Raw genomic sequence first — 110,958 nt, 5'->3', positions numbered from 1 at the left:
CCCAGGATCGGGAGCCCGCGGCCATCGAGGCTGTGGCACGCTCGTCGTCATGACGGACCCCGCCACTTCCCCGCTCACGCCCGCCTCGGTCGTACGACCCGACGGGCCCTGGACGCACCGCGAGGTCGCCGCCAACGGCGCGCGCTTCCACATCGCGGAGCTCGGCGACGGCCCGCTCGTGATGCTGCTGCACGGCTTCCCCCAGTTCTGGTGGACCTGGCGGCACCAGCTGACCGCGCTCGCCGACGCCGGGTTCCGGGCGGTCGCCATGGACCTGCGCGGCGTCGGCGGCAGCGACCGCACCCCGCGCGGCTACGACCCCGCCAACCTCGCCCTCGACGTCACCGGCGTCATCCGCTCCCTCGGCGAGCCCGACGCCGCGCTCGTCGGCCACGACCTCGGCGGCTATCTGGCCTGGACGGCGGCCGTGATGCGGCCCAAGCTCATCCGCCGGCTGGCGGTGGCCTCCATGCCGCATCCGCGGCGCTGGCGCTCGGCCATGCTCGCCGACGTCAAGCAGACCACCGCGAGCTCCTACATCTGGGGCTTCCAGCGGCCCTGGATTCCCGAACGGCAGCTCGTCGCCGACGACGGGGCGCTGGTCGGGCGGCTGATCCGGGACTGGTCCGGCCCGCGGCTGCCGGAGGACGAGGCGGTGGAGACGTACCGGAGGGCGATGTGCATCCCCTCGACGGCGCACTGCTCCATCGAGCCGTACCGCTGGATGGTGCGCTCGATGGCCCGGCCGGACGGCATCCAGTTCAACCGGCGCATGAAGCGGCCCGTGCGGGTTCCGACGCTGCATCTGCACGGCTCGCTGGACCCGGTGTTGCGCACGCGCAGCGCGGCGGGCTCCGGCGAGTACGTCGAGGCGCCGTACCGCTGGCGGCTGTTCGACGGGCTCGGGCACTTCCCGCACGAGGAGGACCCGGTGGCGTTCTCCACCGAGCTCATCAACTGGCTGAAGGACCCCGAGCCGGACCGCTGAAAGGGCCGGGTTCCGACAGCCCTCGGGAGGCCTCAAGTCACCCGGACGGGCTGTGCCCGACGGAACGTTTCATGACGCCTGGGTGACCACGCCGCTGCGCCCGGTATCCGGAAGCGGAACACCTGTCCCTCGAACGGCCACTTGCCGCCCGCATAGGCCAATTGGGGGGCACGGGCGCGGTTATCGACCTTCGGGCGGGGGCAGACGTCGGGGTATGGGCTGGACGCACGACTACAGTGACGCAGCACGCAACCGCCGCTCGGGCAACTCCCTGAGCTCCCACCGAGGAGGTGCCCCGCAACTGCCGGGCTCCGACCTCCGGGTGGGCATTCCGCGCATCCTGCGCCGCCGGGCCCGCTGGGTCTCGGTCCGCCTGCGCCACCCCCGCGGCTGACCCGCGGGGTCTCACAGCGCGCAGCTGTCGCTGTCCACCTGCTGGGTCGCCGTACGGCCCTTGGTGATGTCCTCCGCGATCTCGTCCACCGTCAGGGCGTAGCCGGTGTCGGCGTCGTCCAGGGACTTCGCGAAGACCACGCCGTAGACCTCACCCTCGGGGGTGAGCAGCGGGCCGCCGGAGTTGCCCTGGCGGACGGTCGCGTACAGCGAGTAGACATCACGGCGGACGGTGCCGCGGTGGTAGATGTCCGGCCCGTTGGCCGGGATCCGCCCGCGCACCCGCGCGGCGCGCACGTCGTACGAGCCGTTCTCCGGGAAGCCGGCGACGATCGCGTCGTCACCGCTGTCGGCGTCGGTCGACGTGAACTTCAGGGCGGGCGCGCTGAGATCGGGCACGTCCAGGACGGCGATGTCGCGCTTCCAGTCGTACAGGACGACGGTGGCGTCGTAGCGGCGGCCCTCGCCGCCGATCTGGACGGTCGGTTCGTCGACGCCGCCGACGACATGCGCGTTGGTCATCACCCGGCGGTCGTCGAAGACGAACCCGGTGCCCTCCAGGACCTTGCCGCAGCTCTGCGCGGTGCCCATCACCTTCACGATGGAGCGCTGGGCGCGCACGGCCACGGCACTGCGGGCGAGCGCCGGGTCCGGCGGCCGTACGTCGGTGATCGGCTCGTTGGCGAACGGGCTGAAGACCTGCGGGAAGCCGTTCTGCGCGAGGACCGAGGAGAAGTCCGCGAACCAGGTGTCGGCCTGCGCCGGCAGCGCCCGGGACACCCCGAGCAGCACCTTGGAGCTCCGGACCTCCTTGCCGAGGGTCGGCAGGGTCGTGCCCGCGAGGGCGGAGCCGATCAGCCAGGCGACCAGCAGCATCGCCACGACGTTGACGAGGGCGCCTCCGGTGGCGTCCAGGGCGCGGGCCGGGGACCAGGTGATGTACCGGCGCAGCTTGTTGCCGAGGTGGGTGGTCAGGGCCTGGCCGATGGAGGCGCAGACGATGACGACGACGACCGCGACGACGGCGGCGGTCGTGCTGACCTCGGCGTTGTCGGTGAGGGCGTCCCAGATGACGGGCAGGGTGTAGACGGCGACCAGGCCGCCGCCGAGGAAGCCGATCACCGACAGGATGCCGACGACGAAGCCCTGGCGGTAGCCCACGATCGCGAACCACACGGCCGCGACCAGCAACAGGATGTCCAGCACGTTCACCGCTTCAGGCCTCGCCTCGTCATCTTCCGCTCACTCCGGTCGTCCGGCCGGCCGGGGGCAGGGCCCGCCGCACGGCGGCATGCGGGCGCGGCTCCCGGAGAACACAGCACGTGGGCCACCCTGTCATGCGCGCCAGTCGAGCGGGACCTGCTTGTCCCGGTCCCAGGGGCGCTCCCAGCCGGAGAAGTGCAGCAGGCGGTCGATGACACCGGCCGTGAACCCCCAGACGAGGGCCGATTCGACCAGGAATGCCGGGCCTCTGTGGCCGCTGGGGTGGACGGCGGTGGCGCGGTTGGCCGGATCCGTGAGATCCGCCACGGGCACGGTGAAGACCCGCGCGGTCTCGTTCGGATCGACGACGCCGACCGGGCTCGGCTCGCGCCACCAGCCGAGGACCGGAGTGACGACGAAGCTGCTGACCGGGATGTACAGCCGGGGCAGGACGCCGAACAGCTGGACGCCGGACGGATCGAGGCCGGTCTCCTCCTCGGCCTCGCGCAGGGCCGCCCGCAGCGGGCCGTCGGTCGCCGGGTCGCCGTCCTCCGGGTCCAGGGCGCCGCCGGGGAAGGACGGCTGGCCGGCGTGCGAGCGCAGCGAGCCCGCCCGCTCCATCAGCAGCAGTTCGGGCCCTTGCGCGCCCTCGCCGAACAGGATGAGCACGGCCGACTGCCGCCCCGAGCCGTTCTCCGGCGGCAGGAAGCGGCTCAGCTGCAGCGGCTTCACCGTCTCCGCGGCGTGCACCACCGGCTCCAGCCAGGCGGGCAGGCCCTCCTTGCTGAGCGTGACCGCACCGCCCTGCGTGTGACTTGCCCGTGTCATCGCCACCCCCGTTCCACCCGTTCCAACGCCCGGACCCGCCGTGATCGTTCCCACACCGGGCGCGTTCGTCGGGTGCCCGTCGTACGGCTCCTCATCCGGCCCCCAGCGGCGGCGCGGGGATGCCGCCCGCGTCGAGGTAGGACTGCGGGGGGTTCAGGCGCTGGCCGGGCAGGCCACCCTTCTCGTACTTCAGGAGCTTCTTCGCCTTGTCCGGGTCGGTCTCGCCCTCGCCGTACGCCGGGCAGAGCGGGGCGACGGGGCAGGCGCCGCAGGCCGGCTTGCGGGCGTGGCAGATACGGCGGCCGTGCCAGATCACGTGGTGCGAGAGGTCGGTCCAGTCGCTCTTGGGGAACAGCGCGCCGACGGCGGCCTCGATCTTGTCGGGGTCGGTCTCCTCGGTCCACTGCCAGCGCCGCACCAGCCGCTGGAAGTGCGTGTCCACGGTGATGCCGGGCCGGCCGAAGGCGTTGCCCAGCACCACGAACGCCGTCTTGCGGCCGACGCCGGGCAGCTTGACCAGGTCCTCCAGCCGTCCGGGCACCTCCCCGCCGAACTGCTCCACCAGGCCCTTGGACAGCCCTATGACCGACTTGGTCTTGGCCCGGAAGAACCCGGTCGGGCGCAGGATCTCCTCGACCTCCTCCGGGTTCGCGACGGCCAGGTCCTCGGGGGTGGGGTACTTCGCGAAGAGCGCCGGGGTCGTCTGGTTGACCCTGAGGTCGGTGGTCTGCGCCGACAGCACGGTGGCCACCAGCAGCTGGAAGGGGTTCTCGAAGTCCAGCTCGGGGTGGGCGTACGGGTAGACCTCGGCCAGTTCCCGGTCGATCCGGCGGGCCCTGCGGACCAGCGCCGTGCGCGACTCGCCCTTGGGCGCAGTCGCGGCGATCGTCTTCGCGGGCGGGGCCTTCACGGCGGCGGTGGCCTTCTTGGCGACGACGGGGGGTGTCTTCTTGGCGGAGCCGGTGGTCTTCTTCAGCGCGGGGGTGGCCTTGGCGGGGCGGGCCGTCTTCTTGGCGGCGGCCTTCTTTCCTGCGGCGGCCTTGTTCCCTGCGGCGGGCTTCTTTCCGGCGGCGGCCTTGGCCGGAACAGCCTTCTCGGGGGGAGCCGCCTTCTTCGCCGCCGTGGCCCTCTTCGCGGACGTCGTCTTCTCTCCAGCCGCCGCCTGTTCCGCCGCCCGCTCCACCGTCGTCCTCTTCGTCGCTTTTGCCGCTTTCCTACCGCCGTCAGTGACCTGTTCGCCCACAGCGGAATCCCGCCGTACAACCATCCGCCCAGCCCCCTCGGCCTGCGCTCTCACCGGCGATTTGGACACCCGGCCAGCCTACGGCCCGGCACCGACATCCGCCCCGGACCCTGAAGATCGGCCCCCAATTGGACCCCTGCCGCTTAACAGCGGACACCAGTGCGGCATCCTTGTGACAGATCACACTGTTTGGACCGTCCGGCAAAATGGGCACCACGGACCCCTGGTACACCGGGGGAACAAGATCCCCTGAGCAGGTCGACAAGGAGAGAACTCGTGGACGACGTTCTGCGGCGCAACCCGCTCTTCGCTGCTCTCGACGACGAGCAGGCCGCGGAGCTTCGCGCCTCCATGAGTGAGGTGACTCTGGCGCGGGGCGACTCCCTGTTCCACGAGGGCGACCCGGGCGACCGGCTCTACGTGGTGACCGAGGGCAAGGTCAAGCTGCACCGCACCTCGCCCGACGGCCGCGAGAACATGCTCGCCGTCGTAGGACCCGGCGAGCTGATCGGCGAGCTGTCGCTGTTCGACCCGGGCCCGCGCACCGCGACCGCCACCGCGCTGACCGAGGTCAAGCTGCTGGGCCTCGGCCACGGCGACCTCCAGCCCTGGCTGAACGCGCGCCCCGAGGTGGCCGCCGCGCTGCTGCGGGCCGTCGCCCGCCGGCTGCGCAAGACCAACGACGCCATGTCGGACCTGGTTTTCTCCGACGTCCCGGGCCGTGTCGCGCGCGCCCTGCTGGACCTCTCGCGCCGCTTCGGCGTGCAGTCCGAGGAGGGCATCCACGTCGTCCACGACCTGACGCAGGAGGAGCTGGCCCAGCTGGTCGGCGCCTCGCGCGAGACGGTCAACAAGGCGCTCGCCGACTTCGCGCAGCGCGGCTGGCTGCGCCTGGAGGCGCGGGCCGTGATCCTGTTGGACGTCGAGCGGCTGGCCAAGCGCTCCCGCTGAGCCGTCGGCCCGGCCGGGCCGCGGGTGTCATCGGCCTGAACGACGGGTGACATTCGCCTGCCCGCGCTGAAAATGCGCTGCCACTGTGTCCTGACCGGGGCACAGTGGCCCCATGACCGAAACGGTTCACCGCGTCGGCCCCGGGGTGCGGCGCCCCGGCCTCGACCCCCAGGGGTACATCGAGCGCGAGGGCTCCCTGGGGCGGGTCCCGCACGCGTTCCGGCCCGTCGTGGCCGCCGCGCGCGACCGGCTCCTGGACGTCCTCGGGGACCGGCTGCACAGCGCCTACCTCTACGGGTCCGTCCCGCGCGGCACCGCGCGCGTGGGCCGCAGCGACCTGGACCTGCTGGTCGCGCTGCGCGAGGAACCGGCGGACGCCGACCGGGACGCCGTACAGGCGCTCGGGGAGGCTCTGGACCGCGAGTTCGCGCAGATCGACGGCGTCGGCACACTGCTGTACAGCCGGGCGCGGCTGCTGAGCGACCTGGAGACGTTCGACCTGGGCTGGTTCGTGGCGTGTCTGTGCACCCCGCTGCTCGGCGAGGACCTCGCCGAGTACCTCCCGCGCTACCGGCCCGACTCGCGGCTGGCCCGCGAGACCAACGGCGATCTCGTGCGGCTCCTGCCGCGCTGGCGGGAGCGTGTCTCCGCGGCCACGACGGAGGCGGAGCGCCGGCGCCTGGTGCGGTTCCTGTCCCGGCACCTGGTGCGCACCGGCTTCACCCTCGTCATGCCCGCCTGGAACGGCTGGACCAGCGACCTGCGGGAGATGGCCGAGGCGTTCGCCCGGTACTACCCCGCGCGGGCCGAGCAGCTGCGCTCCGCGGCCGTCCTCGGGTACGAGCCCACCGCCGACCCCGACGTCCTGCGGACGTACGTCGACGACCTGGGGCCCTGGCTTGCGCGGGAGTACACGCGCGTGCACGGCACGAAGACGCCCAGGCCGGGTGACTAGATGAGGCCGTGCTCCTCGAGGTAGTCGAGCTGGGCACGTACCGACAGCTCGGCCGCGGGCCACAGGGAGCGGTCCACGTCGGCGTACACATGGGCGACGATCTGCGCGGGCGTGCGGTAGCCGTCCTCGACGGCCGTCTCGACCTGGGCGAGCCGGTGGGCGCGGTGGGCGAGGTAGTACTCCACGACGCCCTGCGCGTCCTCCAGGACCGGCCCGTGGCCCGGCAGCACGGTGTGCACGCCGTCGTCGACCGTGAGGGACCTCAGGCGGCGCAGGGAGTCCAGATAGTCCCCGAGCCGCCCGTCGGGGTGTGCCACGACCGTCGTACCGCGTCCGAGGACCGTGTCGCCGGTCAGCACCGCGCGGTCGGCCGGCAGATGGAAGGACAGCGAGTCGGCGGTGTGCCCGGGCGTCGGTACGATCCTCAGCTCCAGGCCGCCGACCTCGACGACGTCCCCCGCGGACAGCCCCTCGTCGCCGAGGCGCAGCGCAGGGTCGAGGGCACGCACGCGTGTGCCGGTCAGTTCGGCGAACCGGGCGGCGCCCTCGGCGTGGTCGGGGTGGCCGTGGGTGAGCAGGGTCAGGGCGACGCGCCTGCCGGCCTGTTCGGCCGTGTCGACGACCGCGCGGAGGTGCCTCTCGTCCAGCGGGCCCGGGTCCACCACCACGGCCAGGTCGGAGTCCGGCTCGGCGAGGATCCAGGTGTTGGTGCCGTCCAGGGTCATCGCGGAGGCGTTGGGCGCCAGCACGTTCACCGCGCGCGCGGTGGCGGGGCCGGAGAGGACCCCGCCGCGTGGCTGGCCGGGAAGGGCTGCTGCGTCGGTCATGCGGGGGCTCCACCGGTCGGGGTGTGCGGTGTCTGCGGCTGCGTCTGCGTCGTGGGGACGTGCTTGGTGAACTCGTCGTGGCCCGGCCAGGAGAGCACGATCTCGTCGCCGTCCAGGCGGGCCTGGGCCAGCACCGGCGTCATGTCCCGGCCGGGGGCGGCGGCGAGCGCCTCGGCGGCCGTGGCGTACGGCAGGAGCTGGCGCAGGGTGGCGATCGTCGGCGGCATCATCAGCAGCTCGCCCTTGTCGTAGCCGGCGGCCGCGTCGAGCGGGCGGATCCACACCGTGCGGTCCGCCTCCGTCGAGACGTCGCGGGTGCGCTGACCGACGGGCAGGGCGGCGACGAAGAACCAGGTGTCGTAGCGGCGTTCCTCGAACTCCGGGGTGATCCAGCGCGTCCAGGCGCCCAGCAGGTCCGAGCGCAGCACCAGGCCGCGGCGGTCGAGGAACTCTGCGAAGGAGAACTCGCGGGCCACGAGCGCCGCGCGGTCGGCCTCCCAGTCCTCGCCCGTGGTGTCGCCGACGACCGTGTCCGGGCCGGCCCCGGCGAGCAGGACACCGGCCTCCTCGAACATCTCCCGTACGGCCGCGCAGACGATCGCCTGGGCGCCGCGCTCGTCCGTCCCGAGCCGGTCGGCCCACCACGCGCGCGTGGGGCCGGCCCAGCCGATGAGGTGGTCGTCGTCGCGCGGGTCGACGCCGCCGCCCGGGTAGGCGTACGCGCCTCCGGCGAAGGCCATGGAGGCGCGTCTGCGCAGCATGTGCACGGACGGACCGTCCGGCCCGTCCTTCAAGAGCATGACGGTGGCCGCGCGCTTGGGAGGCACGGGTGTGAGGGTGCCGTCCGCGAGCGCGCGGATCCGGTCCGGCCACTGAGGGGGGTACCACTGACCGTTCGCCATGGCCGGAGGCTATCCCGTGGCGGGCGGATGTTCGAGAGGGAACGATCACCGACCCGCGACCGGCGCGATCACGCCTCGGTGAGCTCCACCTGGATCTCGACCTCCACGGGCGCGTCCAGCGGCAGCACCGCGACACCGACCGCGCTGCGGGCGTGCACGCCCTTGTCACCGAGCACCTCGCCGAGCAGCTCGCTGGCGCCGTTGAGGACGGCGGGCTGGCCCGTGAAGTCGGACGCCGAGGCGACGAAGCCGACGACCTTCACCACGCGCGCGATGCGGTCCAGATCACCGGCGACGGACTTCACGGCCGCCAGGGCGTTCAGGGCGCAGATGCGGGCCAGGTTCTTGGCCTCCTCGGCGGTGACCTCGGCGCCCACCTTGCCGGTGACGGGGAGCTTGCCCTCGACCATCGGCAGCTGGCCGGCGGTGTACACGTACACGCCGCTCTGCACGGCCGGCTGGTAGGCGGCCAGCGGCGGCACGACCTCCGGCAGGGTCAGCCCCAGCTCGGCGAGCTTCGCCTCGACCGCGCTCACGCCGCCTGCTCCGGCTTCTTGCCGGGCTTCTGGCGCTTGAGGTAGGCCACCAGCTGCTCGGGGTTGTTCGGCCCGGGCACGACCTGGACGAGCTCCCAGCCGTCCTCGCCCCAGGTGTCCAGAATCTGCTTCGTGGCATGGACGAGCAGCGGCACGGTTGCGTATTCCCACTTGGTCATGGGGCCGACTGTAGCCGCTGTGCCGGGTGGCGCCGCGCCGGGTGGGCCCGAGGCCCGGAGGCCGCCTTCCCGCACCCCTGGAGGACCGTTTCTCCACAGCCTCGGGGGCCCGGTTGTCCACAGGCTCTGATTGCTGCGCGGCCGGACTGGTTACGCTCGAAGACGTGAGCAGGCTCCAGGTCGTCAGCGGCAAGGGCGGGACCGGTAAGACGACGGTCGCCGCGGCCCTAGCGCTGGCCCTGGCCACGGCGGGGAAGCGGACGCTTCTCGTCGAGGTCGAGGGTCGGCAGGGCATCGCACAGCTCTTCGAGACGGAGGCGCTGCCCTATGAGGAGCGCAAGATCGCCGTCGCACCCGGGGGCGGGGAGGTGTACGCGCTCGCCATCGACCCCGAACTGGCTCTGTTGGACTACCTCCAGATGTTCTACAAGCTGGGCAGCGCCGGCCGAGCCCTGAAGAAGCTCGGCGCGATCGACTTCGCCACCACGGTCGCGCCCGGTCTCAGGGACGTCCTGCTGACCGGCAAGGCCTGCGAGGCGGTCCGCCGCAAGGACAAGAGCGGACGGTTCGTCTACGACTACGTCGTCATGGACGCACCCCCGACGGGCCGCGTCACCCGCTTCCTGAACGTCAACGACGAGGTGGCGGGCCTCGCCAAGATCGGCCCGATACACAATCAGGCGCAGGCCGTGATGCGGGTGCTGAAGTCGCCGGAGACGGCCGTGCACCTGGTGACGCTGCTCGAGGAGATGCCGGTCCAGGAGACCGCCGACGGCATCGCCGAACTGCGCTCCGCCCGCCTCCCGGTGGGCCGGGTCATCGTGAACATGGTCCGGCCCGAGGTGTTGGACTCGGCCGGCCTGGAACTCGTACGGACGCTGCCGCGTACGGCCATCGCGCGGTCCCTGTCGGCCGCGGGCCTCGGCGGGGCGCGGCGCGGCGGAAACGCCGAGCGGCTGGTGGACCCGCTGCTCGACCAGGCCGAGCAGTACGCCGAGCGGTACGCGCTGGAGCACGAGCAGCGGGCCGTCCTCGGCGAGCTGGGCCTGCCGCTGCACGAACTGCCGCTGCTCGCCGAGGGCATGGACCTGGCGGGTCTGTACGAACTGGCCACGGAACTGCGGAAGCAGGGGATCGCATGAGCGCGGAGACCGTCCAGGAGCGTCACCACCTCTCCCCCGCGCGCGTGCTGGACGTCGACCCGCTGCTCGACGACCCGAAGACGCGCATCATCGTGTGCTGCGGCTCCGGCGGCGTCGGCAAGACCACCACGGCGGCCGCGCTCGGCCTGCGTGCCGCGGAGCGGGGCCGCAAGGTCGTGGTGCTCACCATCGACCCGGCCCGCCGCCTCGCGCAGTCCATGGGCATCGACTCGCTCGACAACACCCCGCGCCGCGTCAAGGGCGTCGAGGGGGAGGGCGAGCTGCACGCGATGATGCTCGACATGAAGCGCACCTTCGACGAGATCGTCGAGGCGCACGCGGACGCCGAGCGGGCGGCCGCGATCCTGAACAACCCCTTCTACCAGTCGCTCTCGGCGGGCTTCGCGGGCACGCAGGAGTACATGGCGATGGAGAAGCTGGGCCAGCTGCGCTCGCGCGACGAGTGGGACCTGATCGTCGTCGACACGCCGCCGTCGCGTTCGGCGCTGGACTTCCTGGACGCGCCCAAGCGGCTGGGCTCGTTCCTCGACGGCAAGCTGATCCGCGTGCTGCTGGCGCCCGCGAAGGTGGGCGGGCGCGCGGGGATGAAGTTCCTGAACGTCGGCATGTCGATGATGACGGGCGCCCTCGGCAAGCTGCTCGGCGGTCAGCTGCTGAAGGACGTCCAGACGTTCGTGGCCGCGATGGACTCGATGTTCGGCGGCTTCCGCACCCGCGCGGACGCGACGTACAAGCTGCTCCAGGCGCCCGGGACGGCGTTCCTGGTGGTCGCGGCGCCGGAGCGGGACGCATTGCGGGAGGCCGCGTACTTCGTGGAGCGGCTGGCCGCGGAGGACATGCCGCTCGCGGGTCTGGTGCTCAACCGGGTCCACGGCAGTGGCGCCGCCCGGCTGTCGGCCGAGCGGGCGCTCGCCGCCGCGGAAAATCTTGAGGAGCCTCGCATTGTGGATCAGCCGGACGGGAAAGCTGGAGTTCGTAACTCCCCCGACCCAGACGGCAGTTCGGCCTTCCCGGCGTCATCCCCCGCGACCGGGGCCGACGATCCCGACCTCACGTCCGACGAGCTGACTGTGCACTCCGACGAGCTGACGGCGCAGAGCGAGTCGGCCGCGGAAGGCGAGCCGACCGCGGACGAGCTGACCGCCGGTCTGCTCAGGCTGCATGCGGACCGCATGCACCTGCTCTCCCGCGAGCAGCGCACGCGTGACCGCTTCACCGCGCTTCACCCCGAGGTGGCGGTGACCGAAGTGGCCGCGCTGCCCGGCGACGTGCACGACCTCGCGGGGCTGCGGGACATCGGGGACCGGCTCGCGGCCAACAGGCCGGAGCTGCCCGAGGCCGACTGAACCGACGGCGCCTTGGCCGAAGGTGTGCTGGACCGTGGGATGCCGGTGCGGCGGACTCAGCTCACCGCCGCGTAGTTCTCGTACACCTGGTCGTCGTCGAGGGGCACCAGGCCGGCCCCACGCTCGTACTCCGTACGAGCCGTCTCCAGCAGCCGGCGCCAGGAGGTCACCGTGGGCCGCCTGCGCAGCAGTGCGCGGCGCTCCCGCTCCGTCATGCCTCCCCACACGCCGAACTCGACGCGGTTGTCGAGCGCGTCGGCCAGGCACTCGGTCCGCACCGGGCATCCGGTGCACACCGCCTTGGCTCTGTTCTGCGCTGCTCCCTGAACGAACAGTTCATCCGGATCGGTAGTGCGGCAGGCCGCCTGCGCACTCCAGTCGGTTACCCAGCCCATACCGGCGCCGTCCTCTCCCGAATCGAGGCTCCCCCACGGCGGCAGCGGCATATTCACCGCCGCCAGTTGAGGACGTTACGGAAGGTGGGCACAGCGCAACACCCCCTTCGGGCCCAATCTTGAATGGCCCGAACGGACTATGCGTAAGCGGCAGATCACCCGCGGGAGTGAGCTGGCGACATATGCGACTCTCCCGGCGAACCAGGACGTTTCAGTTGAGCCACAAGGGACACCAACAGACACACAAGGCGGATTCGGGCACGCCTCTGGAAAAATGCCGAGGCACGTCCGGAACGATTCGGGGTCGCCGGACGTATTGATACATGGCCGCACTGCTGTGACAGTTGAGAGCAGCTTAGGCCAAGGCATATACGCGTGTCCGGCGAATGAGAACGTAGGCTGCCCCTATGCCAAAGAAGCCTTCAGGCGGTGGTCTGTCGCCCGCGCAGCAGGCCGCCAAGTTCCTCGGTGTCAGTGTGCTCGCCGGTGCCGTCATGGCCGGCATCGCGCTGCCCGCCGTCGGTGCGCTGGGGCTCGCGGCCAAGGGGTCGGTGGAGAGCTTCGACGAGCTCCCGGCCAATATGAAGACGCCGCCGCTCAGCCAGCGCACCACGATCCTCGACGCCCAGGGCGGCACCATCGCCACGGTGTACTCGCGCGACCGCACGGTGGTCGAGCTGAAGGACATCTCGCCGTACATGCAGAAGGCGATCGTCGCGATCGAGGACGCCCGCTTCTATCAGCACGGCGCGGTCGACCTGAAGGGCGTCCTGCGCGCCCTGAACAAGAACGCGCAGAGCGGTGGCGTCGCCGAGGGCGCCTCCACGCTCACCCAGCAGTATGTGAAGAACGTCTTCGTGGAGGAGGCCGGCGACGACCCCACCAAGGTCGCGCAGGCCACCCAGCAGACCATCGGCCGCAAGATCAAGGAGCTGAAGTACGCGATCCAGGTGGAGGAGGAGCTCGGCAAGAAGAGGATCCTCGAGAACTACCTGAACATCACGTTCTTCGGCCAGCAGGCCTACGGTGTCGAGGCCGCCGCCCAGCGCTACTTCTCCAAGCACGCCAAGAACCTCAACGTGCAGGAGTCCGCGCTCCTGGCCGGCATCGTCCAGTCGCCCAGCCGGTTCGACCCGGTCAACGACGAGACGGAGGCCACCAAGCGGCGCAACATCGTGCTGCAGCGCATGGCCGAGGTCGGCGACATCTCCCAGACGGAGGCCGACAAGGCCAAGGAGACACCCCTCGGCCTGAAGGTCAGCAAGCCCAAGAACGGCTGCATCACCGCCGTGAAGGGCGCCGGCTTCTTCTGCGACTACGTCCGCGCGGTGTTCCTGAGCGACCCGGTCTTCGGCAAGACCAAGGAGGACCGGGCCAAGGTCTGGAACCAGGGCGGCCTGACCATCCGTACGACCATGGACCCGCAGGCCCAGGACTCGGTGCAGCAGTCCGTCAAGGACCATGTGAACCAGAGCGACGAGGTGGCCACCGCCGCCACCATCGTCGAGCCCGGCACCGGCAAGATCCTCGCCATGGGCCAGTCCCGCCCGTACGGCTTCGGCAAGAACGAGACGCAGATCAACCTCTCCGTCGACCAGGCCATGGGCGGCGGGCTCGGCTTCCAGCCGGGATCGACCTTCAAGCCGATCGTGGCCGCGGCCGCCATCGAGGGGGGCATGCCGGCGACGAAGTCGTACCGGTCGCCGTACGAGATGGAGTACCCGCACCCGATCGCGCAGTGCGACGGCCAGAGCTGGAACGAGTCGGGCGCCACGCTCACCAACGAGAACGAGTCCGAGGACGGCCCGTACTCGATGAAGGAGGCGACGGCGAAGTCCGTCAACACCTACTTCGTCGAGATGATCGCCGAGATCGGCATCTGCCCGGTGACCGAGATGGCGAAGAAGATGGGTGTCGCGCGCGCCGACGGCGGGAAGATGGAGCAGGCCCCCTCCATCGCCCTGGGCACGCAGGAGATGTCCCCGCTGACCATGGCGAACGGCTACGCCACCTTCGCCTCGCGCGGTATGTACTGCACCCCGATCGCCATCGAGTCGATCAGCCAGCGCATCGGCGGCGAGACCAAGTCCCTGGAGGTCCCGAAGTCGACCTGCTCGCGGGCGATGTCCGAGACCACCGCCGACACCGTCAACACGCTGCTGCGGGGCGTGGTCGAGGACGGTACCGGTAAGCAGGCGGGCCTCGGCAGCCGCCCGAGCGCCGGCAAGACCGGTACGACCGACGAGCGCTACGCCGCCTGGTTCGTGGGCTACACCCCGAACATGGCCGGTGCCGTCTGGGTCGGCGACCCGGCGCACGAGCGCAAGATGGAGGGCATCAGCATCGGCGGCGTCTGGCACGACAAGGTCTTCGGCGGCCAGGTGCCGGGCCCGATCTGGGGCGACATGATGACCGGCGCGCTGGAGGGCAAGGAAGTCCTGGACTTCAACCTGATCGACATCCCGGACGCCCCGAAGGACAAGGACAGGGACCGGGACAAGGGCCGGGGGGACGACGACGGTGACAACGGCGACGACAACGGCGCCGGCGGCGTGACCGGCGGCGGCACCTTCCCCGAGCCGTCCTTCTCCATCCCGGAGGGCTTCATCCAGGGCAACGACGGCGGTCCGGGCAACGGGAACGGCAACGGCAACGGCGGGGGCAACTTCCCGTAAGGGTCCCGTAGGCATACGACAGCGGGGGCGCCCCTTCTCTTGGGAGGGGCGCCCCCGCTGTCGTGGAGGCCGGGAGTGGCCGCTTGTGCGGCAAGCGCCCGCGAGTGGCCGCTTGTGCGGCAAGCGCCGGGAGTGGCCTCTGGTGCGGCAAGCGCCGCGAGTGGCCTCCTGTACGGCAGGCCGGGAGGGCGTCAGCCCGCGAGCAGCTTCTTGACCGCGGCGGCGACGCGGCCGCCCTCGGCCTGGCCGGCCACCTTCGGGTTGACGATCTTCATGATCGCGCCCATGGCCCTCGGCCCCTCGGCCCCGGCCGCCTTCGCCTCCTCGACGGCCTGGGCGACGATCCGCTCCAGCTCCTCGTCGGACAGCTGCTTGGGCAGGTACGCGGCGAGGACCTCGCCCTCCGCCTTCTCCCGCTCGGCCTGCTCGGCGCGGCCACCCTGCGCGAAGGCCTCCGCGGCCTCACGGCGCTTCTTCGCCTCTCGGGTGATCACCTTCTGGACTTCGTCGTCGGAGAGGTCGCGCTTCTCCTTGCCCGCGACCTCCTCCTTGGTGATCGCGGTGAGCGTCAGCCGGAGCGTCGAGGAGCGGAGCTCGTCGCGCTCCTTGATCGCGGCGTTGAGGTCTTCCTGCAGCTTCGACTTGAGCGTGGTCATGGCTCGATTGTCGCAGGTACGACAGGAGCACCGCCCGTCCATTTCCCAACGGCCACGCGGAGGCGGCGGTTGACAGGGAGGTCGTACGGGAGCAGTCAGCCGGTCTGACACGATGGACGTATGCGCGCGCGATACGGAGTACCCCTCGGCATGACGGCGGTCGGGGCCGCCGGTCTTCTCTACTCGGCGGGTTTCGAGGCCCGTTCCTTTCGCCTCCGGCGGGTGACCGTCCCCGTGCTCCCGGCGGGCATGCGCCCGCTGCGCGTGCTGCACGTCTCCGACATCCACATGGTCGGCGGGCAGCGCAAGAAGCAGCGCTGGCTGCGGTCGCTGGCGGGCCTGCGCCCCGACTTCGTGATCAACACCGGTGACAATCTGTCCGACCCGGAGGGCGTGCCGGAGGTACTGGACGCGCTGGGGCCGCTGATGGACTTCCCGGGGGCGTACGTCTTCGGCTCGAACGACTACTACGGACCGAGGCTGCGCAACCCCGCCCTCTATCTGATCGAGAAGCTTCAGGGACGGCACGGCCTCAACGGCAACCCGCCGGCGGTCGGAGTGATCCACAACCCGTGGGAGGACCTGCGGGACGGCTTCGACGCGGCCGGCTGGCTGAACCTCACCAACACGCGGGGCGTCCTCAAGACCGACGGCGTGTCGATCGAGCTCACGGGCGTGGACGACCCGCACATCAAGCGGGACCGCTACGCGCAGGTGGCCGGCGGCCCCTCCGGCTCGGCGGACTTCTCCATCGGCGTCGTCCACGCGCCGTACCTGCGCAGCCTCGACTCCTTCACCGCCGACGGCTACCCCCTGATCCTGGCCGGCCACACCCACGGCGGCCAGCTCTGCCTCCCCTTCTACGGCGCCTTCGTCACCAACTGCGACCTGGACACGGACCGGGTCAAGGGCCTGTCGACCCACACGGCGGGCGGCCGTACGGCCTACATGCACGTGTCGGCGGGCTGCGGCACGAACCGCTACACGCCGGTGCGGTTCGCGTGCCCGCCTGAGGCGACGTTGCTCACGTTGGTGGGGCGGGGGTAGGGGGCAGGCCGCTGGGCGGCGGGGTCGGCGGCGGGAAGGCGTATCGGCGAGGCCTGGCTGGGCCTGGTGGTGCGGGGGTCGGGCGGCGGGAAGCCGTACTGGCGAGGCCTGGCTGGGCCTGGCGGGGCGGGGTGGTCGACGGGCGGGAAGGCGTACCGGCCGGGCAGGGCGTCGGGCGGGGAGGCAAGGCATACCAGCCGGGCAGGGCGTCGGGCCCTGTCCCCCACACGGACCACCCACATAGCCCGCCATGTCTGCTTTGCCTAGCTTGGGGGCATGACCGCACCGATACCCAGGGACATCCCGGACCTACCCGCGCTCCCGGGCATCCCCGCGCTGCTGCCCTCACCCGTCCCGGCATCGGCCGTTCTGACGCCGGTACGTCGCCCCCTGATAGGCACCTTCCGTCTCCTCACCGCGCTGGTGGCGGCCGCGGGCGTGACCATCGAGCTGCTGCTGGGCAGCCCGCTGCGCGCCCTGAGCTTCTTCACCATCCAGGCGAACATCCTGCTGGCGCTGGTCCTCGTCGTCTCGGCGCGCCGCGTATGGACGGCCCGCCGCCCGCTTCCGGGGGCCCTGACAGGCGCCGTCCTGCTCTACGTCGTGATCACCGCGCTGGTGTACCACCTGATCCTCACCAACGCGGCGACGCCCTTCTCCATGACGGAGACGGCCGCCCCGCCGACGGGCTGGCACGCGGTGGCCAACCAGCTCCTGCACACGGTGGCCCCCGCCGCGGCCGTCCTGGACTGGCTGCTGCTGACGCCCCCCGGCCGCCTCCACCTGCGCCAGGCCCCGACCTGGCTCCTCTACCCCCTGGCCTACCTGACCTTCTCCCTCATCCGCGGCGAACTCCTGCTCCCCGGCACCCCGGGCGGCCGCTACCTCTACCCGTTCCTGGACGTCGACGCCCACGGTTACAAGAGCATCCTGGGCAACGCCCTCCTCCTCGGCCTCTCCTTCTACGCCCTCGCCCTCCTCCTCGTCGCCCTCGACCACGTCCGCCCGAACCCGATCCGCCACCGCGGCAAAACCGGATTTCGTCTACAGCCACCGGTGGGCTAAAGTAAACGACGTCGCCGCGAGAGCAGCGACGATCGGGGTGTAGCGCAGCTTGGCAGCGCGCTTCGTTCGGGACGAAGAGGTCGTGGGTTCAAATCCCGCCACCCCGACGCTGGTCAGAGACCACATACCAATTTTGGTATGTGGTCTCTGACATGCTCAGGGGGCCAAACAGGGGGCCAAACGCTTTTGATCAGGTCACCGCGTTGCCCGCTTCGTCGCCCTCCGCAGCCTCCACTTCATGATCATCAGCGATGATGTCATCCATCGCCTCGGCGCCCTGGGTGATCACCGGCCGTAGCTGCTTCCGGTAGACCGCCTCCGTTGTGGCCTGACTGCTGTGACCGACCAAGAGCGCGATCCTCTCCAGCGGGATGCCGTGGTCGGACAGCAGGGACACGAAGCTGTGCCGCAGCTCCCGCGGCGTCCACTCAGGCGCCAGTCCTGCCTTCTTTGAAGTCACGCCGGACGTTCGCCGCGTCCAGCGGCTCGCCGCTCCGGGTTGTGAAGACTCGGCCGGTAGGGCTCCACTCCATCCCTCTCGATGCCCGCTCCAGCTTCTGCCATCGCATGTGCTCTTCGAGGACGTCGACCACCTGCTTCGGTAGAGCGATGGTCGCCCTCGCGGCGCGACGGTGACAGGGAGATCCTGGCAGCGTCCGGCATGGAGACGCTGGAGATCGTGAGCCGTCTCAACCGGTCCGACGTCGACAACGCCACACTCGATGCTTTGCGGATCACAGCGGACCGGCTCGCCTTGGAGTACCCGTTCATGCCGAGCGAGCAGCTCCTCATCGAGGGCCGGCAGTGGCTTCGACGCGTCGTCGAACTGCACACGAAGAGCCTCACCCTCGCGCAGCACCGCGAAGTGCTCGCGCTGTCTGGTTGGCTCGCGCTACTGGTCGGCTGTGTCGAGTACGACACGGGCGCACGCCACGCGGCTGAGTCGACGCGACGGGCGGCGCTCTCGCTCGCGACCGAGGCGGACCATGCGGAGGTCGCCGGGTGGGCGCACGAGATGCGGGCGTGGTTCGCTCTCACGACCGGTGACTACCGCGGCGTCATCGCGGCGGCGCGGGCTGGCGCCGAGACGGCGGCACATCACGGTGTGGCCGTGCAGCTCGCAGCCCAGGAAGCCAAGGCTTGGGCGCGAATCGGCGACCGCCGGCAAGTCGAGGTCGCCTTGGATAAGGGACGGCAGTTGCTCGAAGGAATGCCGTACCCCGAGAACCTGGACAACCACTTCGTGGTTGATCCGGCCAAGTTCGACTTCTACGCCATGGACTGCTACCGCCTCGTCGGCGAAGACAAGCTTGCGCGCACGCTTGCAGAAGAGGTGCTGAGGGCGGGAACAGACTTCGACGGTACCGAGCGATCACCGATGCGCAATGCGGAAGCGCGGGCCACGCTCGGAGTCACCGCAGCGCGTGAGGGCGACTTGGAGCAGGCGCTCATCATGGGTGAGCGGGCTCTCGAAGGCGACCGCCAATCGGTGCCGTCGCTCATCATTACCAGCCGCGAACTCGCTGCCGAGATGAGGCGCAGGTACAGCTCTGAACCGGGGGCACAGGACTACCTCGCACGGCTCCATTCGCTCGCCGAGCAGAAGCCTGGTTTCATGCCGCGATGAATGTCCACAGGCGCAGGAGCTCAGCTGGATTCGTCCCCCATGACGTCACGAAGCGACAAACCCTGAGATTCCATATGGTCCTGGACTACCTTGATAATCTGGCTTTTGCGTAGACGGTGCGCCTCTCGAATCCCCAGCGCTGATGCAATCCCCTGAAGCTCGGCAAGCGCCATCCCCTCAAAAGGGCTCCTATACCGTGCCGCTTCAACCTTAATCACTCGGTCTTCGGCAGGGATTTGGATGTATCTGTCAGGGTCGGGCGCTTGGAACAAGATCCGCACGTCATCGCTCAGGCGGGTAATCCTCCTTTCCTGCTGGCGAATCAACACAAGCAGTTCTTCCAGCATGTCTGTACTCGATCGAACATGCTCACCACTCCCCTCCTCAGCTCGAATGCCCTTCAACTGCTCCTCAAGGTCCGGCCAGTAGCGATCAAATGCCCTGCTGAGACGGTCACTCGTGATGCCGGAATCACCCAGCGCAGCATTGATATCCTTCATGAGCTGGTAGACATCTTCTTTCGACGCGCTTTCCGTGGCTTGAAATTGAGCCAGAGGGCCGGTCAGTTCGGCAATCTTAATGTCAAGCAGAAGAGGGACCACAAGGGATTCCCCCATCTGCTTAGACAAAGCGCCAGCCTCAAAGTTAACCCACTGGGACTTCTGGTTTTCCGCAGTTACGCAGATGATCCCAAAATTTACTTCGGCAAGCTCATCTGCAATATCCTTGAGCCCCCTACTCCCCTTACTGATATCTTGCGAGGAGATCCAGGGATGAACAGCCTGTAGGACATCAGGAAGCCATGTCTTCAAGGCTTCCGCCATCTTCTGTGACCGCTTGCCGGACCAGCTAAGAAAAACCTTCATCCGACTCCCCCTTCGCGGGACTCTCCTATCGATCAGGACCGATGCTACGGCGGGTCGAAGGCCCCCGCGGGCGAACACGAAAGGTGTTGCCCGCCTTGAAGCACCCACGCAACCCTGCCGACGACATGACGCAAGGGGCCTGGCGCGTCCTACGTACGGGGCACCGGCCGCAAGGTAGCCGTATCAGAGTCCCTGACCAGCGTGCGCTGGTCAGAGGCCCATTCGCTTGATCGCGAATGGGCCTCTGTCGTGCTCAGGGGGCCAACCGTTTTCGATCAGGCCACCACGTCGCCCTCCCCGGGATCATCCGCCTCGCACTGCTCGTACTCTTGCCCAAAGATCACGTCCATCGCTTCAGCGCCCATGGTGATCAGCGGCCGGAGCTCTGGTACACGTCCTATGACTCCAACATGCACCTTGATCGTCTTGCCGCTTACATCCAGGGTGGCCGCCCGTCTGGAGCGGCGAGGGAGTATCCGGGGTGCCGCAACCCCGCGATGCCGGCCCGATCCATCCCTGTGGAACTGACCGGCGCCATGTATTTCGCCACCGAGTCACCGGTCTGGGGTGGGGGCAGGGCCTTCTACGACCCCCAGGCCGCCGGGCGAGTGCTGGCACGAGCCCACTTGGTGACGGTTGACCAGTTCGCGGACATCGCTGCTCAAGAGATGTACCGGGCCCCGGATGTAGATCTCGACCTAGAGGAAGTCCTCACGGCAGGACGTGCGGTGCTGGGCGACGGCCGTTATGAAACGCTCGTCTGCGCTGGTCAAGTCGACGGTATGCCCGTCCTGACCTTCACAGCGCCGTGGCAGATGAACGAAGTGCAGTGGGTTGCTCCCTCTGCTGCCTACGTACGGTTCCTTGCTGCGGGGCTGCTCTATGCTGGCGCATGGGACCTCGAAGCAATCGCGATCTACGTAGCGGCCTGCCCGGGGGCGGAAGGCTGCTGGTCCGGGAGGGACGTTCTCGACCTGCTGGCACAGGAGGCGTGACACAACTGGGCTGGCGAGTGAGCGCTTAAGCGCAAGCGCGCGGCAGGTCATGCCAGGCGGCTACCAGGAGGAAACCGCACGAAAAAGAGTATCCGCCAGCGACGGACACACTGTAAACCGTGCCAGAAGAGACGAGGACGTGCTGAGCAAAGAGATTTTGGGGTCTCGCGTCGGCACAGATCCCCGTGCATACACCGCTACAGGTTGGGGATTCGGCCAAGACGATGGAGCCGCGTCCTGCGGTATTGATGGTGATCCCGGGTCGGTAGTTACAGCACTGAAGCGGGAGCATTCCTGAGTTCACAGTAAGCCCGAACATCAGCACGCATTCCCTTTTGTCATGTATACAACACCCTCCGTGCCGCGGAACCCTCGGTATAGATGATATTCGCCTCACAGAGGCTCGGAAATCGTCACCTTAGAAGGAAAGGTTTGCTTTATGCGCAGAATCGCTTATCGCATACTCGTTGCTGCTTCGGTCTTCATTGGAGGGTTGGTCGTTGCCCCCCAGGCCCACGCGGGCGGATACGGGTGTAGTGGATCTGAACTTGCTTCTTACCCCGCCTTCACGCCGGGGAACCGAACGGTATACGCCTACTTCCACCTATACTATGACTCGTCCACGGGGAGGAACTGTGGCGCTTTTGTATCTACACAGGCGGGCGGCTATGGCGTTTCAAAGTCCATGGCGGCCGAAATCAGGACCTGCGGTGAACGTATAGCGGGAGTGCACTGCACAGTGATAGATACCGATTACGACTCGGGGCGATACTCCTATTATGCAGGTCCCGTCTCACTGTATGCGGCCGGAAAGTGCGTTTCGGTCGAAGGGTACGTAATATACAATGGGGTTGAGGCGCTGGTGGAGAGTTCTACCGCTTTTTGCGGGTAGAGTCATGCATTTCGAGGCGTCCGATGCTTCGCCCTGACTCGCACTTGCCAACCACCTACCTGCAACACTGCTTCAACGGACGTTGGTTGGCGCAGGACGGATGGCTCCTACCGACTGCCGGGCGATGGCCCATGTAATCGCCGGCAGATCTTGAAGGAATGTCCGTGCACTTCGGTGACTTTGGACGTTCGTCGATGGGCTCATCAAGCTCAGTCAGTGGCCTGGCGAGCAGCTCGGGAACGAGCCGTACGCACTTGCAAGGCGGGGATCACCAGACCGCTTCGTCGGAATGTTGCTGCGCGGGGATGCGGTTCCGGCTCGCCCGGCGGGCCTCAATGACCGCTCGCAGTTCCTTCGGGGTTGGCCAGGGCGCGCGGCGGTGGATCATCCGATGGCAATTGGCGCAGATGAGTGCAAGATCGCTCAGCTTGGTCTGGCCCTCGCCGGCTTCGTGCAGTGGGACGACGTGGTGGCACTCGATATAGCCGTCGCCGCGCTCGCCGTAGACCTCTTCGAAGTCGAACCCGCATGCCTCGCAGCTGAGCCGTCTGCCCTGGCGAAGGACCGCGGCAATCTTCTTCTTGCGCAAGCCCTTGTTCCGCTCCCGGCTCCTGTGCCGACGCATCAGCAGTCGCCCTTCGGGCGCGCCGTAGTCGTCCAGTTCGTCCTCGTCATCTGGCGGGAGGCTCTGGAGATCGCCCGCGGTGACACCCTCTCGGATGAGCTGGGCCACCTCGTTCATCTCGTCTGGCCTGGCAAGGAAGTCGTTCAGCACCTCAACGTCGAGGGCTCCGCCATTGGTCGGCTTGCCTTGGTAGTCCGGATGCCTCGTGGCGAGATCGAACGTCTTCCGGGCAACTCCGTTCGGGTTCCGGAACTTCTCGTTGCGATCGGCCTGGGCGTGGATCGGCATCAGTTGCAGGAGGGCGGACAACTCGATGACCCGCTGGTCGTTTGCGTCGAGCCCCCTCCAGCCGTTGGCCATCACGAGATGGCAGGCGAGGATGATCTCATCGCGCACCCAATCGGGATTCCTGACAGCCTTGACCTTGAACCCAACTCGCCTGAGCCAGGCCGCCGCATGGTCCTTGCCACCGCTGAACTCCGCAGGCAACAGCGCCCGGCCATGGTCCCACTTGTGTGCCACGCCGACGATGGCCTTGGAGTCGTACCACCCTCCCTCGTGCACGAGGACGTAGGAAAGAGACTCCTTAAAGCCGTACTTCGCGAGGAACTCCGTCCGGCCCAACTCGTCGTACTCAGCTATGGCCCTCAGTACTGCGTCCCGTGTGATCGCACCTATGCGCATAGCTGAAGGTTACGGGCCAGGCGCTGACAGGGCAGGTACGAGTCCATCGGCGCTGAACAAGCAGACGACGTCTGGCCTTACGGTCTGTGCGGCCCTCAGCACGGGGGCCAAACGGGGGACCAAACAGCGTGACCGGTCGGCGACGACCCTGGACGTCTACGGACGACGTCCACGGTCAACTCCCGGCGCAACGAAGCGGTCGACCGGGTCAGGCGGGTTGGTGATCGCGTTCGGGACGAAGAGGTCGTGGCTTCAATCCCGACCCCGACAGTGAAGTACCAACAAGGGCCTGATCCTCCAGGGGATCGGGCCCTTGTTGTGTTTGTGCCCCGGGTGAGGCGGGCCGTCACAGGCTGTGGGCGGTGATGTTGCCGTAGGCGGTGGTCGCGTGGATGGTGACGGTGGCGGTGGGGCCGTCGGGGTTCTTGAGGGTGTTGTGGATGCGGCCGTAGGTGGTGCCGGCGTCCAGGGTGGCGGAAGCCGCGGTGGCGATCGAGATGTTGCCGTGCTGGGTTTGCAGGGTGACCGTGCCGCGTACGGCCTCGGCGATGGTGAGGTCGCCCTTCTGGGTGGTGATGTCCGCGGGGCCGCCCAGGCGGCCGAGTGAGATGTCGCCGGCCTGGAGGGTGAGGCGGGCGCCGGCGGTCTCGTCGAGCTTGACCGTGGCCTGCTGGCCCTCGAAGAGGACGTCGCCGAGTCGTCCGACGCCCCGGAGTTCGGCGGCGGCCGCCTTCGCCTCGACGTGGGAGCCGGCGGGCAGCTGGACCGTCACCTCGACGGCGCCGGAGGAACCGAGGATGCGGTTCTTCGCCGCCGGGGCCTCGATCCGCAGCACGCCGTCCTCGTAGGAGATCTCGATCTGCTCCGCCGCCTTCACGTCGCGGCCCTTCGCAGCGTCCGCCGGAAGGACCTCGACCGTCGTGTCGGCGCGGTCGGCGGCGATGAACCTGATGATGCCCGCCGGGATGTCGAGGACGGCGGAGACCGGGGCCGGGGTGTCGAACTTCTGCATCATGCTCTCCTGTGCTCGTCGCTGCTTTCTGACATGAGAAACGCTACGTTGCGTTCAGGAGCGCCGCAATTGCCTTGTTGCATTGAAAACTTGAAACTGCAGGTCAACGGCCATTAATCGTTGCACTGGGTCTACATCTAACGCAACGTCACCCCTTCCCTGCGTTGCAATGGATTCAGAGTGAAAGCTACGCTGGCGACCTCACGCATCCAATCGCGAACGGGAGACCCCTATGCCGGGAGGCAGGCTCACCCAGCAGGAACGTCAGCAGATCGCGCTCGGGCTGGCCGATGGGCTCGCCTATGCCGAGATCGCCCGGCGGCTGGAGCGCCCCACCTCGACCGTCACCCGTGAGGTGATGCGGAACGGCGGTCCGACCGGGTACCGCGCCGAGCTGGCCCATCGTGCGACGGAACGCCGTGCCCACCGGCGGCGGAAGCCCGTGCCGCGTGGGCCGCAGGCGCCTGCGCAGGTGCAGGGGCGGGATGCCGAGGCCGTACGGGAGTACGAGGAGACGTTCGCGACGCTGCTCATGCAGCAGGGGCTGCCCAAGATGACGGCCCGGGTGCTGATCTGCCTCTGGACCGCCGACACGGGCAGCCTCGGCGCGTCCGCGCTGGCCCAGCGGCTGCAGGTCAGTCCGGCGTCCGTGTCCAAGGCGATCGCGTTCCTGGAAGGGCTGGGGCTGGTGCGGCGGGAGCGGGACGAACGCCGGCGTGAGCGGTACGTCGTCGACGACGACGTCTGGTATCAGTCGACGCTCGCCGGCGCCCGATCGCAGGCCCAACTCGCCGAGACCGCACGGCAGGGCGTGCGCATCCTGGGGGCCGGCACCCCGGCCGCCGTGCGCCTGGAGAACATCGCCCGCTTCGTCGACTTCATCAGCGAGAGCATGGTCCGTGCGGCGGAGCAGGCTCGCGACATCCTCTCCTCGAAGGCGGGGACGCCCCCGGATTCGGGGCGGACCACCGACTGACCGTCAGAGGATCTCCGGGCTGCGGCGTTCCAGCAGGAGCACGTCCCGCCAGCGGCCGTGGTGGCGGGCGATGCGTTCGCGGGTGCCGATGACGCGGAAGCCGACGTGGTGGTGGAGGGCGAGGCTGGGGGTGTTCTCGGGGAAGACGCCGGACTGGATGGTCCAGATGCCGGCGGCTTCCGTCGAGGTGATGAGGGCCGACATCAGGGCTCGGGCGACGCCCTTGCCGCGGGCCGCCGGGTGGACGTAGACCGAGTGCTCCACCACGCCCGCGTAGGCGCAGCGGTCGGAGACCTTCGTCGCGGCCACCCAGCCGAGGACGTCGCCTGTCCCGCTGTCCAGGGCCACGAAGCGGTGGTCCGGGAGTTTCGACCTGTCGAAGACCTCCCAGGACGGGGGCTCCGTCTCGAAGGTGGCGTCGCCCTCTTCGATGCCCAGGCGGTAGATCTCCAGGACCTGTTCGGCGTGCGCCTGCGTCAGCGGGGCTATGTGCGCGGGCGGTTCAGGGGGCATCGTCCGTCGCCTCCTCCAGTGCCATGATCGACCGCACCGCGTCCGGGAAGCACGTCAGACAGCCCTCGTTGACCTGGTAGCGCGTCGAGGTGCCGTGTGCCGCGGGGAGCACGAACCGTACGTCCGCCAGGATCTTCAGGTGGTGCGACACCGTGGACTGTGCGATGGGCAGGCGGTCGACGATCTCTCCGACCGCCATCGGGCGCCGCTCCACCGCGAGGAGGTTCAGGACGCGTACGCGCATGGGGTCCGCCAGCGCCTTGAACCATGACGCGTATGTGATCGTGTCGGCGTCGGTCAGGGGGCCTCGGGTCGGGGTGCGAGGTGTCGTCGGGTGGTCGTTCATCGTCCATCGACGATAGTCGATCAATGGTCGCCCGTCATCCCCCGTCGCCCTCCTTTCCCGGCGTTCCGCAACACGCACTCCCCCGCTGCTTGGCCATGCTCTCCGCGTCCGCTTTCACCACGTACACCTCCCAGGGCTCCCGGCCGGGCGCGTGGACCCAGACCTTGTCCTGGAGGGCGTAGCAGCAGGTGGTGTCGTTCTCCTCGGTGGTGGTGAGGCCGGCTTCTGCCAGGCGGGTGGTGGCGGCGTGGACGGACTCGGTCGATTCCACTTCTACGCCGAGGTGGTCCAGGCGGGTGTCGTCGCCCGGGTCACCCTCGATCAGGACGAGCTTCAGCGGGGGCTCGGCGATGGCAAAGTTGGCGTAGCCGGGGCGGAGTTTGGCCGGGTCGGTGCCGAACAGCTTGCTGTAGAAGGCGATCGAGGCGTCCAGGTCGGGGACGCGGAGGGCCAGTTGGACTCGGGACATGTCGTACCTCCTGAAGGGAGAGCGGAGTTCAGCAACCGCCGCCGGTCTTCTCGGCGCCCACGCCGATCCGCACCGTGGCCGGCGCCGCACAGCAGCCGCCCGGCTGCGCCGCCTCCGGCTCCTCGTACAGGCCGGCCCCGCCGCACACCCCCGTCTCCGGCAGGGTCAGTTCCACCCGCTCGGCGGCCTCGCGGTCGCCCGCGAGGGCGGCGGCGATGGAGCGGACCTGCTCGTAGCCGGTCAGGGCGAGGAAGGTGGGGGCGCGGCCGTAGGACTTCATGCCGGCCAGGTAGATGCCCTGTTCGGGGTGGGAGAGCTCGGTGACGCCGTGCGGGTACACCGTGCCGCAGGAGTGGACGTTCGGGTCGATCAGCGGGGCCAGGGCGGTCGGGGCCTGGAGGCGTTCGTCGAGGCCCAGGCGGATCTCGGAGAGGAAGGACAGGTCGGGGCGCAGGCCGGTCAGGACGATCACCTCGTCGACCGGGGGCAGCCGGCGGCCGTCGTCCGCCACCAGGACGAGGCCCTCGGACCCGCGCTCCACAGCCGTCGTACGGAAGCCGGTGACCGCGCTCGCGCGGCCGGCCTCGACCGCGGCCTTCGCGCGCAGGCCCAGGGCGCCGCGGGCGGGGAGCTGGTCGGCCTCGCCGCCGCCGTACGTCGTACCCGTCAGGCCCCGGCGCAGGATCCACACCGCGTGTGTGCCGTGCTCCTGCTCGGCCAGGTCGGCCAGTTGGGCCAGCGCGGTGAAGGCGGAGGCACCGGAGCCCACCACGGCGGTGCGCCGGCCGGCGTAGCGGGCGCGGACGGCCGGGTCCCGGAAGTCGGGCACGCGGTAGGAGATGCGGTCGGCCGCCGCCTTCTCGCCGAGGGCGGGCAGGCCGTCCGCGCCCATCGGGCCGGGGGTGGCCCAGGTGCCGGAGGCGTCGACGACGGCGCGGGCGGTGATCCGCTGCTCGATGCCGTCCGTCCCCAGGGTGTGGACGGCGAACGGCTGCTCCTCGCGTGCCGCGTCGACCACCCGGTCACGGCCCGCGCGGGCCACTCCGACGACCTCGGTGCCGTAGCGGACCCGGTCGCCGAGGACGTCGGCGAGCGGCTGGAGGTACTGCTCGACCCAGTCCCCGCCCGCCGGGTAGGCGGCGCCGTCCGGGCGCACCCAGCCGGTCGGGGCGAGGAGCTTCTCGGCGGCCGGGTCGGTGAGCTCGGCCCAGGGGGAGAAGAGGCGGACGTGCGCCCAGTCGCGGACGGCGGTGCCCGCGCCGGGGCCGGCCTCCAGGACCAGCGGTTCGAGCCCGCGCTCGACGAGGTGCGCGGCGGCGGCCAGTCCGACGGGGCCGGCGCCGATGACGACGACCGGCAACTGGTCGGGAGTGTTCGCGAGGCTCACGGGCTTCCCCTTGCTTCGATGTTCATCGATGTCCTGTCGCCTCCGAGCCTCCCACCGGATTCGATGAACGTCAATATCGATAGCCATCTAATCTGCCTCGTGCCACCATGGACGCATGCCGAACACCAAGCTGCTGCCGGTCCTCGACACCGAGCCGTGCTGCCCGCCGCTCACCGAGCGGCCCTTCAGCGCGGAGGAGGCCGAGACCGCCGCGCGGATGTTCAAGGCCCTCGGCGACCCGGTGCGGCTCCGCCTCTTCTCGGCGGTCGCCTCCCACCCGGGCGGCGAGGCCTGCGTGTGCGACATCTCCGACGTCGGGGTCTCCCAGCCGACGGTCTCCCACCACCTGAAGAAGCTCAAGGAAGCCGGCCTGCTGACCTCCGAGCGCCGCGGCACCTGGGTGTACTACCGGGTCGAGCCCTCCGTACTGGCTTCGATGGGGCGCCTGCTGACCGCGGCACCGGCTGGGGGCTGACCGGTACACGGAAGAAGGCCCCGACCGTGACTGGTCGGGGCCTTCTTCCGTGTCGTCATCGGTCAGAAAAGCGCTGTGTACGCCTGCCAGCCCGTCTCGATCCTCACCCGGGCGCCGAAGGAGCCCTTGCCGTTGCCGCTCTGGCGGTAGAGGTTGCCGGCTGTGTCGCGGGCGACGAGGTCCTGCCGGCCGTCGCCGGTGATGTCACCGACACCCACGACAGCGTTGTAGCCGGTGCCCCAGTTCGAGAAGACCAGCACACGGCTCCTGAACCGGCCCGTGCCGGTGCCGTCGTAGCGCCACAGCCTGCCCGCGGTGTCGCGGGCCAGCAGATCACCGTGGCCGTCGTCGGTGAGATCACCGGCGCCCACGATCTTCGTGTACGACGTCCAGCCGGTGCCGATGCGCACGCCGGGCTTGAGCCTGCCGTCGCTCGTGGCGGCGTAGAGGTAGACGTCCCCGCCGGCGGACCGGCGCGCGATCAGGTCGGCGCGGCCGTCGCCGGTGAGGTCACCGGGCGACGTGAGGACGTTGTACGCGCCCCAGCCGCCGCCCAGCGACTTGTACGGGGACGTGGGCCGCAGGACGCCGCCGCAGGACGGCACATAGCCGCGCAGGGTCCCGTCGGGCATGCGGACGAGGACGTCGTTGCACGCGTCGCCGTTCAGGTCCCCGAAGGGCACGGCCAGGGTCTTCACCGACCAGCCGGAGGTGCTGGTCCGGCCGGAGAAGGTGCCTGTCCCGGTGGCTCGCTGGACGGACAGCGTGCCGCCGGAGGTCAGCGTCAGCAGGTCACCGGCGCCGTCCGGCGGGCCGCTGGGGCCCGACTGGTCCCGGCGGGCCGCCGCGACGGGCAGGCTCACCGGAGTCTCGGCCGTCGCGCTCTGCCAGCCGCTCTTGCGAGCGGTGACGACGGCCGTGATCTTCGTGCCGTGCAGCGAGGCGGGCACCCGGAAGGCCGCTCCGGTCGCCGCCGGGATCACGCGGCCGTTCGACTCCCACTGGTACGCGTACGAGTCGGGAGTCGCCGACCACGTGCCGGGCGTGGCCCTGAGCAGGACGCCCACCTGGGCGGTGCCCCTGATCGCCGGGAGCGCGGTGTTGTGCAGCGCCGGGACGACGGTGAAGGTGCCGCGCGGGTACTCCCAGCTGTTGTGCGTGATGACGCTGAGGTTCCAGTCGCCGGCCTCGGCCGCGGTGAGATCGAGGACGGCCGTCAACGATCTGCGATCGGCCGCGACGGAGACGGTCGTGGACTCGATGGCCTTCCCGGACCGGGTGATCCGCACCTTGTCGTCCGCGCGCAGGGCGGTGCCCGTCAGCGTCACCTCGGCCCGGGTACCGGCAGCGCCGGTGGCCGGGGTGACCGAGCCGACGGTGATCTCGTCCGTGCCGCAGAGCGCGTACGTGCAGCTGAGTTCGGCCCGGTACGCCGTCTGCGACGCCTTCTCCGGCAGGCCGAGGACGAGGATGCTCGGGCTGACCTCTGCCGAGGACGGCTCGGTGAGGTAGCACTGATAGCCGCTCGGAATGAACAGCATGCAGTTGTTGTCCAGGCTCGCGTCGTACAGCGCGGGCACGGCCGTCTCGGTGCCGCCCGCGGTGTCGGTGATCGCGAGGTCGAACCGGTCGTCGTAGGCCGTGGGCAGGGCCCGGCAGAGCGCGGTGTGCGTCTCGTCGAAGGTGCCGGTGATCGGCCCGTAGCCGTAGCTGACGTTCGGGACCTTGACGCACTCCTCGGCGGGGCCGGCGGCGGTGGCGATGCGCAGGGCGTCGAGACGGTAGGAGCCGGCGGCCTGAAGGTGCGACGGCACGGCGACCAGGACCTGGTAGCTGGTCGAGCCGGTGACCGCGCAGGCGCGGTTGCGGTACGAGCAGACGGCCTTGCCTTCGGCGTCGAACGCGAGGATGTTCGCCGTACCGAGCGCGTCCCGGACATTGAGGTGCAGCGTGTCGCGGGCGTCGGGTGTGGTGACCTGACGGCAGGTCAGCGTGCCCGGGGCGCCCTGCGGTCCACCGGTGGACGGCCCGCCCACGGATGTGGCCGGGGCCGCGGCGCAGCCCTTCGCCGTCGCGGTCACATCGCTGCGGGTCAGCGTGTACGCGGCGGCGGAGTCCCGGCCGTTGACCAGCACCGTGTGAGCGAGGCCCGGGGTGAGCGCGCAGGTGGTCCAGCCGGACAGGGAGGCGTACATGATGCAGACCTGCCGGCCGGCCGTGTCCACGACCGAGACCGAGGCCGTGGCGGTGCCCGTCACCGCGCGCAGCTGGAGGACCTCCGCCGTGCTGTGGGCGTCGGCGGGGATGCTCAGGCAGTGCGCGAAGACACCGTCGCCGGTGCCGAGCCGGGCCGCCGGGCTGTCTGCGGTGAAGTCGCCCTGTGGGAGGGCGGGGCAGGCGTCCGGGGCGTCCGTGCGGTAGAGCGCGATGCGGTACGCGCCGGTCGGCTGGTCCTCGCTCGCGGTGGAGACCAGAACCCGGAAGGGCGCCTTGCCGGTGAGCGCGCAGGTCCCCTGGGACAGGGTGTCCCCGGCGCAGCGCCGTACGCCGTCGGCGTCGGCCACTGCGAGCTCGGGCCGCGGTGCGGGGGCGCCGAGCGGCTTCAGGGCGGCCATGCGGGCGCCCTCGGGCAGCGGCAGCAGCAGACAGTCGACCTCGCCGACTGCGGCGAAGTCGCCCTGGTACACACCGAGGTCGACGGACACACAGCCGTCGTCCGCGGTGGCGGGGCCCGTCGGAAGCAGCAGGGACAGTACGAGCGACACCGTGAGCAGCAGTGAGGCGTACGCGGCGGATCTCGCGCGGGTACGCAGGGTGCGGAGCATGCGGTTCCCCCCAGGGCCCGTCCGTGGATGCGGTGATCGACGCCGGTCCCGGTCAGCGCGGCCTGCGGTGTGCGTCGATCGAGGCGTGCGAGGCGAGAGCGGCATGTGTGAGCGATGTGATGATCGCACGGCCCCCGAGTGAAGGGAGAGCGGTTATCGGGCCGTCGTCCGAGCTGCTCCACGTTCACCGCATCCCCACCACAACACCCCCACCCGCCCGAGGCACCGGGATGAACGGGGCTCGGTCGGGGGCCGTCGTGCCGGACTCGATGTCGGTGATGAGGCCGTGGAGGGCGGCGCGGCCGTGGGGGGCGGGGAGGGGGGCGGGGAGTTCGAGGTCGAGGGCGGCCAGGGCGCGGCGGGCGCGGTGCCAGGCGCGGCCGCGGCGGCCGTGGTGGTGGTCGACGACGGCACGGGCGTAGCGGGCGAGCAGACAGGCCCAGGTATCCTCGCGCACGTCCGGGTGGGACAGGGCGCGGCGGGCGCTGCGGCGGGCCGCGGCCGGGTCGAAGGCCGTCTGGGCCACGGCCAGGGCGGCGAGGCTGACCGCCGCCGAGGGGCCGCCCGGGGCGTGCGGCGGGATGATGTCGGCGGCCTCCTTGAAGTGCGCCGCGGCGGCCACGCTGTCCCGTTCGCGCAGCGCCAGCATGCCCTGGACGTGTGCGATCCGGCCGAGCGAGGCGTCGTCGCCGGCCAGTACGGCGGCGGGCCAGGCGCGGCCCAGCAGGGAGCGGGCCGTGTGCGGGTCGCCGGGCGCGGTGAGCCAGGCCGCCAGCCACTGGGCGCGCACCGCGAGCGGGCTGTCCGGCGCGCACCGCCCGAGCAGGGTGAGCAGCAGGTCCCGGCCCGCCTCGGCGTGGTCGTAGACCACCCACCAGAACCACAGCCCGACGACGGTCTCCAGCGCCGCCTCGGTGTGCTCGGGCCGCTCCAGGGCGTGGTGCGCCACCGCCATCAGGTCGTCCTGCTCGTCCGCGAGCAGCCGGACCGCCTGCCGCTGCGAGCCCGCCGCCCACAGGTCCTCCGCGACCTCGGCCACACGTCGGCCGTGCGTCACCAGCCGCTCCACGGCGACCGGCACCTCACCCGCCGCGCGCAGCCGTTCCGCCCCGAAGTCGCGGGCGGCCCCGGTCATCCGGTAGCGGGGCCGGTGCACTCCTCCCGGGTCACCCTCCGGCTGCAGGACGCCTGCCGCGGCGAGGCGGGCCAGGCAGCCCGGCACCTCGTACGGCTCGACGCCGCCGCCCGCGCACAGGAAGGTCGCCGCCGACTCCCCGAACGAGCCCGCGAAGACGCTGGCGCGCGCCCACACCACCCGTACGGCCCGGTCGTGCAGCGCGTACACGGACCCCATGGCCGAGCGCAGCGACCGGTGCCTGCGGGGCGCCCCGGGCTGCGGGCCCGACAGCCAGCACTGGTGGCGGCGCAGCAGCCGGGCCAGTTCGTCCACCGAGTGCCGCAGAGTCTGCGCCGCGGCCAGCTCGATCGCCAGCGGCACGCCCTCCAGCAGACGGCACACCTCGTGCACGGCGGGCAGGTCGAACGGGCCCTCGCCGCGCGCCCGTTCCAGGAACAGCCGCGCCGCGGGCGAGCGGCCGCCCGCCCCGTCCCGCGCTGTGGTGCTCAGCGGGGTGAGCCGCAGCACCCGTTCCTCCCCGAGCCCGAGCGCCGCGCGCGAGGTCACCAGGATGCGCATCCCGGGTACGTCCATCAGCAGTCGCTGCACCAGCCGGAGGCACTCGGTGTGCACCGGGTCGACGTCGTCGAGGAACAGCAGCCCGGGGGCGTCGAGGGCCGACGCCCGCAGCACCTCCGCCGCCCACGCCTCCGCGTCCGGTCCCGGACGGGCATCCGGGCTCGGACGGGCATCCGGGCTCGGACGGCCACCCGCGGCGGCTCGCCTCCCGCCGGATGCGGCTCCCTTGCCGCCCGCGGCAGCTTCCCTCCCGCCCGCAGCAGCCCCGCTCCCGTCCGAGGCGATTCCCCTCCCGTCCGCCGCAGCGCCCGCACCAGCGCCCTTCCCGCCCGCACCCCGCCCCCTCACCGGCCACCGCACCCGCACCACCCGCCCCCAGGGGCTGTCGCACGCCCCGCCGCACACCGTCGCGGCGAGCCGGCTCTTGCCGACGCCCACCGGGCCGGTGACCGTCACCAGGCGGTGGGCGGCGAGCAGTTCGCGCAGCCGGGCCGCCTCGGGTTCCCGTCCGACCAGGCCTCCGCCCAGGCCTCCGTCTCCGCCCATGCCTCCGCCCAGGTCTCCCAGGCCTCCGACCACGCCTCCGGGCGGGCGCTCATCGGAGGCGGGCGGGTCGTCGGGTCCGCCGGCGCAAGTCCACACTGTCGTTCCTCCCCGTTGCCGTGCTCGGCGCACTCACGGCCCCCGACGGTGCAGAACCGTTCCTGCACAGCCGCGCACCGGAGGATGCAGAACCGTCCCTGCATCCGCGCCACGGCAACCCCAACGCGCCACGCGCACGCCGGGTGGCGCACGGGCTCGCGGGATCACACGCCACGACGAAGAGGCGAACTCCAGTACCCGTCAACGCAACCCGTCAACGCACCCGTCAACGCGCCGCGAGGAGGTTCACGGCCCGGTGACCGACCGGATCGTGTACGGGGACGCCTCACGCTGCCAGATCACCGTGAACCGCGCGGTGGGCCGGGAGCCCACCTGGGGCACGCGCCCGTCGGAGGTGAGGATCTTCGCCGTGCCCCACCCGCCGGACCGGGTGAACGTACGGGCCGTCGTCTTGGTGTAGCTGTAGGGGATCGTCGACGTCGGCACGACCGTGTGGAAGACGAGCATGCCGTCGCCGTCGTCGTCCACGGCGAGGTCGGGCCGGTCACCCGCGCCGAGCGCGACGACCGCGCCGCGTGTGCCGGCCGCGGACAGCCTGCGGCCCAGCAGCTCCGACCTGCCGCTGTTCAGGCGGTTCCACACGATCATGGAGTCCCCCTCCAGGTCGGTGGCCAGCGCGTGCGCGAAGCCCACGTTGTCGGTGGACGCCGAGATCCGCAGCGGCGCCGACAGCGTCCCGGTACGGCTCCAGCGCGAGGCCCACTGCTGGGCGCGGTCGCCGCCGCCGGAGTGGTAGGTGATCACCGCGTCGCCGTCCCGGTCCACCCCGACCCGGACCGCGCCGAAACCGGCGTACGAGGCGATCGCCGAGGTCAGCACCAACGCCCCGCCGACCGTGGTCGAGGAGATGCGCCGCGCCACGACCTCCGAGCCGCCGCGCACCCAGGCGACGACGAACCGCCCGCTGCGGTCGACCCCGATGGCCGCCTTGTCCCCGTGCGCCGACCCGAGGGTGATCGGCGCGCCCAGCGTGCCGTCGATCATGATGCGGCGGGCGACGGCGTACTCGCTGCCGTCGCGGATCTCCGTCCACGCCGCCATCGCCGTACCGCCGGGTGTCACCGCCACCACCGGGTTGCTCGCCGGTCCGGAGGTGGACAGCCGCTGCAGCGGCCCGACGAGCGCGCCGGACGCGGCGACCCGCCGGCCCACGACATGCCCGTCCTGCTGCCATACGACGGCGGAGTCGCCGGTGTCGTCGGAGGCGACCTCCGGCCAGTTGGGGGCGGCCCCGTCCGGGGAGAGGGTGCGGATCGCCCCGGTCGTGCCGGCCGCGGTCCTCACCCGGGTCTGCACCCGGAAGTAGCAGCCGGACGTGGCCTGGTCGCAGGCCGTCCAGGCCAGCAGCGAGTCGCCCTGGCGGTCCACGGCGACCTGCGGGGAGTCGCTCCCGATCCAGCCGGACGCCGACACGTTCCACGTGGACGTCCACGCCGCCTCGGCGCTCATGCTCAGCGTCGCGGTGACCGCGAGGCCCGCCGCCGCTGCCACCGACACCCCGGCCCAGACCCGGGCCTTCACCGAACGCCTGTGCCGTGTTCCCCGTGCAGCCACGCTGCTCCCCCTTCGATCGTCACCCGCCCCGCAAGGCGGCTCCGATCATCCAGCGCACCACCCGCCCCACACGTCACAGCCCGGAGGCGTCGTACGGGTCACCCGGCGCGGGCACCGGCCGCGCCGAGAGCACGTCCACGTACGGGATCGGGCCGCCGTTGACCGGGTCGCCGGACCGCTTCGGGGTGTACGTGCCGGTGACCTCCAGCCACAGGTCGGGCTCCGGCACCGGCGGCACCCGGCCGATGAGGCCGACCTTGACCGGACGGGCGTCCGCGGCACAGCAGTTGAGGGTCATCCGCACCAGGTAGGGAGCGCCCTCGCCGTCCAGGGCGACGAACCCGGTGAGCCGCACCCGGCGGCCCTGAAGGGTGCGGCCGTGGTCGTAGGCGGCCCGGCCCGCGTAGTCGGCGAGGCCCAGGCGCAGCGGCTCACCGGAGGGCAGTGGCGGGTAGCCGAGCGGCTTCTGGAGGCCCGTACCGGTCCGCATCGCGCTGTGCGCGCCCAGGGCGGGCGGCGCGACGAGGATCAGGGCGACGAGGGGAAGCAGCAGCAGCCAGGAGACCCGGGGTCCGGCGTGCGCCTCTTCCTCGGAGGTGCCGCCGCCCGCCCTGCGGTCCCGCCACGCGTACCAGGCCGTCGCCGCCGCGGCGGCGATCAGGACCGCCCCGCACAGCACGAGCCCCGGCCGCAGCCCCGCCTTCACGTACCGCAGAGACAGGCCGGTCGCGCCCGCGTGCAGCACGCTCGCGCCGAGCAGGAACAGCACCACCGTCTGGGCCACCCTGTTCACAGCAGCACCGCCCCGGTCAGCGCCGAGGCCGCGAGGGCCACGGCGAAGGCGGTCGGCGCGAAGCGCAGGGCGAAGGCCCGGCCGAAGGTGGCCGCGTGCAGGGCGAAGAGCTTGAGGTCGATCACCGGCCCCACGACGAGGAACGCCAGCCGGGCGGTCGGCGAGAACTGGGTGAGCGACGCGGCCACGAACGCGTCCGCCTCCGAGCAGATCGACAGCAGCACCGCCAGCACCGCGAGGGCCAGCACGGACACCACCGGGACCCCCGCCACGGACCCGAGCCACCTCTCGGGCACCACCGCCTTCAGCGTGGCCGCCGCTGCCGCACCCAGCACCAGGAACCCGCCCGCGTGCAGCACGTCGTGCCGCACCGACGCCCAGAACGCCTCGCCGCGCCGCCCCTGACCGTCGTATCCGCCGTGTCCCATACGTCGGGACGGCCGCAGCCAACCCTCCCGGCCCACCCGCTGCCACAGCCAGCCCGTCGCGCACGCCACCAGCAGCCCCGCCGCCAGCCGGGCCACGACCATCCGGGGCTCGCCCGGGAACGCGACGGCGGTCGCGGTGAGCACGACCGGGTTGACCGCCGGGGCCGACACCAGGAACGCGAACGCGGCGGCCGGGGTCACCCCGCGCCGGATCAGCGCGCCCGCCACCGGCACCGAGGCGCACTCGCAGCCGGGCAGCACCGCGCCCGCAAGGCCCGCGGCCGGTACGGCGAGCGCGGGCCGGGCGGGCAGCACGCGGGCGAAGAACGACGCGGGCACGAACACGGCGATCACCGCCGACAGCAGCACCCCGAACACCAGGAACGGCAGCGCCTGCACCACCACCGCCAGGAACACGGTCGTCCAGTCCTGCATCACCGGCGCGGCCAGCGCCCGCCGCACCGGCCCCTGGAACAGCACGGCGAGCATCAGCACCAGGACCAGCACGAGCGGCGGGTCCGGGCGCCGCCGCGCCTCGACGGTGTCCGGACCCGCGGCAGGCGCGTCCTCCATGACGGCCACGGGGCTCCCTTCCCTCCCCCAGGGATACGGCGACCGGGCGCCACGCGTTCAGCCGGAGTGGAACCGCCCCTGGTGGTAGGGCAGTCTGTCCCCTCGTGGGGAGCGTTCCGAACCAGGCCGCGCCGGGCGGCGCGCACGCGCACATGGTGGTGTGCGGCGACGACGGGCTCGCGCACCGGCTCGCCGCCGAACTGCGCGGTGTCTACGGCGAACAGGTCACGCTCGTCGTGCCGGCGGACCGGCGCCGGGTGCGTCAGCCAGTGGTGGGACGCGCCCGCGCGGTGTCGGCGGCGTTCCTGGACCGGATGGTCAACGCGGCCCGCGGGAGCGGGGAAGGCTCCGGCGCCGAGCGCGTGGTGGAAGCCGTCGAGCCGACCGAGGCGGTGCTCGCCGAGGCGGGCGTGGACCGGGCGACCGCGCTGGCGCTCGTGTACGACGACGACGAGACCAACATCCGTGCCGCGCTCACCGCACGCCGCCTCAACCCGCACCTCAGGCTCGTACTGCGCCTGTACAACCGCCGGTTGGGCCAGCACATCGAGGAACTCCTCGACCAGGCGGCCGCGTTGGCGACCGGCGCTGCCTCCGAGGCCTCCACCGTGGTCCTGTCCGACGCCGACACGGCCGCGCCCGCGCTCGCCGCGACCGCCCTCGCGGGCACCAGCAAGGTCGTCCAGACCGAAGGGCTCATGCTGCGCGCGGTGGAACGCCGTCCGCCCCTGCCGGGGCAGGTCGCCGACCCGGGCCTGGCCACCCTCGCGCTGCTCTCCGCCACCAGCAACGACCCCGCGGGCGCGGACGGTTCGGAGAGCGACGGCGAACACGGGCCGCGGCTGCTGCCGGACGCGGCGGCGGTGCGCGAGGCGACCGGGCGCGGCACGATCGTCCTGGAGCAGGTGTCCTACGCCGGGGCGCCGTCCGTCCCGGCCTCCGGGCTGACCGGCGTACCGCCCTTGGGCTCGCTCTTCTCCCGGCGGCTGCGCTGGTCGCTGGCCGGGGTGGCCGGCTGTGTGCTCGCCCTCGCGATCGCGCTGACCGTGCTCACCGGCGACCATCCGCTGCACGCGACCTACGTGACCCTGCTCGACCTGTTCGCCATCAACGAGCCCGCGCTGAACCAGTCGACGGGCCGGCAGATCCTCCAACTCCTCGCCGGGCTCCTCGGGTTATTGCTGCTGCCGGTGCTGCTGGCGGCCGCCCTGGAGGCGTTCGGCGCCTTCCGCAGCGCGTCCGGGCTGCGCAAGCCGCCCCGCGGGCTCGGCGGGCACGTGGTGCTGCTCGGGCTCGGCAAGATCGGCGCCCGGGTGCTGATCCGGCTGCGCGAGCTGAACATCCCCGTCGTCTGCGTCGAGGCCGACCCCGAGGCACGCGGCCTCGCGGTGGCCCGGCGGCTGCGGGTGCCCGTCGTCCTCGGGGACGTCACCCAGGAAGGCGTCCTGGAGGCGGCGAAGGTGCATCGCGCGCACGCCCTGCTCGCGCTGACCAGCGTCGACACCACCAATCTGGAGGCCGCGCTGTACGCCCGCTCGGTGCGGGCCGACCTGCGGGTGGTGCTGCGGCTGTACGACGACGACTTCGCCACCGCCGTGTACCGCACGCTGCGGGCCGCGCATCCGCACGCGCTCACCCGCAGCCGGAGCGTCACGCATCTGGCCGCGCCCGCGTTCGCCGGGGCGATGTTCGGGCGGCAGATCCTCGGGGCGATCCCCGTCGAGCGGCGGGTGCTGCTGTTCGCCGCGCTGGAGGTCGCCGGGCATCCCCAGCTTCAGGGGCGCACCGTCGGCGAGGCCTTCCGGGCCGGGTCCTGGCGCGTCCTCGCCCTGGACACCGGCCCCGGCACCGAGGACGCCCCCGGGGCGGGGCTCGTCTGGGAGCTGCCCGAGGGATACGTCCTCGGTCCCGGGGACCGGGTGATCCTCGCGGCGACCCGGCGGGGCTTCGCGGAGCTGCTGGGGAGGCGAAGCCGAGAGGCCGAACGGCGCCCGGGCTGAGGTGCCGCCTGGCGCCGTGATCGCTCCTGCCGTCTCGCGGGCGCGGGCTGTGTGTGGCTGGTCGCGCAGTTCCCCGCGCCCCTTAGGGCGTCGACCAGCAGCTACCCCAGATGCCGCGCCGCGAAGTCCAGCTCCAGTCGGACCTGCTTGATCCGCTCGTCCACGACCAGTGATCCGTGACCGGCGTCGTAGCGGTAGACCTCGTGCACCGCGCCCCGGGCTTCCAGACGCTTGACGTAGTTGTCGATCTGCCGGATGGGGCAGCGCGGGTCGTTCACGCCGGCGGAGATGTAGACCGGCGCCTTGACCTGGTCGACGTACGTCAGCGGCGAGGACGCCTCGAAGCGCTCGGGCACCTCCTCGGGCGTGCCGCCCAGGAGGGTGCGGTCCATCGCCTTCAGGGCCTCCATCTCGTCGTGGTAGGCGGTGACGTAGTCGGCGACAGGCACGGCGGCGATGCCGAGGGCCCACGCGTCGGGCTGGGTGCCGAGGCCGAGGAGGGTGAGGTAGCCGCCCCAGGAGCCGCCGGTGAGGATGAGCCGGGCGGGGTCGGCCAGGCCCGACGACACCGCCCATTCCCGCACCGCCGCGATGTCCTCCAGCTCGATCAGGCCCACGCGGTGCTTCAGCGCGTCCGTCCAGGCACGGCCGTACCCGGTGGAACCCCGGTAGTTGACGCGGACGACCGCGTAACCGTGGTCCACCCAGGCGGCCGGCCCCGCCGCGAAGGAGTCGCTGTCGTGCCAGGTCGGACCGCCGTGGATGTCGAACACGGTCGGGAGGGGACCCCGCGCGCCCGCCGGCTTCTGGACGAGGGCGTGGATACGGCCGCCGGGCCCCTCCACCCACACGTCCTCCACCGGCACCGACCCGGGCGACTTCAGCCCCGGCGGGTCCAGCACCACCCGGCCGTCGGTGGAGCGCACCGCGGACGGCTCGGCGGCCGAGGACCACAGGTACTCCACGCTGCCGTCGGGGCGGGCCGTCGCCCCGGACACCGTGCCGGCCGGGGTGTCCACCCGCACCAGCTCACGGCTCGCCAGGTCGTAGCGGAACAGCTCGCTGCGCGCCTCGAAGCTGTGCGCGATGAGCAGCCCGGTGCCGTCCGGGTACCACTCGGCGCTCACGTCGCCCGGCAGCTCCAGCGCCAGGTCGGTCTCCTCCCCGGAGGCCACGTCCCACACCAGCGGCTCCCAGCGGCCGCGCCGCTGATGCCCGACGAGCAGCCGGGTGTCGCCGTCCACGGGCGCGAAGCCCAGCACCTCCAGGCCCAGCTCGACGCTGCCGTCCTTGGTGTCGTCCAGCTCGGCGACGGCCGAGCCGTCCAGCCGCAGCACGCGCAGCGCCGAGTGCATCGCGTCGCCGTGCTCGGTGTGCTCGATCGCCAGCAGCGTGCCGTCGTGGGAGAGGTCGCCGACGCCCGCCGACTCGCGGTGCCGGTAGATCTCGACCGCGGCCTCACCGGCGCGCGCGACGTGGATCGTCGTACCGTCCTCGTCGGTGGACCGCCCGACGACCGCCGTACGCCCGTCCCGGCCGAGCACCAGACCGGCCGGGTACGACGGCTCCAGGCCCGGTACGGCGATCTCGTCCTCGCCGCCCTCGAAGCGCTGCCTGCGCCACACGCCGAACTCGTCGCCGTCCTTGTCGTCGAACCACCAGATCCAGGCGCCGTCCGGGGTGAGCACACCGTCCGTGGTGCCGTTGGGCCGGTCGGTCACCTGGCGCTGAGAGCCGGTGGCCCGGTCCCAGGCGTACAGCTCGTACGTCCCTGTCGCGTTGGACACGAACAGGGACCGGTCGGGGGCGTCCTCGGCCCAGTCGGGCAGGGAGACCCGCGGTGCCCTGAACCGCTGCTCCCACTCGGGCATGGCTTCTGCGTCGCTGCTCATGGCCCCTATCAAACCCGAACGAGCGCCGCGGTGAGAGCCGCGCAGGCCAGTGCCAGATATGCGACCGGAAACGCGATGTTGTGCAAGACCCGCGCCCGCACATGAGCGAGCACCGCCCCGAGGAAGAACAGCACCAGCCCGGCCCCCGCGGCCACCCCGACCGCCCCCGCCCCGGCCAGCCCGAGCACCAGCCCGGCCGCCCCCGCACCCTTCAGCGCGGCGAGCCACGGAATCCACTTCGCGGCCACCCCCACCTCGGCGGAGTTGGCCAGCACGAACCGTGCCCCCGCCACATCCGCGACGGCGATCCCGGCATTGGCGACGACGGCGAGCACGGTGACGACGTACACCCACGCGGACATCAGCGGCCCCTTACTTCGGCTCTCTCGGCTCTCTCGGCTCTCTCGGTTCCCTCGGCTTCGCCCTCAGCCTCCGCGCGCCGCCGGCACCCCGTCCAATACCTGCTTCCATAACCTGGCGGAATGGATGTGGACACCCGTCTGTTGCGCTCCTTCGTCGCCGTCGCCGAGGAGGGCAGCCTCACGCACGCCGCCCGTCGGCTCTACGTCTCCCAGCCCGCCCTGACCAAGCAGATCCGCCAGCTGGAGACGCTGCTCGGGACGGCACTGTTCACCCGCTCCCGCTCAGGGATGGCCCTCACGGAGGCAGGGCGGGTGCTGGCCGCACAGGCGCCCGCGCTGCTGGCCGACTGGGACCGGACGCTCGCCGACACCCGCCGGGCGGCCCGTGCCCAGGCGAAGATCCTGCGGGTCGGCTTCCTGGCCAGCGCCGCCAACGAGGCGACCCCGCGGATCGTCGCCGCGTTCTCCCGGCTGCGCCCCGACTGGCGGGTGGAGATGCGCCAGTCCTCCTGGGCGGACCCCACGGCGGGCCTGGACTCGGGCGACACCGACGTGGCGCTGGTGCGGCTGCCGTTCCCCGGCCAGGAGGCCCTGCGGGTGACCGAGCTGTTCGCCGAGCCGAGGGTCGTCGCGCTCGCCGAGTCGCACCCGCTCGCCGCCCGCGAAGTGATCGACTTCTCCGAGCTGCTGGACGAGCCGTTCGTCGCCGCCCCCGCGCAGACGGGCGCCTGGCGCGACCACTGGCTGGCCACCGACGAGCGCGCGGGCCGGCCCCCGCGGATCGGCGCGGTCACCGAGCACCCCGACGACTGGCTCACCGCCATCGCGAACGGCCACGGCATCGCCCTGGCCCCCGAGTCCGCCGCCCGCTACTACGCCCGCCCCGGCATCGCCTACCGCCCGCTGACCGGCGTCGGCCCCACCCGGGTGGCCGTCGCCCGGCCGCCCCACGCCGACACGGACGCGGTGGTCCAGGACTTCGTGGGCTGCTGCGTCACGTCGTAGGAACGCAGGACCCGGTCGCGTGGGACCGCCAGGAGGACCCACCCCGCGCCCCGGACACGCACCCCGGCCCCGTACCGTGGAAGGCGTGTACCGGTTCCTGCTGACGCCCCGCTGGTGGGGCATCAACGTCTTCGTGCTGCTCGCCATCCCCTTCTGCGTGTTCATGGGGTCCTGGCAGCTGGGCCGGTTCGAGGAGCGGATGGACAGCCACCGCTCCGCGGACGAGCGCGCCTCGGCGGACCGGCGGCAGGCCGCGCGCCCGCTGGCGCAGCTGCTGCCGGTGGACAAGGCGACCTCCGGCGCACAGACCACCGCCACCGGCCGCTACGCCGACCAGCTGCTGGTCCCCGACCGCGAGCTGGACGGCAGGCCCGGCTACTACGTCCTCACGCTCCTGCGGCAGGACCACGGCAAGGCCCTGCCCGTGGTGCGCGGCTGGCTGCCCGGCACCCCCGACCCGGCGAAGGCCCCGGCCCCGCCGGCCGGCGAGGTCACCGTCACCGGCGCGCTCCAGGCCTCCGAGACGCCCGGCGACAACGGCGTCAGCGCCCGCGGCGGCCTGCCGGCGGGCCAGACCGGCGCCATCAGCTCGGCCTCGCTGGTCAACCTGGTGCCGTACGGCGTCGAGGACGCCTTCGTCACCCTCAACAAGGGCGACTCCGGCATGAAGGCCGTGCCCGCGCAGGCGGCGGCGCAGACCGGACTGGACCTGAAGGCGTTCCAGAACCTGGGCTACACCGGCGAGTGGTTCGTCTTCGCGGGTTTCGTCGTCTTCATGTGGTTCCGGCTGCTGCGCCGCGAGGTGGAGCTGGCCCGCGACGCGGAGATGGGCCTGGTGCCGGAGGAGGACCGGGACCCGGCCGCCTCCTCCGACTACGCGGTCCGCTAGGGCCTGTCGTTTGGATCAGGCCGGCTGCGAGGCGCTTCCGCCTCCTGGCCGAGTCGAACGGGGGCTGGTGCGTGCAGCTGCAGTGCGTGCCAGGCCCCGCGACGCCGGCATGATCCGGAAGACAGGCCCTAGCCGCTACTGGGGGATCATCCCCGTCCGGTACACCGTCCCGGCGCACGCGGGCAGCACCGACAGGCTGGCGCTCGGCGCGCCCAGCTCGCTGGTGTAGGTCACGGTGACACCGCTGTCGGCCGCGCCGTCCTCGGTGACGAGCTGCGTGGTCATGCCGGTGTCCTCGCCGGTCTCCGTGCCGCCGTCGGTGGTGCCGGTGGTGGCGTCGGTGGGCGTCGGGGTCGGCGTCGGGGTGGCGCCGCCGGTCTCGCCGCCGCTGGTGGTGCCGCCGGTGTCACCGCCGCTGGTGCCCCCGCTGTCGCCGCCGCCCGTGCCGGTGCCTCCGCTGCCGGTGCCGCCGTCGGTGGAGCAGGTGTCGGACGGCACCCAGGCGAACTTCACCTCGTACGCCGCTCCCGGCACCAGGACGATCTCGTGCCGCTCCAGGGAGGGGTCGGGCAGGCCGACCGCCGCGTCCCCGGCGACATGGCGCGCGAGGCTGATCCGGGCGGGGTCGGTGGTGCCCAGCGGGTAGGGCGTCACCTCGCCGGAGCCGACAATGGTGCAGCCGTCCGCGGAGACGTTGGTGACGCGGAAGCTGCCGTAGACCGCGCCCATGGAGTCCGGGGCGCCGGTGCTGCCGCTGACGGAGAGCTGCTCGGCGCTGCAGGCCGCCTCACCGGCCGAGGCGCCCCCGGACGGGTTCGTGGTGCCGCCGGTGCCGGTGCCCTCGGAGTCGCCCTTGTCGGGGTCCGCGGGCTTGTCGCCGCCCTGACCGCCGCCTCCGGTGCCGCCCTGCTCGGTGCCGCCCGCGGTCCGGCCGCCGTTCTCGCCCTTGCCCTGGCTCGTGCCGCCCTGGGCGGCCGAGCCGTGGCCGGCGATGGAGGGGTCGGCGTTCGGGCCGGTGGTGCCGGTGACGTGCACCAGCGCGGGGACGGCCGTACCGAGGAACAGCGCGGCGGCCGCCATGCCGACGGCGGCCTGCCGCTTACGGGCCCGGCGCGCGGGCACCGCCCGGCGCAGGTGGTCCAGTGTGCCGTCGCGCGGCTCCACGTCGTGCACCGCGTCGTGCAGCAGGCGGCGCAGTGCCAGCTCGTCCGAGCCGAGCCCTTCGGGGCTGCGTTCGTCGGGGCTGTCGTTCACGTTTCCGTTCCCAGCGTGCGGTTGGTTCGGCTGTTGCTTCCCGGCGTCGTCCGCTCCCCGGCGCGGGACGTCGCCCTCGTGGTGCTCGCTCATTTCGCCGCCGCCTCCATGGCGATCCGCAGCGCCGCGATGCCGCGCGAGCCGTAGGCCTTGACCGAGCCCAGGGAGATCCCCAGCGTCTCGGCGACCTGCGCCTCGGTCATGTCGGCGAAGTAGCGCAGCACCAGCACCTCGCGCTGGCGGCGCTGCAGGCCCTTCATCGCCTTGATGAGGTCGCGGCGCTCCAGCGAGTCGTACGCCCCCTCCTCCGCGCTCGCCATGTCCGGCATCGGCTTGGAGAGCAGCTTCAGGCCGAGGATGCGGCGGCGCAGGGCCGAGCGGGAGAGGTTGACGACCGTCTGCCGTAGATAGGCGAGGGTCTTCTCCGGGTCGCGGACGCGCTTGCGCGCGGAGTGGACGCGGATGAAGGCCTCCTGCACGACGTCCTCGCAGGAGGCGGTGTCGTCGAGGAGAAGCGCTGCAAGACCCAGCAGCGAACGGTAGTGAGCGCGGTAGGTCTCGGTGAGGTGGTCGACGGTGGTGCCGACCACGGCCTCGTCGGCGCCGTCACGCTGGCTGGGAATGCGGGCGGGCCTCGCTGCGGGCATGGGGGCGATCACCGGCATGCCGCCGGGCGCGCCACGGGGGCGCTGGGGCCGCCGGACGGGCGGCCGAAGGGCCGTGCCGCGCGGGGCCACGCTGAAGTCGAGTACCTCTGCCACGCCAGTTGGACACGCTTCCCCCCTCGGGGGTTGTACGTGCCGGGCGTCACTTTTACGCCGGACGGTCCGCCCGACCGTGTTGTCCCGATTCTCACGGTTTTCGCGGTTCTCGCGGTTCTCGCGTCAGGCACGACCGCCGACGGAGCCTCAGAAGCCCTCATGCGTCCCGCTCTTCCCCTATGTCCCCTGTGAGCGACCGTCCCCGCGCCCGCTCATGGCGTCCCCACGCCTGGATGAATGCGCTTGCACCCCGGAAGGGCGACCGCATAGACGCCCCCCGCCCTCCGCGTGGTTGCGGAGGGCGGGGAGGAAATCTTCGGACGCCACCGGGATCCGGATCAAGTGGTCCGGACATCATTCGGATCACGTGCCTTACGCAGATCCTACAAATCGAACACAGTGGGTCCACAGGGTTTGCGGGTTCACGCGTGACTGACGAGAACACCGCCGCTCTACGCGGAGAGCTTCCGCCGCTCTACACGGAGAGCTTCCGCGGCTCTCCGCGGAGAGCTCCTGCGGCTCTAGGCGGAGAGCTCCGCCGCGACGAGTTCGGCGATCTGCGCGGTGTTGAGGGCCGCGCCCTTGCGCAGGTTGTCCCCGCACACGAACAGCTCCAGCGCGGTGGGGTCGTCCAGCGCCCGCCGCACCCGTCCGACCCAGGTGGGGTCGGTTCCGACCACGTCGGCGGGTGTCGGGAACTCCCCGGCGGCCGGGTTGTCGAACAGCACGACACCTGGGGCGGTGGCGAGGATCTCACGCGCCCGCGCCACGGTGACCTCGTCCTGGAAACGCGCATGGACGGTCAACGAGTGGGTGGTGACGACCGGCACGCGCACACAGGTCACGGCGACCGGCAGCTTGGGCAGCCCGAGGATCTTGCGGGACTCGTCCCGCACCTTCATCTCCTCCGAGGACCATCCGTCCTCACGCAGCGACCCGGCCCACGGCACGACGTTCAGCGCCACCGGCTCCGGGAACGGCCCGGTGTCGTCACCGACGGCCCGCCGTACGTCACCGGGGCCGGTCCCCAGCTCCGTACCCGCGACCAGGGCGATCTGCCGCCGCAGCGTCTCCACGCCGGCCCGCCCCGCACCGCTGACCGCCTGGTACGAGGAGACGACCAGCTCACGCAGCCCGAACTCGGCGTGCAGCGCGCCCAGCGCGACGATCATGGACAGCGTCGTGCAGTTGGGGTTCGCGACGATCCCGCGCGGCCGCATCCGTACGGCGTGCGGATTGACCTCGGGCACGACCAGCGGCACATCGGGGTCCAGCCGGAAGGCGGCGGAGTTGTCGACGACGACGACCCCGCGCGAGGCGGCGACGGGCGCCCACTGGGCGGCGACGTCGTCCGGGACGTCGAACATGGCGACGTCGACCCCGTCGAAGGCCTCCTCCGACAGGGCCACGACCTCGGTCTCCTGCCCGCGCACGGCCAGCTTGCGGCCGGCCGAGCGCGGGGAGGCGACGAGTCGGATCTCGCCCCAGACGTCCTTGCGGTGGGACAGGATCTGGAGCATGACCGTGCCGACGGCCCCGGTCGCTCCCACGACCGCGAGCGTCGGTCGACCGGTCATCGCCCGGTGCCTCCGTAAACGACGGCCTCGTCGCTGTCGGAGTCGAGCCCGAAGGCGGTGTGCACGGCGCGCACGGCCTCGTTGACGTCGTCGGCCCGCGTGACGACCGAGATGCGGATCTCGGAGGTCGAGATGAGCTCGATGTTCACGCCCGCGTCCGACAGGGCGGTGAAGAAGTCGGCGGTGACGCCGGGGTTGGTCTTCATCCCCGCGCCCACCAGCGAGATCTTCCCGATCTGGTCGTCGTAGCGGAGCGACTCGAAGCCGATGCCCGCCCTGGACTTCTCCAGGGCGTCGATGGCCTTGCGGCCCTCGGTCTTGGGCAGCGTGAACGAGATGTCCGTCAGACCGGTGGCGGCGGCGGACACGTTCTGCACGATCATGTCGATGTTGATCTCGGCGTCGGAGATCGTGCGGAAGATCGCCGCGGCCTCGCCCGGCTTGTCCGGGACGCCGACGACCGTGACCTTGGCTTCGGAGACGTCGTGAGCGACTCCGGAAATGATGGCGTGCTCCACCTGAGCGTCCCCTTCGGGCTTCTCGTTGCTGACCCACGTACCGCGCAGTCCGGAGAAGGACGAGCGGACGTGGATCGGGATGTTGTAACGGCGCGCGTATTCCACGCAGCGGTGCAGCAGCACCTTGGAGCCGGACGCGGCGAGCTCCAGCATGTCCTCGGAGGAGATCCAGTCGATCTTCCGGGCCTTCTTCACCACACGCGGGTCGGCGGTGAACACACCGTCGACGTCGGTGTAGATCTCGCACACCTCGGCGTCGAGGGCGGCGGCGAGCGCCACCGCGGTGGTGTCGGAACCGCCGCGCCCCAGCGTGGTGATGTCCTTGGTGTCCTGGCTGACGCCCTGGAAGCCCGCGACGATGGCGATGTTGCCCTCGTTCAGCGAGTCCCGGATCCGGCCCGGCGTGACGTCGATGATCCGCGCTTTGTTGTGGACCGAGTCGGTGATGACACCTGCCTGGCTACCGGTGAAGCTCTGGGCGCTGTGGCCCAGGTTTTTGATCGCCATCGCCAGCAGGGCCATGGAGATCCGCTCTCCGGCGGTCAGCAGCATGTCGAGCTCGCGTCCGGCAGGAATCGGAGATACCTGCTCGGCGAGATCGATCAGCTCGTCCGTCGTGTCGCCCATCGCGGAAACCACGGCGACCACCTGGTGGCCGTTCTTCTTGGCTTCCACGATCCGCTTGGCGACGCGCTTGATGCCCTCGGCATCGGCTACGGAGGAGCCTCCGTACTTCTGCACGACAAGGCCCACGTGCGCTCCTCGCTCAGTCTGTCTGTTTTCCCGCTGATACGGCGGTGTACTGCGGGTCGGCTCAGTCTATCGAGCGCCCGAAATTCACCCCTGCGGTATCGCATGGTGAGACTCCGGTGCGCCGGAGTGGACTCTGCCCTGCCTTGCGGGAGGCACTCGCGAAAGTGGGCCAGGTCACTTCCCGGAGAATTCGGTGAGCGGCTCGGTGTCCAGGCTGATGCCTACGGGGTCCGGGATCGCCACGACGGCGCCGAACGGCTTGTTCACCTGCTGGCGGTAGCGGCCGCCCTCGGGGTGGGTGAAGACGGTGACGGTGCCGTCGTCGCGGTCGATGAGGAGGTAGACGGGGATGCGAGCGGCGGCGTAGGCGTCGGGCTTGTCAACTCGGTCACGCTGATGTGTGTCGGAGTCGTACGACGTGACCTCCACGACCATGATCACGCCTTCGGCTTCGGACCACTCGCCGTGCCCCTTGGGGAATCCGAACGGCGCGAGCACCCCGTCCGGGCGCGCCCGGCCCTTGCGGTAGCCCTCGACCTTCATCCCACGGTCCCCATACAGCCAAAGTTCCGGGCGATGCTGCATACACAGCCGTTGCAACCAAGCGATGATCTGGTCGTGGTTGCCATCCGTCACGGCCTTGACCTGGACCCTTCCGCTGATGAACTCCAGCCGCACGGTCTCCGGGGCATGGCGTTCCAGTTCCTCGAACTCCTCGACGGACATCTGCGGCCGGTGCTCGGTCCTGGGGGTCATGGCGTCGCCTCCTCGACTCCATGGTGCCCGGACCGGCACGTCCTGCACGCTCATACGGGATACCCCGGCCCGCCGAAGGGCCGGGCGAAGAAGGTGTCGGGGATGTAGCCGGGCGGCGGCCCCTCCGCCTGCTCCTGCGCCAGGTCCTGTTCCAGTTCCTCACGGCACTCGCCGCACAGACCGTCGATGATCTTCTCGGTGCGCTCGTCGGCGTCGCAGGTGACGCAGGCGAGGATCACGCGGGACACACGGGCACGGCGTCCGGCGGTCTGGCGCACCTTCGCCTTCTTCGGGGGCATCTTGTTCTCCAGTCGGTTGCGGGCGAGTCCGCCCGGGTTGTTCACGGCCGACGGCAGCCCGTCGGTCAGCGCCTTGGTGATGTCGTGCGGCGTCGCGCCACGGTCCAGCCACTCCGTGGCGAGGGCTTCGAGCGAGCGGCAGTCGCCGTGGGAGAGGGGCATGCGCGGGTCGGCCGTACGGACCGCGGCGAGGGTCTCGTAGGCGGCACTGGGCTGGGGCTCCGCGGGCTCGGCGGGCTCGGCGGGCTCGGCGGTCTGCGGGGCTTCCGGTTCCGGCGCCTCGCCGGCCTCCTCCGGCGCCTCCTCGACCCTGGCAAGGCCCGACATGTAGTGCGCGGTGACGTCCCTGCCCTTGCGCTCCCGTACGAAGTCGGCCCACCACTCGGGGGTCCTCGGGGTGCGCGACCAGTACGTACGCGTCACCCACCGCATCGAGTTGTCCTCGATCTGGAGGTGCTCCCGGATGTGCCGCAGGTGGCCGATGCCGGTGAGGCTCTTCATCGACACGCGCGTGGCCTGCTGGCCGTAGCGGGGGTGCGCCGCCGCGATGGCCTTGTAGCCCATCGCGTGGCCGTCCTCGAGGTGGTCGATGAAGACGGCGATGTCCCGGTCACGGGGGCTCAGGTGTGCGAAGTCCGCCTCAGCGTGCGGGTCTTCGTCACCTGCGGAGCGTTTTCCGTAACCCGTTTTGGCCATGGGGTGGGACGGGGACGGCAGGGCAGGGCTAAGCTGCGAGTAAGCCACGATCGAGTCCTTGTCGATCCGTAGGGCCAGGCCCCGGAGCCGGTGTTGGCGCACCGACCGGGGCCGATCTATGTGCCGCGAACCTAGAGCGGCGTCACGCGCCGACGCAAGCCGATCACGGAATGTCACTCTTTCGAGGTAGGCGGCTTCAACTCACCTACAGGCTTGGTTGGTTGGGTCGGTTTTCACCCATCCCAAAACCCGGAAAAGCCGATTGGAGAGGCTCGAGGCCCGAAGCACAAAGCCCGAGGCTCAAGCCTCGGGCTGACCTGCGGAGAGCCGCCGTCCGGCGTGCCGGTGGTTACTGCGAGGCCGAGTTCAGGCCGAGGGGGCCCGCGATCTCCTCCGTCATGACGCGGCCTGCCTCGAACTCGAGGGTCTCGTCACCCATGGTCTGGTCGGTGTCGAGGCCGTCCAGCTCCTCCAGGGGCTGATTGAGGCGGACGTGGGCGAGGACCGAGTGCAGGGCCCGGAGCGTCGCCGAAGCCGTCGTGCCCCAGTTGGAGAAGTAGGAGAACTGCCACCACCACAGCGCCTCGGTGACGCGGCCCGCGCGGTAGTGGGCCATGCCGTGGCGGAGGTCGGTGATGACATCGGTGAGGTCGTCGGAGATCCGGCCGGGGACGGGCGCCTTGCGGGGCTCGTAGGGGTCGAAGACCTCGGAGTAGACGTCGACGGGGTCGAGGAGACGGGCGAGGTTCTCGCGCAGGTCGTCCACGTCCGGTTCGGGGCCGGGGTCGGGCTCGTAGCGCTCGTCGGGGACGATGTCCTCGTGGGCGCCCAGGCGGCCCCCGGCCAGCAGGAGCTGGGAGACCTCCAGGAGGAGGAAGGGGACCGCCGAGTCCGGCTCGTCGCCCTTGGCCACCTCGGTGACGGCCACCAGGAAGCTCTCGATCTGGTCCGCGATCTGGACCGCGAAGTCGTCCGGGTTCCGGCCGGTCGCATGCAGCGTGGCGTCAGACATCTAGCAGTCGTCTCCCCTCGAAGGCGCGGCCGAGGGTCACCTCGTCCGCGTACTCCAGGTCGCCACCCACCGGGAGGCCGCTGGCCAGGCGGGTGACCTTGAGGCCCATGGGCTTGATCATGCGGGCGAGGTACGTGGCCGTGGCCTCGCCCTCCAGGTTCGGGTCCGTGGCCAGGATCAGCTCCGTGACCGTACCGTCGGCCAACCGCGCGAGAAGTTCTCGTATACGCAGGTCGTCGGGGCCGACGCCCTCGATGGGGCTGATCGCGCCGCCGAGGACGTGGTAGCGGCCGCGGAACTCGCGTGTGCGCTCGATGGCGACGACGTCCTTGGGCTCCTCGACCACGCAGATGACGGACGGGTCGCGGCGGGAGTCACGGCAGATGTTGCACAGCTCCTCCTGCGCGACGTTGCCGCAGGTCGCGCAGAAGCGGACCTTCGCCTTGACCTCCATCAGGGCCTGGGCGAGGCGCCGTACGTCCGTCGGCTCGGCCTGAAGGATGTGGAAGGCGATCCGCTGCGCACTCTTCGGACCGACGCCGGGCAGCCGCCCCAGTTCGTCGATGAGGTCCTGGACCACGCCTTCGTACAACGGACTGCCGTCCTTCCTGGTTTTCCTTCACTACGTACGGTAGATGCCCGTCGGCCCTCTTCGAAAGGCGGGCCGTCTCATCCGTCAGGCGGGCCGTCTCGGAAAGGCAGGCGGGCCGTCTCGGAAAGGCAGGCGGGCCGGCTCGGAACGGCAGGCCGGTCGGCTCAGAACGGCAGGCCGGGGATGCCGCCGCCGAGGCCCTGGGCGAGCGGGCCGAGCTTCTGCTGCTGGAGGGCCTGGGCGTTCTCGTTGGCCGCGTGGACGGCCGCGACGATCAGATCGGCGAGGGTCTCGGTGTCCTCCGGGTCCACCGCCTTCGGGTCGATCTTCAGACCGCGCAGCTCGCCGGAGCCGGTGACGGTGGCCTGGACCAGGCCGCCGCCGGCCTGGCCGTCGACCTCCGTGTTCGCCAGTTCCTCCTGGGCCCGCGCGAGGTCCTGCTGCATCTTCTGCGCCTGCTGCAGCAGCTGCTGCATATTGGGCTGGCCGCCACCGGGGATCACGATCTGTTCTCCTCTGTCGCCTCTGTCGCCTCTGTGGACGGGGGCTTGTTCCCGTTCGCCACGAGCCTACGTGGTCGAGGGGGCCATCGCCCCGCCACTCTTTCGGGTGAGCCGAGTGTCTGTCCTATACCTGATCAAGGCCCACTTCCGGGCGGAAAGGATGCGAAACCCTCCACTTCGCCACCCATTGGGCGGTAGGAAGGGTCCGGCGCATCAGCATCAGGGGTCACGCGAGCGCCGTCGCATCACGCAGCGTGATGACCGTGATCAGTAGGGAGTGCCTGGTGGGTCAGCCGGAGATGCAGCCCGAGGGGCCGCCGCAGGACGGGGCAGGCGAGGGTGCGGCGGCACTGCGGCCGGGTGATCTGCTGGGGCGGGCGTTCCCGCACGGCGACTGGGCGGAGCCGGCGGAACGGCTGGACGAGCTGTACCGGTGGGTGGAGCACGGGGCGCTGCAGACGGCTGCCTGGTACCTCTCCGACCGGGTGTGGAAGCGGCGGGGGGCGCGGGCGCTGCGCACGGGTGCGGCCCTCGGCGCGGTCGGCGGGGCGGCCCTGCCCCTCCTCGACCTCACCGCCGTCATGGGCGGCGTCGCCCCCTGGGGATACCTGGCCCTCCTCGTCTCCGTCGCCTGCGTCGCCGTCGACCGCTTCTTCGGCGTCACCTCCGGCTGGATAAGGGACGTCGCCACCGCGCAGGCCGTGCAGCGCCGTCTGCAGGTCCTCCAGTTCGACTGGGCGTCGGAGAGCGTCAGGGAGGTCCTGGGCCCGACCGAGGGCACGGCCGGCGAGGCCGCCGAGCGCTGCCTCGCGGTGCTGCGCCGCTTCTGCGAGGACGTCACCGAGCTGGTCCGCGCCGAGACCGCCGACTGGATGGTCGAGTTCCGCACCGGCTCCGCCCCCCTCGGCATCCAGTCCACCGTCCCCACCGCCGTACGCCCGCCCGACCCCGGCACCCTCAACGGCCGCTTCCCCCTCCCCCCGGGCGGCACGGCCCGTCCGAACATGCCGCGGCAGAGGCCACCGGAGCCGAGGTGAGCGGCAGCACGAAGCGTCACTGCCGCGTGTACGTCAGCTCCTCGCCCGTCGCCGTGTTCACGCGGCGCAGTGTGCCGTCCGGTTCCAGGGTGACGCGGGTGGGGTCGCCCGGGGAGCAGGAGGAGGCCGGTTCGCCGGTGGTGACGGTGGAGGCGCCGATCTCCAACGGGCCGCTGTCGCCCGGGTCCTGGGTGAGGGCGGCCTCGAACACGCAGTGGTAGGTGCCACTTCCGGCGGGGCCGTCCGCGACGAGGGACAGGACGGGGTCGCCCACCTCGCCCTGGCTGATCGTCAGGACCCTGGTGTTGCTGCCGTCGGCGTTGTCGATCGACGCGGTCCAGGTGCCGACGTAGCCCTCCGGGATCACGCCGTCCTCGGGGGGTGAGGGGGTCGGGTCGTCGGCGGGGGTCGTGGGGGCGTGCGTGACCGGGGACGTCGTACGGTCGTCTCCGCCCGCCTTGGCGTCGGCGCCGCCGGCGTTCATCAGGGCGTACACCGAGCCGCCCGCCGCGAGTGCGACGACCAGTGCCACGGCGACCAGGGCCGCGGTGGCCCGGCCGTTGCGACGCGGGGGCGGGGGGAGCGGGGAGGGCTGGGGGCCGTACAGGGTCGGGCCGAGGCCGTAGGCGGGGGCGGGGGGCCGGCCTCCGTACGCCGGAGTGTGTCCCCCGTAGAACTGGCCCTGGCCGCCGTACGGGGCCGCCCCCGGCTGCGGATAGCCGTATGCGTGGCCGCCGTACCCCTGCTGGGGTTGGCCGTACGACGGTGGCGTGCCGTACGCCGGGTGCGGCGGGGGTCCCGCCGGCTGCGGTGTCGGTCCCGGGGTCTGTCCCGCGGCCATGGTCGGCAGATGGTTCACCGGCGTGCCCGGGAGGCCCGGCGCGGGAGGGCCGGCCGGTGCGCCGGAGGCGTCCGGCACGGCGGCGTCGGCTACGGCTGCATGCTCCGGCGAGGGCGAGGGCGAGGGCGAGGGTGAGGGCGGGGGCGTGGCCCCGGCGCCCGTCTCAGCTCGCGCGGGTTCCGGGCCCTCCGGGTCCTCCACCTCCAGCAACCCGACCGCGTGCCGCCCCAGTTGGGCGACCAGGGCGCCCGGCAGCCAGGGGTCGCGGGAGCGGCCGTCCATGACGGTGTCCTCCGCGCCGGTGCGCTCCAGGATGGCGTCGAGGGTCGGCCGGGCGCCGGGGTCCTTCTTCAGGCAGTCGCGGACGAGGTCGGCGATGCCCTCGGGGACCCCGTCGAGGTCGGGTTCCTCCTGGGCGATGCGGAACATCAGGGCGTGCACGCCGCTGTCGGCGCCGCCGAAGGGGAGCGAGCCGGTGGCGGCGTAGGCGAGGACGGAGCCGAGGCAGAAGACGTCGCAGGCGGGGGTGATGCGGTCGCCGCGGACCTGCTCGGGGGCCATGAAGCCGGGTGAGCCGATGAGCGCGCCCGTCCGGGTCAGCCCCGCGTCGGTCACCGTCTCCAGGGCACGCGCGATGCCGAAGTCGATGACCCGCGGCCCGTCGATGGTGACGAGCACATTGGAGGGCTTCAGGTCGCGGTGGACGATGCCCGCGGCGTGGATGTCCTTCAGGGCGTGCGCGAGACCGGCGGCGAGGATGCGGACCGACCGTTCCGGCAGCGCCCCGTGGTCATGACCCACCACCTGCTGCAGGCTCGGACCTGCCACATACCCGGTCGCCACCCACGGCACGTCCGCCTCGGTGTCGGCGTCCAGCACGGGCGCGGTCCAGTGGCCGCCGACCTGCTGCGCGGCGCGTACCTCCTGCCGGAACCGCTCCCGGAACTCCTCCTGCGCGGCCAGCTCCCGCCTGACCAGCTTGACGGCGACCGTGCGCCCGCGGTCGGACCGCGCGAGATACACGTGCCCCATGCCGCCCGCGCCCAGCCGCGCCAACAGCCGGTACGCCCCGATCCTCCCCCAGTGCTCAACGCCTGGGGGGACCCCCATCGGATCCCCCGCCCCGAGCTTCTCCACCGCAGGCCCTCCCCCGGCACCACCTGGACAACAGCCCCACGATAGTGCGGCTCCGGGCGGCGATGGCCGGGCGGCGTCTACGGTTCCGTAACAGCCGGTCCGGTCTCGTCGAGGATCTTCGACAGCCGCTCCAGCACCTCGACGGCCTGCGCCAGCTCCGCCTCCCCGAACGCCTCCGCCAGCCGGTCGGCGAACGCCGCGTGCCCGGGGTCGATACGGCGTACGGCGGCCAGCCCCGCGTCCGTCGGCGCGAGCAGCTTGGCGCGGCGGTGGGCCGGGTTGGGCCGGTACTCGGCGAGCCCCCGCTCGACCAGCAGGTCGGCGATGCGCTGGACGCTCTGCCGCGTGATGCCCATGGCCCGTGCGATGCCGGACACGGGCAGCGGCTCGGGCAGCACCGCGCCGAGCACCTGCCACCAGGCCGCGGTGAGCCCGGCGGGCCGGGCCAGTTCCTCGGCGACCGCGAGGAACTGCCCGTTGAGCCGGAAGACGCCCAGCGCGCTGCGGCTGAGCAGGTCCTGACGCTCCCGGCTCACTGCGCCCCCGCCTTCTCCAGCACCGCGTACGCCTCCGGGTCGGAGTCGTGGAACAGCCGGTACCAGGCGTCCAGCACCTCACCCTCGTACACCCCGAGCAGTCCGAGGATCTCCCGGGCGAAGGCGACGGGCTCGGTCGGGCCGGCCGTGATCAGGCGGCCGTCGGTGACGGCGTCCGTGTCGACGTACCGTCCGCCGCCGGCATATCCCGTCGCGGCGAGATAGAAGGAGACCGCGCTGGTGTGGGCCCGGTCGTCGAGCAGGCCCTCGCGGGCGAGCCCCGCGGTGGCACCGCAGATCGCGGCGACGGGCACACCGGCATCGAGGAACTCGCGCGCCTTGCGGGCGAAGGGCGCCAGGTCGTCGGACGTGTCCCACAGATCGGCGCCCGGAAGGATCAGCAGGCTGCTGTCCTGCGGTCGTACGTCGTCCAGGGCCAGGTCGGGCGTGACGCGCAGTCCGCCGATGCTGCGGACGGGCCGCCCGGCCGCCGGGCCGACCGTGCGGATCTCGTGGCCGGCACGGGCCAGGTAGGCGGTGGCGTGCCCGGTCTCCCAGTCGGCGTAGGTGTCGTAGACGGCGTGGTGCACGGGCTTGCGGACGGTGGTGCTCATGGGGTCCTCCTCCGGGCCGTACCTCGATCTCGCTATGACAGCATGCTGTCACTGCGACAGTCTTCTGTCAATCAATCGCATGCCTCGACAACCTGTCGTGGAAAGCCCCCGTCCACAGACAGGACGCCGATACCGATTCCGCATCGCGGACATCTACGCTCGCCCGCATGACCCCTCAGCCCCATCCCGAAGCCGGCGCCGCAGTGAAGGCCGCGGACCGCGCGCATGTCTTCCACTCCTGGTCAGCGCAGGAACTCATCGACCCGCTCGCCGTCGCCGGCGCGGAGGGCTCGTACTTCTGGGACTACGACGGCAAGCGATACCTCGACTTCACCAGCGGGCTCGTCTACACGAACGTCGGCTACCAGCACCCCAAGGTCGTCGCCGCGATCCAGGAGCAGGCCGCGCGGATGACCACCTTCGCGCCGGCCTTCGCGATCGAGGCCCGTTCGGAGGCCGCGCGGCTGATCGCCGAGCGGACCCCCGGCGACCTGGACAAGATCTTCTTCACCAACGGCGGCGCCGACGCCGTCGAGCACGCGGTGCGCATGGCCCGGCTGCACACGGGCCGCCCCAAGGTGCTCTCGGCGTACCGCTCGTACCACGGCGGCACCCAGCAGGCCGTCAACATCACCGGCGACCCGCGCCGCTGGGCCAACGACAGCGGCTCGGCCGGCGTCGTGCACTTCTGGGCGCCCTTCCTCTACCGCTCCCGCTTCTACGCCGAGACGGAGGAGCAGGAGTGTGCGCGGGCGCTGGAGCACCTGGAGACGACGATCGCCTTCGAGGGGCCCGCGACCATCGCCGCGATCATCCTGGAGACCGTGCCCGGCACGGCCGGGATCATGGTGCCGCCGCCCGGCTATCTCGCCGGGGTACGCGAGATCTGCGACAAGTACGGCATCGTCCTCGTCCTCGACGAGGTCATGGCCGGCTTCGGCCGCACCGGCGAGTGGTTCGCCGCCGACCACTTCGGCGTCGTTCCCGACCTGATGACCTTCGCCAAGGGTGTGAACAGCGGATATGTCCCGCTCGGCGGCGTCGCCATCTCCGCGGAGATCGCCGACACCTTCGGCAAGCGCCCCTACCCCGGCGGCCTCACCTACTCCGGGCACCCGCTGGCCTGCGCCGCCGCCGTCGCGACGATCCAGGTCATGGCCGAGGAGGGCGTCGTCGACAACGCCGCCCAGCTCGGTACGACGGTCCTGGAGCCGGCCCTGCGCGAGCTGGCCGAGCGGCACAGAAGCGTCGGCGAGGTCCGCGGCCTCGGCATGTTCTGGGCGATCGAGCTGGTGAAGAACCAGGAGACCCGCGAGCCGCTGGTGCCGTACAACGCGGCCGGTGAGGCCAATGCCCCGATGGCCGCGTTCACCGCCGCCATGAAGGCCGGCGGGGTGTGGCCCTTCGTGAACATGAACCGCACCCATGTCGTGCCGCCGTGCAACGTCACCGAGGCCGAGCTGAAGGAGGGCCTCGCCGTGCTCGACGCCGCGCTGAGCGTGGCCGACGAGCACACCGAGCAGGGCTGAGTCTCTTTTCGCCCGTAACGCGTAAGGTGGCGTGCTCGTGGACGTACTCCTGTACGGACACGCGCACGCCACTTTCCATGTCACGAGGGAGACAGTCCGAACCATGCCCGGCAGCAGCGGCAACGGGGCCGTGACGCGCAGCACCCTGCGGCAGCAGATCGCGGACGCCCTTCGGGACGAGGTGCTGGCGGGGCGGCTGCAGCCGGGACAGGCCTTCACGGTCAAGGAGATCGCCGACCAGTACGGCGTCTCCGCGACCCCGGTGCGCGAGGCGCTGGTCGACCTGACCGCGCAGGGCCTGCTGGAGGCCGACCAGCACCGGGGCTTCAAGGTCCGGGAGTACTCGGTCGCCGACTTCCGCGGGCTCGTCGAGGCCCGCACCCTCGTCACCGACGGCATGTTCCACGCCCTCGGCAAGGGCCACCAGGGCTTCCGCGACCCCGACGACCCGCGCACCGCCGCCGCCCTCGCCGGGGTACGGCGCCGCGGCGAGGAGGCCCAGCGGGCCGCGACCGCCGGTGACCTCACCGTGCTGATCGGCTACGACCTGCGCTTCTGGCGGGAGTTGAGCTCCCTGTACGGCAATGTCTACCTCGCCGACTTCCTGCACCGGCTGCGCGTGCAGTCCTGGGTCTGCGCGGTGCAGCGGCTGCGCCGGCTGCCCGACCTGCGCGGCCGGCTGTGGGCCGGGCACACCGAACTGGTCGACGCCCTCGCCCGGCGCGACACCGACACCGCGCGCGCGGTCGTGGCCGCGTACAACGCGCATGCGCTGGCCCTGATCGAGAAACTGGGCGAGGAGTGAGGGGCGCCGGGGTTCTCGCGGGCTGAGCCGAGCTGGACAGAGTCGGACTGAGCCGGTGCATCTGGGGAACCATCCGTGCACCGCACCGATTACGCTGCCCTGACCGCTGTGCCGTCGAGCGCCGACCCGACCTTGCGAGGAGCCTCCTTTGGCCTGTGACCTGTGGCTGGTACCTCTCGTCGACGTGTTGTGCCACACCCCGGACAACCCGTTCGCCGAGGAACTCGCGCAATACGACCGGGTGCTCGCCGAGGCCGGGCTCCCGCCGGTGCCGGTGTACCAGTACATGCCAGGGCTGTCCGGCGAGGTCGGCCCGGTGGCCGGCTTCGACTACGACGCGCTGCACTTCCTGCGCCGCGTGTACCTGCTGCAGATGTGCGGGCTGCCGGTGACGCCGGTGGACGAACTCGGCGGCGACTACGAGCAGTTGCTGGAGATGTTCGAGACGACGGCCCAGCAGTCGCACCTGGTGTGGCACTACGACCACGCGGGCGCGTACGTCCCCGTCGACTTCCCCCACCCGCTCTCCGACGACGAGATGCTGGCCGGCGGCGGCCCGTTGGGCTCCTCCCACGCCCTGCTGCGCGAGCTGGAGCTGATCGCCCCGGCCATCGGCATCGACCCGGCCAACCCCCCGGCCGCGCCCGAACCCCCGCCCTGGCCCACCGACTTGGAGGAGCCGGCCGTACCCGCGCCCTACGACGCAAGCCCGTTCGCGCGCGAGCGGCATGTGTGGCTGGGGCTGCACGCGGCGGCCACGCGGAGTCTGGCGCAGGGCTCGATGATCGTGTTCAGCTGAGCCGTCAGCCGGCGAGCTGCGACAAGCCCTTCTGCAGCTCCTCCAGATTCATGACCGGCGTGACCTCGATGTACGCGTTGAGGTCGGTGAACAACTGGTCGAGTGTCGGCGGGATCTGCGAGCTGTCCGGCAGATCGACGACCATCAGAATGGTCCGGTGCCCGTCCAACGGCCCGAAGTAGACCGCTTCGGGCTTGATCCGCTCCAGGGTGGACTTGATGAGCTCCGGCATCTTGCCGTTGCGGATCGTCTCGTTGCTGCGCTCCGTGTCCACGTTCGCCTTGACGAGCAGACGCATCGCATTCACCTTCTCCCGGCCGACGCACCTACCCTTTCAGCCTAGGCCCGGTATGTCCGGTTCGCCTGTCGCTCCTCCCGGGGAGCGGCTCATGCGATGAGACGGATGTCCGGGGGCCACAGCACGCCGGTGGCCAGCAGGAGACCCGGGCCCAGATGAACGGGGCACAGATGCAGGGGGCCGCGCCGGTAGCGGAGCACCTCGAAACGGGCCGGCTCGCCGCACTCGGTCTCGTCGACCTCACCGCCGTACGGTCCACTGCACCGCACCCCGCGTTGGGTCATACTTCGATTCCAACGCCGAACGGGCGCCTCCGCTGCCGGAGGCGCCCGTTTTTTTCGGGACGCGCTTGTTCTTGGTACGGGGTTTACGGGTTTACAGGAACGAGTTGATCTCGATCGTCTCGTCCCGGCCCGGACCCACGCCGATCGCGGAGATCGGGGCGCCCGACATCTCCTCCAGCGCCTTGACGTAGCTCTGCGCGTTCTTCGGCAGGTCGGAGAAGGACTTCGCCTTGCTGATGTCCTCGCTCCAGCCCGGCAGCATCTCGTAGACCGGCTTCGCGTGGTGGAAGTCGGTCTGCGAGTACGGCAGTTCCTCGACGCGCTTGCCGTCGATCTCGTACGCCACGCAGACCGGGATCTGCTCCCAGCCGGTGAGGACGTCGAGCTTGGTGAGGAAGAAGTCGGTGAGGCCGTTGACGCGGGTGGCGTACCGGGCGATCACCGCGTCGAACCAGCCGCAGCGACGGTCACGGCCGGTGGTGACACCGCGCTCACCGCCGATGCGGCGCAGCGCCTCGCCGTCCTCGTCGAACAGCTCGGTCGGGAACGGACCGGCGCCGACACGCGTGGTGTACGCCTTGAGGATGCCGATGACCCGGCTGATCTTCGTCGGACCCACACCGGCACCGGTGCAGGCGCCGCCCGCGGTGGGGTTGCTGGAGGTGACGAAGGGGTACGTGCCGTGGTCGATGTCCAGCAGCGTGCCCTGGCCGCCCTCGAAGAGCACGACCTTGTCGTCCTCCAGGGCCTGGTTCAGGACCAGCACCGTGTCGGCGACGTACGGCGCGAGCTTCTCCGCGTAGCCCAGCAGCTCCTCGACGACCTGCTCCACCGCGATCGCGCGGCGGTTGTACAGCTTGGTCAGCAGCTGGTTCTTGACGTCGAGCGCCGCCTCGACCTTCTGCTCCAGGATCGACTCGTCGTACAGGTCCTGGACCCGGATCCCGACGCGGTTGATCTTGTCGGCGTAGGTCGGACCGATGCCGCGGCCGGTCGTGCCGATCTTGCGCTTGCCGAGGAAGCGTTCCGTCACCTTGTCGACGGTGACGTTGTACGGCGTGATGATGTGCGCGTTACCGCTGATGAGGAGCTTGGACGTGTCGACGCCGCGGTCGTTCAGCCCGCTCAGCTCGGAGAGCAGGACCGAGGGATCGACGACGACGCCGTTGCCGATGACCGGGGTACACCCCGGGGACAGGATTCCGGAGGGGAGAAGGTGGAGGGCGTACTTCTGATCGCCCACGACGACCGTGTGGCCGGCGTTGTTGCCGCCCTGATAGCGAACCACGTAGTCGACGGATCCGCCGAGCAGGTCGGTGGCCTTCCCTTTACCCTCGTCACCCCACTGAGCACCGAGCAGCACAAGTGCGGGCACGCGCGTACACCCCTTCCGGGCGGGGCATGTCCAAGGTCAGGGGCGTACGCGACACGGCTGTGCGTCGTACACCGGCGGCCTTCGTCGGCCGCAACCCGTCGGACCCGGATGCCCCGGAATAGACGAAGCCCCTGGCGCAATAGCGCAAGGGGCTCTTGCACAAAGATGCTACCCGAGGAAGCGAGGCATGGCCGAGGTGGCGACTTTCGCGACATCCGATCAGCTGCTCGTGGTGATCGATCCAGCCGCTCGGAGGATGGACGGAGAGTCCGTACGGATCGCGAAAGACGTGCTCAGCGCGGGTGCCGCGACCAAGGTGTGCCTGCCGGACGGGCCGGACGAATTCGCCCGCGCCCTGGCGCGCCGCGGCTCGCGCCGGCCGGTCGTCGTCGGCGACGACCGCGCCCTGGTGCGCGCGGTGTCCCTGCTGCACCGGCAGCGGGAGCTGGCCGAATGTGCCCTGTCGGTCGTGCCGGTCGGGGCGATGCTGACCCTCGCCGGGTCCCTCGGAATCCCCACCGGCGCGGTGGCGGCCGCCCGGGCCGTCCTGGACGGGGTCGAGCGGCGGCTCGACCTGCTCGTCGACGACAGCGACGGGGTGGTCCTGGGCGCGCTGCGGATTCCTCCGGTGCCGGCGGTGGGGGTGCCTACGGCGATCGGGGGGTCCGAGGCGGGTGGGCGGGTGCCCTGGCTGCGATCGGCCCGCTCGCTGGTGCGCACGCTGGGCACGGCCCGGCCGTCCCGCGTACCGGACCTCGTCGTGCCTCCCGGCGGACCCTCCCGTCTGCGGGTCGAGGTCGACGGGGTCACCCTGGTCGACCTGGACCAGCCGGTCCGCGAAGTCTCCGTCACGCCCTCGGCCGGAGCCGCCGAGGTGGAGGTCCGCCCGGTGTCCGTCGGCGCGGCAGCGGCCCCCCTGCGCGCGTCCGGGCACCGCGTGACGGTCTCCGGCGCCGACTTCCGCTATCGCGCGGACGCGGTGGTGTCCGGGCCGGTGCGGAGCCGTACGTGGACGGTGTGGGAGGGGGCGCTGGGGTTGCGCGTGCCGGGGTGAGGGGCGGCGGGTGGTGCTCCTGCGGGTGGTCGGGGCTCTCGGTCGGGATGCCTTGTGCCGGTGGGCGGGGTCCTCGCCGGTGGGTGGCTTTCGGGCCGTGCGGGGTCGTCGCTGCCGCCGGTGGGCCGCCTCGCGGCCGGTGGGCGCTGCCTGTACCGGTGGGTGGTTCGGGGGCGTGGGGGCGCGGCGAGCCCGGCGTGGGTCTGGCCCCTAGGGCATCTACGCGTCGAACTTGGGTGGTAACCAGCTGAGCGCCGGGCTGCGCCGCACCCCCACGCCCCGCTCCTGCCGGTGGGCGGCCGCACCGACGCCGCGGTTCCGGCTGCGGGGCGTATGCGACAACCAGCGAGACCACCACGGCGGGGCAGCCGCCGACGGCGAGCAACCACAGAAGGAGAGCCGAGCCTCTTGGCCGGCTGTCACGGGCGGTGCGGGGGTGGGAGAAGGCCGCGCAGCGGCGAGACGGCGGGGAAGCCGGAGTCGGTCAGGTGGTGGGGGCTGGGCCGAAGGTCTTCTCCTTGTGGGCCCGCCAGCGCTCCATCATGGCCGCGAGCTCGCCCTCGATGAACTCGAAGAAGGCGAGTGTCTCGGCGATGCGGCGGCCGGCGGGCGTGTCGGGGCCGAGGCTCGTGACGCCGTCGCGCAGGGCGTCCTCCCAGCGCTTGAGGATCGCCTCGCGATTGGTCAGGGCCTCGTACCACTGGTCGGCATGCACCCGGTACCGCTCACGCCGAGACCCCGGCTCCCGCTCGCGCGAGACCATGTGGACCTGCGCGAGATACCGCACCGCACCGGACACCGCGGCAGGGCTGATCCGCAGCTGTTCGCCCAGTTCCGCCGAGGTCAGCATGCCGTTGTCCGAGGCGAGCAGCGCGCCGAAGACCCGGGCGGGCATCCGGGGCATTCCGGCCTCGACGAGCTGCGCCGCGAAGGACTCGACGAACCTCGACACGGCCTCCGCGTCCCTTGAGTGCGTCATGCAGCCACCTTACCGGCCCTTCACGAGCTTCCTTAACTTCACAAATTTCTGAAAGAAGCGTACGTTCGGACCATGACGAACGCCATCACCGTCTCCGGACTCCACAAGTCCTTCGGCGGCACCCACGCGCTCGACGGCCTCGACCTCCAGGTGGAGGCCGGCGAGGTGCACGGCTTCCTCGGCCCGAACGGCGCAGGCAAGTCCACGACCATCCGCGTCCTGCTCGGCCTGCTGCGCGCCGACTCCGGTGCCGCCCAGGTGCTGGGCCGCGACCCCTGGGCGGACGCGGTCGACCTGCACCGGCACCTCGCGTACGTCCCCGGCGACGTCACCCTGTGGCGCAACCTCTCCGGCGGCGAGGTCATCGACCTCTACGGCCGCCTGCGCGGCGGGCTCGACCGGCGCCGGCGCGACGAGCTGATCGACCGCTTCGAACTGGACCCGACCAAGAAGGGCCGCACCTACTCCAAGGGCAACCGGCAGAAGGTCGCCCTGGTCGCCGCCTTCGCCTCCGACGTGGAGCTGCTCGTCCTGGACGAGCCGACCTCGGGACTCGACCCGCTGATGGAGGAGGTCTTCCAGCGGTGCGTCGTAGAGGCGCGGGAGCGCGGGCGGACGGTCCTGCTGTCGTCCCACATCCTCAGCGAGGTGGAGGAGCTGTGCGACCGGGTGAGCATCATCCGCAAGGGCCGTACGGTCGAGACCGGCTCGCTGGCCGAGCTGCGGCATCTGACCCGCACCAGCGTCACCGCCGAGCTGGCCGGCCCGCCCAACGGGCTCTCGCGGCTGCCCGGCGTGCACGACCTCGACGTCCAGGGCAACCGGGTGCGGCTCCAGGTCGACGCCGACGGTCTGGACGCCGTACTGCGCTCGCTCGGTGAGTCCGGGGTGCGGGCGCTGACGTCGACGCCGCCGACGCTGGAGGAGCTGTTCCTGCGTCACTACCAGGACGATTTCAGCGGGGCCGCGCGATGACCGCCGTCGCCTTCGCCGCCCGGACCGCCGGTGCGCGTCCGCTGGCCGGGACCGGCACGCTGCTGCGGTTCGCCCTGCGCCGCGACCGGGTGACGATCCCGGTCTGGGCCGGCGTGAACGCGCTGATGGTCCTGTCCATGCCGAACACCCTCAAGGGCCTCTACGGCACCGCCGCCGAACGCGCCGACCTGCTGCGGCAGCTGGAGACCAACGCCTCGCTGCGGGCGATGATCGGGCCGGTGTTCGACGACTCGTACGGCGCCCTGACCGTATGGCGGGTCGGCGTGTACGCCGGTGCGCTGGCGGCCGTGATGAGCCTGCTGCTCGTCGTACGGCACACCCGGGACGAGGAGGAGAGCGGACGGCAGGAGCTGATCTCGTCCGCGATGGTCGGCCGGCGCGCCCCGCTGACGGCCGCCCTGCTGACCGCGGCCGCCGCCAATGCCGTACTCGCGCTGCTGATCGTCGTAGGGCTGTGGTCGCAGGGCGGCAGCGGGGCGCTCGCGTTCGGGCTCGGGATCGCGGGTCTCGGCATGGTCTTCGCGACCCTGGCGGCGATCGTCGCCCAGCTCACCGAGAGCGCACGGCTGGCGCGCGGGCTCACGGCGGCGGTGCTGGGGGCCGCGTTCGTGCTGCGCGCGGCGGGCGACTCGGCGACCGACGACGGCTCCTCACCGCTGACCTGGCTCTCCCCGATCGGCTGGCTGGAGAACCTGCGGCCGTACGCCGGTGAGCGCTGGTGGGTGCTGCTGCTGTTCGCGGGGGCGGCCCTGCTCCAGGGCATGGTGGCGTACGAGCTCGCCGGGCGCCGCGATGTCGGGATGAGCTTCCTGCCCACCCGGCCCGGACCGGCCGCCGGGCGCCTCGGCACGGCCGGCGCGCTGGCCTGGCGGCTCCAGCGGGGCGCCGTACTGGGCTGGAGCGTCGCCTTCCTGCTCGCCGGGATCGTCTACGGCGCGATGGCCGACGGCGCCGCCGACCTGGTCGGCGACAACGACCGGGCGCGCGAGATCTTCCAGCGGTTGGGCGGCCCGTCGGCGCTGACGGACTCCTTCCTCGCGGCGATGGCCGGCTTCTTCGGGCTGGTCGCCTCCCTCTACGTCGTCGCGTCCGTGCTGCGCCCGCACGGCGAGGAGACCTCCGGCCGGGCCGAGCCCGTACTGGCCGCCGCGGTGGGCCGGCTGCGCTGGGCGGCGGGGCACCTGGTGATCGCCTTTGGCGGCAGCGCCCTGCTCCTGCTGCTGGCGGGCGTGGGCCTGGCCCTCGGACACGGCTCGGACACGGGCGCGGTCGTGGCCGGCTGCCTCGTCCAGCTCCCCGCGATCTGGGTCGTGGGCGGGCTGGCCGTGCTGCTGTACGGGCTCTCCCCGCGGGCCGCGACGGCCGCGTGGGGCGTGGCCGGGGCGGTGCTGCTGCTCGGCTGGATCGGCCCGGCCCTCGACGTCCCCCAGGCGGTCATGGACCTCTCCCCCTTCGGCCATCTGCCCAAGCTGCCGGGCGGGGAGATGGCCTGGGGGCCGGTGGCGGCGCTGACCGCGCTCGCGGTGGTGCTGGTGGCCGCGGGGCTGGCGGGGCTGCGGCGCAGGGATGTGGTGAGTGGTTAGGGCCTCCCGGGTCAGGCGACCTCGACGGTGAGCCCTTCCAGTCCCCGGATGACGAAGTTCGGCTTGCGCTCCGGCTCCGCGGCCATGCGCAGGGTCGGGGCGCGCTCCAGCAGGGCCCGCATGGAAGTGGCCAGCTCGATACGGGCCAGCGGGGCGCCGATGCAGTAGTGGATGCCGGCGCTGAAGGAGATGTGCGGGTTGTCCGCGCGGGTCAAGTCGAGCCGCCCGGGGTCGGCGAAGACGGCCGGGTCGTGGTTGGCGGACCCGAAGAGCAGGGCGAGCTCGGCACCGCGCGGGACGACGACGCCGTCGATCTCGATGTCGTCGAGCACCCAGCGCTCGAAGAGCTGGAGCGGGGTGTCGTAGCGCATCAGCTCCTCGATCGCCGCCGGGACGAGGGAGTGGTCGGCGCGCAGGGCGGCAAGCTGCTCAGGGTTGCGGAACAGCGCGTACCAGCCGTTGACCGTGGCGTTCACCGTGGCCTCGTGCCCCGCGTTCAGCAGCAGCACGCAGGTCGAGATCACCTCCTGCTCGGTGAGCCGGTCGCCCTCGTCGTGGGCCGCGATGAGCCCGGAGACGAGGTCGTCGCCGGGCTCCTTGCGCCGCTGGGCGATCAGCTCGCGCAGGTAGTCCGAGAACTCGACCGACGCCCGTACGGCCTTCGCCGCAACCTCCTGCGACGGGTTCAGCTCGTACATCCCGCAGATGTCCGCCGACCAGGGCCGCAGCGGGGCGCGGTCCGCCTCGGGCACGCCCAGCATCTGTGCGATGACCGCCACAGGCAGCGGCTCGGCGACGTCCGTGAGCAGATCACCGCCGCCTCGGCGGACCAGCCGCTCCACCAGCTCACCGGCCAGCTGCTCGACGTACGGCCTGAGCTGCTCCACGGTGCGCGGGGTGAACGCCTTGGACACCAGCCGCCTGATCCGCGTGTGGTCCGGCGGCTCCAGATCCAGCATCCCGTGGTCGTTCAGCGTGTGGAACGGCTCGTGCTCCGGCGCGGGCGCGCTCCGCCCGAACTCCTCGTGCGTGAAGCGGTGCTGGTACGTCCGCCCGAGCCGCCTGTCCCGCAGCAGCGCCGACACATCCGCGTGCCGCGGCACGAGCCACTGCCCGGTGGGCGCGTAGTGCAGCACCCGGCCCCTCTCCCGCAACTCGGCGTAGGCGGGGTACGGGTCCGCGAGGAACTCCGCGTCCCAGGGATCGAAGGCGAGCTCACCAGGGCCTGACATGCTCGGACGCTAACGCGCGGGGGCGGGGTCTGACCAGGGGGCGGGGTCTGACCGGCGGGTGGGGCCTGACCAGGGGGCGGGGCCTGACCAGGGGGCGGGGCCTGACCAGGGGGCGGGGCCTGGCCGGGGGGTGGGACCTGGCCAGGGGGTGGAGTCGGCCAGGGGGTGCGATACACGGCCCTCCCCCGATCCCTCACCGGACCTCTACGATCGCGCCATGTCGATCATGCCGCCGTCCGTGCCTGTGTTGCGGGGCCGTAAGAAGACCTCCCTTCGGTTCGACGGCTCGGCGCTGGTGCTGAGCCGGAAGGATCAGGAGCACCACATACCGCTGGAGGCGGTGGAGTCGGTGCGGGGAGAGGGACGGGCCGTCGAGGTCCGGCTGTGGGGGCCGCAAGGGGGTCGGGCGGTCGTCCATCGGGTCGAGGGCATCGGTGAGGCCGCTGCCGAGGCGTTCGCCGGCGCTGTGGGTGCTGCTCTGCCTCAGGCCCGGCAGGGTGGCGCGGTCGTGGACGGATCGGCCCTGGTGACCGTGCGGACCGTCCGTGCCGAGCATGCGCGGCTCAGGAAGCGGCGGTGGATATGGGTGGGGACGCTCGCCTTTCTGCTGGTGCATGTCGTGGAGACCGTGATCGTCAGCGCGGAGGATCCCGCGCTGTCCGTCCTGATCTGGATGGGCGCCTTCTGCAGCGGCGGTCTGGGCGTCATCGCGATCCGGACCGTCCCGTTCGGCACCTCGGCCTGGCGGCTGCGCCGGGACGGCATCGCGGTGATCGCCCGGTACGACGGCTTCGTCGACGGGATGCACGTCTACCGGTTCTCCGACCTCACCGGCCGGCCCCTCGCCTACGCCCACCGCGAGTACCGGGGCGAAGAGGTCGAGGTCGTCTACGACCCCGGTGACCCCTTCGTCGGCCACGAGCGGAAGTTCATCCTCAGCCGCAAGGTCATGGTGCTGCCGATGCTCCTCTCCGGCGGCCTCGGTCTCTTCATGTTCGTCGGCACCCTTCTGCTGCTCTTCACCGTCTGACGCACCTCCCCTCAGCCCGGCGTCACCAGCCGTGCCTCGTAGGCGAACACCGCCGCCTGGGTACGGTCGCGCAGACCCAGCTTCACCAGGATGCGGCTGACGTGGGTCTTGATCGTGGACTCGGCGACCACCAGCCGCTCGGCGATCTCGGCGTTCGACAGGCCCTGGGCGATCAGGACCAGCACCTCCGTCTCACGCTCCGTGAGGTCGCCGTAGGCCGCCGGGTCGGCGGCGGCTCCCGGCCCCACGGTCGGGCGCCGGGTCTCCGCCAGCTTCGAGAACTCGCTGATCAGCCGCTTCGTCACCGACGGCGCCAGCAGGGCCTCGCCCGCCGCCACCACCCGTACTCCGTCGGCGAGTTGGCGGGCCGAGGCGTCCTTGAGGAGGAAGCCGGAGGCTCCCGCACGCAGCGCCTGGTACACGTACTCGTCGAGGTCGAAGGTCGTCAGGACCAGCACCTTCGCCGTGCTGTCGGCCGCGACGATCTCCCGGGTCGCCTCGATGCCGTTCAGCTCCGGCATGCGGATGTCCATCAGGACGACATCGGGGGCGAGTTCGCGGACCTGTGTCACCGCCTCACGGCCGTTGACCGCCTCGCCGACGACCTCGATGCCAGGCATCGCGCCCAGCAGGACGGAGAAGCCCTCGCGCACCATCATCTGGTCGTCGGCGATCAGGACACGGATGGTCATGCCCGGTCCTCGCTCGCCGTGGCCACCGGAAGGAACACCGCCACCTCGTAACCACCCTCGTCCGTAGGGCCCGTCGTCATGTCGCCGCCCAGCATCGTCACCCGCTCCCGCATTCCGGTGATGCCGTGTCCGGCGCCCGGTGACGGCTTCACCGAATCCGGCTCCGGCGGGGGGCCGTTGACTATCCGCAGGCCCAGGCCGCCGAGGACGTACCCGATCTCGACGCGGGCGCTCGCGCCCGGCGCGTGGCGCAGGACGTTGCTCAGCGCCTCCTGGACCATGCGGTACGCCGACAGCTCGACGCCCTGCGGGAGTTCGCGTATCGCTCCGGTGACGGCCTTGTCGACCTCCAGGCCCGCGTCGCGCACATTGCCGAGCAGCGCGTCCAGGTCGGCGAGGGTGGGCTGCGGGGCGTCCGGCGCCTCGTAGTCCTCCGCCCGGACCACGCCCAGGACGCGGCGCAGTTCGGTGAGAGCGGCGACCGCGTTCTCCCGGATGGTCGCGAAGGCGCGCTCCAGCTCCGGCGGCGGGTTCTCCACGCGGTAGGGGGCGGCCTCGGCCTGGATGGCCACGACCGACATGTGGTGGGCGACCACGTCGTGCAGCTCGCGGGCGATCGTGGTGCGCTCCTCCAGCAGGGTGCGCCGGGAACGCTCCTGCTGGGTCACCGTCAGCTGGGCGGTGACCTCCTGGGCCGCCTCGCGCCGCACATGCAGCACGGTCACCAGCAGCAGGACGACCGCCGACAGGAACAGCATGGCCGCGGTGTCGGAGTCGTAGTAGTACTGCTGCCGGACGAGTTCGGCGGAGAGGCCGTACGCCGCAGTCAGCAGCCACATCCAGACAGCAGTGCGCGGCCGGGTGCGGAGTGCGACGACCGTCATGACGAACAGGTGCGCGGCGAAGCTGCCGGGCTGCCAGGGCCAGCCGTCCCAGCTCGAGCCGATCATCGCGATGAACGGGGTCGACGCGAGCGACAGCCAGAACGCGGCGACCGGCCGCACCAGCGTCAGCAGCACCGCCACCGCGGGGATCAGACTGCCCACGATCGCGAACGGCGAGCCGAGATCCCGGCCCGTCGACACCCCGGCCGTCAGCGCGATCCAGGCGAGCACGCCGACCACCGCGTGCGGTGTCCACACCGCGTGACGGCGCAGCCGGGGCGGCAGTTTGCGTATCTGCCGGCCGTCCTCGGCGAGGCGGGGCAGCGGGCGGTAGGCGAACGCGTCCTGGAGGAGGTCCTGCCGCATGCCGCGCAGCGCGTCCATCGCGGCCCGCGCCTCGGGGCTGCGCGGTGTGTAGGGCTCGTAGGGATTCTCCGGCGCGGTCCCCCGCGTCCCGCCGCCGTTGGTCTGGGTCGTCTCGGTCACATACGAAACGGTAGGACCGCTCGGGTGTCGCCGTCGTCACCAGTGAGAGGGGTCCTGCGGCATCCGTCTCAGGTACTACGGGTCCCACCGCCCCGGCTCAGTACCCGGTCGGCCGCACCAACCCCGACTCGTAGGCGAACACCGCCGCCTGGGTGCGGTCCCGCAGGCCCAGCTTCACCAGGATGCGGCCCACATGCGTCTTCACGGTCTGCTCGGCCACGACGAGCTTCTCGGCGATCTCCGCGTTCGACAGGCCCCGGGCGATCAGGGCCAGCACCTCCGTCTCCCGCTCGGTGAGGTCGCCGACCCGCTGCTTCAGGGGTGCGCGGGGCGCGCCGTCCAGGCGGGAGAACTCGGCGATCAGACGCCGGGTGATGCCGGGCGCGAGCAGGGCGTCACCGGCCGCGACCACGCGGACCGCCTCGGCGAGCTGGTCCGCCGAGGCGTCCTTGAGCAGGAAACCGGACGCGCCGGCGCGCAGCGCCTCGTAGACGTACTCGTCGAGGTCGAAGGTGGTCAGCACCAGCACCTTGGTGTCCGCGGTCGCGTCCGTGACGCGGCGGGTGGCCTCGATGCCGCCGAGTTCGGGCATGCGGATGTCCATCAGGACGACGTCCGGGGCCAGTTCGGCGACCTTGGCGACCGCGTCCAGGCCGTCGACCGCCTGGCCGACGACCTCGATGTCGGGCTGGGTGTTGAGCAGCACGGTGAAGCCCTGGCGGACCATCTGCTGGTCGTCGGCGATGAGGACGCGGATCGCACCGCTCTTCATGGGGTCTGGTCTCCTGTCGGTGGTTCGGCCGGGCGGTCGGGGAAGCTGTGGGCCGGCTCGGGCAGGGCGTGCTCGTCCCGGCTCCAGGCCGCGGCCTGTTCGGCGTCGCGCGGGAGGAACGCGGTCACCGCGAAGCCGCCCTGGTAGGTCCGGGACGCGTTGATCTGGCCGCCCAGCATCGCCGCCCTCTCGCGCATGCCGAGCAGACCGTGCCCGGCGCCCGGGGAGGGCGGAACGGGCCGCTCGGGCGGGGTGTTGACGACTCCGAGGTACAGGCCCTCGGGGAAGTGGGTGACGCCGACGTTCACCTGCGCGCCCGGTGCGTGCCGCAGGACGTTGCTCAGCGCCTCCTGCACGATCCGGTACGCCGACAGCTCCACGCCCGGCGGGTAGGGCCGGCCGGCCTCGCCTATGACCTCGGTGGTGACCGTCAGGCCCGCCGCGCGCGTGTTGTCGATCAGCGCGTCGAGCCGGTCCAGGGTGGGCTGCGGGGCGTCGGGGGCCGCGCCGCTGGTGAAGTCGCGCAGGCCGTCGGTGTCGTCGGGGTGCTCCGAGCGCAGGACGCCCAGGACGCGGCGCAGTTCGGTGAGCGCCTCCAGGGCGTTCTGCCGGATGCCGGCGAGGTTCTCCTTCAACTCCTCGGGCGGGTCCTGCACCAGGTGCGGGGCGACCTGGGCCTGGATGGAGATCACCGACATGTGGTGGGCGACCACGTCGTGCAGCTCACGGGCGATCCTGCTGCGCTCCTCCAACAGGGTGCGGCGGGCGCGTTCCTCGGCGGTGATCTCCGCCTGCTCCTCCAACTGGTTGCGGGCCTCCCGGCGCCCGCGCAGGGCGCTGCCGAGCAGCACGACGGCGCCGAACACGGTCACCGCCGTCACACCGGTCCCCGAGTAGTTCTCGCCACCGATGACGCCCTGGACGACATAGGTGGCCAGCGCGGTCACGGCCAGCGCTTCGACGGCCACATGGGTCGGCACCCGCAGGGCGAGCAGCAGCAGCACCAGGGCGTGTGCGACCAGCGCGGGCGCCGCCCACGGCCAGGCGACGTCCGGCTCGGCCTGTCCCGAGATCAGCTGGGACCGCGCGGCGAGGGCGGTGACGACGGCGACGACCGTCGACAGCAGCCAGGCCGGTACCGGCCGCCGCAGCGCCAGGATCAGGCTCGCGCCCTGCGCTATCGACATCAGCAGCGCGTACTGGGGGTTCTGCCCGTAGGTGTCGTGCAGCAGGGACGAGCTGGTGCCGATCACGATCACCGCGACCAGGCAGACCAGTCCGTGCGGCAGCCAGCGCAGCCACACCGACGGCGGCAGCGGTGCCACCTCGAACGTCAACAGGTCCTCGCGCAGGGCCCGCAGCCCGAATCGGGCGCCGCGCATGCCGTCCCGCTGCGGCGGCCGCGCCGCGTCCCCCGTGCCCCTCATACCGCTCACCCTAGACATGCCGTACCTCCTCGACGACGGCCGGACGGACCCCGCCCGACGGGCCGCCCTGCGGCCGGAACACTTTCGACGCACGGGCCTCGCCCCGGCGGCCGTCCTGCTCACGGAACCGGAACGCCGCCCAGCACACCGCCAGGACGCAGGCGAACACCGGCAGCCAGGCCAGCCGGGCCGCGACCCAGTCCAGGCCGTCGGGGGCCGTGTGCAGGCCGGGCAGCGGCCCTAGGGGGAGAACAGCCGCGGTCGTCGCCATCAGGGCCGTCTGATGCCACAGGAAGATCGTCATCGCGAAGAGATTGGCGACCGCCACCACCGCCCACACCACCGGCCGTCCCATCACCCGGCGCAGCCGCCCTCGCAGCAGCAGTGCCAGTCCGCACTGGGCCATGCCGAAGGTGACGGCCGCCAGCGTCGGAGGGTTGAGGTTGGACACCGCGGCACCCGGCACACCGACCATCGACGCCGGATAGCCCGCCCACGCCACCAGCCCGGCCGTCGCGGACGCCCCGCCGACCAGCAGCAGCCACCCGGCGCGACGGCCCTCCAGCTCCCCGCGCGTCCAGGCCGCGCCCAGTGTGTACGGCACCATCCAGCCCGCGGCGAGGTTCACCCAGCCGAGCCAGGCCGGGCCGCCCAGGCCGAAGCGCACCAGGTCGACATGCAGGACGACCGCCAGCGGCCACAGCGGGTGCAGCCGGGCCAGCAGCGGCGTCGCCGCGGTCAGCGCCGCGAAGACCAGCAGGAACCACAGCGGGGACAGCGCCAGTTTGGCCAGTGTCCGTACGGTGCCCAGGTCCGTGCCGGACAGCAGCAGCGCCACCGTCACCACGCTCCACAGCCCCAGCACGGCCGCCACGGGCCGGAACAGCCGGGCCAGCCGCAGCCCCAGCCACCGCCGGTACGGGATGCCCCGCGCCCGCGCCGAGGCGTGTCCGCGGGTCGCCACATGTCCGCCGACGAGGAAGAACACGGCGAGTGTCTGGAAGACCCAGGAGATCGGGGCCAGCCACGGCATCTCCCCGAGCGGGCTCGCGGTCCGCAGGCTGCCGCCGTCGGCGACCAGCGCGGTCACCAGCCAGTGGCCCAGTACGACGCCGAGGATCGCAAGAGCCCGCAGGGCGTCGACCGCGCGGTCCCGGTCGGGCGGGGTGGCGGCGTCGAGGCGGGCGGCCGAGCGGCGTATGTGGGCGCGCAGTGCGGTCCGCTCAGCCATGGGTCACCTCCGACGTCTCGCCGAGGACGATCCGGGCGAGGTTGGCCAGGGCCGCCGAGCCCGGGGTGAAGTAGTCGCTGTGGCCACCGCCGCCGGCCGTGAAGACCCGGGCGCCGAAGGCCGGGGAGACCGGGTCGGTGCCGAAGCCGACGGTGGTGCCGAGCAGTTCGGCCCGTATGTGCGGCACCTCGGCCACCCAGTCGTCGGAGCCGCGGGCCGCCCAGACACGCGCCGAGGTGTGCAGGTCCGCCACGCTGTCCGTGCCGGTGCCGGGGCTGCCGATGAGGGCCATGTCGTCGACGGGGACCTCGTCGGAGGCGCGGGCGCACACCACCGAGCCGTAGGAGTGGCAGACAAGAGCCACGCCCGTGCGCGGCCCGGTGACGCCGCGCAGTGTGCGCAGGAACTCCCGCAGCCGGGCGGCCCCTTCGTCCGCGCGGCCGGTCGTGAGCACCGCCGCGCTGACGGTGCCCGGGGTGTCGTAGCCGAGCCAGGCGACGACCGCGGTGGAGGTCCTGGCCTCGGCGGTGAGGCGCCGGTGCAGGGCGAGGGCGCCCGCGCGGAAGCGGTCGTAGGTGTCGAGCGAGGTGTCGGAACCGGGCACCAGCACGGCGACGCGGTCGGCCCGCGCCAGATCGCCGAGCACCTCGACGACCTGGCCCTCGCCGCGCCCGTCGAAGGACAGCAGGCTGCGGGACGGGGCGGCCAGGGCCCGCTCCACGCCCGCTCTGTGCCGGTCGCCGTGCTCTGCGGCCATGCGGGACGCCTGCGCGGCGTTGGCCCGGTGGGCGGCGTACACCTCCTCCAGCGTCGCGGCGGTGACGGGGCCGGTCCTCGCCGGTGCCGGGGCGGGGATGTGCGGCTGGGCCGCGGCGGAGAGCGGCAGCACGAGGGCGGCCATGACGAGGGCGGCGAGCAGGGCCCGGAGTCGACGGCGGGAGCGGGGCCGGGGCCGGGGTGTCATGGACGGTCCCTCACCCACGCGAGGCGCTGCGGCGAGCTCTCCGCCTGCCCCCTCCGCTCCCCTCGACCCGGTCCCCTCCGCGACGCGCGTTCTGCGCAGGCTCACGGCCGTCCTCCCCTCCAGCCGGCCCGCTCATCGGGCCGCTCTGATGGGAAAGTTATGGATCGAGGTCTGTCGCTCGCGTCCCGCCGAAGAGCTCTTCTGCCGCGTAGCTCTCAGGTATTACGGGTATCACCGGGCCCGCGGCCCCGGCCCGGCCCCGCGGCCCCGGCCCCGCCTCCCGGTCAGCCACGCTCGCCATCCACGCTCAGCCACCCCCGGCCGGCCACCCCCGGCCGGCCACCCCTCACCACGCCAACTGTGCGATCTCCTCCGCCACCACCGCGCACGCGTCGGCCACCGGGTCGATCAGCGGAAAGTGCCCGACGTCCTCCAGCAGGGTCAGGCCGACGACCTCGCCGGCCTTCGCCGCGGCGTCGGCGTAGGAGTCGGCGACGGCGTGCGGGACGACGTCGTCGGTGCGGCCCTGGACGAGGGTGGTGGCGATGCCGGTGGGGAGGAGGAGTGCGGGGTCGGCGTACGGCAGGCGCTCGGCGAACCTCTCCTCACCGCCCAGGAGTTGGCGCGCGGCCCCGCCGCAGACGTCGAGCTTCTCGGCGACCGTGAAGTCGGCGATGGGCGCGAGCGCGACGACCCCGCGCAGGGGGACGGGCCGGTCCATACGCCACGGTGCGTCCGCGGGCAGCACATGCCGGGCCGCCGCCCACAGGGCGAGGTGGCCACCCGCGGAGTGGCCCGTGACCACCGTGCGGCGCGGGTCGGCCTGCGGCAGCGCCTCACGGGCGAGGCCGGGCAGGGCGTCCAGCGCGGCGGCGACGTCGTCGAAGGTGTCCGGCCAGCGGCCCGCGACGGGCGCGCCCTTCCCAGGCCCCACCCCCGAACCCTCCCCCGGCTCCTCCAGGGACCCGCGCCGGTACTCGACGCTGGCCACCCCGAACCCCCGCCGCGCCAGGAAGTCCGCGAACGGGCTGATGTGCGCGCGGTCGTACGGCGCCCGCCACGCGCCGCCGTGCAGGACGACGACCAGTGGGGCGGGGCCGCCGGGTCCGGCCTGGACGCGCGGGGCGTAGAAGTCGATCACCTGGTCGGGGTGGTCGCCGTACGCGGCGGTGACGTCGGGGTCGACGGGCGGGTGCGAGAAGGCCGACTCCTCCTCGGCTGCTGCCCGGGCTGCTGCGGCGTCCTCCGGCATGCTCCAACCTCTCAGCGACGATACGGATTTGGCGGACCGGGTGAGATCGACCAGGTGAGAACTCCGGCCGTTGGCGGGGACGGTATCAGGCCGGTGACGTGCGCGGACACGGGGATGTTCACGCAGGGTGAGGATTAAACGGTTCTGCTGTTTCGTTACGCTGCCCTGCGGGGCTGAGCAGACGAGCAAGCCGTACGAGGAGGTCGCCCATGTCCGCCGAACCCGGCACCGTGCGTCCCGGAGGGCGTACCGCGCGTGTGCGTACGGCCGTGTTGCGGGCGGCCGGCGATGTGCTGGCCGAGCAGGGGTTCGCGCACCTCGACCTCGCGGATGTCGCGCGGCGGGCCGAGGTGGGCAAGACGACGGTGTACCGGCGCTGGGGGTCGGTGACCGGGCTGGTCGCGGATCTGCTCGCCGACATGGCCGAGCAGTCGCTGCCGCGGGAGGAGACCGGGTCGGTGCTGGGGGATCTGCGGGCCAACGCGGCGCTGGTCCGGCGGACGCTGGCCGATCCCCGGCAGGGGGCGTTGTTCCGGGCGGTGATCGCGGCGGCGACGTGTGACGCGCGTACGGCGGAGGCGCTGGCGCGGTTCTACGAGGTGCGGGTGGCGGAGTGGGCGCCTTGTGTGGAGCAGGGGGTGCTGCGCGGGGAGCTGCCGGACGGGACGGACCCGGCGGCGGTCGTACGGGCGGTGTCGGCTCCGCTGTACTACCAGCTGCTGACCACCGGGGTCGCGCCGGACGCCCCTGCCGCCGAGCGGGCCGCGCGGGCGGCGTACGCGGCGGCGGTGGCAGGGGTGTACGTCGCTCCCTCACCGGCGTCTCCCAGTTGAGCGGCGTGGCGACCGGGGCGGGGTGGGCTGCGCGACTCGGCACTACGAGGTGCCGCCACGCCCGCACGCCCCGGCCCTTCCCGCCGTAGCCGACCGCGGGCCGTCGTCGGCCGGTCGCGCAGTTCCCCGCGCCCCTTGAGGGCACGACCGCAAGCCACGTACGACCGCCGGCAACCACGAACGGTGGGCATCGCCGCCGGCCGCGTACGGCGGGAAGAGGACGAGACACGCCCCCGAGCCTCTAGGGCCTGTCGTTTGGATCATGCCGGCGTCGCGGGGCCTGGCACGCACATCTGCGGCGTTGTCGTCGGTTGCCGACGCTCCGCGTCGACGCCCTCCTCCGCCTTGCAGCTGCACGCACCAGACCCCGCTCGACCCGGCCAAGAAGCGCAGTCCCTTTCAGCCGACCTGATCCAAACGACAGGCCCTAGCCCAGCACCTCCGCCAGCACCCTCGCCGCGCGCTCCACGTCCGCGAAGCCCACGTACAGCGGGGTGAAGCCGAACCGCAGGACGTCGGGGGCGCGGAAGTCGCCGACGACGCCGCGGTCGATCAGACGGCGCATGACGTCGCCCGCGTCGTCGCAGCGCAGGGCGACCTGACTGCCGCGCTCCGCATGGGCGAGTGGGGTCAGGGACTCCACCCGGCCCTCGGGGACGTATTCCGCGACGCATTCGAGGAAGAAGTCCGTCAGGGCGAGGGACTTGGCGCGGACGGCTTCCACCGGCACCCCGTCCCACACCTCCAGGGCCGCCTCCAGGGCGAGCATGGAGAGGATGTCCGGGGTGCCCACGCGGCCGCGCAGCGCGCCGGAGCCCGGCTCGTAGGACGCCCGCATCCCGAAGGGCTCGGCGTGGGAGTTCCAGCCGGGCAGCGGGGAGTCGAAACGGTCCTGCAGCCCCTGCCGGACGTACAGGTAGGCCGGGGACCCCGGGCCGCCGTTCAGGTACTTGTACGTGCAGCCCACCGCGAGGTCGACGCCGTGCTCGTCCAGGCCGACGGGCAGGGCGCCCGCGCTGTGGCACAGGTCCCAGACGGACACGGCGCCCGCGCCACGGATCGCCGCCGTCAGGGCCGGCAGGTCGTGCAGCCGGCCGGTCCGGTAGTCGACGTGGTTCAGGAGCACCGCGGCCGTACGGTCGTTCAGCGCCGAGGGCACCTCCGCCGGGGTCACCGGCCGCAGCGTACGGCCGGTCAGCCGGGCGGCGGACTCGGCTATGTAGCCGTCCGTGGGGAAGGTGGTGGCGTCGACCAGCACCTCGTCGCGCCCCTCCCCCGCCATCCGTACCGCCGCCACAAGTGCCTTGAAGACGTTGACACTTGTCGAGTCGCCGACCACGATCTGGCCCGGCGCCGCACCCACCAGCGGGGCGATGCGGTCGCCGATCCGCTCGGGCGCGGTCCACCAGCCGCTCTCGTCCCACGACCGGATGCGCAGCTCGCCCCACTGCCGCCGTACGACGTCCTCGACGCGGCCGGGGACGGCGGCGGGCAGCGCACCCAGGGAGTTGCCGTCGAGATAGACGACGTCATCAAGGACGAACTCACTCCGCTTGGCGGCGAGTTGGTCGACGGCGTCCAGCTTCTCGGCCCGGGAAGCCGGCTCAGACATGGGACCTCGCAGTCCACAGCTCGGGGAAGACGTTCTTGCGCGCCCGCTTCTCCAGCCAGGCGACACCGGCGGAACCGCCGGTCCCCTGCTTGGCGCCCATCGCGCGGCGGGTGGCGACCAGATGATCGTTGCGCCAGCGCCACACCAGCTCGGCGACGTCCGTCAGCGCCTCGCCGAGGCGGGCGGCCTCGTCGTCCGGGTCGCCGGCGTAGACGGCCGTCCAGGCGGCCTCGACCTCGTCGGAGGGCTCGTAGCGCTGCGACACGTCCCGCTTCAGCACCGTCTCCGGCACCGCGTGGCCGCGCCGCGCGAGGTAGCGCAGCACCTCGTCGTACAGGCTCGGCTCGTGCAGCGCCTTCTCCAGCTCGGCGTGCACACGGGGCGCGCCGCGGTGCGGGACGAGCATGGACGCCGACTTCTCGCCGAGCAGGAACTCCATCCGCCGGTACATCGCCGACTGGAAGCCGGAGCCCTCGCCCAGGGCACTGCGGTACGAGTTGAACTGGGCCGGCGTGAGATGCGCGAGCGGCCTCCAGGAGGCGTTGAGGGCCTCCAGCTCGCGGACCGAGCGCTTCAGCGCGGCCATCGCGGTGGGTACGTCGTCGCTGCGCAGGGCGTGGGCGGCGGTCTCCCACTCATGCACGATGACGGTGAACCACAACTCCATCACCTGGGTCGTGACCAGGAAGACCATCTCTCCGGGATCGTCGGAGAGGGTGTGCTGGAGGTGGGTGAGCACGTCCGCCTTGACGTAGTCCTCGTACGGCGTCGTGCCTGCGAAGTCGAGATGCGGAGTCTCGGGCTCGTGAGCCTCATGGGACATCGCTGTCTCCTGTTGTGTACTCCGGGTAGCGGTCCGCCCCTGCCGTTACCGACACGGGGGCCCCGGTCCCCACCCGAATCCTCAGCCGTCACCCCCGAAAAGTGCAAGGCCCGACCTGATCACACGGCCGGGCCCCGCACGAGGGACGCCTAGCCCAGGGTCTGGGCCGCCGTCGGGGAGGAGTCCTTCAGGAACTGCGAGCAGCGCTCGTACTCCTCCTGCTCACCGATCGACTGCGCGGCCCGGGCCAGGGCGTGCAGCGCCCGCAGGAAGCCGCGGTTCGGCTCGTGCTCCCACGGGACCGGGCCGTGGCCCTTCCAGCCGTTGCGGCGCAGGGCGTCGAGGCCGCGGTGGTATCCCGTACGGGCATAGGCGTACGACTCCACGACGCTGCCCCGCTCGAACGCCTCGTCGGCCAGCCGGGCCCAGGCCAGCGACGACGTCGGGTACTTCGCGGCGACGTCCGCGGCCGGGGTGCCGCCCGCGAGCAGCTCGCGCGGCTCGGGTTCGTCGGGGAGGTGGGTCGGGGGCGGGCCCCCGAGGAGGTTCTCGTGAATCGTCATGGCTTCCAGTCTGGTACATGCCTCTGCGTTCGGCGTCACCTGGCCGCCGTCCCACCTGCCCCCTTCCCGCCGTACGCGACCGCGGCCCGTCGTGGGCTGGTCGCGCAGTTCCCCGCGCCCCTTAAAGGACGCCCCCGTCAGCCGCGTACGGCCGTAAGCCACCACGGGCGGCGGGCATTGCGGCCAGCCGCGTACGGCGGGGAGGGGACGGGACGGGGGGTTGTCCGCCCGCAGCGGCCGGCGGAAACCCGTTCCACCCCCGTAGCCGACCAGATCGCCGGACCGAGGACGGACAACCCCCCGGCCCGGCCCCGACCCACAACCGAACCGAATGCGCTACATAAGCCCCCACCGAAGCCGCGCAGGCCGCCGCAGGCATCCGCCCCGTCACCCCAGACGACGGCGAGCAGCCGCCCCGTCACCCTCCAACGGCGGCGCAGCCACCGACGCGTGGACGCGGCACTCCGGCCGCCGGCACCCCGGCTCAGGACGCCGTACCGTCGCGAAGGCGATCGCCGCCCCCACGACCAGCGCCCCCGCGCACACCGGCATGGCCCGCCCGAACGCCGCGTCGAAGGCGGACGCCGACCGGTACGCCTCCGCGCCCATCCCCGCGATCAGCGGCAACGCCGCGACCGCCACCAGCCCCGCCGCCCGGGCGGCCGCGTTGTTGATGCCGCTGGCCAGCCCGGCCCGGGCGGTGTCCACGGAGGCCAGCACCGTCGCGGTCAGCGGAGCGACCAGCGTGACCATGCCGAGGCCGAGGACGAGCAGCGCGGGCAGGACGTCGGTGAGATAGTCCGCCCCCTGCCCCGCCCGCATCATCAGCAGCATCCCGGCCGCGCACAGCAGCGGCCCCACCGTGAGCGGAAGCCGCGGCCCCACCCGCTCGCCCAGCTCCCCGGCCCGCGCCGAGAACAGCAGCATCAGCACGGTCGCCGGCAGCAGCGCGGTGCCCGCCCCGAGCGCGCTGTACCCGGACACGACCTGAAGCTGCACGACCGACAGGAAGAAGAAGCCGCCGAACGCCGCGTACACGCAGAGCGTGACGAGGTTGACCGCGGTGAACTGCCGCGACGCGAAGATGTCCGGCGGCATCATCGGATCGGGCCGGCGCCGCTCGACGCGGACGAAGGCGACGCCGAGGGCCACGCCCAGCACCGCAGTGATCCAGTCGGCCTCGATCAGCGCGTACGTCACCAGCGCCAGCGCCGCGGCCCCCAGCACCGCGCCCAGGACGTCGAACCGCCCGTGCGCCCGCCCGTCGCCCGACTCGGGAACATGCCGCAGGGCGACCGGCACGCACAGCAGGGCCAGCGGCACGTTCAGCAGGAACACCCACCGCCACCCGGGCCCGTCCACCAGCCAGCCGCCCAGGAACGGCCCGACGGCGGCCCCGATGCCCCCGAAGCCGGACCACAGCCCGACCGCCCGCCCCCGGTCGTCGGAGTGGAAGGACGCCTGGATCAGCGCCAGGGAGCCGGGCGTGAGCAGCGCCCCGCCGGCCCCCTGCAACGCCCGCGCGGCGATCAGCACGCCGGCGTTCGGGGCGATCCCGCACAGCAGGGACGCGACCGCGAACCACACCACGCCGACCACGAAGATCTTGCGGCGCCCGTAGCGGTCGCCGAGGGAGCCGCCGAGCAGGATCAGCCCGGCCAGCGTGAGCATGTACGCGTTGACGGTCCACTGGAGCCCCGCGAGGGAGGCGTCGAGATCCCGCCCGATGGCCGGCAGGGCGACGTTGACGACGGTCGAGTCCAGCAGCGCCATGCTGGAGCCGAGCACGGTGGTGAGCAGAATCCACCGGCCCTGCGCGGAGGCCAGCCGGACGTCGGGCATGAGCCCAGTAAACAGCGAGCCCGGCGCCGAGGCACCGGGCTCGCTGGACTCCCCGAGGGGTTACTTGATGCGGGTGCCCGTCGAGCGCAGGTTGGCGCAGGCCTCGACGACACGGGCCGACATGGACGCCTCGGCCAGCTTGCCCCAGGTCCGCGGGTCGTAGGCCTTCTTGTTGCCGACCTCGCCGTCGATCTTCAGGACGCCGTCGTAGTTGGCGAACATGTGGCCGGCGACCGGACGGGTGAACGCGTACTGGGTGTCGGTGTCGATGTTCATCTTCACGACGCCGTTCTCCAGCGCGGTCGCGATCTCCTCGGCGGTGGAGCCGGAGCCGCCGTGGAAGACGAAGTCGAAGGGCTGGGAAGAGGCAGACTTTCCGAACTTGGCGGCGACGCCGTCGTTCAGCTCCTTCAGCAGCTCGGGACGGAGCACCACGTTGCCGGGCTTGTACACGCCGTGGACGTTGCCGAAGGACGCGGCGAGCAGGTAACGGCCCTTCTCGCCCAGGCCCAGGGCCTCGGCCGTGCGGATGGCGTCGTCGACGGTGGTGTACAGCTCGTCGTTGATCTCGTGGGTGACGCCGTCCTCCTCGCCGCCGGTCGGGGTGATCTCGACCTCGAGGATGATCCGCGCGGCGCGGGCGCGCTCCAGCAGCTCCTGCGCGATGGACAGGTTGTCGGCGAGGGTCTCCGCGGAGCCGTCCCACATGTGGGACTGGAACAGCGGGTTCTCGCCGCGGGCCACGCGCTCCTCGGAGACGGCGAGCAGCGGACGGACGTAGCCGTCGAGCTTGTCCTTCGGGCAGTGGTCGGTGTGCAGGGCGACCGTCACGTCGTACTTCGCGGCGACGATGTGCGCGAACTCGGCCAGGGCGACGGCGCCGGTGACCATGTCCTTGTTGTGCTGGCCGCCCAGGAACTCCGCGCCGCCCGTGGAGATCTGGATGATGCCGTCGCTCTCGGCCTCGGCGAAGCCGCGCAGTGCCGCATGCAGCGTCTGCGACGAGGTGACGTTGATGGCCGGGTAGGCGAACTTGCCTGCCTTCGCCCGGTCGAGCATCTCGTTGTAGACCTCGGGGGTTGCGATGGGCATCTGTCCGCTCCTTGTATGTGCGGGTGGGCTTCTTGGTGCTTACGGCCCTGACCTAGACCATGGGGGCGACGTCATCGTCGGCCCCATCTTTCCAGACTTGGCCGGAAGGTCCAGGCGCGGTCCGCAGGGCGGTCGCTACCGACGAGTACGACGTTCAGTCGGAGGCGTGAGAAGGATCAGTCGAGGCCGAGCTCGTCCTTGGAGTACGCGAAGAGGTACGGCACACCCGCGCCGTCCTGGATCTTCTCCGCGGCACCGGTGGCCCGGTCGACGATCGTCGCGACGGCCACGACCTCCGCGCCGGCCTCCCGCATGGCCTCCACGGCGGTCAGCGGGGAGCCGCCGGTGGTGGAGGTGTCCTCGACGACCAGCACGCGGCGGCCCTTGATGTCCGGGCCCTCGACGCGGCGCTGGAGGCCGTGCGCCTTGGCGGCCTTGCGGACGACGAAGGCGTCCAGGCGCTGCCCGCGGGCGGCGGCGGCGTGCAGCATCGCGGCGGCGACCGGGTCGGCGCCCATGGTGAGACCGCCGACCGCGTCGAAGTCCAGGTCGGCGGTCAGGTCCAGCAGGACCTGGCCGACCAGCGGGGCGGCCTCGCCGTCGAGGGTGATGCGGCGCAGGTCGATGTAGTAGTCGGCCTCCAGACCCGAGGAGAGGGTCACCTTGCCGTGCACCACGGCCTTGTCCTTGATCTGAGCGAGCAGCGCCGCACGTACGTCCGTCATGCCGACCAGCTTAGAGCCGCCTCCAGCTCCAGGTCGTCGCGGCCTCCAGCGGCTCCAGCGGCGTGACCAGGCGCGGCAGGGTGGTCAGGCCGTTGGGCGGGCCGGTCTGCGGCTCGACGCACACGGCCGCCTCCTGCTCGTCGTAGACGACGACCCACTGCTCGCGGCTGGTCACCTTCAGCTCGAGCAGGCCGGGCCAGGTGAGGGTGACGTCGACGCCGTCGGGCATGCCGAAGCAGTCGTCCCAGGGGCCGGGCCGGGGGTCGATGCGCAGGCCGGTGGGGAGGTGGTCCTCGCCGCGCTCCTCCTGCCAGGCGGGGTCGAAGGCGAGCACGGCGTCGGTGCCGTTCAGGTTCCTGTTGAACCAGGGGTGCCAGCCGATCTGGGCCGGGAAGGACGACTCGTACGTCTCGACGGACATGGTCAGCGTCAGCGAGTCGGGCGTGAGGGCGGCGGCGTGGGTGACGCGGCCGGTGTAGGGCCAGGGGTCGACGAGGTCGTAGGTGATGACGGCCTCGTCCTTGCCGGCCCGGGCGACGGACCAGGCGCCGTCCCGCGCGGTGCCGTGGATGGCGTGCGGCGGGGCGTTGAGGGGCATCTGGTGTTCCACGGCGCCGTCGCGGAAGCGGCCGTCCCTGATGCGGCCGCACCAGGGGACCATGGGGAAGCAGCCGAAGCGGTCGCCCTGCCTGAGGAGTTCGCCGCCGGCGACTTTGAGGCTGCTGAGGCGGCCGCCGTTGTGCGGGGTGATCGTCAGTTCCGCGTCGCCTGCGGTCAGCGTGATCTCTTCGTTACTCACGGGGGTGAGCCTACTCAGGTGATCACGGAGGTGGGGGGTGGTGGCTGATTGTGGGCGCCCACCGGCCGTATGTGGCTTGTCGCGCCCCGCGGCGGAGCCGCACGTCCGATACCGCCCCGCGCCCCTTAAAAGCGGCGCTTCCGCAGGACCCTGCCCGCAACGATCACCGACGCCACCACCAGCGCCGCCGCCGGGGCCGCCCAGCGGAGTGTGGTGCCCGCGGTGACCGATTGCGGGGGCGGGACCGGCGCGTAGCGGCCTCTGGGAGGCGCGTGGTCGACTTCTTCCGCGCTGCGGCCGATCATCGTGCGGCGGGCGTGGGCGGCTTCGGCGAGAGGCTCGGACGGTGCGTCGAGGTCGTCGGCGAGGGGGTCCAGGGACGGGGGCGGGATCTCCGTCTCGAAGACCGACGCCGGGGCGTCTTCCACGACCTCAGGAACCTCGGCCTCAGGCACCTCGCCCTGAGTGCCCAGGTTCTCCGCGAACCGGCTCAGCAGACGCGTCACGGCCGTGCTCACCGTGTCCGGCGCCAGGTCGGCCGCGCGGCCGTCCGCCGACCCCGTACCGCCGAAGGCGAGCGTCGTGCCGTCCTCGCTGTCGCGCAGGGCCAGGGTGAGGGCGAACTTCGCCGAGCCGCTGCCGCGGGCCTCGGTGGCCTCGCCCTCGACGGTGTAGGTGCCGTCCTCGCGGGCGGACACGGACGCCGTGCCGCGGTAGGTGATGGTCGTGCCGCCGATACGGAGCTTCAGGCGGCCGGCGACGGGGTCGGCCCCCGCCTCCTGCTGGAGCCCGGGTACCGCCCGGGCGACCCGCGCGGGGTCGGCCAGCACGGCCCGCACCCGCTCGACGGAAACCGGGACGTGCACCTCATGCTCCATGTCGTCGGAGCCTACCCAGACCCGGGCCGAAATCACCCTCTGCGGCGGCGCCGGATCACTCGCTCGCCTCGCCCGGTGTCACCAGCCCCGTCTCGTACGCCACCACCACCGCCTGTGCCCGGCTGGTCAGGCCCAGCTTGGTCATCGTGCGGTTGAGGTGGGTCTTGACGGTGGCCTCGCTGATGAAGAGCCGGTCGGCGGCCTCGGCGTTGGTCAGGCCGCGGGCGACCAGGCGCAGCACCTCGGCCTCACGGCCGGTCAACGCCTCCAGGCCGGGCAGCGGTCGGGGGCCGGTCCGGGCGCCGCCGCGGCCGGTGTAGGCCTCCACCAGGCGCCGGGTGACGGCGGGCGCGAACAGGGCGTCGCCGCCGTGCACGGCGGTCACCGCGGCGAGCAGGCGCTCGGGCCCGGCGTCCTTGAGCAGGAAGCCGCAGGCGCCGGCGCGCAGGGCGTCGTAGACGTACTCGTCGAGGTCGAAGGTGGTGAGGATGAGGACGCGCGGGGCCGGTTCTGCGGCCTCGGCGAGGATGCGCTCGGTCGCCTCGATGCCGGTCATGCCGGGCAGGCGGATGTCCATCAGGACCACGTCGGGGCGGGTCTTCGCCGCCAGGGACACGGCCTCCGGGCCGTCGGCGGCCTCGCCGACGACCTCCATGCCGGGGGCGGCGCGCAGCAGCGCGACCAGTCCGCTGCGGACGAGGAACTGGTCGTCCACCACGAGCACTCTGATCACGGTCGGTCGGCGTCTCCCCGGCGTGCGGCCTGTGACGACGTCGGCAGGGTCAGCTGCACACCAAAACCACCCTCGCGGCGCGGGCCGACGACGATCGTCCCGCCGTAGAGCTTGGCCCGCTCGCGCATTCCGATCAAGCCGTGGCCGGTGTGCGGCGGCACACTGTCCGGATTCACCCCCCTCCCGGTGAGGCGTATGCCCTTTCCGTCCGTCCTGCGGCCGTCGTGGGCGGCGTCGTTCACGACGGACACGGCTATCTCGCCCGGCCGATAGGTCAGTTCGACCTCCGCCCGTGCTCCCGGCGCGTGCTTGAGCACATTGGTCAGCGCCTCCTGCGCGACCCGGTACACGCACAGTTCGACGCCCGGCGGGAGCGGACGGGGTTCGCCGGTGACGGTGAGGGTGACGGGCAGGCCGCCGGCGCCGACCCGGGCGACCATCTCGGCGAGCTGGTCGAGGCCGGGCGCGGGCCCGACGGCGTCGGGGGTGTCGTCGGCGCGCAACAGGCCCAGCATGCGGCGCAGTTCGGCGAGGGCCTCGCCGCTGGTGGCCGCGATGGTGCCGAGCGCCTCACGGGCGGTGGGGGCGTCGGAGTCGAAGACGAAGCGGGCGAGGCCGGCCTGGACGTTGATGACGGCCATGTGGTGGGCGACCACGTCGTGCAGTTCGCGCGCGATGCGCACCCGCTCGCCGGCGACCTCGCGGCGGGCCCGGTCGGCCTGTTCGGCGCGCAGTTGCCGGGCCAGCTCGGCGGCCTTGCGGGCGGTGGAGCCGAACCGGCACAGCACCAGCGGGAAGCCGACGGCCTGGGCGACGACGGACGCCATGTTCGAGGATTCGCTGACCAGCCCGGCGTACACCCAGACCCCGGCGAGCAGCACCCCGCACGCGGCGGCGACGCGTAGCGGGCGCAGGGAGGCGACGGTGTACACGGCGAGCAGGGGGCCGAGGCTGTTGACGACCGGCCAGTACCCGGCGGTGACGTAGACCGCCCAGCAGGCGTGGCTGAACAGGCAGACGGCGACGGGGGCCTTGGTGCGCAGCACGACGGGGACGTTCACCAGCCCCACGAGCGTCCAGCCGAGCGCGTCGGGCTCGGGCCACCCCTGGTCGGCGGACTCCGTGCCGAGCAGCAGGGCGACGGTGGTGAGCGCCAGCGCGATCACGACGTCGGCGGCGAGGGGGTGGCTCCGCATTTGCGCAGCGTAACGCCGGTGTCGGCGCAGGGGCGTCAACCGCCGTACGTACCGCGAAAGTTGTAGGAACCGCGCGGCTACCGCAGGGGTTGGCGCCGGATTCCACCCGGTGCGGGATGAGCGGGGCGGGGCGGCGCCCGTAGCGTCGGTGGCACAACGGCGGCACGGGGGACGGACCGTGGGGGACGGACCGCAGCCGCCGCGGACGCGGGCCGAAGCGGGGACCGACGGGGGACCCCCGGCTCGCGGCCGGAACGAGACAGAGGGGAACACAGCATGTCTGTGCGTACGAAGGCCGCCGTGCTCACCGTCACCGCCGCGCTGGCGGCCGGCGTCGGTCTGACCGCCGTGCCGGCCGCGGCGAGCACCACCCAGGGGTACATCTCCGGCGGGGGTCCCATCGAAGACGACTGGACCGACGAGGGCACGCTGTCGTCGACCAGCCACAGCAGGAGCAACGCGACCGCGCTGCTGCAGCAGATCCTGTGGGCGGAGGGCGTCAAGGAGTCGAACGGCACCGCGTTCGACTACGCCGACATCGACGGCAAGTACGGCGCGAACACCACCTACGCCGTCAAGCAGCTCCAGAAGCTGTACAACCGCGACTTCGGCGCGGGCCTCACCGTCGACGGCAAGGCCGGCAAGAAGACGCTGGGCTTCGCCTCGCGCAATTTCCTGTTCGACGGCGGCGCCGGCAAGGTCGACTACATCGGCGAGAAGCACGTGGTGACCTTCAAGCGCAGCAGCGGCAAGTACCAGCTGAAGGTCAACAACACCCGTGGCTGGAAGGTGGCGTCCTACAACACCCTGAACGTCGTCTGAGCCATCTCGGCGGGGGGATACGGCGGCCCGCTCCCTGCCCTTCGGGGCGGGGGGCGGGCCGTCCCCCTGTATGTGGCTAGTAGCGGGGGTGCACCAGCGTCGACACCGGTGTGTCCCCGATCCGGGTCCGCAGGGCCGCTTCGGCGCCCTCGGTGAGGTCGGTGTCGGTGAGGGTGCGGGGCAGGCCGGTCGCGCGCAGGGGCGGCGGGCCGTCCGCGGCGGCGAGGAGGAAGCCCCAGTCGTGCGGAGTGCGGGCCGCCTCGGCGGTGCGGTCGGGGCCGGCGGCGAAACCGGCGGCGCGGCCGTCGATGCGATAGGGCGTGGTGGCGAGTCCGGCGGCGTGCAGGGTGGCGTCGACGGTCCAGAAGGCGCGCGGGCGCAGGGTGACCGGCCCCGCGTGCACGACGAGCCGGCCCTCGGGGGCGAGGACCCGGTGGGCGAGGCCGTAGAACTCCTGCGAGTACAGCTTGGCGCTGGCGGTGATGCCCGGGTCGGGCAGGTCCGCGACGATGACGTCGTACGCCGCCGAGGGCGCGGAGCGCAGCCAGCCGAACGCGTCGGCGGTGCTGACGTGGACGCGCGGGTCGTCGTACACATGGCCGTTGAGGGCGGCGAGGGCCGGGTCGTTGCGGGCGAGGCGGACGACCACCGGGTCGAGTTCGACGACGTCGACCTGGACGACGTCCCGATGGCGCAGCACCTCGCGGGTGGCGAGGCCGTCGCCGCCGCCGAGGACGAGCACGCGCGCGTGGGGGCCGTTCATCGCGGGGTGGACGAGGGCCTCGTGGTAGCGGCGTTCGTCGTGTCCGCTGACCCGCAGGCGCCCGTCGAGGAACAGGTCGAGGGGGCGACCGCCGGTGCCTCCGGTGAGGACGACCTCCTGCACGCCGGTCTGCAGCGCCACGCGCACGTCCTGGCCGTAGACGGCCTGCCGGGCGGCCCGTTCGAAGTCGTCGACGAGTACGGCGGCGGCGGCGAGGACGCCGAGCACGGTGAGGTTGGTGACGACGAGCAGCCAGCGGGCGCGGCGGGTGAGGTCGCCGCGGAACAGGCCGAGGACGAGGGCGCCGCCGACGACCACGTTGACCGCGCCGGTGAGCATGGCGCTGGTGAGCTGGCCGAGGAGGGGCAGCAGCAGGAAGGGGAAGGCGAGGCCGCCGACGAGGGCGCCGACATAGTCGGCGGCGAACAGGTCGGCGACCGCGCCGCCCGCGTCCTGGCGGCGGATGCGCTGTATCAGCTCCATCAGCAGCGGCACCTCGGCGCCGATGAGCAGGCCGGTGGCGAGGGAGAAGGCGACCAGCAGGGCGCGCGGGCCGCCCGCCCACAGGCCGCCCCAGGCGCCGGTCCAGGCGAACACCGCGTACAGCGCCATCGCGCTGCATCCGCCGACGAGGGCGAGGATCGCCTCGACCGCGCCGAACCCGGCGGCCGCGCGCGGGCTCAGCCGTTTCGCCGCGAGGGAGCCGATGCCCATCGCGAAGACCATCACGGACAGCACGACGGAGGCCTGGGTGACCGAGTCGCCCATCAGGTACGAGGCGAACGCGACGAGTTCGAGTTCGTACACCAGCCCGCAGGCCGCGCAGACGAAGACGCACGCCAGGACCAGGAAGCGCCCGGTGCCCTGCCGGACGGGCAGCCGCGCGGGCCCGCGCCATGGCGGGGCGCCGGGCGGGGCCGGGGCGTGCGGATCGATCACGACTGCGACGTTACGTCACCGGTCCGGCACGCTTCGTCACCCACACGTGTGGAACTGGGGACCGGTCGGCCGCAGGACGTTTCAGCGCGGCGCACTGCCGTACGGCGGTCGCGTGACGTTTCCCCTCCCTGCTGCCGGGCCGGTCCGTCAGGCGGCCGCGGCCGGGACACGGACGCCCACGCGGGTGCGGGTGGCGACCAGCTGGCCGTCCTGCGGATAGGCGTGCCAGGTGCGCCAGTGGACCTGGCCCTCGTGGCGCTGGGCGAGCAGCGCGGTGAAGGCGTGCGGGCTGCCGGGGAAGACGCCCGCGAGGCCGTTGGGGTGGTCGGAGACCAGGGCCAGCAGTTCCTGGGCGCGGCCGGCGAAGGAGCCCGGCGAGAGCACCTCGACGCGCGCGGCGAACTCGTACTCCCAGTCGCCCACCCGCTTGGCCACGCCGAGCGGGAGCGGGGTGCTGCTGCCGGGGATGCACGCCACGGTCTCCGAACAGTTGACCTGGTCCTCCTCCAGGAGCACCTGGTGCGAGGCGCCCAGGAGCCTCAACTGCAGTCTGGCGCCCGCCAGTTCGAGGTCGAGGGTGGCCAGTGCCGGGAGCGGCTCGCGCCCGAGGGCCCAGGCGAGGTCGGCCGCGCGCGTGTCGGTGTAGGAGGTTTTCAGGGTCGTGAGCATGGATCGGCTCCGCTAGCACGCAAAAGAAGGCGGTGTGGGTCCGGTGCATCCCGGTCGGCACCGGGTTTCGGCCCGGTCAGCCCAGTCGACGGACGGTGTCCGAGGGGACGTACGAGGGGCTGCTTAGGTGATTTAGAGGGAATCATGAACTGTGGCGCCGCCACAGCGTTTTTACCCAACTTCGTAGGGTTTCCATCCCTCAGAGGGCTTCACTGCTCAACTGTTCAACGACGGCGTACGCCTGAACGATGACGGCGTGCGCCGGGGCGCCCCCCACCAGCACGAGCGCCCGCCGGGTCATGCCCGGCGGGCGCTTCACACGAATGCGTTCCCCCGTTCGGAGCTCAGCTGCCCCGTGTCAGCTGCCTCCGCCGCATCCGCCACCGCCCCCGCACGACGACCCGCCGCCGCACGAGGAGCTGCTTCCGCAGGACGAGCCGCCGCCGCAGGAGCTGCCGCCGCTGTCCCCGCCGACCCACCAGCCGGCACCGCTGCCGCTGGAGCCGGAGCCGCTCCGGTGCCGGCGGCGGGTCGTGGTCGTGTACCGCCGCCCTCGGTAGCCCTGCCGGCTCTCGCTGACGGCGGCCAGGACCGCCACCAGCACCACGATGCCGAACACCGCCAGGATGATGCCGATGACCATGGCGTCACCCTCCTTCCGATTCCCCCGAAGCGGCCCCCCGTGGGCGCCTCGTTTCTTGCGTGAGACGGGAATTCCCGCCGCGCTCACCCGTCAAAGCAGAGTTGAGGAACTCCAGAGCTTCGGCGCAGGATGACCCGCATGACCTCCACCGCGCGCCCTCTCCTCAACCGCCGGCTCGCCGAGTTCGGGACGACGATCTTCGCCGAGATGTCGGCCCTGGCCCTGCGCACCGGGTCGATCAACCTGGGCCAGGGCTTTCCCGACACGGACGGCCCCGAGGAGGTCAGGGAGGCGGCCGTACGGGCGCTGCGCGACGGGCGCGGCAACCAGTACCCGCCGGGCCCCGGCGTCCCCGAGCTGCGCACCGCGATCGCCGAGCACCAGCAGCGGTGGTACGGCCTGACGTACGACCCCGACACGGAGGTGCTGGTCACGGCCGGTGCGACCGAGGCGATCGCCGCGGCCCTGCTGGCGCTGGTGGAACCCGGTGACGAGGTCGTCGCGCTGGAGCCGTACTACGACTCCTACGCGGCCTGCATCGCGATGGCGGGCGGCACACGCGTGCCGGTCACCCTGCGGCCCCATGAGGGTGCCTTCCGCCTCGACCTCGACGAGCTGCGCGACGCGGTCACCGAGCGCACCCGGCTGCTGCTGATCAACACCCCGCACAACCCGACCGGCACGGTCCTCACCCGCGAGGAGCTCACCGCGATCGCCGAGCTGGCGGTGGAGCGGGACCTGCTGGTGGTCACGGACGAGGTGTACGAGCACCTGGTGTTCGACGAGGCTGGGCATGTGCCGCTCGCGACGCTGCCGGGGATGCGGGAGCGGACCGTGACGATCGGGTCGAGCGGCAAGACGTTCTCGTTCACCGGCTGGAAGGTGGGCTGGGTGACGGCGGCCCCGGCCCTGGTCAGCGCGGTCCGCTCGGCGAAGCAGTACCTGACGTACGTCTCCTCCGGCCCCTTCCAGTACGCGGTCGCCGAGGCCCTCGCGCTGCCGGACAGCTACTTCTCCGCCTTCCGCGAGGACATGCGCGCCAAGCGGGACCTGCTGGCGGCGGGGCTGACCAAGGCGGGGTTCGCCGTCCACCGCACGGCGGGCACGTACTTCATCACCACCGACATCCGCCCCCTCGGCTTCGACGACGGCTTCGCCTTCTGCCGCTCCCTGCCGGAACGCGCGGGCGTGGTGGCCATCCCGAACGCGGTCTTCTACGACCACCGCGAGGCGGGCGCGCCCTTCGTACGGTTCGCGTTCTGCAAGCAGCGCCCGGTCCTGGAGGAGGCGGCGGCCCGGCTGAAGGCACTGGCGGACTGAGCCGCGCCGCCCGGAACGTCATCCACAGGCTGTGGACGGACGGGCGCCGCACGCGCCCCGTACGGCGAGAGCCCGGCCAGGGGGCACACCACCGTGGTGGTCCGCACCCTGGTCGGGCTCTCTGCGCGCAGCGCGAAGGCTCGGGGCGTCTTACTCGCCCGCCTCGCCGTCCTCCGGCTTCTCCGCGTCGTTGACCTCGCCCTCCAGGCCGAGCTGCTCGACCAGCCAGCGGTCGAACTCGATGGCCGCGCGCACCCAGCTCACCGTCGAGGACACGAAGTGCTCCAGGCTCACGCCCGTGCCGATGAGCATCTGCGCCTCACCGATCAGCCGGACGGTGCCGTCGTCGTGCGTGTGCGTGTAGACCTTCGGCCACAGGGTGCGCCGGTTCCAGTCGTCGATCGACTCCAGGAGCTGCGGCTTCTCATCGATCTGGTGGGGCCGGTCGTAGAACGTCCGCACCGAGAAGACCTGCTGCTCGCCCTCGCCGCGGAACATGAAGTACGTACGGAACTGCTCCCACGGCGCGGCGAGGTCACCCTCCTCGTCGACGACGTACTTCAGCTCCATCTGGTCGAGGAGCTGCTTCACAAGGTCCTGATCCGGGACGACGGGGCCCGCCGGTCCTTGGGGCTGCGGCTGGGGCTGGCCCCCGAAGTTCGGAATCGAGGACGGGTCGATGGTCACCGTGAATTTCCCTTCGTACGGATTCCGTCATCCTCCCCCATGCGGGGAGGGGGGTGGCAACCCCTGGCGGGCCGTGTCAGCCGACGGCGGACATGATCCCCGCACGGGGAATCGCGCGGGGATCGAGTACCCGTCCTCAGAGGGTCTTGCCCGTCGCCGGGCCGACGAGAAGACCCTCGCCGAAGGTGTCGACGCGGACCGTGTCGCCGTCCTTGATCTCGCCCGCCAGGATCTCCTTGGCGAGGCGGTCGCCGATGGCGGTCTGGACGAGCCTGCGCAGCGGCCGGGCGCCGTACGCCGGGTCGTTGCCCTCGTCGGCCAGCCAGGCCAGGGCCTCGGGCGTGACCTCCAGGGTGAGCCTGCGCTCGGCCAGACGGCGGGCCAGGCGCTCGATCTGGAGCCGGGCGATCCGGCCGAGCTCGTCCTTCGACAGGGCCGAGAAGACCACCAGGTCGTCCAGGCGGTTGAGGAACTCCGGCTTGAACGACGTCCGCACGACCTCCAGGACCTGCTGCTTCTTCTCCTCCTCGGAGGTCAGCGGCTCGACCAGGAACTGGCTGCCCAGGTTCGAGGTCAGGATCAGGATCGTGTTGCGGAAATCGACCGTACGGCCCTGTCCGTCGGTGAGCCGGCCGTCGTCGAGGACCTGGAGCAGGATGTCGAAGACCTCGGGGTGGGCCTTCTCCACCTCGTCCAGCAGGACCACGGAGTACGGGCGGCGGCGGACGGCCTCGGTGAGCTGGCCGCCCTCCTCGTAGCCGACGTAACCGGGAGGCGCGCCGACCAGCCGGGCCACGCTGTGCTTCTCGCCGTACTCCGACATGTCGATGCGGACCATGGCCCGCTCGTCGTCGAAGAGGAAGTCCGCGAGCGCCTTGGCCAGCTCGGTCTTGCCGACGCCGGTCGGGCCGAGGAAGAGAAAGGAGCCGGTGGGGTGGTCCGGGTCGGCGATGCCGGCGCGGGAGCGGCGTACGGCGTCGGAGACCGCCTGCACGGCCTCGGTCTGGCCGATCAGCCGCCGGCCCAGCTCCTCCTCCATGCGCAGCAGCTTCTGCGTCTCGCCCTCCAGGAGGCGCCCGGCGGGGATGCCGGTCCAGGAGGCGACGACGTCGGCGATGTCGTCCGAGCCGACCTCCTCCTTGACCATGGTGTCCCGGGCGGCCTCCTCCTCGGCCTCGGAGGCGGCCTCCAGGTCGCGCTCGAGCGCCGGGATCTCGCCGTACAGCAGCTTGGAGGCGGTGTCGAAGTCGCCGTCGCGCTGGGCGCGTTCGGCCTGGCCGCGCAGGTCGTCGAGCTTCTCCTTCAGCTCACCGACCCGGTTGAGGGACTGCTTCTCCTTCTCCCAGCGGGCGGTCAGGCCGCGCAGCTCCTCCTCCTTGTCGGCGAGGTCGCGGCGCAGCTTGTCCAGCCGCTCCTTGGAGGCCTGGTCGGTCTCCTTGCTGAGGGCCAGCTCCTCCATCTTCAGCCGGTCGACGGCACGCTGGAGTTCGTCGATCTCGACGGGCGAGGAGTCGATCTCCATGCGCAGCCGGGAGGCCGCCTCGTCGACGAGGTCGATGGCCTTGTCGGGCAGGAAGCGGGAGGTGATGTACCGGTCGGAGAGGGTGGCCGCGGCGACGAGGGCCGCGTCCGCGATCTGCACCTTGTGGTGGGCCTCGTAGCGCCCCTTCAGGCCACGCAGGATCGCGATGGTGTCCTCGACGCTCGGCTCGGCGACCAGCACCTGCTGGAAGCGCCGCTCCAGGGCGGGGTCCTTCTCGATCCGCTCCCGGTACTCGTCGAGCGTGGTCGCGCCGACCATGCGCAGCTCACCGCGGGCGAGCATGGGCTTGAGCATGTTGCCCGCGTCCATGGCGGAGTCCCCGCCGGCACCGGCCCCGACGACGGTGTGCAGTTCGTCGATGAAGGTGATGATCTGGCCGTCCGAGTCCTTGATCTCGGCCAGGACGGTCTTCAGCCGCTCCTCGAACTCACCGCGGTACTTGGCGCCCGCGACCATCGCCCCCAGGTCGAGCGCGACGAGCCGCTTGTCCTTGAGCGACTCGGGCACGTCGCCCTTCACGATCCGCTGGGCGAGCCCCTCGACGACGGCGGTCTTGCCGACACCGGGCTCGCCGATCAGGACGGGGTTGTTCTTCGTACGGCGGGACAGCACCTGCACCACGCGCCGGATCTCCTGGTCCCGCCCGATGACGGGGTCCAGCTTGCCCTCGCGTGCGGCGGCGGTGAAGTCGGTGCCGAACTTCTCCAGCGCCTTGTACGAGCCCTCGGGGTCGGCGTTGGTGACGCGCCGGCCGCCGCGGGCCTTCTGGAAGGCGTCCAGCAGCTTCTTCGGGGTGGCCCCCTGCCGGATGAGCACCTCACCGGCCGCCCCACCCTTGGCGGCGATGCCGATGAGCAGGTGCTCGGTAGAGAGGTACTCGTCACCGAGGTCCTTGGCCCGTGCCTGCGCGTCGGCGATGACGGCGAGCAGCTCGCGGTTGGGCTGCGGCGGCGCCACGGTGGAGCCGGTCACGCTGGGCAGCGCGGCGACCACCTTGTCGGCACCGGCGCGTACGGCGGCCAGGTCGGCGTCGACGGCGACGAGCAGGTCGACGATGTTCTCGTTGCTCTGCCGGGGGCCTTGTCCCTGGAGCAGAGCCAGGAGCAGGTGTGCAGGGGTGAGGTCCGGATTCCCCTCGGTCACGGCGCGGTTGCTGGCCGCGTTGATCGCGTCCCGGCTCCGGTTGGTCAGCTCGGCGTCCACGTTCGCGTTCTCCTCCTTGCTTGAGCCGTCGGTTCAGCCGTCGGTACAGCCGTCGGTGCCGTCTCCCACTACTGACTCAGGCAACGTACACAAAGTTGAGTCTATTCCACTCAAGGCGGGGGCGGGAGGCGTCCGGCGGTTAGGTTCGCGGGCATGACGACGACCGAGCAGGCCCCCCGGGGGAAGCACGCGCTGGACCCGGGCGTTCCCGACCCCGCCTACCTGGCCTTCTGGCGGGAACGGCACCTGTGCACCCTGACGACCCTGCGCCCGGACGGCACCCCGCACGTCGTGCCGGTCGGCGTGACGTACGACCCTCAGGCACGGCTGGCCCGGGTGATCACGAACGCGTCGAGCGCCAAGGCCCGGCATGTGCTGGCCGGGGGCGCGGAAGGGGCCCGGGTGGCGGTGTGCCAGGTGGACGGCCGCCGCTGGGCCACCCTGGAGGGCCGCGCCTTCGTCCGCACGGACCCGGCCCGGGTGTCCGAGGCGGTCCGCCGCTACGCCGAGCGCTACGAGCGCACGCCCTCGCCGAACCCGTCCCGCGTGGTGATCGAGATCGAGCTGACGCGGGCGCTGGGGAAGGGCTGATTCCGGCCATGCCGGGGGGGTGGGGCGGGCGGCGGGCCATGTCGGGAGATGTCCCGTAAAACTGCAGCGGCGTCACCGTGTTCAGGTCACGGTGACGCCGCTGCGGGGGGAAGCACCTGAGGCGATCTTGTTACGACGGGGGAATCGCGTCAGGCACTGCGGGGGGTGGCCGAGATGGTCCGTGGGCCGGGGGAGGCCTCGGTGTCCGCCAGCCGGTGGTCTCGCTGGTCGAGGTTCACAAAGATCATTCCGTACCGGATGGCACACCGCACGGGCTGCGGCGCCCCGCGGGGCCGGCGCAGGCATCGGTACGCTCGCACGTCGTCGTCCTCGTCCCGCGTGACGACGACGGGCTCTCCGAACACGGTCACCATCAGGGAGTCACCGCTATGGGGGAGAGCGGTGACCAGATCGATGAAGTGCCAGCCGGAGCGGTAGGCCGTGGCCATTTCGCGGCGGAAGGAGCGGTCGTCAGGAGGAGTAGTCATGTCAGTCCCAGACGCTGTCGTCCATACCGGTGGGTGTCTCGGCGCCCACAGCCAATACCTGTATGACCGCCGAGGACTGAGCACTGCCCGGCTGTGCATCACTCACCGTGCCGGAGAGGCCACTCAGAGTTCCGAAGGCCGCGACGACGGAAAAGGTGGTGACAAGCACCGAGCGAAGCATCTTCTTACGCATAGTCGGCTTCGTCCTCACTTGAAGGTCCCCTCTTCCCCCGTCGGATAAGACGATGGCTCATTCAGGCACGTCATGGCCACACCATCGGTGCATCATGTTCCTGCATGTTCAGGACCCTGGGGGGTGGAAATTTGGGATCGAATGGGACTAAAGAGACACATCCCCATGCGGTGACCGAGATGTGCGAGGTGGGGAGCCGTCTTTATGCCAATGCCCTGCGTACGGGGCGTATTGCCCGCACAGAGGTGCAGCCCGCCCCCTGTCTGATGGAGTTCGCCCTCCTCCACCCGGATCCTGACGACGCGAACTGGCTGCTGCCTGTGCCGCCCACGATCGCACTGACCCAGCGACTCACCCCCATTGAGCGGGAGATCACCGAGCGCCGGCGGATGTCGGTCGAGCTGGCCGACGCATTCGAGCCGTTCATGGCCCTGGGTACACAGCAGATCACGAGCGCCCACTCCATCACGGTTCTGGAGGGCCTCGACCGGATCAACGCGGCACTCGACCTGGCCACAGCCCAGTGCCAGACCGAGATGCTCACGGTCCAGCCGAGCCGCCGGCGGGCGGAGAACCGGCTCATCGAGGGACTCGAACGTGACAGGCTGCTCGTCGAACGAGGCGTGCGCATTCGCACCCTGTATCAGCACACCGCCCGATACAGCCCCGAACGGCTCGCCTACGTCGATCAGTTCGCGAACGGCAAAGCCGAGTACCGCACCATCGACGAACTGGTCGAACGCCTCATCATCTGCGACGAGGCCGTGGCCTTCATCCCGATCCGCGAAGACAGGCAGGTGGCCCTGGAACTACGTCACCCGGGCCTGGTCCGCTACCTCATCCAGGTGTTCGAGTTCATGTGGGGCAGAGCGGTCCCGCTGCGCGCCGGCACGCCGTACGAGACCGACCCCGACGGCATCACCGACATCCAGTACTCCATCGCCAAGCTTCTGGTGGAGGGACACGTCGACGAGGCCATCGCCCGGCGCCTCGGCATGAACGTGCGGACCTGCCGCGCCCACATCGCGAAGCTCGCCACCGCCCTCGGCAGTGGGAGCCGCGCACAACTCGGCTTCCTCATAGCGCAGTCGGGGATTCTGGAACGGGATCACTGAATGCCTGCCGAGGGTCACACACACGCGGAGGATGAACTGTGTGAGCCGGGGAGGGAGCTCTACGCCCGCGCCCTGCGGGACGGGTCCGTGAGCGGTGTGGAGATCGACGCTGCCCCCTGCCTGCTGGAACTCGGACTTCTGCAAGCGACCGTCACCGACCCCGACCGGTTCGAGCCGCTCTCGCCGGCCTTCGCCCTGCACCGGCTGCTGCGCGCCTCGGAAGACCGCGTCGCCGAGGAGCGGCGGCACTCCGAACGGCTGGCCGAGGCCTTCGCGCCGTTACTGACGCTCCCCACGCCGGCCGTCTCCGCCGAATCCAAGGGCATCCGGCTGCTGAGCGGACTCGACCGCATCAACCTGATCGTCGGACAGACGCTGAACGAGAGCTCCCATGAAGCCCTCACCATCCAGCCGCACACGAGCCACGTGGGCAAATCCCCAAACGTCCACGCGATGGCCCTCGATCGCGACCAGGCCTTCCTGGACCGGGGCGGCCGCATGAAGACGCTCTACCAGCACACCACACGGCACGTGCCCACGGTCATGGCTCGATTCGAGCAGCTGAAGGGCCGCCTGGAGGCCCGCGCGCTCGACGAGGTCACCGAACGACTCATGATCTTCGACCGCAGGGTGGCCTTCATTCCGGCCAACCGCGACCGCTCCCTGGCCCTCGAGATCCACCACCCCGCCGTCGTAGGCTTCCTCGCCACCACCTTCGACCGCCTCTGGCGCCTCGCCACCCCCATGTACCCCGAAGCCGTCCGGCGGCCCACCCTCAACGGCGTCACCCCCCGCCAGCGCGCCATCGCGGCCCTGCTGATCGAAGGCCACACCGATGCCGTCATCGCGGAGCGCCTCGGCATGAATGTCCGCACCACCCGTGTCCACATCGCCAAGCTCGCCGCCACGCTCGGCAGCGAGAGCCGGACCCAACTCGGCTACCTCATAGGTGAGTCTGGGATCCTCAAGGGGGAGGGGTGAGCACAGACGTGAGCCGTTCGCCGCACCCCCCGCACGGCGCCGACGAACTGTGCCCGGCCGGAGAGCACTTGTACGAGCGGGCCCTGCGCGAGGGCCTGCTGAGTGCTCAGGACGCCGAAGCCGCACCCTGTCTGCTGGACCACGGCCTGGTGCACCCGGTCGTCACGGACCCGAACCGCCTGGAACCCGTCGCCCCGGCCCTCGCCCTGCACGGCCTGCTGCGTTCGACCGCGCAGGCCGTCGCCGAGCAGCGCCACCGCGAAGGACGGTTGATCGAGGTGTTCGAGCCCCTCATGCGGCTCGGGGAGCACTCGGACACGGCCCCGTCGGAAATCGAGTTCTTCCGCGGACTGCCCCTCATCAATCAGGCCATCACCACGGCCATGGACGAGGCGACCACCGAGCTTCTTTGCGTGCAGCCGCACGTCAGCCACTACACGCCCCGCTACTCCCAGACCTCCCTGCGCCGGGACCAGGACTTCCTGGACCGAGGTGGCCGTATACGGACGCTCTACCAGCACACAGGACGCCACCGCTCGATCATCGCCGCTCGTTACGAACTGCTGCGTGGCGACACCCAGGCCCGTACGCTCGACGAGATCACCGACCGGCTCATCATCGCCGACCGCTCGGTCGCCTTCCTCCCCGCCAACCCCGAGCGCACCGTGGCCATGAAGGTCCGCATCCCCGCCCTGGTCACCTACCTCGCCACCACCTTCGACCGCCTCTGGCGCCTGGCCACCCCCATGTACCCCGAAGCGGTCCAGCAGCCCACGCTGAACGGTGTCACCCCGCGCCAGAGGGCGATCGCCGCGCTGCTGGTCGAGGGGCACACGGACGCGGTCGTCGCGGAGCGGCTGGGGATGAACATCCGCACCGCCCGTATCCACATCGCCAAACTCGCCGCCACCCTCGGCAGCGACAGCCGGGCCCAGCTCGGGTACCTGATCGCGCGCTCGGGCATCCTCGACCAGGAGGGAGCACTCACGTGACCCCCGCGCCCCATCCGGACCACGGTGTCGACGAGTTGTGCCCTCCCGGCACGCACCTGTACGAGCAGGCCCTGCGGGAGGGACACCTGCACCGGGCGGCCGCCGAGACGGCCGCGCCCTGTCTGATCGACCACGGGCTGCTGCACCCGGCCGTGACCGACCCGGACCGGCTGGAGCCCGTCGCGCCCGCGCTCGCGCTGCACCGGCTGCTGCGCTCCACCGCGCAGGCGATCGCCGAGCAGCGGCGGCGCGAGGCGCGGCTGGCCGAGGTGTTCGAGCCGCTCATGCGGCTGGACGGACGGCGGACGGCGCCGGCGGAGATCCCGGCCGTCACCGTGCTCAGCGGGACCGAGCGGATCAACCGGGCCATCACGGAGGCGATGACCGAGGCGACGGGCGAGGTGCTGTGCGTGCAGCCGAACAGCAACTACAGCAGCTCGCGCGGGGAACGGGCGCAGGCCGTGGCCCTCGCCCGCGATCAGGAGCTGCTGGACCGGGGGCTGCGGATCAGGACGCTGTACCAGCACACCCAGCGGCACATGCCGCTCGTCGCCGCGCGGTACGAGCAGCTGCGCGGGGACGCCGAGGCGCGGACGCTGGACGAGATCACCGACCGGCTGATCGTCGTCGACCGGGCCGTCGCCTTCATCCCCGGGGACAAGGACGGGAGCCTCGCGCTGGAGGTGCGCGTACCGGCCCTCGTCGACTATCTCGCCACCGCCTTCGACCGGTTGTGGCGGCTGGCCACGCCCATGTACCCGCAGGCCGTGCAGCAGCCCACCCTCGACGGGGTCACCCCGCGGCAGCGCGCCATCGCCGCCCTGCTCGTCGAGGGGCACACGGACGCCGTCATCGCGGACCGGCTCGGCATGAACATCCGTACCGCGCGCGTCCACATCGCCAAGCTCGCCGCCACCCTCGGCAGTGACAGCCGCGCCCAGCTCGGCTACCTCATCGCACGCTCGGGGATTCTTGACCGGGAAGGCTGAGCCCGGCCGGGGCGGCGTCGGGCGCCGGGGCGTCCAGGCCGACCTGGGCGATACGGACGCCCAGTTGGGTACGGCTGGCGGCGCCCAGGGTCTCCGACAGCCGGGCGATATGGGCGCGGCAGGTGCGCACGCTGATGCCGAGCCGCTCGGCGATGACCGCGTCCTGGTGGCCCTCGGCCAGCAGCGCGGCGATGGACTGCTCGCGGTGCGAGATGCCCTCGATGCGGGGCTCCGGGATCGCCGCGGTCAGCGGGATCGCCGCCCGCCACAGCCGCTCGAAGACCGTCGCCAGATAGGCCACGAGGCCCGGATGGCGCAGCTCCAGGGCCACCGTGCGGTCGGCGTTGGCGGGGATGAAGGCGACCGTGCGGTCGAAGAGGATGAGCCGCTCGATGACCTCGTCGAGGGTGCGCGCCTCGACCGCGTCGCCCATCAACTCCAGATAGTGCAACAAGCCCTGTCCGTGCCGGGCGACATGGTTGTACAGGTCCCGCATCCGCACCCCGCGCGAGCGCAGCGCCAGCGCCCGGTGCAGGCCCTCGGTCAGCTCGTGCTCGCGCCGGATGCCGCCGGGCTGCACGGTGAGCACCTCGGACGTGCAGGCGTCGGTCGCCTCGTCCAGGGCCGCCTGGATGCGGGCCGGCCCGTCCAGCACCCGGATCGCGCTGCCCTCACCGCCCGCCGCGGGCTGCGTGCCGCCGCCCAGGCCCGCGTACCGCTCCACCGCGGCCACGGCCGCGCCCACCCGCCGCTGGCTCGCGCTGACCTCGTCGTAGACCCCGCGCAGCAGCCGGGTCATGACCTCCTGGGGCGCGGTCGGCACCAGCCAGTCCATGTCGTCGGGGTCCGGGTGCAGCAGGGCCAGGTCGAGGAGGCACGGGGCCTGCGCGGCGTCCGTGCGGGTCACCCTGCCGCGCCGTACGGCGCGGGAGTACACCCGGTCGCCGATCTCGCACAGCCGGTCGGCACCGTGAGGGTGCTGCTCCGTCCCGTGCCCGGCCATCGCCCATCCCACCCCCGACTCCCGCCTCTCGCAGCGCAACTATGCGCGGCCCGGACCGGCTCCCGCAACACGCCTCCCCCCGACCAGGGGTGAGAAAAGGGCAGTTGTGTCCGGTTTCTCCCGGCCCCCGCATCGTCCGCGTGCAACAAGCTGAAGGTAGCGACGTTTTGTACGCACTGTGCAAGCTGGGCGACGCACAGGTGTCAGCGCCGCGCACGAACCGGCGCACGCCACCGCACCCGCCACCGGGGCGGTCACCCCCAAAAAAAGAGCGCTGCAGAACCGCCGCTTGACCGGAGAGGAAGACAGACCGTGATACGTGTGGGCATCCTCGGACACAAGTCGCTGGAACGCGCGGGGGTACGGCAGGTCCTGGAGGACGACGGCAGCCTCTGGGTCGTCGGCGAGGGACGGCCGGAACAGGCCCCGTACGTGGTACGCGGGAGCCGCCCGGACGTCCTCGTCGCCAGCCACGACAGCCCCGAGGACGCACTGAGAGCCGTGCGTGCCCACCCCGGCCCGGGACCGGCGCGCATCGTGCTGGTGAGCCGCTTATCGGAGCAGGCCACTCGCCTGCTGTTACGCCATGACGTACGCGGCGTCCTGCTGCGCGCCGACACCGTCCGTCATCTGCCCTGGGCGGTACGGGCCGCGGCGGCCGGCAGCGTCGCCCTCGCCCCGGCCCCCGCCGCGATCCTGGTGGACGCCTTCGTACGGCCCGGACGGTTCACCGAGGAGACGGCGGCCGCGCGGACGCTGCTGAACGCCCTCAGCCGCCGCGAGCGGGAGATCCTGGAGCTGCTCGCCGAAGGCGCGTCCAACGCGGAGGTGGCCGGCCGGCTGGGCATCAGCGGGCACACCGTGAAGGACCACATCCGCGCCGTCTACGCCAAGCTGGGCGTGCGCAACCGCATCCAGGCCGCCCGTGTCCTGTGGCAGGCCCAGGCGCAGGCCCAGGGCCAGGCACGCCCGCCGGATCTCCCGGCCGCCGCGCTGGAGCACCCAGGCTCCCGGGAGTACGCGACGACCCGGCGGTGACCGGGCCGGCCGGCCCTACTTGAGGCCGATCTCGTCGCAGTCGTCCGCGAGCTTGGCCGTGCAGATGTCGGACACCTTGTAGATGCCGTCGGCGACGACCGTCTCGGCGATGTTCTCCTGCGTCAGCGCGACCACGCTGACGAGCTGCGCCGGGATGTCCTCGTTGGTCGGGCTGTCGACCTTGTCGCGGGTGAGGGCGTCGAACTGGATGTCGCGGCCCTGGACCCGGGCGACCGCCATCTCGGCCGCGGCCTCGGCCTCGGCCGGGTAGGACTTGTACACGCTCATGAACTGGTCGCCGGAGACGATCCGCTGCACGGCGTCCAGTTCGGCGTCCTGGCCGGTGATGGGCGGCAGCTTGGTGACGCCCGCCGCCTCGAGGGCCTTGATGATGCCGCCGGCCATGGCGTCGTTGGCGGAGTAGACCGCGACGATGTTGTCCGCGCCGATCGCCTCGATCGCCTCGGTCATGTTGGCCTGGGCGTTCTTGGGATCCCAGTCCTCGGTGTCGTAGGTCTTGGCGATCGTCACCTTGCCGGTGAGCTCCGCCAGGGCACCGTCCTTGAACTGCTTGGCGTTCGGGTCGGTCGGCGAGCCGTTCATCATGACGATCTTGTCGGACGAGTCGGCGTTGGGCAGGGCGTCCAGCAGGGTGCGGCCCTGCACCTCGCCGACCAGCTCGTTGTCGAAGGAGATGTACGCGTCGATCGGGCCCTCGGCCAGCCGGTCGTAGGCGATGACCGGGATGCCGGCGTCCTTGGCGCGCTGCACGGCGCCCGCGATCGCCTTGGCGTCGACGGCGTCCAGCAGGATGACGTCGACACCGTCGGCGACCATCTTCTCGAGCTGGCCCTCCTGCTTGTCCGCGTCCTGCTCGGCGTTGGCGTAGGTCACCTTGCCCTGGTTACGGGTGAGAGAGGCGACCTTGTCCCGGATGATGGGGTAGTCGAACTTCTCGTACCGGGAGTTCTTCTTCTCCGGCAGCAGCAGGCCCACCGTGATGTCGTTGCCCTTCGTCGGGCTCGCGCCACCGCCGTCCCCCGTGGCTCCGAGCACGCCGCAGCCGGCGAGGGAGAGGGTCAGCGTGGACGCGACCACGGATATGGCGATACGACGCATTCGGGGGCTCACTTCATTGCGTTGCGGACATGGGCGCTACATCACGCCCAGGTGACTGAAAAGACAACGCGGCACGGCACTGCAGCGTCAAGGCTTATCACTTAACGAGATGACAACATCACATTCCGTTCAGTACGTGAAGACACAGCGAAACACCTGCACAACCGGTCACAACTCCCCTGCACAACCAATCCCTTTCTCCACGAGTCGTGATCACGACAGCTGTTCTGAGAGAGGACCCCATGTACCGACCCAGACGCTCCACCGCCGCCGCCGCGACCGCGGTGGTGCTGGCCACCACCGGCGGTCTCCTGGCCGTCGTCGCCGCGCCCGCCTCCGCCTCCACCGGCTGCGCCGCGCCGGAGTTCACCCGGGAGGTCTTCGCGAACACCGCCTTCTCCGGCACCCCGCAGAGCACCGACTGCGACGACGCTGTCGACGAGGACTGGGGCCGGGGCGCCCCGGCGGGCCTACGGCACAACCACTTCGGCGTCCGCTGGACCCTGACCCGCGACTTCGGCTCCGGCGGCCCCTTCGCCCTCACCGCCTCCGGCCAGGACGGCATCCGCGTCTACCTCGACGGCGAGCGCCGGATCGACCTGTGGAAGGACAGCCGCTCCACCGTCTCCGGCACGCTCGACCTGAACGTCCCCGCGGGCGAGCACACCCTGCGCGTCGACTACGTCAACTGGACCGGCCCCGCCAGCGTCAAGTTCGCCTACACCCCGGCGACTTCGCCGGGCACCGACCGGGTCACCCCGCTCGCGCCGACCGGGACGGTCACGTCGTACGACGAGACGTCGGGCCGCGCCGGACTGACCTGGGCGCCGAACCGGGAGATGGACCTCGCCGGCTACCGCGTCTACCGGCGCGACCCGGGCGCGGCCGAGGCCGCCCTGGTCAGCGGCCCCGCCCTGCTGACCGAGACGTCCTTCGCCGAGGTACTTCCGGCCACGGGAGCCTCGTACGCCTATGAGGTGCGGGCCGTGGACCGGGCCGGCAACGAGTCGGCGGGCAGCGCCGCCGCGGCCGTCACCACCGCCGACCGGACCGCCCCGCACCTGACGGCTCCGAGCGCCGGCCACGACAACTGGACGGGCGTCGACCTGGAGTGGGGCAGCGACCCGGACGCCGTGTCGTACGGCGTGGAGCGGGCCTCCTCCCCCACCGGCGCGTTCACCAGGATCGCCACGGTCGGCACGCCCGCCTACCGCGACGCGACGGCGCCCTACGGCGAGACCTCGTACTACCGCGTCACCGCCGCCGACGCCGCCGGGAACACCGCCACCTCCCCGGTGCTGGAGTTCAGCCGCCCGCTCGCCGTGCCGCACCTGGACGGCGTACGCAGCGCCGCCGGCGGCATCGAGGTCTCCTGGACCTCGCCCGCGAACGGCCCCGAGGCGTTCCGTGTCTACCGCTGGGCCGGCTCCGGCACGCCCGAGCCGGTCACCTGCGCGCCCGCCCGCATCAGCGTCCCGGACGACCCGCACCCGCGGTACGCCTGCACCGACACCACCGCCGAGGTCGGCACGGCGTACTCCTACCGCGTCCACACGGTCGACGCCCAGGGCCGTGAGTCCGAGGCCTCGCAGACGGGCAGCGCCACCCGCGCCGACGCCACCCCGCCGCCCGCCGTGACCGGCCTCGCCCTCACGGGCACCGAGTACGGCACGGTCCTGCGCTGGGACGCGAGCCCCGCCGCCGACCTCGCCGCGTACGACGTCTACCGGGTCCTGCAGGAGTACCCCGGCATGCCCCCGGCCGGCACGCCCGAGCGCATCGCCACCGTCGCCCCGGGCACCACCGAGTACGCCGACGTCCAGGTCGTCGACGACGAGTCCTGGACGTACTACGTCGACGCGGTGGACGTGGACGGCAACTCCCTGGCTGCACAGGGGAATTGGGCCGCGGTCGCCCATGAGGAGATCAACGAGTACTACCTATACCCGACCTGGAACCCGCCGTACACCTACGACTGGACCCTGACCGCCACGGCGAACGCCTCCGGCCAGGCCGAGCTGGCCTGGTCCTGCTCCGGCACCTGCGAGTCCACCGGCTTCAACGTCCGCCGCTGGGACCGCACCACGGAGGACTGGGTCCTGCTGACGCCGCAGCCCCTTCCGGCGGGCGCCGCGACCTGGACCGACCCGGCGTCACCGCGCGGCACCACCGGCCACTACGTCGTCTCGGCCGTGACCGCCGACGGCACGGAGACCTTCTCCCGATACACGTCCGTGGCGACGCCGCCCGCCTGACCTGTGGAATCGGGGCTTCCGGCGCTGTTGCGAAGCAGTGACGAACCACCGATGGATCAAGGATGAAGCAGGGGTGAAGATAGGTGCACCGCAGGCCGCCGGGGGGACTCGGAGACATCCGAGAGCCGGTCGCAGGCGGGGCACCTCTCTCCTCTCTGCCTCTTTTTTCGTTCCTTGGGGGACTCCACCATGTCCGCTCGTCTCGCCGCCGCCATCCTCGTCGCCTCCGTCGCCGGTTCCGCCTTCCTCCCGGCGACCGCGATCGCCGCCGAGGGGACGAGCACCAAGCCGCTGACGATGACGCTCGGCGCGCCCGTCCCGGACAGCACCGTCAAGCGCGGTGGCGAGACCCGGACGATGACCCTCACGGTCACCAACTCCTCCGACACGGCGCAGGACTTCCAGGCCGCGCTGAACGGCGAGGCCGACGGCCCCAGCCCGATGCTGAACGACTCGGTCGTCTTCGACGTCGCCGCGCTCGACGCCCCGGCCACCAAGTCCCGGGTGGGCCGTCAGGACGGCCAGTGGCAGGGCCTGTTCTTCCCGGCCTCCGGGGACGCCTTCGGCGCCTTCTCCGTCCCGGCCCACGAGGAGTTCACCTGGAAGGTGACCTTCGGTCTCGGCGCCAAGTACCCCACCAACGACGGCGACTTCACGCTCACCGCGCAGAGCCTGCGCAGCAACGTCACCGCCGACCCGGCCCGCAACACCGTGGTGTTCAAGACGGACCCGGCGATCAAGCCCGGCACGATCGACGTGCGGCTGGACCCGACGGCCGGTGTCCGGCTGCACCCGGGTGAGCGCGCCCCGATGTCGCTGACCACCCGCACCACCGGTCCGGGCGAGTTCCCCGACGACATCGACCGCAGCCTGGTGGTCGACGCCCTGCCGGGCATGGACTTCGCCCTGGAGGCCGAGATCGACGGCAAGGCCGTGCAGATGCTGGAGTCCAGCCCGAACCACTTCGAGCTGCCCCCGCTCGCGAAGGGCTTCAACACCGGCGGGGACACCGACTCCCTGAAGCTGTTCCTCTCGCTGGACGAGGACTCCGAGGTCGAGAAGGAGACCTGGGTGCGGCTGCACGCGCTGCACTTCATGGAGGGTGAGCTGTTCCTCGACTCCCTGGCCGACGCCAAGGTCCTGCCCGCCCAGGCCGCCACCGGCTCGCCGTCCGCGACGCCGTCCACGCAGCCGTCGGCCACCCCGTCCGCCACTCCTTCGGCGTCCGCCTCCGCCGGCTCCACCGCGACCCCGGCCGCCTCCGCGTCCACCACCGCCGCGGCCGGCACGAGCGGCGGCACCTCCGGCTCCGCGACCGCCTCCGGCTCACTCGCCTCCACCGGCTCCGGTGCCGGCCTGTACGCCACCGTCGCGGGCGTCCTGCTCGCCGTCGGCTTCGGTGTCGCCGCGCTCGGCAAGCGCCGCCGCCGCGCCACCGCCGTCTGACCGCCCACATGGGAAGGGCCCGGAGGTTCACTCGAACCTCCGGGCCCTTCCCGTATGTCGGGGAACGTCAGTCCCCCGGCTGCCGCTTCGGCCGCCACACCACCAGCGCGCTGGTCTGCTGCACCTCCTGGTACGGCACCAGATCGCGCCGGTACGACGCGTGCACCGCGGCCTCGCGCTGGCGCATGGCCGCCGCCGCCCCGTCGAGGGCGTCCTGCATTTCGGCGACCCGGGCCTGGAGCGCGGCGACCTGGTTCTCCAGTTCGATGATCCGCTTGATGCCGGCCAGGTTGATGCCCTCGTCCTGCGACAGCTGCTGCACCTGGCGGAGCAGCTCGATGTCACGGGCCGAGTAGCGGCGGCCCCGCCCGGCCGTGCGGTCCGGGGAGACCAGGCCGAGGCGGTCGTACTGGCGCAGCGTCTGCGGGTGCAGGCCAGACAGCTGAGCCGCCACCGAGATGACGTAGACCGGGGTCTCGTCGGTCAACTCATAGGGTGAGAAACCCCCGCGGGGGCGGGGACGACGGCCGTCCATCCGACTCAGGCTCCCTTCGCGGCCTCGAACAGCTCCGCCCGCGGGTCGACCTCGCCCGCGGTCGCCTCGCGATACGCCTGGAGCGCGTCACGAGCCTTCTCCGACAACTCCGCCGGGACACTCACCTCGACGGTGATCAGCAGGTCGCCGCGGGTGCCGTCCTTGCGGACCGCGCCCTTGCCGCGGGCCCGCATGGTGCGGCCGTTGGGCGTGCCCGGCGGCAGCTTCAGGGTGACGGCCGGGCCGCCCAGGGTGGGCACCCGGACCTCGCCGCCGAGAGCCGCCTCGGGATACGTCACCGGCACGGTCACGGTCAGGTTGTCGCCCTTGCGGCCGAAGACGGGGTGCTCGCCGACATGGACGACGACATAGAGGTCGCCGGCCGGGCCGCCGCGCTCCCCGGGCGCGCCCTTGCCGCGCAGCCGGATCCGCTGGCCGTCGGAGACTCCGGCGGGGATGCGGACCTGCATGGTGCGCGAGGACTTGGCGCGGCCGCTGCCCATGCACACGTCGCAGGGGTTCTCCGCGATCAGACCGCGGCCCTTGCAGTCGGGGCAGGGGTCGGTGAGGGAGAAGCCGCCGCCCGAGCCCCTGGCCACCTGGCCGGTGCCGACGCAGGTCGGGCACACGCGCGGCGTGCCGTTCTTGTCGCCGGTGCCGGAGCAGGCCTTGCAGGGGGCCTGGGAGGACATCCGCAGCGGGACGGTCGCGCCCTCGATGGCCTCGGTGAAGCTCAGCGTGACCTCGGACTCGATGTCCTGGCCGCGCTTGGGCTGGGTGCGGGTGCCGGCGGCACCGCCCCGGTTGAACAGTCCCCCGAGGACGTCGCCGAAGCCACCGCCGAAGCCGCCGGCTCCTCCTCCGCCCTGGGCGCCGCCTCCGAAGAGGTCGCCCAGGTCGAAGTTGAACGAGCCGGCGCCCGCGCCCGGTCCGGGGCGGAAGCCGCCGTTGCCGAACAGCGCGCGGGCGTCGTCGTACTCCTTGCGCTTCTTGGGGTCGCCGAGGACGTCGTTCGCCTCGGAGATCTCCTTGAACCGCTCCTCGGCCTTGGCGTTGCCCTTGTTGGCGTCCGGGTGGAACTCGCGGGCGAGCTTGCGGTACGCCTTCTTGATCTCGGCCTCGGTGGCGTCCTTGGGGACGCCGAGGACCTTGTAGTAGTCCTTCTCGATGAAGTCCTTGGTGCTCATCCCCGACGTCCCTCCTTTCCGGTCACTTGGGATCCGGTCCCATGGGATCCGGTCCCACGGGATTCGTCAGCCCTCTTCAGAGCTGTCGTCCTTCTCGTCGCCGGCCGGCTTCTCGTCGGCCCCTTCGGCCTTGACCGTCTGCGCGCCCGGTTGCGGCTCGGCGACCGCCACCCGCGCGGGGCGGATGGTGCGCTCTCCGATGCGATACCCCGGCTGGAGGATCGCGACGCAGGTCGTCTCCGTGACGTCCGGCGCGTAGGAGTGCATCAGGGCCTCGTGGATCGTCGGGTCGAAGGGCTCGCCCTCCTTGCCGAACTGCTGCAGGCCCATCTTCGCGGCGACGGTCTCCAGCGACTCCGCGACGGACTTGAAGCCGCCGACGAGCTCGCCGTGCTCCCGCGCGCGGCCGATGTCGTCGAGTGTCGGCAGGAGCTCGGTCAGGAGGTTCGCGATGGCGATCTCCTTGACCGCGATCCGGTCACGCTCGACGCGGCGGCGGTAGTTCTGGTACTCGGCCTGGAGCCGCTGGAGGTCCGCGGTGCGCTCACCGAGCGCCGTGCGGACCTGGTCCAGCTGGGCGACCAGACCGGCGTCTGCTGCTCCGTCCCCGGCCGGGGCCGCCCCCTCCTCCGGAGAGGGGGAGGCGGCCTTCGGCTCGGCGTCGTCAGGGGTGGCGCCGGAGGGGACGTCGGGCTTCTCCTCGAAGCCCGGGGTCTCCTCCGTCACGCGGCACCGTCCTTGCGCTCGTCGTCGACGATCTCGGCGTCGACGACATCGTCGTCGGCCTTGGGCTGCTCGGCGCCGGGCGCGTCACCCGCGGCCTGCGCGGCCTGGGCGTCGGCGTACAGGGCCTGGCCCAGCTTCTGGGAGACGGCCGCGACCTTCTCCGTGGCGGTGCGGATCTCGGCCGTGTTGTCACCTGCGGCGGACTCGCCCTTGAGGGTCTCCTTCAGCTCGGAGAGCGCCTCCTCGACCTCGGCCTTGACGTCGCCCGGGACCTTGTCCTCGTTGTCCTTGAGGAACTTCTCGGTCTGGTAGACGAGCTGCTCGCCCTGGTTGCGGGTCTCGGCGGCCTCGCGACGCTTGTGGTCCTCCTCCGCGTAGCGCTCGGCCTCCTCGCGCATGCGGTCGACCTCGTCCTTCGGCAGCGAGGAGCCGCCGGTGACGGTCATCTTCTGCTCCTTGCCCGTGCCCAGGTCCTTCGCGGTCACGTGCATGATGCCGTTGGCGTCGATGTCGAAGGAGACCTCGATCTGCGGGACGCCGCGCGGCGCCGGGGGCAGACCGGTCAGCTCGAACATGCCGAGCTTCTTGTTGTACGCCGCGATCTCGCGCTCGCCCTGGTAGACCTGGATCTGCACCGACGGCTGGTTGTCCTCGGCCGTCGTGAAGATCTCGGACCGCTTGGTCGGGATCGTGGTGTTGCGCTCGATGAGCTTGGTCATGATGCCGCCCTTGGTCTCGATACCGAGGGACAGCGGGGTCACGTCGAGGAGCAGGACGTCCTTGACCTCACCCTTGAGGACACCGGCCTGGAGCGAGGCGCCGATGGCGACGACCTCGTCCGGGTTCACACCCTTGTTGGCCTCCTTGCCGCCGGTCAGCTCCTTGACGAGCTCGGCGACGGCGGGCATACGGGTGGAGCCGCCGACGAGGACGACGTGGTCGATCTCGCCGAGGGCGATGCCGGCGTCCTTGATGACGTTGTGGAACGGCGTCTTGCAGCGCTCCAGCAGGTCCGCGGTCAGCTGCTGGAACTGGGCGCGGGTGAGCTTCTCGTCGAGGTGCAGGGGGCCCTCGGCGGAGGCGGTGATGTAGGGCAGGTTGATCGAGGTCTCGGTGGAGGAGGACAGCTCGATCTTGGCCTTCTCGGCGGCCTCGCGG

The 110,958-nt window shown here is 71.6% G+C and carries 107 protein-coding genes and 1 tRNA gene (2 of these 108 cut by a window edge); 37 read left to right on the top strand and 71 right to left on the bottom strand.

Annotated elements, in window-relative coordinates:
* The 3 genes from ACIQ6Y_RS15160 to ACIQ6Y_RS15150 form a co-directional block, all read left to right on the top strand.
* Positions 1–53: the final stretch of a phage holin family protein gene (locus ACIQ6Y_RS15160; protein ID WP_404037769.1), read on the top strand. 436 nt of this gene lie to the left of the window's left edge; the window shows 53 of its 489 coding nt (coding positions 437–489); the start codon falls outside the window, past its left edge; it ends in the stop codon at positions 51–53.
* Positions 50–988, top strand: coding sequence for an alpha/beta fold hydrolase (locus ACIQ6Y_RS15155; RefSeq protein ID WP_404037766.1), 939 nt, complete (start codon positions 50–52; stop codon positions 986–988). The genes ACIQ6Y_RS15160 and ACIQ6Y_RS15155 overlap by 4 nt, the downstream gene beginning before the upstream one ends.
* A 214-nt stretch (positions 989–1,202) precedes the next feature.
* On the top strand, positions 1,203–1,382 hold the full coding sequence (locus ACIQ6Y_RS15150) for a hypothetical protein (RefSeq protein WP_404037763.1): 180 nt from the start codon (positions 1,203–1,205) through the stop codon (positions 1,380–1,382).
* 11 nt (positions 1,383–1,393) lie between these two features.
* Here ACIQ6Y_RS15150 and ACIQ6Y_RS15145 read toward each other — a convergent pair whose 3' ends face one another.
* The 3 genes from ACIQ6Y_RS15145 to nth all read right to left on the bottom strand — a co-directional run bounded on the left by ACIQ6Y_RS15145 (position 1,394) and on the right by nth (position 4,679).
* Positions 1,394–2,593 (bottom strand): MarP family serine protease, encoded by a 1,200-nt coding sequence (locus ACIQ6Y_RS15145; protein ID WP_404037760.1) that lies wholly within the window; start codon positions 2,591–2,593, stop codon positions 1,394–1,396.
* Positions 2,594–2,716: 123 nt separating this feature from the next.
* Positions 2,717–3,412, bottom strand: coding sequence for an NUDIX hydrolase (locus ACIQ6Y_RS15140; protein WP_404037757.1), 696 nt, complete (start codon positions 3,410–3,412; stop codon positions 2,717–2,719).
* Between the two features lie 91 nt (positions 3,413–3,503).
* Complete coding sequence (gene nth, locus ACIQ6Y_RS15135; RefSeq protein WP_404037754.1) at positions 3,504–4,679, bottom strand: endonuclease III; 1,176 nt, start codon at positions 4,677–4,679, stop codon at positions 3,504–3,506.
* A 252-nt stretch (positions 4,680–4,931) separates the two neighbouring features.
* On the opposite strand from nth, the gene ACIQ6Y_RS15130 reads away from it, so the two are divergent.
* Together ACIQ6Y_RS15130 and ACIQ6Y_RS15125 are read left to right on the top strand one after the other, a co-directional pair.
* Positions 4,932–5,606, top strand: coding sequence for a Crp/Fnr family transcriptional regulator (locus ACIQ6Y_RS15130; protein WP_029382547.1), 675 nt, complete (start codon positions 4,932–4,934; stop codon positions 5,604–5,606).
* A 112-nt stretch (positions 5,607–5,718) separates the two neighbouring features.
* Positions 5,719–6,561, top strand: coding sequence for a nucleotidyltransferase domain-containing protein (locus ACIQ6Y_RS15125; RefSeq protein WP_404037751.1), 843 nt, complete (start codon positions 5,719–5,721; stop codon positions 6,559–6,561).
* Here the strand turns inward: ACIQ6Y_RS15125 and ACIQ6Y_RS15120 are convergent.
* The 4 genes from ACIQ6Y_RS15120 to ACIQ6Y_RS15105 form a co-directional block, all read right to left on the bottom strand.
* On the bottom strand, positions 6,558–7,388 hold the full coding sequence (locus ACIQ6Y_RS15120; protein WP_404037749.1) for an MBL fold metallo-hydrolase: 831 nt from the start codon (positions 7,386–7,388) through the stop codon (positions 6,558–6,560). The two genes, ACIQ6Y_RS15125 and ACIQ6Y_RS15120, sit on opposite strands and share 4 nt — an antisense overlap.
* A complete protein-coding gene (locus ACIQ6Y_RS15115; protein WP_404037746.1) occupies positions 7,385–8,290 on the bottom strand; it encodes an NUDIX hydrolase in 906 nt (301 codons plus the stop codon). Before ACIQ6Y_RS15115 ends, ACIQ6Y_RS15120 begins: the two co-directional genes overlap by 4 nt.
* A 68-nt stretch (positions 8,291–8,358) precedes the next feature.
* Positions 8,359–8,826, bottom strand: a complete 468-nt coding sequence (locus ACIQ6Y_RS15110; protein WP_404037744.1) for a RidA family protein — start codon at positions 8,824–8,826, stop codon at positions 8,359–8,361.
* A complete protein-coding gene (locus ACIQ6Y_RS15105; protein WP_404037741.1) occupies positions 8,823–9,005 on the bottom strand; it encodes a DUF4177 domain-containing protein in 183 nt (60 codons plus the stop codon). Before ACIQ6Y_RS15105 ends, ACIQ6Y_RS15110 begins: the two co-directional genes overlap by 4 nt.
* 164 nt (positions 9,006–9,169) lie before the next feature.
* Here ACIQ6Y_RS15105 and ACIQ6Y_RS15100 point away from each other — a divergent pair, with 164 nt between their 5' ends.
* Both ACIQ6Y_RS15100 and ACIQ6Y_RS15095 read left to right on the top strand, forming a co-directional pair.
* Entirely contained in the window at positions 9,170–10,147 is a 978-nt protein-coding gene (locus tag ACIQ6Y_RS15100; RefSeq protein WP_404037738.1) for an ArsA-related P-loop ATPase, read from the top strand.
* Positions 10,144–11,514 (top strand): ArsA family ATPase, encoded by a 1,371-nt coding sequence (locus tag ACIQ6Y_RS15095; RefSeq protein ID WP_404037735.1) that lies wholly within the window; start codon positions 10,144–10,146, stop codon positions 11,512–11,514. Before ACIQ6Y_RS15100 ends, ACIQ6Y_RS15095 begins: the two co-directional genes overlap by 4 nt.
* 56 nt (positions 11,515–11,570) lie before the next feature.
* Here ACIQ6Y_RS15095 and wblA read toward each other — a convergent pair whose 3' ends face one another.
* Positions 11,571–11,909 (bottom strand): transcriptional regulator WblA, encoded by a 339-nt coding sequence (gene wblA / locus ACIQ6Y_RS15090; protein ID WP_063608098.1) that lies wholly within the window; start codon positions 11,907–11,909, stop codon positions 11,571–11,573.
* Positions 11,910–12,316: 407 nt separating this feature from the next.
* Between wblA and ACIQ6Y_RS15085 the strand changes: the two genes are divergently transcribed.
* Positions 12,317–14,584 (top strand): transglycosylase domain-containing protein, encoded by a 2,268-nt coding sequence (locus ACIQ6Y_RS15085; protein WP_404037732.1) that lies wholly within the window; start codon positions 12,317–12,319, stop codon positions 14,582–14,584.
* A gap of 191 nt (positions 14,585–14,775) precedes the next feature.
* Here the strand turns inward: ACIQ6Y_RS15085 and ACIQ6Y_RS15080 are convergent, their stop codons facing one another.
* Positions 14,776–15,240, bottom strand: a complete 465-nt coding sequence (locus tag ACIQ6Y_RS15080) for a GatB/YqeY domain-containing protein (RefSeq protein ID WP_404037729.1) — start codon at positions 15,238–15,240, stop codon at positions 14,776–14,778.
* Between the two features lie 120 nt (positions 15,241–15,360).
* On the opposite strand from ACIQ6Y_RS15080, the gene ACIQ6Y_RS15075 reads away from it, so the two are divergent.
* From ACIQ6Y_RS15075 to ACIQ6Y_RS15065, 3 genes are all read left to right on the top strand, one after another.
* A complete protein-coding gene (locus ACIQ6Y_RS15075; RefSeq protein ID WP_404037726.1) occupies positions 15,361–16,287 on the top strand; it encodes a metallophosphoesterase in 927 nt (308 codons plus the stop codon).
* 276 nt (positions 16,288–16,563) lie between these two features.
* Entirely contained in the window at positions 16,564–17,352 is a 789-nt protein-coding gene (locus ACIQ6Y_RS15070; RefSeq protein ID WP_404037724.1) for a Pr6Pr family membrane protein, read from the top strand.
* A gap of 33 nt (positions 17,353–17,385) precedes the next feature.
* Positions 17,386–17,459: transfer RNA gene (locus tag ACIQ6Y_RS15065), tRNA-Pro, on the top strand.
* Positions 17,460–17,542: 83 nt separating this feature from the next.
* Here the strand turns inward: ACIQ6Y_RS15065 and ACIQ6Y_RS15060 are convergent.
* Positions 17,543–17,749, bottom strand: coding sequence for a hypothetical protein (locus tag ACIQ6Y_RS15060; RefSeq protein ID WP_404037721.1), 207 nt, complete (start codon positions 17,747–17,749; stop codon positions 17,543–17,545).
* A gap of 264 nt (positions 17,750–18,013) precedes the next feature.
* On the opposite strand from ACIQ6Y_RS15060, the gene ACIQ6Y_RS15055 reads away from it, so the two are divergent.
* Positions 18,014–18,979, top strand: a complete 966-nt coding sequence (locus ACIQ6Y_RS15055) for an XRE family transcriptional regulator (protein WP_404037718.1) — start codon at positions 18,014–18,016, stop codon at positions 18,977–18,979.
* Positions 18,980–18,999: 20 nt separating this feature from the next.
* Here ACIQ6Y_RS15055 and ACIQ6Y_RS15050 read toward each other — a convergent pair whose 3' ends face one another.
* On the bottom strand, positions 19,000–19,845 hold the full coding sequence (locus ACIQ6Y_RS15050; RefSeq protein ID WP_404037716.1) for a TIR domain-containing protein: 846 nt from the start codon (positions 19,843–19,845) through the stop codon (positions 19,000–19,002).
* Positions 19,846–20,363: 518 nt separating this feature from the next.
* On the opposite strand from ACIQ6Y_RS15050, the gene ACIQ6Y_RS15045 reads away from it, so the two are divergent.
* Positions 20,364–20,840: a histone deacetylase gene (locus tag ACIQ6Y_RS15045; protein WP_404037713.1), complete on the top strand. Its 477-nt coding sequence runs from the start codon at positions 20,364–20,366 to the stop codon at positions 20,838–20,840.
* Between the two features lie 1,160 nt (positions 20,841–22,000).
* On the opposite strand, the gene ACIQ6Y_RS15040 is transcribed toward ACIQ6Y_RS15045, so the two are convergent.
* Together ACIQ6Y_RS15040 and ACIQ6Y_RS15035 are read right to left on the bottom strand one after the other, a co-directional pair.
* The gene (locus tag ACIQ6Y_RS15040; RefSeq protein WP_404037710.1) at positions 22,001–23,041 is read right to left on the bottom strand and encodes an HNH endonuclease; all 1,041 of its coding nucleotides are present in this window, start codon (positions 23,039–23,041) and stop codon (positions 22,001–22,003) included.
* 346 nt (positions 23,042–23,387) lie between these two features.
* Positions 23,388–24,053, bottom strand: coding sequence for a DUF4097 family beta strand repeat-containing protein (locus ACIQ6Y_RS15035; protein ID WP_404038374.1), 666 nt, complete (start codon positions 24,051–24,053; stop codon positions 23,388–23,390).
* Positions 24,054–24,285: 232 nt separating this feature from the next.
* On the opposite strand from ACIQ6Y_RS15035, the gene ACIQ6Y_RS15030 reads away from it, so the two are divergent.
* Positions 24,286–25,029: a helix-turn-helix domain-containing protein gene (locus tag ACIQ6Y_RS15030; protein ID WP_404037707.1), complete on the top strand. Its 744-nt coding sequence runs from the start codon at positions 24,286–24,288 to the stop codon at positions 25,027–25,029.
* Between the two features lie 3 nt (positions 25,030–25,032).
* Here ACIQ6Y_RS15030 and ACIQ6Y_RS15025 read toward each other — a convergent pair whose 3' ends face one another.
* Genes ACIQ6Y_RS15025 through ACIQ6Y_RS15010 form a run of 4 tightly spaced genes read right to left on the bottom strand, consistent with a single transcriptional unit; the run spans position 25,033 to position 27,744 of the window.
* Positions 25,033–25,542: a GNAT family N-acetyltransferase gene (locus ACIQ6Y_RS15025; protein WP_404037704.1), complete on the bottom strand. Its 510-nt coding sequence runs from the start codon at positions 25,540–25,542 to the stop codon at positions 25,033–25,035.
* Positions 25,532–25,888 (bottom strand): ArsR/SmtB family transcription factor, encoded by a 357-nt coding sequence (locus ACIQ6Y_RS15020; protein ID WP_404037702.1) that lies wholly within the window; start codon positions 25,886–25,888, stop codon positions 25,532–25,534. Before ACIQ6Y_RS15020 ends, ACIQ6Y_RS15025 begins: the two co-directional genes overlap by 11 nt.
* Positions 25,889–25,922: 34 nt before the next feature.
* Positions 25,923–26,357: an ArsI/CadI family heavy metal resistance metalloenzyme gene (locus tag ACIQ6Y_RS15015; protein ID WP_404037699.1), complete on the bottom strand. Its 435-nt coding sequence runs from the start codon at positions 26,355–26,357 to the stop codon at positions 25,923–25,925.
* 28 nt (positions 26,358–26,385) lie between these two features.
* Positions 26,386–27,744, bottom strand: a complete 1,359-nt coding sequence (locus ACIQ6Y_RS15010; RefSeq protein WP_404037696.1) for an FAD-dependent oxidoreductase — start codon at positions 27,742–27,744, stop codon at positions 26,386–26,388.
* Between the two features lie 115 nt (positions 27,745–27,859).
* Between ACIQ6Y_RS15010 and ACIQ6Y_RS15005 the strand changes: the two genes are divergently transcribed.
* Positions 27,860–28,219 (top strand): ArsR/SmtB family transcription factor, encoded by a 360-nt coding sequence (locus ACIQ6Y_RS15005; protein ID WP_404037693.1) that lies wholly within the window; start codon positions 27,860–27,862, stop codon positions 28,217–28,219.
* A 62-nt stretch (positions 28,220–28,281) separates the two neighbouring features.
* Here the strand turns inward: ACIQ6Y_RS15005 and ACIQ6Y_RS15000 are convergent, their stop codons facing one another.
* The 5 genes from ACIQ6Y_RS15000 to ACIQ6Y_RS14980 all read right to left on the bottom strand — a co-directional run bounded on the left by ACIQ6Y_RS15000 (position 28,282) and on the right by ACIQ6Y_RS14980 (position 36,760).
* Positions 28,282–31,044 (bottom strand): FG-GAP repeat domain-containing protein, encoded by a 2,763-nt coding sequence (locus ACIQ6Y_RS15000; RefSeq protein ID WP_404037690.1) that lies wholly within the window; start codon positions 31,042–31,044, stop codon positions 28,282–28,284.
* Positions 31,045–31,228: 184 nt separating this feature from the next.
* Positions 31,229–33,286 carry an ATP-binding protein gene (locus ACIQ6Y_RS14995; RefSeq protein WP_404037687.1) on the bottom strand — a complete coding sequence of 686 codons (2,058 nt, stop codon included), beginning with the start codon at positions 33,284–33,286 and terminating at the stop codon, positions 31,229–31,231.
* A gap of 342 nt (positions 33,287–33,628) precedes the next feature.
* Positions 33,629–34,957 carry a hypothetical protein gene (locus ACIQ6Y_RS14990; RefSeq protein ID WP_404037684.1) on the bottom strand — a complete coding sequence of 443 codons (1,329 nt, stop codon included), beginning with the start codon at positions 34,955–34,957 and terminating at the stop codon, positions 33,629–33,631.
* 73 nt (positions 34,958–35,030) lie between these two features.
* Positions 35,031–35,750 carry a TIGR03943 family putative permease subunit gene (locus tag ACIQ6Y_RS14985; protein WP_404037682.1) on the bottom strand — a complete coding sequence of 240 codons (720 nt, stop codon included), beginning with the start codon at positions 35,748–35,750 and terminating at the stop codon, positions 35,031–35,033.
* Positions 35,747–36,760: a permease gene (locus ACIQ6Y_RS14980; RefSeq protein ID WP_404037679.1), complete on the bottom strand. Its 1,014-nt coding sequence runs from the start codon at positions 36,758–36,760 to the stop codon at positions 35,747–35,749. Before ACIQ6Y_RS14980 ends, ACIQ6Y_RS14985 begins: the two co-directional genes overlap by 4 nt.
* Positions 36,761–36,903: 143 nt before the next feature.
* On the opposite strand from ACIQ6Y_RS14980, the gene ACIQ6Y_RS14975 reads away from it, so the two are divergent.
* Positions 36,904–38,751: an NAD-binding protein gene (locus ACIQ6Y_RS14975; RefSeq protein WP_404038371.1), complete on the top strand. Its 1,848-nt coding sequence runs from the start codon at positions 36,904–36,906 to the stop codon at positions 38,749–38,751.
* Between the two features lie 101 nt (positions 38,752–38,852).
* On the opposite strand, the gene ACIQ6Y_RS14970 is transcribed toward ACIQ6Y_RS14975, so the two are convergent.
* Together ACIQ6Y_RS14970 and ACIQ6Y_RS14965 are read right to left on the bottom strand one after the other, a co-directional pair.
* A complete protein-coding gene (locus ACIQ6Y_RS14970; RefSeq protein WP_404037676.1) occupies positions 38,853–40,643 on the bottom strand; it encodes a prolyl oligopeptidase family serine peptidase in 1,791 nt (596 codons plus the stop codon).
* 8 nt (positions 40,644–40,651) lie between these two features.
* A complete protein-coding gene (locus ACIQ6Y_RS14965) occupies positions 40,652–41,005 on the bottom strand; it encodes a DoxX family protein (RefSeq protein ID WP_404037673.1) in 354 nt (117 codons plus the stop codon).
* Between the two features lie 120 nt (positions 41,006–41,125).
* On the opposite strand from ACIQ6Y_RS14965, the gene ACIQ6Y_RS14960 reads away from it, so the two are divergent.
* Entirely contained in the window at positions 41,126–42,010 is an 885-nt protein-coding gene (locus tag ACIQ6Y_RS14960) for a LysR family transcriptional regulator (protein ID WP_404037671.1), read from the top strand.
* 85 nt (positions 42,011–42,095) lie between these two features.
* Positions 42,096–42,899 (top strand): SURF1 family protein, encoded by an 804-nt coding sequence (locus tag ACIQ6Y_RS14955; RefSeq protein ID WP_404037668.1) that lies wholly within the window; start codon positions 42,096–42,098, stop codon positions 42,897–42,899.
* A gap of 135 nt (positions 42,900–43,034) precedes the next feature.
* On the opposite strand, the gene ACIQ6Y_RS14950 is transcribed toward ACIQ6Y_RS14955, so the two are convergent.
* The 9 genes from ACIQ6Y_RS14950 to ACIQ6Y_RS14910 all read right to left on the bottom strand — a co-directional run bounded on the left by ACIQ6Y_RS14950 (position 43,035) and on the right by ACIQ6Y_RS14910 (position 51,620).
* Entirely contained in the window at positions 43,035–44,153 is a 1,119-nt protein-coding gene (locus ACIQ6Y_RS14950) for a hypothetical protein (RefSeq protein ID WP_404037665.1), read from the bottom strand.
* Positions 44,154–44,242: 89 nt separating this feature from the next.
* The gene (locus ACIQ6Y_RS14945; RefSeq protein WP_404037662.1) at positions 44,243–44,914 is read right to left on the bottom strand and encodes a SigE family RNA polymerase sigma factor; all 672 of its coding nucleotides are present in this window, start codon (positions 44,912–44,914) and stop codon (positions 44,243–44,245) included.
* Between the two features lie 521 nt (positions 44,915–45,435).
* Entirely contained in the window at positions 45,436–46,491 is a 1,056-nt protein-coding gene (locus ACIQ6Y_RS14940; protein WP_404037659.1) for an aspartate-semialdehyde dehydrogenase, read from the bottom strand.
* Positions 46,488–47,762, bottom strand: coding sequence for an aspartate kinase (locus ACIQ6Y_RS14935; RefSeq protein WP_404037656.1), 1,275 nt, complete (start codon positions 47,760–47,762; stop codon positions 46,488–46,490). The genes ACIQ6Y_RS14940 and ACIQ6Y_RS14935 overlap by 4 nt, the downstream gene beginning before the upstream one ends.
* A gap of 174 nt (positions 47,763–47,936) precedes the next feature.
* A complete protein-coding gene (locus ACIQ6Y_RS14930) occupies positions 47,937–48,518 on the bottom strand; it encodes a Uma2 family endonuclease (protein ID WP_404037653.1) in 582 nt (193 codons plus the stop codon).
* Between the two features lie 50 nt (positions 48,519–48,568).
* Positions 48,569–49,513 carry a hypothetical protein gene (locus ACIQ6Y_RS14925; protein WP_404037650.1) on the bottom strand — a complete coding sequence of 315 codons (945 nt, stop codon included), beginning with the start codon at positions 49,511–49,513 and terminating at the stop codon, positions 48,569–48,571.
* A 349-nt stretch (positions 49,514–49,862) separates the two neighbouring features.
* Complete coding sequence (locus ACIQ6Y_RS14920; protein WP_404037647.1) at positions 49,863–50,525, bottom strand: DUF5063 domain-containing protein; 663 nt, start codon at positions 50,523–50,525, stop codon at positions 49,863–49,865.
* Positions 50,518–51,117, bottom strand: a complete 600-nt coding sequence (gene recR, locus ACIQ6Y_RS14915; RefSeq protein WP_099930378.1) for a recombination mediator RecR — start codon at positions 51,115–51,117, stop codon at positions 50,518–50,520. Before recR ends, ACIQ6Y_RS14920 begins: the two co-directional genes overlap by 8 nt.
* 164 nt (positions 51,118–51,281) lie before the next feature.
* The gene (locus tag ACIQ6Y_RS14910) at positions 51,282–51,620 is read right to left on the bottom strand and encodes a YbaB/EbfC family nucleoid-associated protein (RefSeq protein ID WP_404037644.1); all 339 of its coding nucleotides are present in this window, start codon (positions 51,618–51,620) and stop codon (positions 51,282–51,284) included.
* 284 nt (positions 51,621–51,904) lie between these two features.
* Between ACIQ6Y_RS14910 and ACIQ6Y_RS14905 the strand changes: the two genes are divergently transcribed.
* Positions 51,905–52,657, top strand: a complete 753-nt coding sequence (locus tag ACIQ6Y_RS14905; protein WP_404037642.1) for an SLATT domain-containing protein — start codon at positions 51,905–51,907, stop codon at positions 52,655–52,657.
* A gap of 16 nt (positions 52,658–52,673) precedes the next feature.
* Here ACIQ6Y_RS14905 and ACIQ6Y_RS14900 read toward each other — a convergent pair whose 3' ends face one another.
* The 3 genes from ACIQ6Y_RS14900 to ACIQ6Y_RS14890 form a co-directional block, all read right to left on the bottom strand.
* Positions 52,674–54,635: a serine/threonine-protein kinase gene (locus ACIQ6Y_RS14900; RefSeq protein WP_404037639.1), complete on the bottom strand. Its 1,962-nt coding sequence runs from the start codon at positions 54,633–54,635 to the stop codon at positions 52,674–52,676.
* Positions 54,636–54,712: 77 nt separating this feature from the next.
* Complete coding sequence (locus ACIQ6Y_RS14895; protein WP_404037636.1) at positions 54,713–55,171, bottom strand: MarR family winged helix-turn-helix transcriptional regulator; 459 nt, start codon at positions 55,169–55,171, stop codon at positions 54,713–54,715.
* Positions 55,168–55,785 (bottom strand): DJ-1/PfpI family protein, encoded by a 618-nt coding sequence (locus tag ACIQ6Y_RS14890; RefSeq protein ID WP_404037633.1) that lies wholly within the window; start codon positions 55,783–55,785, stop codon positions 55,168–55,170. The genes ACIQ6Y_RS14895 and ACIQ6Y_RS14890 overlap by 4 nt, the downstream gene beginning before the upstream one ends.
* 167 nt (positions 55,786–55,952) lie before the next feature.
* Between ACIQ6Y_RS14890 and ACIQ6Y_RS14885 the strand changes: the two genes are divergently transcribed.
* The 3 genes from ACIQ6Y_RS14885 to ACIQ6Y_RS14875 all read left to right on the top strand — a co-directional run bounded on the left by ACIQ6Y_RS14885 (position 55,953) and on the right by ACIQ6Y_RS14875 (position 58,918).
* On the top strand, positions 55,953–57,314 hold the full coding sequence (locus ACIQ6Y_RS14885; RefSeq protein ID WP_404037630.1) for an aspartate aminotransferase family protein: 1,362 nt from the start codon (positions 55,953–55,955) through the stop codon (positions 57,312–57,314).
* 103 nt (positions 57,315–57,417) lie between these two features.
* Positions 57,418–58,119: a GntR family transcriptional regulator gene (locus ACIQ6Y_RS14880; protein WP_404037627.1), complete on the top strand. Its 702-nt coding sequence runs from the start codon at positions 57,418–57,420 to the stop codon at positions 58,117–58,119.
* Positions 58,120–58,267: 148 nt separating this feature from the next.
* Positions 58,268–58,918, top strand: a complete 651-nt coding sequence (locus tag ACIQ6Y_RS14875; protein ID WP_404037624.1) for a hypothetical protein — start codon at positions 58,268–58,270, stop codon at positions 58,916–58,918.
* Positions 58,919–58,922: 4 nt separating this feature from the next.
* On the opposite strand, the gene ACIQ6Y_RS14870 is transcribed toward ACIQ6Y_RS14875, so the two are convergent.
* The 3 genes from ACIQ6Y_RS14870 to ACIQ6Y_RS14860 form a co-directional block, all read right to left on the bottom strand.
* The gene (locus tag ACIQ6Y_RS14870) at positions 58,923–59,216 is read right to left on the bottom strand and encodes a hypothetical protein (protein WP_404037622.1); all 294 of its coding nucleotides are present in this window, start codon (positions 59,214–59,216) and stop codon (positions 58,923–58,925) included.
* An 89-nt stretch (positions 59,217–59,305) separates the two neighbouring features.
* Positions 59,306–59,500 carry a hypothetical protein gene (locus ACIQ6Y_RS14865; protein ID WP_404037619.1) on the bottom strand — a complete coding sequence of 65 codons (195 nt, stop codon included), beginning with the start codon at positions 59,498–59,500 and terminating at the stop codon, positions 59,306–59,308.
* A 91-nt stretch (positions 59,501–59,591) separates the two neighbouring features.
* The gene (locus ACIQ6Y_RS14860; protein ID WP_404037616.1) at positions 59,592–60,875 is read right to left on the bottom strand and encodes an adenylosuccinate synthase; all 1,284 of its coding nucleotides are present in this window, start codon (positions 60,873–60,875) and stop codon (positions 59,592–59,594) included.
* A 187-nt stretch (positions 60,876–61,062) separates the two neighbouring features.
* Between ACIQ6Y_RS14860 and ACIQ6Y_RS14855 the strand changes: the two genes are divergently transcribed.
* Positions 61,063–61,929 carry a diacylglycerol kinase gene (locus ACIQ6Y_RS14855; RefSeq protein ID WP_404037613.1) on the top strand — a complete coding sequence of 289 codons (867 nt, stop codon included), beginning with the start codon at positions 61,063–61,065 and terminating at the stop codon, positions 61,927–61,929.
* A 484-nt stretch (positions 61,930–62,413) separates the two neighbouring features.
* On the opposite strand, the gene ACIQ6Y_RS14850 is transcribed toward ACIQ6Y_RS14855, so the two are convergent.
* Positions 62,414–62,908 (bottom strand): GbsR/MarR family transcriptional regulator, encoded by a 495-nt coding sequence (locus ACIQ6Y_RS14850; RefSeq protein ID WP_404037610.1) that lies wholly within the window; start codon positions 62,906–62,908, stop codon positions 62,414–62,416.
* Positions 62,909–62,980: 72 nt separating this feature from the next.
* Here ACIQ6Y_RS14850 and ACIQ6Y_RS14845 point away from each other — a divergent pair, with 72 nt between their 5' ends.
* Together ACIQ6Y_RS14845 and ACIQ6Y_RS14840 are read left to right on the top strand one after the other, a co-directional pair.
* Positions 62,981–63,883 carry an ATP-binding cassette domain-containing protein gene (locus ACIQ6Y_RS14845; protein ID WP_404037607.1) on the top strand — a complete coding sequence of 301 codons (903 nt, stop codon included), beginning with the start codon at positions 62,981–62,983 and terminating at the stop codon, positions 63,881–63,883.
* The gene (locus ACIQ6Y_RS14840; RefSeq protein WP_404037604.1) at positions 63,880–65,487 is read left to right on the top strand and encodes an ABC transporter permease; all 1,608 of its coding nucleotides are present in this window, start codon (positions 63,880–63,882) and stop codon (positions 65,485–65,487) included. The genes ACIQ6Y_RS14845 and ACIQ6Y_RS14840 overlap by 4 nt, the downstream gene beginning before the upstream one ends.
* 11 nt (positions 65,488–65,498) lie before the next feature.
* On the opposite strand, the gene ACIQ6Y_RS14835 is transcribed toward ACIQ6Y_RS14840, so the two are convergent.
* The gene (locus tag ACIQ6Y_RS14835) at positions 65,499–66,719 is read right to left on the bottom strand and encodes a cytochrome P450 (RefSeq protein WP_404037602.1); all 1,221 of its coding nucleotides are present in this window, start codon (positions 66,717–66,719) and stop codon (positions 65,499–65,501) included.
* Between the two features lie 217 nt (positions 66,720–66,936).
* On the opposite strand from ACIQ6Y_RS14835, the gene ACIQ6Y_RS14830 reads away from it, so the two are divergent.
* Entirely contained in the window at positions 66,937–67,749 is an 813-nt protein-coding gene (locus ACIQ6Y_RS14830; protein WP_404037599.1) for a hypothetical protein, read from the top strand.
* Between the two features lie 11 nt (positions 67,750–67,760).
* Here ACIQ6Y_RS14830 and ACIQ6Y_RS14825 read toward each other — a convergent pair whose 3' ends face one another.
* From ACIQ6Y_RS14825 to ACIQ6Y_RS14795, 7 genes are all read right to left on the bottom strand, one after another.
* Positions 67,761–68,441 (bottom strand): response regulator, encoded by a 681-nt coding sequence (locus ACIQ6Y_RS14825; protein WP_404037596.1) that lies wholly within the window; start codon positions 68,439–68,441, stop codon positions 67,761–67,763.
* The gene (locus ACIQ6Y_RS14820) at positions 68,438–69,811 is read right to left on the bottom strand and encodes a sensor histidine kinase (RefSeq protein WP_404037594.1); all 1,374 of its coding nucleotides are present in this window, start codon (positions 69,809–69,811) and stop codon (positions 68,438–68,440) included. Before ACIQ6Y_RS14820 ends, ACIQ6Y_RS14825 begins: the two co-directional genes overlap by 4 nt.
* A gap of 97 nt (positions 69,812–69,908) precedes the next feature.
* Positions 69,909–70,583 (bottom strand): response regulator, encoded by a 675-nt coding sequence (locus ACIQ6Y_RS14815; protein ID WP_404037591.1) that lies wholly within the window; start codon positions 70,581–70,583, stop codon positions 69,909–69,911.
* Positions 70,580–72,010, bottom strand: a complete 1,431-nt coding sequence (locus ACIQ6Y_RS14810) for a sensor histidine kinase (RefSeq protein WP_404037587.1) — start codon at positions 72,008–72,010, stop codon at positions 70,580–70,582. Before ACIQ6Y_RS14810 ends, ACIQ6Y_RS14815 begins: the two co-directional genes overlap by 4 nt.
* Before the next feature lie 10 nt (positions 72,011–72,020).
* A complete protein-coding gene (locus ACIQ6Y_RS14805) occupies positions 72,021–73,241 on the bottom strand; it encodes an acyltransferase (protein WP_404037584.1) in 1,221 nt (406 codons plus the stop codon).
* Positions 73,234–74,205, bottom strand: coding sequence for an alpha/beta hydrolase (locus ACIQ6Y_RS14800; protein ID WP_404037581.1), 972 nt, complete (start codon positions 74,203–74,205; stop codon positions 73,234–73,236). The genes ACIQ6Y_RS14805 and ACIQ6Y_RS14800 overlap by 8 nt, the downstream gene beginning before the upstream one ends.
* A 346-nt stretch (positions 74,206–74,551) precedes the next feature.
* Positions 74,552–75,457, bottom strand: a complete 906-nt coding sequence (locus tag ACIQ6Y_RS14795; RefSeq protein WP_404037578.1) for an alpha/beta hydrolase family protein — start codon at positions 75,455–75,457, stop codon at positions 74,552–74,554.
* Positions 75,458–75,666: 209 nt separating this feature from the next.
* On the opposite strand from ACIQ6Y_RS14795, the gene ACIQ6Y_RS14790 reads away from it, so the two are divergent.
* Positions 75,667–76,290 (top strand): TetR/AcrR family transcriptional regulator, encoded by a 624-nt coding sequence (locus ACIQ6Y_RS14790; RefSeq protein WP_404037575.1) that lies wholly within the window; start codon positions 75,667–75,669, stop codon positions 76,288–76,290.
* 427 nt (positions 76,291–76,717) lie between these two features.
* Here ACIQ6Y_RS14790 and kynU read toward each other — a convergent pair whose 3' ends face one another.
* The 10 genes from kynU to ACIQ6Y_RS14740 form a co-directional block, all read right to left on the bottom strand.
* Complete coding sequence (gene kynU / locus ACIQ6Y_RS14785; protein ID WP_404037572.1) at positions 76,718–77,902, bottom strand: kynureninase; 1,185 nt, start codon at positions 77,900–77,902, stop codon at positions 76,718–76,720.
* Positions 77,895–78,725, bottom strand: a complete 831-nt coding sequence (locus ACIQ6Y_RS14780) for a tryptophan 2,3-dioxygenase family protein (protein ID WP_404037569.1) — start codon at positions 78,723–78,725, stop codon at positions 77,895–77,897. Before ACIQ6Y_RS14780 ends, kynU begins: the two co-directional genes overlap by 8 nt.
* 149 nt (positions 78,726–78,874) lie before the next feature.
* A complete protein-coding gene (locus ACIQ6Y_RS14775) occupies positions 78,875–79,288 on the bottom strand; it encodes a DUF3151 domain-containing protein (RefSeq protein WP_404037566.1) in 414 nt (137 codons plus the stop codon).
* Positions 79,289–79,675: 387 nt separating this feature from the next.
* Positions 79,676–81,130, bottom strand: coding sequence for an MFS transporter (locus tag ACIQ6Y_RS14770; RefSeq protein WP_404037563.1), 1,455 nt, complete (start codon positions 81,128–81,130; stop codon positions 79,676–79,678).
* Between the two features lie 60 nt (positions 81,131–81,190).
* Positions 81,191–82,222 (bottom strand): class II fructose-bisphosphate aldolase, encoded by a 1,032-nt coding sequence (gene fbaA / locus ACIQ6Y_RS14765; protein ID WP_404037560.1) that lies wholly within the window; start codon positions 82,220–82,222, stop codon positions 81,191–81,193.
* 176 nt (positions 82,223–82,398) lie between these two features.
* The gene (gene pyrE / locus ACIQ6Y_RS14760; RefSeq protein ID WP_404037557.1) at positions 82,399–82,947 is read right to left on the bottom strand and encodes an orotate phosphoribosyltransferase; all 549 of its coding nucleotides are present in this window, start codon (positions 82,945–82,947) and stop codon (positions 82,399–82,401) included.
* Positions 82,948–82,957: 10 nt separating this feature from the next.
* Complete coding sequence (locus ACIQ6Y_RS14755; protein WP_404037554.1) at positions 82,958–83,746, bottom strand: aldose 1-epimerase; 789 nt, start codon at positions 83,744–83,746, stop codon at positions 82,958–82,960.
* Positions 83,747–83,871: 125 nt separating this feature from the next.
* Positions 83,872–84,624, bottom strand: a complete 753-nt coding sequence (locus tag ACIQ6Y_RS14750) for an SRPBCC domain-containing protein (RefSeq protein WP_404037551.1) — start codon at positions 84,622–84,624, stop codon at positions 83,872–83,874.
* A 55-nt stretch (positions 84,625–84,679) separates the two neighbouring features.
* Positions 84,680–85,357, bottom strand: a complete 678-nt coding sequence (locus ACIQ6Y_RS14745) for a response regulator (protein ID WP_404037547.1) — start codon at positions 85,355–85,357, stop codon at positions 84,680–84,682.
* Positions 85,354–86,553 (bottom strand): sensor histidine kinase, encoded by a 1,200-nt coding sequence (locus ACIQ6Y_RS14740; protein WP_404037544.1) that lies wholly within the window; start codon positions 86,551–86,553, stop codon positions 85,354–85,356. The genes ACIQ6Y_RS14745 and ACIQ6Y_RS14740 overlap by 4 nt, the downstream gene beginning before the upstream one ends.
* Before the next feature lie 276 nt (positions 86,554–86,829).
* On the opposite strand from ACIQ6Y_RS14740, the gene ACIQ6Y_RS14735 reads away from it, so the two are divergent.
* Complete coding sequence (locus ACIQ6Y_RS14735) at positions 86,830–87,375, top strand: peptidoglycan-binding protein (RefSeq protein ID WP_404037541.1); 546 nt, start codon at positions 86,830–86,832, stop codon at positions 87,373–87,375.
* A gap of 76 nt (positions 87,376–87,451) precedes the next feature.
* Here the strand turns inward: ACIQ6Y_RS14735 and ACIQ6Y_RS14730 are convergent, their stop codons facing one another.
* From ACIQ6Y_RS14730 to ACIQ6Y_RS14720, 3 genes are all read right to left on the bottom strand, one after another.
* Complete coding sequence (locus tag ACIQ6Y_RS14730; protein WP_404037538.1) at positions 87,452–89,077, bottom strand: polyamine aminopropyltransferase; 1,626 nt, start codon at positions 89,075–89,077, stop codon at positions 87,452–87,454.
* 147 nt (positions 89,078–89,224) lie between these two features.
* A complete protein-coding gene (locus ACIQ6Y_RS14725) occupies positions 89,225–89,746 on the bottom strand; it encodes a DUF2617 family protein (RefSeq protein ID WP_404037535.1) in 522 nt (173 codons plus the stop codon).
* A 358-nt stretch (positions 89,747–90,104) separates the two neighbouring features.
* Positions 90,105–90,389: a hypothetical protein gene (locus ACIQ6Y_RS14720; RefSeq protein ID WP_404037533.1), complete on the bottom strand. Its 285-nt coding sequence runs from the start codon at positions 90,387–90,389 to the stop codon at positions 90,105–90,107.
* 129 nt (positions 90,390–90,518) lie between these two features.
* Between ACIQ6Y_RS14720 and ACIQ6Y_RS14715 the strand changes: the two genes are divergently transcribed.
* A complete protein-coding gene (locus tag ACIQ6Y_RS14715) occupies positions 90,519–91,709 on the top strand; it encodes a pyridoxal phosphate-dependent aminotransferase (RefSeq protein WP_404037531.1) in 1,191 nt (396 codons plus the stop codon).
* A gap of 150 nt (positions 91,710–91,859) precedes the next feature.
* Here ACIQ6Y_RS14715 and ACIQ6Y_RS14710 read toward each other — a convergent pair whose 3' ends face one another.
* Together ACIQ6Y_RS14710 and clpB are read right to left on the bottom strand one after the other, a co-directional pair.
* Positions 91,860–92,396, bottom strand: coding sequence for a YbjN domain-containing protein (locus ACIQ6Y_RS14710; RefSeq protein ID WP_404037529.1), 537 nt, complete (start codon positions 92,394–92,396; stop codon positions 91,860–91,862).
* Positions 92,397–92,532: 136 nt separating this feature from the next.
* Positions 92,533–95,142 carry an ATP-dependent chaperone ClpB gene (clpB, locus tag ACIQ6Y_RS14705; protein WP_404037526.1) on the bottom strand — a complete coding sequence of 870 codons (2,610 nt, stop codon included), beginning with the start codon at positions 95,140–95,142 and terminating at the stop codon, positions 92,533–92,535.
* A 153-nt stretch (positions 95,143–95,295) separates the two neighbouring features.
* Between clpB and ACIQ6Y_RS14700 the strand changes: the two genes are divergently transcribed.
* Positions 95,296–95,733 (top strand): pyridoxamine 5'-phosphate oxidase family protein, encoded by a 438-nt coding sequence (locus tag ACIQ6Y_RS14700; protein WP_404037523.1) that lies wholly within the window; start codon positions 95,296–95,298, stop codon positions 95,731–95,733.
* Positions 95,734–95,882: 149 nt separating this feature from the next.
* Here the strand turns inward: ACIQ6Y_RS14700 and ACIQ6Y_RS14695 are convergent, their stop codons facing one another.
* Positions 95,883–96,221, bottom strand: a complete 339-nt coding sequence (locus ACIQ6Y_RS14695; protein ID WP_404037519.1) for a hypothetical protein — start codon at positions 96,219–96,221, stop codon at positions 95,883–95,885.
* 1 nt (position 96,222) lies between these two features.
* On the bottom strand, positions 96,223–96,414 hold the full coding sequence (locus ACIQ6Y_RS14690; RefSeq protein WP_399643311.1) for a hypothetical protein: 192 nt from the start codon (positions 96,412–96,414) through the stop codon (positions 96,223–96,225).
* 104 nt (positions 96,415–96,518) lie between these two features.
* On the opposite strand from ACIQ6Y_RS14690, the gene ACIQ6Y_RS14685 reads away from it, so the two are divergent.
* The 4 genes from ACIQ6Y_RS14685 to ACIQ6Y_RS14670 are packed head-to-tail and all read left to right on the top strand — an operon-like array spanning position 96,519 to position 100,491.
* Positions 96,519–97,529 (top strand): helix-turn-helix transcriptional regulator, encoded by a 1,011-nt coding sequence (locus ACIQ6Y_RS14685; protein ID WP_404037516.1) that lies wholly within the window; start codon positions 96,519–96,521, stop codon positions 97,527–97,529.
* Positions 97,530–98,510 carry a LuxR C-terminal-related transcriptional regulator gene (locus ACIQ6Y_RS14680; RefSeq protein ID WP_404037513.1) on the top strand — a complete coding sequence of 327 codons (981 nt, stop codon included), beginning with the start codon at positions 97,530–97,532 and terminating at the stop codon, positions 98,508–98,510. It abuts the gene before it with no gap.
* A gap of 8 nt (positions 98,511–98,518) precedes the next feature.
* Complete coding sequence (locus ACIQ6Y_RS14675; RefSeq protein ID WP_404038368.1) at positions 98,519–99,502, top strand: helix-turn-helix transcriptional regulator; 984 nt, start codon at positions 98,519–98,521, stop codon at positions 99,500–99,502.
* Positions 99,499–100,491, top strand: coding sequence for a LuxR C-terminal-related transcriptional regulator (locus ACIQ6Y_RS14670; RefSeq protein WP_404037511.1), 993 nt, complete (start codon positions 99,499–99,501; stop codon positions 100,489–100,491). The genes ACIQ6Y_RS14675 and ACIQ6Y_RS14670 overlap by 4 nt, the downstream gene beginning before the upstream one ends.
* Here ACIQ6Y_RS14670 and ACIQ6Y_RS14665 read toward each other — a convergent pair.
* Positions 100,454–101,494 (bottom strand): LuxR C-terminal-related transcriptional regulator, encoded by a 1,041-nt coding sequence (locus ACIQ6Y_RS14665; protein WP_404037508.1) that lies wholly within the window; start codon positions 101,492–101,494, stop codon positions 100,454–100,456. The genes ACIQ6Y_RS14670 and ACIQ6Y_RS14665 overlap by 38 nt on opposite strands.
* A gap of 321 nt (positions 101,495–101,815) precedes the next feature.
* Between ACIQ6Y_RS14665 and ACIQ6Y_RS14660 the strand changes: the two genes are divergently transcribed.
* Positions 101,816–102,532 carry a LuxR C-terminal-related transcriptional regulator gene (locus ACIQ6Y_RS14660; RefSeq protein ID WP_404037505.1) on the top strand — a complete coding sequence of 239 codons (717 nt, stop codon included), beginning with the start codon at positions 101,816–101,818 and terminating at the stop codon, positions 102,530–102,532.
* A 15-nt stretch (positions 102,533–102,547) separates the two neighbouring features.
* Here the strand turns inward: ACIQ6Y_RS14660 and ACIQ6Y_RS14655 are convergent, their stop codons facing one another.
* Complete coding sequence (locus ACIQ6Y_RS14655; protein ID WP_404037502.1) at positions 102,548–103,651, bottom strand: sugar ABC transporter substrate-binding protein; 1,104 nt, start codon at positions 103,649–103,651, stop codon at positions 102,548–102,550.
* Between the two features lie 242 nt (positions 103,652–103,893).
* On the opposite strand from ACIQ6Y_RS14655, the gene ACIQ6Y_RS14650 reads away from it, so the two are divergent.
* Positions 103,894–105,906 (top strand): PA14 domain-containing protein, encoded by a 2,013-nt coding sequence (locus tag ACIQ6Y_RS14650; RefSeq protein ID WP_404037499.1) that lies wholly within the window; start codon positions 103,894–103,896, stop codon positions 105,904–105,906.
* A gap of 189 nt (positions 105,907–106,095) precedes the next feature.
* The gene (locus ACIQ6Y_RS14645) at positions 106,096–107,352 is read left to right on the top strand and encodes a hypothetical protein (protein WP_404037496.1); all 1,257 of its coding nucleotides are present in this window, start codon (positions 106,096–106,098) and stop codon (positions 107,350–107,352) included.
* Positions 107,353–107,419: 67 nt separating this feature from the next.
* Here the strand turns inward: ACIQ6Y_RS14645 and ACIQ6Y_RS14640 are convergent, their stop codons facing one another.
* The 4 genes from ACIQ6Y_RS14640 to dnaK all read right to left on the bottom strand — a co-directional run.
* Positions 107,420–107,887, bottom strand: a complete 468-nt coding sequence (locus tag ACIQ6Y_RS14640) for a heat shock protein transcriptional repressor HspR (RefSeq protein WP_404037493.1) — start codon at positions 107,885–107,887, stop codon at positions 107,420–107,422.
* 5 nt (positions 107,888–107,892) lie between these two features.
* Positions 107,893–109,074, bottom strand: coding sequence for a molecular chaperone DnaJ (gene dnaJ / locus ACIQ6Y_RS14635; protein ID WP_404037490.1), 1,182 nt, complete (start codon positions 109,072–109,074; stop codon positions 107,893–107,895).
* 66 nt (positions 109,075–109,140) lie between these two features.
* Positions 109,141–109,800: a nucleotide exchange factor GrpE gene (gene grpE / locus ACIQ6Y_RS14630; RefSeq protein WP_404037487.1), complete on the bottom strand. Its 660-nt coding sequence runs from the start codon at positions 109,798–109,800 to the stop codon at positions 109,141–109,143.
* Positions 109,797–110,958, bottom strand: the 3' portion of a protein-coding gene (dnaK, locus tag ACIQ6Y_RS14625) for a molecular chaperone DnaK (RefSeq protein WP_404037484.1). 695 nt of this gene lie beyond the right edge of the window; 1,162 of the gene's 1,857 nt are visible here — the last part of the coding sequence; its start codon lies beyond the right edge, outside the window; its stop codon occupies positions 109,797–109,799. Before dnaK ends, grpE begins: the two co-directional genes overlap by 4 nt.

The organism is Streptomyces sp. NPDC096205 (genome assembly GCF_044763135.1).
GTDB lineage: Bacteria > Actinomycetota > Actinomycetes > Streptomycetales > Streptomycetaceae > Streptomyces.
Note: the sequence above shows the minus strand (reverse complement) of the source record. Positions and strands in the feature narration are given on the sequence as shown.

Bases quoted from the DNA above. Each gene is read 5' to 3' on its own strand.
- ACIQ6Y_RS14750 (WP_404037551.1), bottom strand. From the start codon at position 84,624: ATGGAGCATGAGGTGCACGTCCCGGTTTCCGTCGAGCGGGTGCGGGCC.
- ACIQ6Y_RS14885 (WP_404037630.1), top strand. From the start codon at position 55,953: ATGACCCCTCAGCCCCATCCCGAAGCCGGCGCCGCAGTGAAGGCCGCG.
- ACIQ6Y_RS15125 (WP_404037751.1), top strand. From the start codon at position 5,719: ATGACCGAAACGGTTCACCGCGTCGGCCCCGGGGTGCGGCGCCCCGGC.
- ACIQ6Y_RS14775 (WP_404037566.1), bottom strand. From the start codon at position 79,288: ATGACGATTCACGAGAACCTCCTCGGGGGCCCGCCCCCGACCCACCTC.
- ACIQ6Y_RS14995 (WP_404037687.1), bottom strand. From the start codon at position 33,286: ATGGGCGGAGACGGAGGCCTGGGCGGAGGCCTGGTCGGACGGGAACCC.
- ACIQ6Y_RS15015 (WP_404037699.1), bottom strand. From the start codon at position 26,357: ATGTCCCGAGTCCAACTGGCCCTCCGCGTCCCCGACCTGGACGCCTCG.
- ACIQ6Y_RS15085 (WP_404037732.1), top strand. From the start codon at position 12,317: ATGCCAAAGAAGCCTTCAGGCGGTGGTCTGTCGCCCGCGCAGCAGGCC.
- ACIQ6Y_RS15030 (WP_404037707.1), top strand. From the start codon at position 24,286: ATGCCGGGAGGCAGGCTCACCCAGCAGGAACGTCAGCAGATCGCGCTC.
- ACIQ6Y_RS15115 (WP_404037746.1), bottom strand. From the start codon at position 8,290: ATGGCGAACGGTCAGTGGTACCCCCCTCAGTGGCCGGACCGGATCCGC.
- ACIQ6Y_RS14840 (WP_404037604.1), top strand. From the start codon at position 63,880: ATGACCGCCGTCGCCTTCGCCGCCCGGACCGCCGGTGCGCGTCCGCTG.
- dnaJ (WP_404037490.1), bottom strand. From the start codon at position 109,074: ATGAGCACCAAGGACTTCATCGAGAAGGACTACTACAAGGTCCTCGGC.
- ACIQ6Y_RS15040 (WP_404037710.1), bottom strand. From the start codon at position 23,041: ATGCGCATAGGTGCGATCACACGGGACGCAGTACTGAGGGCCATAGCT.
- ACIQ6Y_RS14640 (WP_404037493.1), bottom strand. From the start codon at position 107,887: ATGGACGGCCGTCGTCCCCGCCCCCGCGGGGGTTTCTCACCCTATGAG.
- ACIQ6Y_RS14870 (WP_404037622.1), bottom strand. From the start codon at position 59,216: ATGCGTCTGCTCGTCAAGGCGAACGTGGACACGGAGCGCAGCAACGAG.
- ACIQ6Y_RS15005 (WP_404037693.1), top strand. From the start codon at position 27,860: ATGCCGAACACCAAGCTGCTGCCGGTCCTCGACACCGAGCCGTGCTGC.
- ACIQ6Y_RS14810 (WP_404037587.1), bottom strand. From the start codon at position 72,010: ATGAGGGGCACGGGGGACGCGGCGCGGCCGCCGCAGCGGGACGGCATG.
- ACIQ6Y_RS15000 (WP_404037690.1), bottom strand. From the start codon at position 31,044: ATGCTCCGCACCCTGCGTACCCGCGCGAGATCCGCCGCGTACGCCTCA.
- ACIQ6Y_RS14865 (WP_404037619.1), bottom strand. From the start codon at position 59,500: ATGACCCAACGCGGGGTGCGGTGCAGTGGACCGTACGGCGGTGAGGTC.
- ACIQ6Y_RS14665 (WP_404037508.1), bottom strand. From the start codon at position 101,494: ATGGCCGGGCACGGGACGGAGCAGCACCCTCACGGTGCCGACCGGCTG.
- ACIQ6Y_RS14825 (WP_404037596.1), bottom strand. From the start codon at position 68,441: ATGACCATCCGTGTCCTGATCGCCGACGACCAGATGATGGTGCGCGAG.
- ACIQ6Y_RS14735 (WP_404037541.1), top strand. From the start codon at position 86,830: ATGTCTGTGCGTACGAAGGCCGCCGTGCTCACCGTCACCGCCGCGCTG.
- ACIQ6Y_RS14960 (WP_404037671.1), top strand. From the start codon at position 41,126: ATGGATGTGGACACCCGTCTGTTGCGCTCCTTCGTCGCCGTCGCCGAG.
- ACIQ6Y_RS15075 (WP_404037726.1), top strand. From the start codon at position 15,361: ATGCGCGCGCGATACGGAGTACCCCTCGGCATGACGGCGGTCGGGGCC.
- ACIQ6Y_RS14965 (WP_404037673.1), bottom strand. From the start codon at position 41,005: ATGTCCGCGTGGGTGTACGTCGTCACCGTGCTCGCCGTCGTCGCCAAT.
- ACIQ6Y_RS15150 (WP_404037763.1), top strand. From the start codon at position 1,203: ATGGGCTGGACGCACGACTACAGTGACGCAGCACGCAACCGCCGCTCG.
- ACIQ6Y_RS14975 (WP_404038371.1), top strand. From the start codon at position 36,904: ATGGTGGTGTGCGGCGACGACGGGCTCGCGCACCGGCTCGCCGCCGAA.
- ACIQ6Y_RS14805 (WP_404037584.1), bottom strand. From the start codon at position 73,241: ATGGCTGAGCGGACCGCACTGCGCGCCCACATACGCCGCTCGGCCGCC.
- ACIQ6Y_RS14880 (WP_404037627.1), top strand. From the start codon at position 57,418: ATGCCCGGCAGCAGCGGCAACGGGGCCGTGACGCGCAGCACCCTGCGG.
- wblA (WP_063608098.1), bottom strand. From the start codon at position 11,909: ATGGGCTGGGTAACCGACTGGAGTGCGCAGGCGGCCTGCCGCACTACC.
- ACIQ6Y_RS14740 (WP_404037544.1), bottom strand. From the start codon at position 86,553: ATGCGGAGCCACCCCCTCGCCGCCGACGTCGTGATCGCGCTGGCGCTC.
- ACIQ6Y_RS14715 (WP_404037531.1), top strand. From the start codon at position 90,519: ATGACCCGCATGACCTCCACCGCGCGCCCTCTCCTCAACCGCCGGCTC.
- ACIQ6Y_RS14855 (WP_404037613.1), top strand. From the start codon at position 61,063: ATGGCCGAGGTGGCGACTTTCGCGACATCCGATCAGCTGCTCGTGGTG.
- ACIQ6Y_RS14835 (WP_404037602.1), bottom strand. From the start codon at position 66,719: ATGTCAGGCCCTGGTGAGCTCGCCTTCGATCCCTGGGACGCGGAGTTC.
- ACIQ6Y_RS14690 (WP_399643311.1), bottom strand. From the start codon at position 96,414: ATGCGTAAGAAGATGCTTCGCTCGGTGCTTGTCACCACCTTTTCCGTC.
- ACIQ6Y_RS15095 (WP_404037735.1), top strand. From the start codon at position 10,144: ATGAGCGCGGAGACCGTCCAGGAGCGTCACCACCTCTCCCCCGCGCGC.
- kynU (WP_404037572.1), bottom strand. From the start codon at position 77,902: ATGTCTGAGCCGGCTTCCCGGGCCGAGAAGCTGGACGCCGTCGACCAA.
- ACIQ6Y_RS14930 (WP_404037653.1), bottom strand. From the start codon at position 48,518: ATGACCCCCAGGACCGAGCACCGGCCGCAGATGTCCGTCGAGGAGTTC.
- ACIQ6Y_RS14790 (WP_404037575.1), top strand. From the start codon at position 75,667: ATGTCCGCCGAACCCGGCACCGTGCGTCCCGGAGGGCGTACCGCGCGT.
- ACIQ6Y_RS15035 (WP_404038374.1), bottom strand. From the start codon at position 24,053: ATGCAGAAGTTCGACACCCCGGCCCCGGTCTCCGCCGTCCTCGACATC.
- ACIQ6Y_RS15120 (WP_404037749.1), bottom strand. From the start codon at position 7,388: ATGACCGACGCAGCAGCCCTTCCCGGCCAGCCACGCGGCGGGGTCCTC.
- ACIQ6Y_RS15050 (WP_404037716.1), bottom strand. From the start codon at position 19,845: ATGAAGGTTTTTCTTAGCTGGTCCGGCAAGCGGTCACAGAAGATGGCG.
- ACIQ6Y_RS14725 (WP_404037535.1), bottom strand. From the start codon at position 89,746: ATGCTCACGACCCTGAAAACCTCCTACACCGACACGCGCGCGGCCGAC.
- ACIQ6Y_RS14890 (WP_404037633.1), bottom strand. From the start codon at position 55,785: ATGAGCACCACCGTCCGCAAGCCCGTGCACCACGCCGTCTACGACACC.
- ACIQ6Y_RS15105 (WP_404037741.1), bottom strand. From the start codon at position 9,005: ATGACCAAGTGGGAATACGCAACCGTGCCGCTGCTCGTCCATGCCACG.
- ACIQ6Y_RS14655 (WP_404037502.1), bottom strand. From the start codon at position 103,651: ATGCGTCGTATCGCCATATCCGTGGTCGCGTCCACGCTGACCCTCTCC.
- ACIQ6Y_RS15140 (WP_404037757.1), bottom strand. From the start codon at position 3,412: ATGACACGGGCAAGTCACACGCAGGGCGGTGCGGTCACGCTCAGCAAG.
- ACIQ6Y_RS14970 (WP_404037676.1), bottom strand. From the start codon at position 40,643: ATGAGCAGCGACGCAGAAGCCATGCCCGAGTGGGAGCAGCGGTTCAGG.
- ACIQ6Y_RS14685 (WP_404037516.1), top strand. From the start codon at position 96,519: ATGTTCAGGACCCTGGGGGGTGGAAATTTGGGATCGAATGGGACTAAA.
- ACIQ6Y_RS14795 (WP_404037578.1), bottom strand. From the start codon at position 75,457: ATGCCGGAGGACGCCGCAGCAGCCCGGGCAGCAGCCGAGGAGGAGTCG.
- ACIQ6Y_RS14830 (WP_404037599.1), top strand. From the start codon at position 66,937: ATGTCGATCATGCCGCCGTCCGTGCCTGTGTTGCGGGGCCGTAAGAAG.
- nth (WP_404037754.1), bottom strand. From the start codon at position 4,679: ATGGTTGTACGGCGGGATTCCGCTGTGGGCGAACAGGTCACTGACGGC.
- ACIQ6Y_RS14780 (WP_404037569.1), bottom strand. From the start codon at position 78,725: ATGTCCCATGAGGCTCACGAGCCCGAGACTCCGCATCTCGACTTCGCA.
- ACIQ6Y_RS14645 (WP_404037496.1), top strand. From the start codon at position 106,096: ATGTCCGCTCGTCTCGCCGCCGCCATCCTCGTCGCCTCCGTCGCCGGT.
- fbaA (WP_404037560.1), bottom strand. From the start codon at position 82,222: ATGCCCATCGCAACCCCCGAGGTCTACAACGAGATGCTCGACCGGGCG.
- ACIQ6Y_RS14650 (WP_404037499.1), top strand. From the start codon at position 103,894: ATGTACCGACCCAGACGCTCCACCGCCGCCGCCGCGACCGCGGTGGTG.
- ACIQ6Y_RS15070 (WP_404037724.1), top strand. From the start codon at position 16,564: ATGACCGCACCGATACCCAGGGACATCCCGGACCTACCCGCGCTCCCG.
- ACIQ6Y_RS15020 (WP_404037702.1), bottom strand. From the start codon at position 25,888: ATGAACGACCACCCGACGACACCTCGCACCCCGACCCGAGGCCCCCTG.
- ACIQ6Y_RS14925 (WP_404037650.1), bottom strand. From the start codon at position 49,513: ATGGCCAAAACGGGTTACGGAAAACGCTCCGCAGGTGACGAAGACCCG.
- ACIQ6Y_RS14720 (WP_404037533.1), bottom strand. From the start codon at position 90,389: ATGGTCATCGGCATCATCCTGGCGGTGTTCGGCATCGTGGTGCTGGTG.
- ACIQ6Y_RS14940 (WP_404037659.1), bottom strand. From the start codon at position 46,491: ATGACCGGTCGACCGACGCTCGCGGTCGTGGGAGCGACCGGGGCCGTC.
- ACIQ6Y_RS15080 (WP_404037729.1), bottom strand. From the start codon at position 15,240: ATGACCACGCTCAAGTCGAAGCTGCAGGAAGACCTCAACGCCGCGATC.
- ACIQ6Y_RS14695 (WP_404037519.1), bottom strand. From the start codon at position 96,221: ATGACTACTCCTCCTGACGACCGCTCCTTCCGCCGCGAAATGGCCACG.
- ACIQ6Y_RS15155 (WP_404037766.1), top strand. From the start codon at position 50: ATGACGGACCCCGCCACTTCCCCGCTCACGCCCGCCTCGGTCGTACGA.
- ACIQ6Y_RS14850 (WP_404037610.1), bottom strand. From the start codon at position 62,908: ATGACGCACTCAAGGGACGCGGAGGCCGTGTCGAGGTTCGTCGAGTCC.
- pyrE (WP_404037557.1), bottom strand. From the start codon at position 82,947: ATGACGGACGTACGTGCGGCGCTGCTCGCTCAGATCAAGGACAAGGCC.
- ACIQ6Y_RS14800 (WP_404037581.1), bottom strand. From the start codon at position 74,205: ATGACACCCCGGCCCCGGCCCCGCTCCCGCCGTCGACTCCGGGCCCTG.
- ACIQ6Y_RS14680 (WP_404037513.1), top strand. From the start codon at position 97,530: ATGCCTGCCGAGGGTCACACACACGCGGAGGATGAACTGTGTGAGCCG.
- ACIQ6Y_RS15025 (WP_404037704.1), bottom strand. From the start codon at position 25,542: ATGCCCCCTGAACCGCCCGCGCACATAGCCCCGCTGACGCAGGCGCAC.
- ACIQ6Y_RS14920 (WP_404037647.1), bottom strand. From the start codon at position 50,525: ATGTCTGACGCCACGCTGCATGCGACCGGCCGGAACCCGGACGACTTC.
- ACIQ6Y_RS14845 (WP_404037607.1), top strand. From the start codon at position 62,981: ATGACGAACGCCATCACCGTCTCCGGACTCCACAAGTCCTTCGGCGGC.
- ACIQ6Y_RS15055 (WP_404037718.1), top strand. From the start codon at position 18,014: ATGGAGACGCTGGAGATCGTGAGCCGTCTCAACCGGTCCGACGTCGAC.
- ACIQ6Y_RS14815 (WP_404037591.1), bottom strand. From the start codon at position 70,583: ATGAAGAGCGGTGCGATCCGCGTCCTCATCGCCGACGACCAGCAGATG.
- ACIQ6Y_RS14700 (WP_404037523.1), top strand. From the start codon at position 95,296: ATGACGACGACCGAGCAGGCCCCCCGGGGGAAGCACGCGCTGGACCCG.
- ACIQ6Y_RS14770 (WP_404037563.1), bottom strand. From the start codon at position 81,130: ATGCCCGACGTCCGGCTGGCCTCCGCGCAGGGCCGGTGGATTCTGCTC.